The organism is Candidatus Poriferisocius sp. (assembly GCF_965219775.1).
GTDB lineage: Bacteria > Actinomycetota > Acidimicrobiia > Acidimicrobiales > Bin134 > Poriferisocius.
This window is the reverse complement of the sequence record NZ_OZ244793.1, coordinates 57672-173014: the sequence shown is the minus strand read 5'-3', so window position 1 is coordinate 173014 and position 115343 is coordinate 57672. Positions and strand designations below refer to the sequence as shown.

At 67.9% G+C, this 115343-nt stretch carries 99 protein-coding genes, 3 tRNA genes, 3 rRNA genes, 1 other RNA gene and 2 pseudogenes (2 of these 108 cut by a window edge); 23 read left to right on the top strand and 85 right to left on the bottom strand.

The annotated features are described in order from the left end of the window. Positions 1-434 carry the end of a phosphoenolpyruvate carboxykinase (ATP) gene (locus tag ACOQPQ_RS00810; protein WP_420637545.1) on the top strand. The gene continues 1225 nt to the left of window position 1, outside the view, so only the last 434 of its 1659 coding nucleotides appear in the window; the start codon falls outside the window, past its left edge; it ends in the stop codon at positions 432-434. Positions 435-491: 57 nt separating this feature from the next. Here ACOQPQ_RS00810 and galE read toward each other — a convergent pair whose 3' ends face one another. Together galE and ACOQPQ_RS00800 are read right to left on the bottom strand one after the other, a co-directional pair. Beyond that, positions 492-1508 carry a UDP-glucose 4-epimerase GalE gene (gene galE, locus ACOQPQ_RS00805; RefSeq protein ID WP_420637544.1) on the bottom strand — a complete coding sequence of 339 codons (1017 nt, stop codon included), beginning with the start codon at positions 1506-1508 and terminating at the stop codon, positions 492-494. Positions 1509-1549: 41 nt separating this feature from the next. Then, a complete protein-coding gene (locus ACOQPQ_RS00800) occupies positions 1550-3115 on the bottom strand; it encodes a hypothetical protein (protein WP_420637543.1) in 1566 nt (521 codons plus the stop codon). Positions 3116-3375: 260 nt separating this feature from the next. Here ACOQPQ_RS00800 and ACOQPQ_RS00795 point away from each other — a divergent pair, with 260 nt between their 5' ends. After that, positions 3376-3612, top strand: coding sequence for an Lrp/AsnC family transcriptional regulator (locus ACOQPQ_RS00795; RefSeq protein ID WP_419847051.1), 237 nt, complete (start codon positions 3376-3378; stop codon positions 3610-3612). 37 nt (positions 3613-3649) lie between these two features. Here ACOQPQ_RS00795 and ACOQPQ_RS00790 read toward each other — a convergent pair whose 3' ends face one another. From ACOQPQ_RS00790 to ACOQPQ_RS00770, 5 genes are all read right to left on the bottom strand, one after another. Continuing rightward, complete coding sequence (locus ACOQPQ_RS00790) at positions 3650-4036, bottom strand: hypothetical protein (RefSeq protein ID WP_420637542.1); 387 nt, start codon at positions 4034-4036, stop codon at positions 3650-3652. Then, entirely contained in the window at positions 4033-4833 is an 801-nt protein-coding gene (locus ACOQPQ_RS00785) for a PIG-L family deacetylase (RefSeq protein ID WP_420637541.1), read from the bottom strand. Before ACOQPQ_RS00785 ends, ACOQPQ_RS00790 begins: the two co-directional genes overlap by 4 nt. Further along, complete coding sequence (locus tag ACOQPQ_RS00780; RefSeq protein WP_420640333.1) at positions 4834-5970, bottom strand: CaiB/BaiF CoA transferase family protein; 1137 nt, start codon at positions 5968-5970, stop codon at positions 4834-4836. Between the two features lie 133 nt (positions 5971-6103). After that, complete coding sequence (locus tag ACOQPQ_RS00775; RefSeq protein ID WP_420637540.1) at positions 6104-6454, bottom strand: metallopeptidase family protein; 351 nt, start codon at positions 6452-6454, stop codon at positions 6104-6106. Between the two features lie 981 nt (positions 6455-7435). After that, positions 7436-8614, bottom strand: coding sequence for an adenosylhomocysteinase (locus tag ACOQPQ_RS00770; RefSeq protein ID WP_420637539.1), 1179 nt, complete (start codon positions 8612-8614; stop codon positions 7436-7438). A gap of 135 nt (positions 8615-8749) precedes the next feature. Here ACOQPQ_RS00770 and ACOQPQ_RS00765 point away from each other — a divergent pair, with 135 nt between their 5' ends. Further along, positions 8750-10249: an ATP-dependent helicase gene (locus tag ACOQPQ_RS00765; protein ID WP_420637538.1), complete on the top strand. Its 1500-nt coding sequence runs from the start codon at positions 8750-8752 to the stop codon at positions 10247-10249. 18 nt (positions 10250-10267) lie between these two features. Here ACOQPQ_RS00765 and ACOQPQ_RS00760 read toward each other — a convergent pair whose 3' ends face one another. Together ACOQPQ_RS00760 and ACOQPQ_RS00755 are read right to left on the bottom strand one after the other, a co-directional pair. Further along, positions 10268-12418, bottom strand: coding sequence for a cation:proton antiporter (locus ACOQPQ_RS00760; RefSeq protein ID WP_420637537.1), 2151 nt, complete (start codon positions 12416-12418; stop codon positions 10268-10270). A gap of 14 nt (positions 12419-12432) precedes the next feature. Beyond that, positions 12433-13218, bottom strand: coding sequence for an exodeoxyribonuclease III (locus tag ACOQPQ_RS00755; RefSeq protein ID WP_420637536.1), 786 nt, complete (start codon positions 13216-13218; stop codon positions 12433-12435). A gap of 41 nt (positions 13219-13259) precedes the next feature. Between ACOQPQ_RS00755 and ACOQPQ_RS00750 the strand changes: the two genes are divergently transcribed. Beyond that, on the top strand, positions 13260-16955 hold the full coding sequence (locus ACOQPQ_RS00750; protein WP_420637535.1) for a multifunctional oxoglutarate decarboxylase/oxoglutarate dehydrogenase thiamine pyrophosphate-binding subunit/dihydrolipoyllysine-residue succinyltransferase subunit: 3696 nt from the start codon (positions 13260-13262) through the stop codon (positions 16953-16955). Positions 16956-16984: 29 nt separating this feature from the next. On the opposite strand, the gene ACOQPQ_RS00745 is transcribed toward ACOQPQ_RS00750, so the two are convergent. From ACOQPQ_RS00745 to tyrS, 18 genes are all read right to left on the bottom strand, one after another. Then, positions 16985-18628, bottom strand: coding sequence for a SulP family inorganic anion transporter (locus ACOQPQ_RS00745; RefSeq protein ID WP_420637534.1), 1644 nt, complete (start codon positions 18626-18628; stop codon positions 16985-16987). A gap of 20 nt (positions 18629-18648) precedes the next feature. Then, the gene (locus tag ACOQPQ_RS00740; protein WP_420637533.1) at positions 18649-19851 is read right to left on the bottom strand and encodes an amidohydrolase family protein; all 1203 of its coding nucleotides are present in this window, start codon (positions 19849-19851) and stop codon (positions 18649-18651) included. A gap of 81 nt (positions 19852-19932) precedes the next feature. After that, a complete protein-coding gene (locus tag ACOQPQ_RS00735) occupies positions 19933-20394 on the bottom strand; it encodes an HD domain-containing protein (RefSeq protein WP_420637532.1) in 462 nt (153 codons plus the stop codon). Between the two features lie 2 nt (positions 20395-20396). Continuing rightward, positions 20397-21329, bottom strand: a complete 933-nt coding sequence (locus ACOQPQ_RS00730) for a site-specific tyrosine recombinase (protein WP_420637531.1) — start codon at positions 21327-21329, stop codon at positions 20397-20399. 8 nt (positions 21330-21337) lie between these two features. Continuing rightward, positions 21338-21883, bottom strand: coding sequence for an NUDIX hydrolase (locus ACOQPQ_RS00725; RefSeq protein WP_420637530.1), 546 nt, complete (start codon positions 21881-21883; stop codon positions 21338-21340). Positions 21884-21897: 14 nt separating this feature from the next. Further along, positions 21898-23622 carry a CTP synthase gene (locus tag ACOQPQ_RS00720; RefSeq protein ID WP_420637529.1) on the bottom strand — a complete coding sequence of 575 codons (1725 nt, stop codon included), beginning with the start codon at positions 23620-23622 and terminating at the stop codon, positions 21898-21900. A gap of 34 nt (positions 23623-23656) precedes the next feature. Continuing rightward, entirely contained in the window at positions 23657-25231 is a 1575-nt protein-coding gene (gene recN / locus ACOQPQ_RS00715; protein WP_420637528.1) for a DNA repair protein RecN, read from the bottom strand. 42 nt (positions 25232-25273) lie between these two features. After that, positions 25274-26116, bottom strand: a complete 843-nt coding sequence (locus tag ACOQPQ_RS00710) for an NAD(+)/NADH kinase (RefSeq protein WP_420637527.1) — start codon at positions 26114-26116, stop codon at positions 25274-25276. A gap of 10 nt (positions 26117-26126) precedes the next feature. Continuing rightward, positions 26127-26933, bottom strand: coding sequence for a TlyA family RNA methyltransferase (locus ACOQPQ_RS00705; RefSeq protein ID WP_420637526.1), 807 nt, complete (start codon positions 26931-26933; stop codon positions 26127-26129). Next, a complete protein-coding gene (locus ACOQPQ_RS00700; protein ID WP_420637525.1) occupies positions 26930-27733 on the bottom strand; it encodes an HAD-IIA family hydrolase in 804 nt (267 codons plus the stop codon). The genes ACOQPQ_RS00705 and ACOQPQ_RS00700 overlap by 4 nt, the downstream gene beginning before the upstream one ends. Next, on the bottom strand, positions 27718-28734 hold the full coding sequence (locus tag ACOQPQ_RS00695; protein WP_420637524.1) for a 2-oxoacid:ferredoxin oxidoreductase subunit beta: 1017 nt from the start codon (positions 28732-28734) through the stop codon (positions 27718-27720). The genes ACOQPQ_RS00700 and ACOQPQ_RS00695 overlap by 16 nt, the downstream gene beginning before the upstream one ends. 53 nt (positions 28735-28787) lie before the next feature. Continuing rightward, positions 28788-30680, bottom strand: a complete 1893-nt coding sequence (locus ACOQPQ_RS00690) for a 2-oxoacid:acceptor oxidoreductase subunit alpha (protein WP_420640332.1) — start codon at positions 30678-30680, stop codon at positions 28788-28790. 139 nt (positions 30681-30819) lie between these two features. Further along, positions 30820-31863: a class I fructose-bisphosphate aldolase gene (locus tag ACOQPQ_RS00685; protein ID WP_420640331.1), complete on the bottom strand. Its 1044-nt coding sequence runs from the start codon at positions 31861-31863 to the stop codon at positions 30820-30822. Between the two features lie 116 nt (positions 31864-31979). Then, complete coding sequence (locus tag ACOQPQ_RS00680; RefSeq protein ID WP_420637523.1) at positions 31980-32882, bottom strand: hypothetical protein; 903 nt, start codon at positions 32880-32882, stop codon at positions 31980-31982. Positions 32883-33193: 311 nt separating this feature from the next. Continuing rightward, positions 33194-33310: ribosomal RNA gene (rrf, locus tag ACOQPQ_RS00675) — 5S ribosomal RNA — on the bottom strand. Positions 33311-33391: 81 nt separating this feature from the next. Continuing rightward, a 23S ribosomal RNA gene (locus tag ACOQPQ_RS00670) occupies positions 33392-36487 on the bottom strand. A 232-nt stretch (positions 36488-36719) separates the two neighbouring features. Then, a 16S ribosomal RNA gene (locus tag ACOQPQ_RS00665) occupies positions 36720-38235 on the bottom strand. Together the 16S, 23S and 5S rRNA genes form the textbook arrangement of a ribosomal RNA operon. A gap of 402 nt (positions 38236-38637) precedes the next feature. Next, complete coding sequence (tyrS, locus tag ACOQPQ_RS00660) at positions 38638-39924, bottom strand: tyrosine--tRNA ligase (protein ID WP_420637522.1); 1287 nt, start codon at positions 39922-39924, stop codon at positions 38638-38640. Positions 39925-40005: 81 nt separating this feature from the next. Between tyrS and ACOQPQ_RS00655 the strand changes: the two genes are divergently transcribed. Continuing rightward, positions 40006-40518 carry a hypothetical protein gene (locus tag ACOQPQ_RS00655; protein WP_420637521.1) on the top strand — a complete coding sequence of 171 codons (513 nt, stop codon included), beginning with the start codon at positions 40006-40008 and terminating at the stop codon, positions 40516-40518. A 22-nt stretch (positions 40519-40540) separates the two neighbouring features. Here the strand turns inward: ACOQPQ_RS00655 and ACOQPQ_RS00650 are convergent, their stop codons facing one another. From ACOQPQ_RS00650 to ACOQPQ_RS00570, 17 genes and pseudogenes are all read right to left on the bottom strand, one after another. Then, positions 40541-41128 carry an NUDIX hydrolase gene (locus tag ACOQPQ_RS00650; RefSeq protein ID WP_420637520.1) on the bottom strand — a complete coding sequence of 196 codons (588 nt, stop codon included), beginning with the start codon at positions 41126-41128 and terminating at the stop codon, positions 40541-40543. Beyond that, complete coding sequence (locus ACOQPQ_RS00645; RefSeq protein WP_420637519.1) at positions 41125-41700, bottom strand: DNA-3-methyladenine glycosylase; 576 nt, start codon at positions 41698-41700, stop codon at positions 41125-41127. Before ACOQPQ_RS00645 ends, ACOQPQ_RS00650 begins: the two co-directional genes overlap by 4 nt. Positions 41701-41766: 66 nt before the next feature. Continuing rightward, a complete protein-coding gene (locus ACOQPQ_RS00640; RefSeq protein WP_420637518.1) occupies positions 41767-42150 on the bottom strand; it encodes a hypothetical protein in 384 nt (127 codons plus the stop codon). Positions 42151-42231: 81 nt separating this feature from the next. Continuing rightward, positions 42232-43632 (bottom strand): argininosuccinate lyase, encoded by a 1401-nt coding sequence (gene argH / locus ACOQPQ_RS00635; protein ID WP_420637517.1) that lies wholly within the window; start codon positions 43630-43632, stop codon positions 42232-42234. A gap of 4 nt (positions 43633-43636) precedes the next feature. Beyond that, a complete protein-coding gene (locus tag ACOQPQ_RS00630; RefSeq protein ID WP_420637516.1) occupies positions 43637-44857 on the bottom strand; it encodes an argininosuccinate synthase in 1221 nt (406 codons plus the stop codon). Positions 44858-44997: 140 nt separating this feature from the next. After that, positions 44998-45441: pseudogene (gene argR / locus ACOQPQ_RS00625) on the bottom strand (arginine repressor); the annotation flags it as partial. Further along, a complete protein-coding gene (argF, locus tag ACOQPQ_RS00620; protein WP_420637515.1) occupies positions 45438-46343 on the bottom strand; it encodes an ornithine carbamoyltransferase in 906 nt (301 codons plus the stop codon). The gene argF and the pseudogene argR, both read right to left, overlap by 4 nt. Beyond that, complete coding sequence (locus tag ACOQPQ_RS00615) at positions 46340-47524, bottom strand: acetylornithine transaminase (protein ID WP_420637514.1); 1185 nt, start codon at positions 47522-47524, stop codon at positions 46340-46342. The genes argF and ACOQPQ_RS00615 overlap by 4 nt, the downstream gene beginning before the upstream one ends. Further along, entirely contained in the window at positions 47521-48543 is a 1023-nt protein-coding gene (argB, locus tag ACOQPQ_RS00610) for an acetylglutamate kinase (protein WP_420637513.1), read from the bottom strand. Before argB ends, ACOQPQ_RS00615 begins: the two co-directional genes overlap by 4 nt. Next, positions 48540-49697, bottom strand: a complete 1158-nt coding sequence (argJ, locus tag ACOQPQ_RS00605) for a bifunctional glutamate N-acetyltransferase/amino-acid acetyltransferase ArgJ (protein ID WP_420637512.1) — start codon at positions 49695-49697, stop codon at positions 48540-48542. The genes argB and argJ overlap by 4 nt, the downstream gene beginning before the upstream one ends. Then, on the bottom strand, positions 49694-49819 hold the full coding sequence (locus tag ACOQPQ_RS00600; protein WP_420640428.1) for a hypothetical protein: 126 nt from the start codon (positions 49817-49819) through the stop codon (positions 49694-49696). The genes argJ and ACOQPQ_RS00600 overlap by 4 nt, the downstream gene beginning before the upstream one ends. A 33-nt stretch (positions 49820-49852) precedes the next feature. Continuing rightward, a pseudogene (gene argC / locus ACOQPQ_RS00595) lies at positions 49853-50658 on the bottom strand (N-acetyl-gamma-glutamyl-phosphate reductase); the annotation flags it as partial. Between the two features lie 115 nt (positions 50659-50773). Then, positions 50774-53131 carry a phenylalanine--tRNA ligase subunit beta gene (pheT, locus tag ACOQPQ_RS00590; protein ID WP_420637511.1) on the bottom strand — a complete coding sequence of 786 codons (2358 nt, stop codon included), beginning with the start codon at positions 53129-53131 and terminating at the stop codon, positions 50774-50776. A 108-nt stretch (positions 53132-53239) separates the two neighbouring features. Beyond that, positions 53240-53962: a phenylalanine--tRNA ligase subunit alpha gene (gene pheS, locus ACOQPQ_RS00585; RefSeq protein WP_420637510.1), complete on the bottom strand. Its 723-nt coding sequence runs from the start codon at positions 53960-53962 to the stop codon at positions 53240-53242. After that, entirely contained in the window at positions 53911-54234 is a 324-nt protein-coding gene (locus ACOQPQ_RS00580; RefSeq protein ID WP_420637509.1) for a hypothetical protein, read from the bottom strand. Before ACOQPQ_RS00580 ends, pheS begins: the two co-directional genes overlap by 52 nt. Positions 54235-54459: 225 nt before the next feature. After that, on the bottom strand, positions 54460-56475 hold the full coding sequence (locus ACOQPQ_RS00575; RefSeq protein WP_420637508.1) for an ATP-binding protein: 2016 nt from the start codon (positions 56473-56475) through the stop codon (positions 54460-54462). Beyond that, positions 56472-57536 (bottom strand): DNA cytosine methyltransferase, encoded by a 1065-nt coding sequence (locus ACOQPQ_RS00570; protein ID WP_420637507.1) that lies wholly within the window; start codon positions 57534-57536, stop codon positions 56472-56474. The genes ACOQPQ_RS00575 and ACOQPQ_RS00570 overlap by 4 nt, the downstream gene beginning before the upstream one ends. Before the next feature lie 237 nt (positions 57537-57773). Here ACOQPQ_RS00570 and ACOQPQ_RS00565 point away from each other — a divergent pair, with 237 nt between their 5' ends. Both ACOQPQ_RS00565 and ACOQPQ_RS00560 read left to right on the top strand, forming a co-directional pair. Next, on the top strand, positions 57774-58331 hold the full coding sequence (locus ACOQPQ_RS00565) for a transposase (RefSeq protein ID WP_420637506.1): 558 nt from the start codon (positions 57774-57776) through the stop codon (positions 58329-58331). A gap of 155 nt (positions 58332-58486) precedes the next feature. Beyond that, positions 58487-60184, top strand: coding sequence for an N-acyl-D-amino-acid deacylase family protein (locus ACOQPQ_RS00560; RefSeq protein ID WP_420637505.1), 1698 nt, complete (start codon positions 58487-58489; stop codon positions 60182-60184). Positions 60185-60229: 45 nt separating this feature from the next. Here the strand turns inward: ACOQPQ_RS00560 and ACOQPQ_RS00555 are convergent, their stop codons facing one another. The 5 genes from ACOQPQ_RS00555 to ACOQPQ_RS00535 form a co-directional block, all read right to left on the bottom strand. Beyond that, complete coding sequence (locus ACOQPQ_RS00555; RefSeq protein WP_420637504.1) at positions 60230-61438, bottom strand: hypothetical protein; 1209 nt, start codon at positions 61436-61438, stop codon at positions 60230-60232. 3 nt (positions 61439-61441) lie between these two features. Next, entirely contained in the window at positions 61442-61762 is a 321-nt protein-coding gene (locus tag ACOQPQ_RS00550) for a hypothetical protein (RefSeq protein WP_420637503.1), read from the bottom strand. A gap of 42 nt (positions 61763-61804) precedes the next feature. Next, complete coding sequence (locus tag ACOQPQ_RS00545) at positions 61805-62479, bottom strand: ribonuclease HII (RefSeq protein ID WP_420637502.1); 675 nt, start codon at positions 62477-62479, stop codon at positions 61805-61807. A gap of 121 nt (positions 62480-62600) precedes the next feature. After that, positions 62601-63956: a hypothetical protein gene (locus ACOQPQ_RS00540; RefSeq protein ID WP_420637501.1), complete on the bottom strand. Its 1356-nt coding sequence runs from the start codon at positions 63954-63956 to the stop codon at positions 62601-62603. Next, positions 63953-65077, bottom strand: coding sequence for an NAD(P)H-dependent glycerol-3-phosphate dehydrogenase (locus tag ACOQPQ_RS00535; RefSeq protein WP_420637500.1), 1125 nt, complete (start codon positions 65075-65077; stop codon positions 63953-63955). Before ACOQPQ_RS00535 ends, ACOQPQ_RS00540 begins: the two co-directional genes overlap by 4 nt. A 47-nt stretch (positions 65078-65124) precedes the next feature. On the opposite strand from ACOQPQ_RS00535, the gene cofC reads away from it, so the two are divergent. The 3 genes from cofC to ACOQPQ_RS00520 are packed head-to-tail and all read left to right on the top strand — an operon-like array spanning position 65125 to position 67468. Then, positions 65125-65700: a 2-phospho-L-lactate guanylyltransferase gene (gene cofC, locus ACOQPQ_RS00530; RefSeq protein ID WP_420637499.1), complete on the top strand. Its 576-nt coding sequence runs from the start codon at positions 65125-65127 to the stop codon at positions 65698-65700. Between the two features lie 23 nt (positions 65701-65723). Next, a complete protein-coding gene (locus tag ACOQPQ_RS00525) occupies positions 65724-66452 on the top strand; it encodes a PIG-L deacetylase family protein (RefSeq protein ID WP_420637498.1) in 729 nt (242 codons plus the stop codon). Positions 66453-66496: 44 nt separating this feature from the next. After that, positions 66497-67468, top strand: a complete 972-nt coding sequence (locus tag ACOQPQ_RS00520) for an NAD-dependent epimerase/dehydratase family protein (RefSeq protein ID WP_420637497.1) — start codon at positions 66497-66499, stop codon at positions 67466-67468. A 78-nt stretch (positions 67469-67546) separates the two neighbouring features. Here the strand turns inward: ACOQPQ_RS00520 and ACOQPQ_RS00515 are convergent, their stop codons facing one another. Beyond that, complete coding sequence (locus tag ACOQPQ_RS00515; protein ID WP_420637496.1) at positions 67547-68449, bottom strand: alpha/beta fold hydrolase; 903 nt, start codon at positions 68447-68449, stop codon at positions 67547-67549. 106 nt (positions 68450-68555) lie between these two features. On the opposite strand from ACOQPQ_RS00515, the gene ACOQPQ_RS00510 reads away from it, so the two are divergent. Both ACOQPQ_RS00510 and ACOQPQ_RS00505 read left to right on the top strand, forming a co-directional pair. Then, complete coding sequence (locus ACOQPQ_RS00510) at positions 68556-69767, top strand: RDD family protein (RefSeq protein WP_420637495.1); 1212 nt, start codon at positions 68556-68558, stop codon at positions 69765-69767. Between the two features lie 60 nt (positions 69768-69827). After that, positions 69828-70454, top strand: coding sequence for an RDD family protein (locus ACOQPQ_RS00505; protein WP_420637494.1), 627 nt, complete (start codon positions 69828-69830; stop codon positions 70452-70454). A 52-nt stretch (positions 70455-70506) separates the two neighbouring features. Here ACOQPQ_RS00505 and ACOQPQ_RS00500 read toward each other — a convergent pair whose 3' ends face one another. Further along, a complete protein-coding gene (locus ACOQPQ_RS00500) occupies positions 70507-71454 on the bottom strand; it encodes an LLM class flavin-dependent oxidoreductase (RefSeq protein WP_420637493.1) in 948 nt (315 codons plus the stop codon). A gap of 13 nt (positions 71455-71467) precedes the next feature. After that, positions 71468-72340, bottom strand: a complete 873-nt coding sequence (locus ACOQPQ_RS00495; protein WP_420637492.1) for an SDR family oxidoreductase — start codon at positions 72338-72340, stop codon at positions 71468-71470. Positions 72341-72426: 86 nt separating this feature from the next. Between ACOQPQ_RS00495 and ACOQPQ_RS00490 the strand changes: the two genes are divergently transcribed. Next, entirely contained in the window at positions 72427-73233 is an 807-nt protein-coding gene (locus tag ACOQPQ_RS00490) for an SDR family NAD(P)-dependent oxidoreductase (protein WP_420637491.1), read from the top strand. 63 nt (positions 73234-73296) lie between these two features. Here the strand turns inward: ACOQPQ_RS00490 and era are convergent, their stop codons facing one another. Next, entirely contained in the window at positions 73297-74175 is an 879-nt protein-coding gene (gene era, locus ACOQPQ_RS00485; RefSeq protein WP_420640330.1) for a GTPase Era, read from the bottom strand. 107 nt (positions 74176-74282) lie between these two features. On the opposite strand from era, the gene smpB reads away from it, so the two are divergent. Both smpB and ssrA read left to right on the top strand, forming a co-directional pair. Further along, the gene (gene smpB, locus ACOQPQ_RS00480; protein WP_420637490.1) at positions 74283-74801 is read left to right on the top strand and encodes an SsrA-binding protein SmpB; all 519 of its coding nucleotides are present in this window, start codon (positions 74283-74285) and stop codon (positions 74799-74801) included. Between the two features lie 99 nt (positions 74802-74900). Continuing rightward, positions 74901-75289, top strand: a transfer-messenger RNA (tmRNA) gene (gene ssrA / locus ACOQPQ_RS00475). Positions 75290-75293: 4 nt separating this feature from the next. Here the strand turns inward: ssrA and ACOQPQ_RS00470 are convergent. Beyond that, complete coding sequence (locus ACOQPQ_RS00470) at positions 75294-76091, bottom strand: SDR family NAD(P)-dependent oxidoreductase (RefSeq protein ID WP_420637489.1); 798 nt, start codon at positions 76089-76091, stop codon at positions 75294-75296. Between the two features lie 172 nt (positions 76092-76263). Here ACOQPQ_RS00470 and ACOQPQ_RS00465 point away from each other — a divergent pair, with 172 nt between their 5' ends. After that, positions 76264-78090, top strand: coding sequence for a hypothetical protein (locus tag ACOQPQ_RS00465; RefSeq protein WP_420637488.1), 1827 nt, complete (start codon positions 76264-76266; stop codon positions 78088-78090). A 14-nt stretch (positions 78091-78104) separates the two neighbouring features. Here the strand turns inward: ACOQPQ_RS00465 and ACOQPQ_RS00460 are convergent, their stop codons facing one another. The 9 genes from ACOQPQ_RS00460 to ACOQPQ_RS00420 form a co-directional block, all read right to left on the bottom strand. After that, positions 78105-78710, bottom strand: a complete 606-nt coding sequence (locus ACOQPQ_RS00460) for a DNA-3-methyladenine glycosylase family protein (protein ID WP_420637487.1) — start codon at positions 78708-78710, stop codon at positions 78105-78107. A gap of 58 nt (positions 78711-78768) precedes the next feature. Further along, positions 78769-79623, bottom strand: a complete 855-nt coding sequence (locus tag ACOQPQ_RS00455; protein ID WP_420637486.1) for a hemolysin family protein — start codon at positions 79621-79623, stop codon at positions 78769-78771. Next, on the bottom strand, positions 79620-80165 hold the full coding sequence (gene ybeY / locus ACOQPQ_RS00450) for an rRNA maturation RNase YbeY (RefSeq protein WP_420637485.1): 546 nt from the start codon (positions 80163-80165) through the stop codon (positions 79620-79622). Before ybeY ends, ACOQPQ_RS00455 begins: the two co-directional genes overlap by 4 nt. Beyond that, positions 80162-81109 (bottom strand): PhoH family protein, encoded by a 948-nt coding sequence (locus ACOQPQ_RS00445; protein WP_420637484.1) that lies wholly within the window; start codon positions 81107-81109, stop codon positions 80162-80164. Before ACOQPQ_RS00445 ends, ybeY begins: the two co-directional genes overlap by 4 nt. Further along, positions 81110-81391 carry a helix-turn-helix domain-containing protein gene (locus tag ACOQPQ_RS00440; protein WP_420637483.1) on the bottom strand — a complete coding sequence of 94 codons (282 nt, stop codon included), beginning with the start codon at positions 81389-81391 and terminating at the stop codon, positions 81110-81112. Between the two features lie 45 nt (positions 81392-81436). Further along, the gene (locus ACOQPQ_RS00435; RefSeq protein WP_420637482.1) at positions 81437-82216 is read right to left on the bottom strand and encodes a sulfite exporter TauE/SafE family protein; all 780 of its coding nucleotides are present in this window, start codon (positions 82214-82216) and stop codon (positions 81437-81439) included. Continuing rightward, positions 82213-83799: a FadD3 family acyl-CoA ligase gene (locus ACOQPQ_RS00430; protein WP_420637481.1), complete on the bottom strand. Its 1587-nt coding sequence runs from the start codon at positions 83797-83799 to the stop codon at positions 82213-82215. The genes ACOQPQ_RS00435 and ACOQPQ_RS00430 overlap by 4 nt, the downstream gene beginning before the upstream one ends. A 97-nt stretch (positions 83800-83896) precedes the next feature. Continuing rightward, entirely contained in the window at positions 83897-85339 is a 1443-nt protein-coding gene (locus tag ACOQPQ_RS00425) for an ABC transporter substrate-binding protein (protein WP_420637480.1), read from the bottom strand. Between the two features lie 111 nt (positions 85340-85450). Beyond that, positions 85451-88438: an ABC transporter permease subunit gene (locus tag ACOQPQ_RS00420; RefSeq protein WP_420637479.1), complete on the bottom strand. Its 2988-nt coding sequence runs from the start codon at positions 88436-88438 to the stop codon at positions 85451-85453. 135 nt (positions 88439-88573) lie between these two features. Between ACOQPQ_RS00420 and ACOQPQ_RS00415 the strand changes: the two genes are divergently transcribed. Then, positions 88574-89740 (top strand): amidohydrolase family protein, encoded by a 1167-nt coding sequence (locus ACOQPQ_RS00415; protein WP_420637478.1) that lies wholly within the window; start codon positions 88574-88576, stop codon positions 89738-89740. 84 nt (positions 89741-89824) lie between these two features. Here ACOQPQ_RS00415 and ACOQPQ_RS00410 read toward each other — a convergent pair whose 3' ends face one another. Both ACOQPQ_RS00410 and ACOQPQ_RS00405 read right to left on the bottom strand, forming a co-directional pair. Next, positions 89825-90565: an NIPSNAP family containing protein gene (locus ACOQPQ_RS00410; protein WP_420637477.1), complete on the bottom strand. Its 741-nt coding sequence runs from the start codon at positions 90563-90565 to the stop codon at positions 89825-89827. Positions 90566-90567: 2 nt separating this feature from the next. Continuing rightward, on the bottom strand, positions 90568-91389 hold the full coding sequence (locus ACOQPQ_RS00405) for an enoyl-CoA hydratase/isomerase family protein (protein ID WP_420637476.1): 822 nt from the start codon (positions 91387-91389) through the stop codon (positions 90568-90570). 118 nt (positions 91390-91507) lie between these two features. Here ACOQPQ_RS00405 and ACOQPQ_RS00400 point away from each other — a divergent pair, with 118 nt between their 5' ends. Together ACOQPQ_RS00400 and ACOQPQ_RS00395 are read left to right on the top strand one after the other, a co-directional pair. Then, the gene (locus tag ACOQPQ_RS00400; RefSeq protein WP_420637475.1) at positions 91508-92512 is read left to right on the top strand and encodes an NADPH:quinone oxidoreductase family protein; all 1005 of its coding nucleotides are present in this window, start codon (positions 91508-91510) and stop codon (positions 92510-92512) included. Positions 92513-92581: 69 nt separating this feature from the next. Next, positions 92582-93790, top strand: coding sequence for an LLM class flavin-dependent oxidoreductase (locus tag ACOQPQ_RS00395; protein WP_420637474.1), 1209 nt, complete (start codon positions 92582-92584; stop codon positions 93788-93790). A gap of 96 nt (positions 93791-93886) precedes the next feature. Here the strand turns inward: ACOQPQ_RS00395 and ACOQPQ_RS00390 are convergent, their stop codons facing one another. The 8 genes from ACOQPQ_RS00390 to ACOQPQ_RS00355 all read right to left on the bottom strand — a co-directional run bounded on the left by ACOQPQ_RS00390 (position 93887) and on the right by ACOQPQ_RS00355 (position 101384). Continuing rightward, positions 93887-94462 (bottom strand): hypothetical protein, encoded by a 576-nt coding sequence (locus ACOQPQ_RS00390; protein ID WP_420637473.1) that lies wholly within the window; start codon positions 94460-94462, stop codon positions 93887-93889. A gap of 97 nt (positions 94463-94559) precedes the next feature. Next, a complete protein-coding gene (locus ACOQPQ_RS00385; protein WP_420637472.1) occupies positions 94560-94907 on the bottom strand; it encodes a hypothetical protein in 348 nt (115 codons plus the stop codon). Positions 94908-94917: 10 nt separating this feature from the next. Further along, positions 94918-95634 (bottom strand): ABC transporter ATP-binding protein, encoded by a 717-nt coding sequence (locus ACOQPQ_RS00380; protein WP_420637471.1) that lies wholly within the window; start codon positions 95632-95634, stop codon positions 94918-94920. A 25-nt stretch (positions 95635-95659) separates the two neighbouring features. Continuing rightward, a complete protein-coding gene (locus ACOQPQ_RS00375) occupies positions 95660-96394 on the bottom strand; it encodes an ABC transporter ATP-binding protein (protein ID WP_420637470.1) in 735 nt (244 codons plus the stop codon). Beyond that, positions 96375-98573: an ABC transporter permease gene (locus ACOQPQ_RS00370; RefSeq protein WP_420637469.1), complete on the bottom strand. Its 2199-nt coding sequence runs from the start codon at positions 98571-98573 to the stop codon at positions 96375-96377. Before ACOQPQ_RS00370 ends, ACOQPQ_RS00375 begins: the two co-directional genes overlap by 20 nt. Before the next feature lie 39 nt (positions 98574-98612). After that, on the bottom strand, positions 98613-100217 hold the full coding sequence (locus ACOQPQ_RS00365) for an ABC transporter substrate-binding protein (protein WP_420637468.1): 1605 nt from the start codon (positions 100215-100217) through the stop codon (positions 98613-98615). A gap of 246 nt (positions 100218-100463) precedes the next feature. Then, a tRNA-Val gene (locus ACOQPQ_RS00360) sits at positions 100464-100537 on the bottom strand. A 16-nt stretch (positions 100538-100553) separates the two neighbouring features. Next, a complete protein-coding gene (locus ACOQPQ_RS00355; RefSeq protein WP_420637467.1) occupies positions 100554-101384 on the bottom strand; it encodes an inositol monophosphatase family protein in 831 nt (276 codons plus the stop codon). A 61-nt stretch (positions 101385-101445) separates the two neighbouring features. Here ACOQPQ_RS00355 and ACOQPQ_RS00350 point away from each other — a divergent pair, with 61 nt between their 5' ends. Both ACOQPQ_RS00350 and ACOQPQ_RS00345 read left to right on the top strand, forming a co-directional pair. Further along, positions 101446-102015 (top strand): hypothetical protein, encoded by a 570-nt coding sequence (locus ACOQPQ_RS00350; protein ID WP_420637466.1) that lies wholly within the window; start codon positions 101446-101448, stop codon positions 102013-102015. A gap of 130 nt (positions 102016-102145) precedes the next feature. Further along, entirely contained in the window at positions 102146-102973 is an 828-nt protein-coding gene (locus ACOQPQ_RS00345; RefSeq protein WP_420640329.1) for a phosphatase PAP2 family protein, read from the top strand. Here ACOQPQ_RS00345 and ACOQPQ_RS00340 read toward each other — a convergent pair. From ACOQPQ_RS00340 to ACOQPQ_RS00315, 6 genes are all read right to left on the bottom strand, one after another. Continuing rightward, positions 102930-103005 (bottom strand) — tRNA-Ile (locus tag ACOQPQ_RS00340). The two genes, ACOQPQ_RS00345 and ACOQPQ_RS00340, sit on opposite strands and share 44 nt — an antisense overlap. Before the next feature lie 63 nt (positions 103006-103068). Further along, positions 103069-103144, bottom strand: a tRNA-Asn gene (locus ACOQPQ_RS00335). Positions 103145-103247: 103 nt separating this feature from the next. Beyond that, positions 103248-104078 carry a DMT family transporter gene (locus ACOQPQ_RS00330; RefSeq protein WP_420637465.1) on the bottom strand — a complete coding sequence of 277 codons (831 nt, stop codon included), beginning with the start codon at positions 104076-104078 and terminating at the stop codon, positions 103248-103250. A gap of 70 nt (positions 104079-104148) precedes the next feature. Continuing rightward, on the bottom strand, positions 104149-106461 hold the full coding sequence (locus ACOQPQ_RS00325) for a xanthine dehydrogenase family protein molybdopterin-binding subunit (RefSeq protein WP_420637464.1): 2313 nt from the start codon (positions 106459-106461) through the stop codon (positions 104149-104151). 79 nt (positions 106462-106540) lie between these two features. Further along, the gene (locus ACOQPQ_RS00320; RefSeq protein WP_420637463.1) at positions 106541-107029 is read right to left on the bottom strand and encodes a (2Fe-2S)-binding protein; all 489 of its coding nucleotides are present in this window, start codon (positions 107027-107029) and stop codon (positions 106541-106543) included. After that, the gene (locus tag ACOQPQ_RS00315) at positions 107022-107906 is read right to left on the bottom strand and encodes an FAD binding domain-containing protein (protein ID WP_420637462.1); all 885 of its coding nucleotides are present in this window, start codon (positions 107904-107906) and stop codon (positions 107022-107024) included. Before ACOQPQ_RS00315 ends, ACOQPQ_RS00320 begins: the two co-directional genes overlap by 8 nt. 130 nt (positions 107907-108036) lie before the next feature. Between ACOQPQ_RS00315 and ACOQPQ_RS00310 the strand changes: the two genes are divergently transcribed. Continuing rightward, positions 108037-108879, top strand: coding sequence for a class I SAM-dependent methyltransferase (locus ACOQPQ_RS00310; protein WP_420637461.1), 843 nt, complete (start codon positions 108037-108039; stop codon positions 108877-108879). Here the strand turns inward: ACOQPQ_RS00310 and ACOQPQ_RS00305 are convergent. Beyond that, on the bottom strand, positions 108876-109802 hold the full coding sequence (locus tag ACOQPQ_RS00305; RefSeq protein ID WP_420637460.1) for an MFS transporter: 927 nt from the start codon (positions 109800-109802) through the stop codon (positions 108876-108878). The genes ACOQPQ_RS00310 and ACOQPQ_RS00305 overlap by 4 nt on opposite strands. Positions 109803-109808: 6 nt before the next feature. Then, the gene (locus ACOQPQ_RS00300; RefSeq protein WP_420637459.1) at positions 109809-110141 is read right to left on the bottom strand and encodes an MFS transporter; all 333 of its coding nucleotides are present in this window, start codon (positions 110139-110141) and stop codon (positions 109809-109811) included. Positions 110142-110431: 290 nt separating this feature from the next. Between ACOQPQ_RS00300 and ACOQPQ_RS00295 the strand changes: the two genes are divergently transcribed. Next, the gene (locus ACOQPQ_RS00295; protein ID WP_420637458.1) at positions 110432-112450 is read left to right on the top strand and encodes a bifunctional metallophosphatase/5'-nucleotidase; all 2019 of its coding nucleotides are present in this window, start codon (positions 110432-110434) and stop codon (positions 112448-112450) included. 188 nt (positions 112451-112638) lie between these two features. On the opposite strand, the gene ACOQPQ_RS00290 is transcribed toward ACOQPQ_RS00295, so the two are convergent. From ACOQPQ_RS00290 to ACOQPQ_RS00275, 4 genes are all read right to left on the bottom strand, one after another. Beyond that, on the bottom strand, positions 112639-112947 hold the full coding sequence (locus ACOQPQ_RS00290; RefSeq protein WP_420637457.1) for a type II toxin-antitoxin system PemK/MazF family toxin: 309 nt from the start codon (positions 112945-112947) through the stop codon (positions 112639-112641). Beyond that, on the bottom strand, positions 112944-113309 hold the full coding sequence (locus ACOQPQ_RS00285; protein WP_420637456.1) for a ribbon-helix-helix domain-containing protein: 366 nt from the start codon (positions 113307-113309) through the stop codon (positions 112944-112946). The genes ACOQPQ_RS00290 and ACOQPQ_RS00285 overlap by 4 nt, the downstream gene beginning before the upstream one ends. Positions 113310-113408: 99 nt before the next feature. Beyond that, entirely contained in the window at positions 113409-114635 is a 1227-nt protein-coding gene (locus ACOQPQ_RS00280) for a potassium channel family protein (RefSeq protein ID WP_420637455.1), read from the bottom strand. Positions 114636-114674: 39 nt separating this feature from the next. Further along, on the bottom strand, positions 114675-115343 hold the end of the coding sequence (locus ACOQPQ_RS00275; protein ID WP_420637454.1) for a magnesium transporter. Its footprint extends 708 nt past the window's final position; only the last 669 of its 1377 coding nucleotides appear in the window; its start codon lies off the right edge, out of view; it ends in the stop codon at positions 114675-114677.

Below are 115343 nucleotides of genomic sequence, written 5' to 3'. Positions count from 1 at the left end.
TGGGGGTGGTGGAGCCCCAGGCCACCTTCAGCGCCTGCTTCGGGGCGCCGTTCATGTCGCACAAGCCGTCGGTGTACGCCGAGTTGCTGGCTCACCGCATGGATGCCCACCAGGCCCGGTGCATCCTGTTGAACACCGGCTGGTCGGGAGGACCCCACGGGGTGGGAGAGCGCATCTCCATCGCCCACACCCGAGCCCTGCTGGACGCGGCCCTCGACGGTGAATTCGACGACGCCGACACGGTCAGGCTCCCGATTCTGGGGCTGCGCATCCCCACCACCTGTCCGGGCGTTCCCGATGAGGTGCTCAATCCCCGCAACACCTGGAGCGACCCCGAGGCCTACGACGCGGCCGCGGTGGCGCTGCGCGACCTGTTCCGCCAGAACTACGAGAAGCACGACTACGCCTCCCTGGGCATCCGGGCCGCCCTGTAGCCGGGGCGCCTGCCCCGCCGGTCAGCCGCAGTCCCCCGGTCAGGGGTAGCCCGCCGGTCAGGCGTAGCCCTGGGGATGGGTGGACTGCCAGGCCCAGCCGTCGCGGCACATGTCGGCCAACGTCCGGGTGGCCTTCCACCCCAGTTCCCGGTGGGCCCGGCCGGGGTCGGCCCAGAGCCGGGGAACGTCGCCGGGGCGGCGGTCGTGTTCCTCATAGGGCACGGGATGGCCGGTGGCCTCCCGCATGGCGGCAATCATCTCGAGCACCGAGACCCCCCGCCCGGTGCCCAGGTTGTAGATCGCGGCCTTCCCGGCGGAGGTGTCCAATCGCTCGAGGGCGGCCACGTGGCCGTCGGCCAGGTCCATCACGTGGATGTAGTCCCGCAGCGCGGTGCCGTCGGGGGTGGGATAGTCGGTGCCGTACAACGGGAGCCGCTCCCGACGGCCGGCGGCCACCTGCAGCAGGTAGGGCATGAGGTTGCCGGGCACGCCCACCGGGTCCTCGCCGATCAGCCCGCTGGGATGGGCGCCCACCGGATTGAAGTAGCGAAGCAAGGTCGCCGACCAGCGGGTATCGGCGCGCACCACATCGGCGATCATCTGCTCGATCACCAGCTTCGTCCAGCCGTAGGGGTTGGCCGGGCCGAGCACGGCCGACTCCGCCACCGGCACGTGTTCGGGCACCCCGTAGACGGTGGCCGACGAGGAGAAGACCAACCGGCGCACGCCGTGGCGCTGCATCACCGTCAACAACACGGCCGACGACTCCAGATTGTGGCGGTAGTAGCGCAGCGGGTCGGCCACTGAATCGGGCACCGACTTGAGCCCGGCCAGGTGCACCACGGCGTGGGGACGCACCTCGGCCATCACCGAGTCCATGGCCGATTCGTCCCGACAATCCACCACGTGGAAACGAGGGCGGCGGCCGGCGATGTCGCCCACCGCGTCCACTGCGGCCGCCGAGGAGTTGGCCAGGCTGTCCACCACCGCCACCTCCCAGCCGGCCCCCATGAGGGCGACACCGACGTGGGTACCGATGTAGCCGGCCCCGCCGGTCACCAGCGCCGTTGTCATGATCGGGACGCTAGTGGGCCATGGGCAAGGCGGGGCGACGCCTACGACAAGTTCGGGCTGCGCAACACCCGGGTCTTGCCGTACATCGATCCGAAGAGCAAGCGGCCGTCCTCGTCCACGGTCACTCCGGCGCCGATGGTGTTGAACTTGGAGCCGCCCAGCACGTAGTGAAAGCGCGACTCCCCGGTGCCCCAGTCGGCCGCTTCGATCGTCCACTTCTTGTCGCGGACCCCGCAGGTGTAGACCAGGCCGCTCTCCTCGGCCACGAAGGGAACGGCGTTGGGCGAGGAGATGTCGAGGTTCACCCACGCCTCCCGCAGCGCCCGGGCCTTCGGGTCCCACTCGTACTTGTGCAGGCCGTGGGGCTGATACTCCGGCTTGTGGCCGAGCATGAAGCACAACATGCGGGCTCCCTGGCCGGGGAAGCCCTCGGGAATCGACGCCGGTTCGTTGTTAACCGTCATCGCCCCGTAGCCCGACACGGTGATCGACTGCTCGGTCTTGATCTCGGCCAGGTCGGGATTGCCCATGTTGGCCGGGCCGATGCCGGCGATGCGCCGATCGGGGGCACCGGGCAACTGCTCCCAGTCCTCGGGGATCTCGTCGCGCCACAGCAGCGTGATGTTCACCACCTCGTCGCCGTCGCCGATGACCACGAACTTGTCCTCGTCGGGGCCGAACCCCATGAGCGACGGGGTGGTGCCCGAACCGTTGCCGCCACCGTTGCGATAGGGCACCGACCAACACCCGTGGGCCGTGTCGTCGGTCAGCTCGCTGCCCGTCCACCGCAGCTTGTGGTGATGGTCGTTGGACGACACGTAGATGCCGTTGTCCTCGTCCACGCAGATGCTGGTGCGCACCCACCCGAAGCCGGAGTGGCCCACTTCGGCCGCTCGCCGGGCGCAATGCTCGGCGGCCTCCTCGGCAGCGCCCGGGAGCTGGAGAGCGTGGAAGTCACTGAAGTCGCGCTCCAGTACCACGACCCAGCCGTGGTCGGTGGACAACACCACCTTGCCGTCGAAGGTCATGTTCATCCCCACGAAGGAACCTTGGATGGGGTCGGGTGGGTACCACCGGCCCCGCTCCACGATGGCCGAGGCCGGATCGGACGGGTCGGTCTCCATGTAGGCCACCGCGTGGTCCTTGCGCCCCAGGAACAGCGTGTGGTCGCAGTCGAGCATCGCGTACACCCCGTCGATGCCGGTCATGAACTTCATCGACAGTCCGATGGCGTGCTCGACGGCCTCCCATCCCTCCTTGTCGTCGAGACCGATCAGGTTGGCCTCCAACTCGGCGACGGGAGTACGGCCTGCACCGCCCTTGATCTCGTGGTCGGCGAGCACCTCGAGGGTCTCGTAGTCGAGCTTGGCGATGTTCTGTCGTCCGTTGCTCCACAGCACCCGCCGTCCGTCGGGGTACGGCCCCGACGTCAGATGGCCGAAGTGGCAGGGCCCCAGCCAGGTGTACTGCAGGTCGGTCTGTTCGTGCAGCACCTCGGTGGGGCCCTCCGGTCCCCGCCAGGGCACGTTGTCCTGCTGGTCGCAGCGACCATGGGCGAGGGCATACGACGAGGCGGCCAGGTAGGGATTTTCGCGGGCGCGGTTCATGGCTGGACATTCTGGCCGCCGCCAGCGAAAAAATCTTCCCCGAGTGGGAATACCCCTCGGGGGTCGACGGTTGTCCCTCCTGAACCGGCCATCTCCACCGCGCAGCCGGCGATCGAGGCCGTGGGCTGAACATCGCCAACTTCAGAGTCCCCTCCAACCCGGCCCCCTGATGACAGGGGGTCGGGTCGCGTCGGGACTGCGACGGCCCGTCGGCAACGATCATTGGGTACCATGCAGGGCAACCAACCGGAGGTGAGGCAGTGGGTGTCAGCTCTTATGTTCTGATCCAGACCGAAATGGACAAGGCCCGACAGGTGGCCGAGGCCATCCGCGAGATCGACGGCGTGGTGATCTCCGAGATCATGACCGGCCCATACGATGTGATCGCCAAGGCCGAGGCCGAGTCCATGGACCAACTGGGCCGCCTGGTGGTGAGCCAGATCCAGATGGTGGACGGCATCACCCGCACCCTCACCTGTCCGGTCGTCAACCTGTAGCCGCTGAGGAGTTCCTCGGCTAGCTGAGGATGCCCGGCTAGCTGAGGATCATGGCGCGGATGGCCAAGCCGGCCAGAAAGAGGCTGCCGCCCGCGTAGAGCAGTTCCCGGCGGTCGGCGAGCTGGATGCGGTAGGCGTAGATGATGGCCACTGCGGCGATGGCCGCGAACCCGTAGAGGCGGTGCAGGTCGCCGGGATCGGCACCGGACCGGTTCTCCAGGATCACGCCCACGATCACCTGGGCGAACACGGTGGCCTGCGCGCCGACGATGAACGCCCACAGCGGTCGGCCCCGCAACCGTTGGCGAAAGTGGGCCCCCAAGGCCCACAGCCCGGCCACGGCGTTGGCCGCCATCACCACCCAGGAGAACCAGTCGTGGAAGCCGGCCAGCGCCCCGGCGGTCGTCACCCCGGTGCCGCTCACCCGAACAAGTCGGTGGCGAAGGGGCCCCGGCGGGGTGATCCGGGGGCCACGTACCACTCGGTGCCGAACACATCGGCGAACTGCTGGTCGGTCATGCTGCCGAAGAAGGAGTCGGCGGTGATCTGGCTGACGTGGGCCAACATGGCGGCCCGCTTGCGCTCCAGGTAGGAGCTCACGTCCACCGCGTGGGTGATGTCGGCCTCCTCGGTGCCGAAATCCTCCTCCTCGACCCGCTGCGCCCGCTCGGGCTCGATCTCCTCCATGGCTTCGGCCATCGACGCCACCTCGGCCATCTGTCGCCGGATCTGGGTCCGGTTCATGGTGGCGTAGAACACCCTGGCGACCCCGGTTTCCCGCGCCGCCTCCACCCCCACCCGGTGTACCTGGATGTGATCGGGATGGCCGTAGCCGCCGTTGGGGTCGTACACCGTGAGCACCTCGGGCGACTCCTCGGCCAAGATGGCGGCCAGGCGCCCCACCGCCTCGGCAAAGTCGGCCTGCCAGAAGCAGGCCGGGTTGTCGTTGGCCTCGTCTCCGGCCATGCCCGAGTCCTCGTAGCCGAGGAACTCCACCCGGTCGGCGCCGATGATCCGGGCCGCTTCCAAGGTTTCCGTCGCCCGCCGCTCGCCCAGCGTCTCACCGGGATCCAGCGCGCCCGCCGCCGGCTCGCCCTGCTCTCCCTTGGTGGCCACCACCAGCACCACCCGGTGGCCCTCCTCGGCCGCCTTCATCATGGTGCCCGAGGTGGCAATGGCCTCGTCGTCGGGGTGGGCGTGGAAGTTCACCATGGTGGCCATCTACTTGACGGCCCCCGATGCCTTGAGGGCCGACAACGCAGCGGCGTCGAAGCCCCAGTCGGCCAGCGCCTCGTCGGTGTGCTGGCCGGGGTGGGGGGACGGGCGGGCGATGTGCGCCGGGGTGCGGCTGAACCGGGGGGCCGGGCCGGGCTGGAGGGTGCCGCCCACCTCCACGAACGAGCCCCGGGCCGCATTGTGGGGATGGTGCGGGGCCTCGGCCAGGCTGAGCACCGGGGCGAAGCAGACGTCGGAGCCGTCCAGAATCTCGCACCACTCCGCCCGGGTCCTGGTCTTGACCGCGGCGGCCAGCCGGGCCCGCATCTCCGGCCAGGTGGCCCGGTCGTGCTGGTCGACGCCCTCGACGTCGATGCCCACTTTCTCGGCCATCTCGGCGAAGAACTGGGGCTCCAGGGAGCCCAGCGAGATGTACTGGCCGTCGGCACACTCGTAGACGTCGTAGAACCAGGCCCCGGTGTCCAAAAGGTTGGTGCCCCGCGCCCCCCACGCCCCCATGGCGTGCATGCCGTACACCATGGTGATGAGCAGGGCCGACCCCTCCACCATCGAGGCGTCCACCACTTGACCCTCTCCCGAGGTGCGGGCTTCCAGCATCCCGGCCAACATGCCGAGAGCCAGCAGCATCCCGCCTCCGCCGAAGTCCCCGGCCAGATTCACCGGGGGCACCGGGGCCTCCCCCTCCCGACCGATCGACCCCAGCACGCCCGACAGGGCGATGTAGTTGATGTCGTGGCCGGCCATGGAGGAGAAGGGGCCGTCTTGGCCCCAGCCGGTCATCCGCCCGTACACCAGCCGGGGATTGCGGGCCAGGCAGACCTCGGGACCGATGCCGAGCCGCTCGGCGACGCCGGGGCGGAATCCCTCGATCAGCCCGTCGGCTTGCTCCACCATCGCCAGCACGGTCTCGGGCCCGTCGGGGTGCTTGAGATCCACCCCCACGCTGCGGCGGCCCCGGTTCAACAGGTCGGGATGGGCGGTGTCGGGCATCTCGGCCCGTACCCGGTCGGCCCGGTCGATCCGCACCACGTCGGCCCCCAGGTCGGCCAGCATCATGGCGGCGAACGGCCCCGGTCCGATCCCGGCGATCTCCACCACGCGAATGCCCTTGAGCGGACCCATACTGCCTCCCGAATGCTGCACTCGGTGGCAGGGTACTCGCACCGGCCTCCACCCGATCAGCCCAGCCAATGCTCCCGGCCACCAAGGGCCCTGCTCATCGACATGGCCGCCACCCGATCAACGGCGGCAGAGATCAGGCCCAGCCCAATTCGTCGAGGCGGTCGTCGTCGATGCCGAAGTGGTGGGCCACCTCGTGGATCACGGTGATGCCCACCTGCTCCACCACCTCGGCCTCTGAGTGGCAGCCCGCACAGATCGGCAACCGGTAGATGAAGATGCGGTCGGGCAGCACCATCTCGCCCCCGCCGTAGTCCACCCGGTCGGTGAGCGGCACCCCCTCGTACAACCCCCAGATGTCGGGATCCTCACCCTCGTCCTCCACCAGCACCGCCACGTTCTCCATCAGCTCGGCCAGATCGTCGGGAATCCCGTCCAACGCCTCGGCCACCAACGCCTCGAACCGCTCCGGCGAAACCACCACCATCCCCCCATTGTCTCATGTCTCACGATCCCCCACCTGGTTCCCGCACGATTCCCGTCAACAAAACGATGACGTCACCTTCAATGTATAGTTTTCTCGTCCAATGAGGCGAGGCAAATTGGTGCTGAGATTGCGTTCCTATGATGTTTTGGCCAATATTGTCAAGATAGTCTAGCGCTTAGTTGTGCGACGACGACGGTCAACAATATACTCTGGCTTCCACCCCCATCCATCTGTTCTCATAAATCTCCATCCACCATGCCAAGCCCACATGAGTTTTGGAATGAACAGTTCTACAGTATCAATCGCCAATATCAATGCTGACACCGCCCTGATAATTGGGTCGTCAATCGCTACCAGAACAGCACATACTGCGCAACCTAGTGTGAAGCCTATAGCTGCAACCCACCGGGCCTTTCTCTTGTTTTGATGGAGATCTATCATCCACCTAACCCACCACCCCGAACCATACGGTGGTTCTACCTTTTCGGCTATATGGCCCCGGTACAGGAGGCATCGAGAAATCCACCAGAGGCTTGGCCTTTGTGAGCCATCATCTCCGTCAGGTGCGCGCATGGTTTCAGGTTATCCTCGCAGTAGTGGTCATGACTACTTACCTTGATGCTCGATGGTTGGGTGTCCCCCCGTTGGCTGGTCGTGTTGGTTATGCGGCTCCCCGCTTGGTCTCTCACACTTCATCTTGCCTTCCAGCCGGTACAGAAATGCGGCGACCAGCAGCGTCATGAGAATTGCAGCCCAGATGAACGGAGTTGGCGGCCAGGCAGAGGCTGTCGCGACTCCTACCATGCACAAGAGACTGTGATGAAGCTTGGGGGTGGAGAGCTTCAACGATGCTTCCTCGACCACACGGCTGGGCGGGTAGCCCTCCCGTAGCGAGCCTTGTTGTAGCGGGGAGCGATTGGAAGGGGGGCGGGCTCTGCCGGTGGCGGGGGAAGTGTCGGGTTGCACTTTGAGCCCTCGGAGTTATGTGGCGCTTCGCCCGAGCTGTCCCATGCTGTGCAACATTGCGGTCGCGATTCGGGTGTTCACGGTGTCGGGGACCGGCTGGGGCCCGGGGCTGAGGTCGTAGCTGGGATCGACCAGTGCAGCGAGGGATCGGGCTTGGAGCGTGAGGCCGAGGTCCATGGCCTCGATGGGATTCCCGATGCCTCCATGGGCCGCGAGGTTGACGATTCTGCCCTCAGCGATGCAGAACGCGGACTTCCCGTTCGGGAGTTCGTGGCGCTTGAGTGATGGTGACAGCTCTGCTCCTGGTGCTTGATGTTCGAGCCGGCGGATATCGATTTCGGTGTCGACATGGCCGGCGTTCGCCAGCAGCACGCCGTCGGGCATCTGCTCGATGGCGGTGTAGTCGACGACGCCGGGGCGGCCGGTCGCCGTGATGACGACCTCGGCCCTGGCCGGTGCCACCGAGTGCTCCGCGACCTCAAACCCGTCCATGGCTGCTTCGAGGGCCTTGATGGGGTCGATCTCGACCACGGTGACGTCGGCTCCTCGGCGGTGGGCATACAGGGCGATACCTCGACCGCACCAGCCATAGCCGTAGACGACCACCCGCTTCTTGTGCAACGACATGTTGGTCACTCGCACAATCGTGTCGACCACGGACTCCCCTACCCCGTGCTTGTTCTCAACGATCGACTTCAGCGGACTGTCGTTGATCACAATGACCGGAAACCCGACCTGGCCGGTGTAATCCTCTCGCAATCGGAACCCACCGGAAGTGGTCTCCTCGGTCGCTCCCACGGGCGGGCTCGCGCTGTCGAGGCAGGCCCCGATGAGTTCGGCTCCGTTGTCCAACACCAAATCTGGTCCTGCCGATGCGATCCTGCTCAAATGGGCGGCAGTCGCCTCCGGCCCTTGCCCTTGGCGATCGAGGACTTTGCATCCTTGGCTCGACAACACCTCGGCCGTCCCGAACTGGGTCGTGCCCTCGTTACCCATCGCGATGACCTCTGCGCCTCCGGCGAGTAGAGCTTCGATCAGCACCGCTGTCTTGGGCTCGAGATGGAGACGGAATCCCACCGTCATCCCCTCGAAGGGCTTCTCGGCGGTGAACTCGGCGATCGTCTCAACCAGAACCGGCATGTGACGCCGAGTCCAGGCAATCCGACCCTCCGCCACCCGCCGCTCACTAGACATCGTTCGACCGTCTCCCACTCAGGCCACCTACGCTACCCACCCACTCCTAGCGACGCGGACCCCATCGGGTGAGCCAGTGGAAGGGGGCTCTGCCGGTGGCGGGGGAAGTGTCGCAGGCGTGGGTACGGTGGTGGGGTGACCTTGGCGGACGAGATCTCGGGCGGCTTGATGGACGGGCTGAACGAACGGCAGCAGGCTGCGGTGGTGGCGCCGGGCACCCCGCTGTGCATCCGTGCCGGGGCGGGAACCGGCAAAACCCGGGTGCTCACCCGCCGCATCGCCCACCAGGCCGCCATCGACGCCATCGACCCGGAGCGCACCCTGGCCCTCACCTTCACCCGCAAGGCGGCCGACGAGATGCACCACCGCCTGGCCACGCTGGGACTGCGGGGCAAGGTTCGGGCCGGCACCTTCCACCGGGCCGCCTTCGCCCAACTCCGCACCCGTTGGGCCGAGCGGAACGTTCGGCCCCCCGAACTGCTGCAGGACAAGCGAGGGCTGCTGGCCCGGGTGGCCAACCAGGCCGGGGTGCGGCTGGGCCGGGTCGAACGGCAGGAGGCGGTCGCCGAGATCGAATGGGCCAAAGCCCGCCGCATCTCCCCCAACGGCTACCTCGAAACAGCCCCCCGACTCGGGCGCCAAACGGCCCTGCCCCCCGACCGGATCGCCGAACTCTACCGGCGCTATGAGCAGGAGAAGGTGAAGCGACGGGTGGTGGACTTCGACGACCTGCTGTCGTTGGCCCTGCGTGACCTCACCGACGACCCCGAGTACGCCGAGGCCTGCCGCTGGCGATTCCCGCACGTGTTCGTGGACGAGTTCCAGGACGTGAACCCCCTCCAGTTCGACCTGTTGCGGGCCTGGCTGGGAGAGCGCAACGACCTGTGCGCGGTGGGCGACCCCAACCAGGCCATCTACGGCTGGAACGGGGCCGACGCCGATTACATCGAACGGTTCGGCCACTGGTTCCCCGGCGCCACCGTGCTCGAGTTGGTGGACAACTACCGCTCCACCCCCCAGATCCTGGCGGCGGGCCGAGCCGTGCTCCCTCCGGGGGCGGCCGCGCTGGTCGCCCACCAACTCGACGGACCCCGTCCGAAAGTCCACACCCACGCCACCGATGCCGACGAGGCGGTGGCCGTGGCCCGGGCCCTGCGCGACGCCAAGGGTCCGGAGACGGCGTGGTCGTCGATGGCGGTGCTGGCCCGAACCAACGCCCAGACGGCCACGCTCGCCACCGCCCTTCGTCGGGCGATGATCCCCTTCCGGGTGCGCGCCGAGGCCCGCCGCGGCGACCACGACGCCAAGGACCCCCCGGCCACCACTGGGGACGCGGTGGACGTGGCCACGTTCCATGCCGCCAAGGGGCTGGAGTGGCCCATCGTCCACCTCGTCGGCCTGGAGCAGGGCCTGGTGCCCATCAGCAGGGCCCAGACGCCGGCGGAGATCGCCGAGGAGCGACGGCTGCTCTACGTGGCCATCACCCGAGCCCAGCAAGAACTGCACTGCCACTGGGCCGGCGAACGGGCCTTCGGCGACCGAACCTCCCCCCGCTCCCCCTCTCCCTACCTGAACGCCATCGTCAACGCCGCCACCCACTACAAGGGGGCCGGCAGAGCCCCCGCGAGGCGTTAGCGGTACGTGGCCGGGCGACTACAGGTCGAAGGGAATCAACACCACCACCACGGTGGCGTCGCAGTCTCGCAACACCTGCTCCACCCGGTGCCCCAGGAAGGGCCGATCTCCGACCCGGCGAAGGTGAGCGCCCATGACCACCAGGTCGGCCTCGATCTCCTGCACCAGCTTCAGGATCTCCTCGGCCGGTGACGCGCCCTCCAGCACCGCGGCCCGGGTGGTGGCCCCCAACTCGTCGGCGTGGGCCATGGCCTGCTCCACCACCCGCTCCCCCACGTCGGCATCGCCCCTCGGCAAAATCATCCGGCGGCTGAACAGCGAGGGCAGCCCGGCGGGCTCCCCCCGGGTGGCGCTGACGTGGGTGAGGTGCAACTCGGTGCCGAGCTGGGCGCTGAGATTGAACGCCACCTCCTGGGCCGCCCGTGACACCGGGCTCCCGGTCACCGGTACCACGGCCCGGCTGAACGCCCCCGGCAGGGGTCGGTCGAGGTTGCGGGCCCGACGCACCACCACCACCGGGATCGGGCTCTCCGACAACACCCCGTCCACCAACGGGGAGATCACCTGGAAGGTGTCCTCGTAGTCCTGGGCCCCCAGCCCGATCACCCCGAAGCCCAGCCGGCTCTCGTCGATCACGGCCTGCACCGGGTTGTCGTGGCGCACCCGGCGATGTTCCAGCGGGCGGTCGTACAGCACATTGCGCAGGGGCTCGATGTCCACCTCGGCGTCGCGGGCCCCCACCGTGAGCACGGTGGCGCCCGCTTCGATCGGCCAGGCGAAGTGCAGCACCTGGGCGGCGGCGATGGACTCCGGCCCGCCCCGGCTGGGCAACAGCAACCGGGAGGTCCGCACCACCAGGTTGCGGCTCAACGCCTGCTCCCGGCCCAGCCGTTCCTGCTCGTCGGGGGTGCCCTGCCAGTTGTTCACCACCCCCCGCAGCATGGCCGAGGCGAACAGCGAGGTGATCACCGGCACCAGCACGATCACCGAGAAGGCGGTGGGGCTGAACACCCCCACGCCCAACCCCACGGTGGCGATCACGATCTCCAACGCCCCGCGGGCGTTCAGGCCCGCCCCCAGGGCCAACCCGGCCCGATGGGTACGACCGGCCAGACGGGCCCCGCCGTAGGCCCCGGCGAACTTGAACACGATGCCCACCAGCAACAGCACCAGCGCCCACCACAGGGCCTCGGCGTCGTTCAACAACCGCAGGTCCACCTGCAGACCGGCGGTGGCAAAGAACACCGGGGCGAACAGGGCCCCGGTCAGGCCCTCGAGGTGACCGATGACCTCTTCGTGCTGGAATCGGGATCGGTTCAGCACCACCCCGGCCACGAACGCGCCCAACACCGCCTCCACACCCAACCACTCGGTGGCCACCCCGAAGGCCAGCATGGTCACCATGCACACCGTGAGCGCGGCGGCCAGGCTGCTGCCCGCCCGGCGCACCCGCCGCAGGAACAGGTCCACCACCCGCTGGCCCACCGTCAACGCCAGCACCCCGAAGGCGGCAATCCCGCCCAGGGTGCTCAGCACCTGGCCCACCGAGACCTCGCCGGAGGTGGCCAGGCCGGTGAACACCCCCAACATCACCCAGCCGACCACGTCGTTGGCCATGCCCGCGGCCACGGTGATCTGGCCGAAGTCCCGGCGCATCAGCCCCAGCTCGCTCAGAATCTTGGCCACCACGGCCAGCGAAGACACGCTGAGCGCCAACGCCACGAACAGGGTGAACGTGGTCCGCTGGGCGTCCTCGGCCAAAAACACCGACGGCAGCATCAGCCCGACCACCACTCCGGCGATCAGCGGCACAACCAGGCTCCCGGCGGTGACCAACAGCGCCGGCCGCCCCAGCTTGGAGATGAGCCCCAGGTCGGTCTCGAACCCGGTGACCACCAACAACAGCGCCACCCCCACCCAGCTCACCGCCTGCAGGGCGGCGGTCTGTTCGGCGACATCGGGCAGGAACCACTCGAAGCCCGATTCCCACACCACGCCGAACACCGACGGACCCAGCACCAATCCGGCCAACAGCGCCCCCACCACCGAGGGCAGGCCCACCCGACGCATCACCAGACCGAACAGGTGGGCGGCGGTCACCAGGGCCAGGATCTGGACCCAAAAGACCAGGAGGTCGAAACCCCCCGTCTCCGCCGCGAACACCGTCACCGACGAACCCGGCATCAGGCCGCCGAGCCCCAGTCGAAGTCCGCCACCACCGGGGCGTGGTCGGAGGGTTTCTCCCCCTTGCGGGCGTTGCGGTCCATGAGCACGCTGGTCACCCGCTGGGCCAACGGCTGGGAGGCCATCACCATGTCGATGCGCATCCCCTGGCGCTTGTGGAACCGCCCGGCCTGGTAGTCCCAGAAAGTGTAGAGCCCGTCGTGGGGCCACCGGCGGCGGAACACGTCCACCAGTCCCCAGTCCAACACCTGCTCCAGGGCCCGGCGCTCGGGCTCGGTCACGTGGGTGAGCCCCTCGAAGGCGGCGATGTCCCACACGTCGTTGTCGGCCGGGGCCACGTTGAAGTCCCCGGCCACCACCACCGGGGCGTCCGCCTCGGCGTTGGCCTCCAGATGGGAGCGAAGCCGGCCCAGCCAGTCCAGCTTGTAGTGGTAGTGGTCGTGGTCGACCTCCCGGCCGTTGGGGATGTAGGCGCTGGCCACCCGCACCCCGGCGCAGGTGGCCCACACGATGCGGGCGTCGGGATCGGCCTCACGACCGTCGGCGAACCCGTTGGCGGGGTCGGCCAGGCCCACCCGGCTCAAGATGGCCACCCCGTTCCACCGTCCCTGGCCGTGATGGGCCCACTCGTAGCCCATGGCCTCGAAGGCCAGACCGGGAAAGGCGTCGTCGGCCATTTTGGTCTCCTGCATGCACAGCACGTCGGGCTCGGCCAGCTCCAACCACTCCTGCACCCGGGGCATGCGGGCGTTGAGGGAGTTCACGTTCCAGGTGGCCAACCGCACTCGAAAGACCCTAGTGGGTGAGATGTTCCTAGACTCGGGGTATGAGTCCAGAGGCTGAGGCGGTTGTCGGCCAGAACGCCTGGCTGGTGGACGAGATGCACCGCCAGTATCTGGCCGACCCAACATCGGTCAGCGAGAGCTGGCAGGACTTCTTCTCCGACTATCGCCCCGACCGGGTGCTTCCCGATGGCGACGGCCCGGCCCCTGCGCCCGCACCCCCGCCGGGGGCGACCCCGACCCCCGAACCCGCTCCCGGAGACCCGCTGCGGGGGGCCGCCGCCCGCATCGCCCGCAACATGGAGGCCAGCCTGGCCGTCCCCACCGCCACCAGCTTCCGGGAGGTGCCGGCCAAGCTGCTCGACGTCAACCGCCGCATCGTCAACGGCTACCTGGGGCGCACCGACGGGCGCAAGGTGTCGTACACCCACCTGATCGCCTTCGCCGTGGTGCAGGCCATCGCCCACCACCAGCCGGTGATGAACTCCACGTTCGTGGACACCGACCAGGGCCCCCGCGTGGTGCGCCACCCCCACATCGGGCTGGGCATCGCGGTCGACGTGGAAAAGGCCGACGGCTCTCGGACCCTGCTGGTGCCGTGCATCCCCGAGGCCGACACCTTGGACTTCCCCCACTTCGTGGAGCTCTACGACACCATGGTCCGCAAGGTCCGCAGCAACGATCTGAGCCCCGACGACTTCGTCGGGGTCACCGTCAGCATCACCAACCCCGGCACCCTCGGCACGGTGCAGTCGGTGCCCCGCCTCATGCCCGGCCAAGGGGTCATCGTCGGGGTGGGCACCATCGACTACCCCACCGCCTACCAGGCCGCCGATTCCCGCACGCTGGCCGACCTGGGGGTGTCCAAGGTGATCACCCTCTCCTCCACCTACGACCACCGCATCATCCAGGGTGCGGAATCGGGCATGTTCCTGGGCGCGGTACACGAGTTGCTGTTGGGCAAGCACGACTTCTACGACCACATCTTCCGGGCGGTGGGGGTGCCCTACGAGGCAGTGCGCTGGCGGCCCGACATCTTGCCCCTCGACCGGGAGCAGGCCGGGATCACCAAGCAGGTGCAGGTCAACGCCCTGATCAACATGCACCGGGTGCGGGGGCATCTCATCGCCGACCTGGATCCGCTGTCGGCCAACGAGCCCGAGATGCACGCCGAACTCGACCCGGCCACCTACGGCCTGACCATCTGGGATCTCGACCGGGAGTTCCTCACCACCGGGCAGGGGGGCCTCGAATTGGGCCAGCCCGACGGCAAGATGCCGCTGGGGGACATCCTCCACGTGCTGCGCAACGCCTACTGCCGCACGGTCGGGGTGGAGTACATGCACATTCAGGAACCCGACGAGAAGCAGTGGATCCAACAGCAGGTGGAGGCCGTGGACCTCCCGGTGGGGCTGGAGGCCAAGCTGCACATCCTGGATCGGCTGAACGCGGCCGAGGCCCTGGAGCGCTTCTTGGACACCAAGTACGTGGGCCAGAAGCGGTTCGGGATCGAGGGGGCCGAGAGCGCCATCGTGGTGCTGGACACCACACTGGCCGCCGCCGCCGATGCGGGGATGGACTCGGTGATCATGGGCATGGCCCACCGGGGCCGGCTCAACGTGCTGGTCAACATCGTGGGCAAGGACTACGAGCAGCTCTTCGGCGAGTTCGAGGGGAACCTGGACGAGTCGACCATCCAGGGGTCGGGCGACGTGAAGTACCACCTGGGGATGACCTCGGAGTTCGAGAGTTCGGCCGGGAACCGCATCCCGGTGGAGCTGGCCGCCAACCCCTCGCACCTGGAGGCGGTGAACCCGGTGGTCGAGGGCATGGTCCGGGCCCGACTCGACCGCATCGGCCACGAACCCCGCGAGCACAGCCCGGTGCGCGGCCTGGTCCGCGGCGGCCCCGCCGCCGAGTCGAGCCCCTACGGGGTGCTGCCCCTCTTGGTCCACGGTGACGCCGCCTTCGCCGGTCAAGGGGTGGTGAGCGAAACCCTGAACCTGTCGCTGATCCAGGGCTATCGCACCGGCGGCACCGTGCACCTGGTGATCAACAACCAGGTGGGCTTCACCACCACTGCCGAGTCGGCCCGCTCCAGCTACTACTGCACCGACGTGGCCAAGATGATCCAGGCCCCCATCTTCCACGTCAACGGCGACGACCCCGAGGCCTGTGCCCGGGTGGCCCGCCTGGCCTTGGACTACCGCAACACCTTCCACAAGGACGTGGTGATCGACATGTGGTGCTACCGGCGCCAGGGTCACAACGAGGCCGACGATCCCAGCTTCACCCAGCCCGAGATGTACCGGAGGATCGAGCACCACCGTTCGGTGCGCAAGCGGTACGTGGAGTCGCTGGTGAAGCGGGGCGACATCACCCTGGAAGAGGCCGAGCAGGCCATGGACGAGTTCCGATCCAAGCTCCAACACGCCTTGGAGGACACCCGGAGCCGCACCGCGGACCCCCCGGCGAGCACCCCCGAACGCGCCCCGGAGGCGGGGCGCCCGCCGCTCGAGCTGTCCCTGTCGGCGGCGTTGGCCGCCCCGCCACCCCCACCGGACCCGCCGGTGGCCACCGGGGTCGACGACGAGCAGGTCGACCGGGTGTTCGAGGCCGTCGCGGCGGTGCCCGAGGGTTTCGTCCTGCACCCCAAGTTGGCCCGGCAGTTCGAGGCCCGCAACGCCATGATGGAGGAGGGCACGGTGGACTGGGGCCTGGCCGAGGCCCTGGCCTTCGGCACCCTGCTGGACGAGGGGACGTCCATTCGCCTGGCCGGCCAGGACTCGCGGCGGGGCACGTTCTCCCACCGCCACAGCACCCTGGTGTGCCACCTCACCGCCCGGGAGCATTGCCCCCTGGCCGGGCTGGCCCGGGGCGGGGCCACGTTCTGGGTCTACGACTCTTTGTTGTCGGAGTACGCGGCCCTGGGGTTCGAGTACGGCTACTCGGTGGGCAGCCCCGACGCCCTGGTGCTGTGGGAGGCCCAGTTCGGCGACTTCGTCAACGGCGCCCAGATCATCATCGACCAGTTCGTCATGTCGGCCGAGGACAAATGGAACCAGCACTCCGGGTTGGTCATGTTGTTGCCCCACGGCTTCGAGGGCCAGGGTCCGGAGCACTCCTCGGGTCGGATCGAGCGGTTCTTGCAGTCGGCCGCCGAGAACAACATCCGGGTGGCCAACCTGTCGACCGCGGCCCAGTACTTCCACCTGCTCCGGGACCAGGCCCAGCGGACCCCCCGCCGGCCTCTGGTGTTGTTCACCCCCAAGTCGCTGCTGCGCCATCGCGACGCCCGGTCGCCGGTGAGCGAGCTGATCGGCGGCTCGTTCTCACCGGTACTGGCCGACCCCGGTGGGCCCGATCCCGGCGAGGTGACCAGCGCGGTGCTGGCCTCGGGAAAGATCAGCCACGAGGCCCTTGCCGAACGGGATCGCTGCGGGGCCCCGACGGCGGTGGTGCGGGTGGAGCAGCTCTACCCGTGGCCAGCCGTCGCTTTGGCCGAGGCCCTGGACCGCTACCCCCGCATCGACAAGGTCGTCTGGCTCCAGGAGGAACCCCAGAACATGGGGCCGTGGAACTACGTGAAGGGGCACCTCCACGACGGCTACGGCGACCGGTGCGCCATCGTCGGGGCCAGTCGCTTGGAGTCGTCCAGCCCGGCCACCGGCAGCGCCGCCGTCCACGCCCAAGAGCAGGCCGAACTCGTGGCCCGAACCTTCTCGTCGCTGAAGTCCTGAGGACCTGCTCGGGGCCGCCTGCTGGGGGTCTACGTCTCCAGGAGGCCCCGGGCCACCTCTCGGGCCTCGTCGAGGGTGGACACGATGCGATCATCGGGAACCCGCTGCAGCGCGTCCAGGGAGCGCAGGGTGCTCTCGGGCAACCCGGACAGACCCATCACGATGCACTCGGTGTCCTGGTCGATGCCCGCGTCGATGAGCTGCTCGAGCACCAGGGCCGCGCTCTCGTCGAGGTAGATGGTCTCGGAGAAGTCGAAGATCACCACCTCGTGGTCCCGGATGTCCACGCTCACGGTGTTGATGATCTTGTTGGACGACGCCACCGAGAAACTCCCCCGCAAGGCCACCATGCCCACCCGGGCGGCATGGGGATCGGCCCCGCCCTCGTCGGTCGTGACCTCCCCCTGGAAGAACTTCTGGTCCAGAATCGGCACCGAGACCACGTTGTCGATCTCCAGGCGCTCGAACTGCCGGGAGCGGGTCATGCCCGCGATGATCAGTCCGATGGCCACCGCGGTGATCAAGTCCACGAACACGGTCAGACCGAAGGTGGCGAACATGATGAACAACTGCTCTCGGTCCAGGCGGGTGATCCTGGTCAGGAACCGCCAGTCCATGATGTCCCAGCCCACCTTCATCAAGATGCCGGCCAGGGCGGCGTGGGGAATCTCCTCCACGTACTGCCCCAGGCCCAAAAGCAGGGCCAGAAGGATCAGGGCCCCCAGCACACCGGAGACCGGGCTGTGGCCGCCGGCGCGGATGTTGACCACCGTGTTCATGGTGGCGCCTGCGCCGGGAACCCCGCCGAAGAACCCGGCCATCATGTTGCCGATTCCCTGGCCGATCAGCTCCCGGTTGGGCTTGTGGCTGGTCCGGGTCATCGAGTCGGCCACCAGCGAGGTCAACAGGCTGTCGATGGAGCCCAACAGGGCGATGGTCAGCGCCGGGGTCACGGCCCGGGCCAGCACGTCACCGGAGAGTTCGGGCAGTTCGAAGCCGGGCAGGCCGGTGGGCACGTCGCCGATGACCGGGGTGTCGCTGAGCCACAGCACGCTCAGCAGAGTCCCGGCGATCAGCGCCATCAGGATCGACGGCACGTAGGACCGGAGGCGGACCGGCCAGAAGATGCAGACGCCCAGCGACACCGCGGCGACGGTCAGCGAGTGGTAGTTGACGTCGCCCAAGGCGTCGGGCCAGGCACGGACCGCGTCGATGGGCCCGCCGCGCTCCGTCGCGGCCCCCAGGAACGGCAGGGTCTGCACCAAGATGATGATGACCCCGATGCCGGACATGAAGCCCGACACCACCGAGTACGGCGTGTACACCACGAAACGGCCGATGCGCAGCATCCCCAGGCAGATCTGCAACAGACCCGCCATGACCACGATGGTGAAGGCCTCTTCCAGGGTGTCGGCATGGCTGGTCACCACCACCGCCATGGCCAGCGCCATCGGGCCGGTGGGACCGGAGATCCGGGCCGGCGTTCCCCCGAAGATCGACGAGAGCATTCCCAGGGCGATCGCCCCGTACATGCCGGCCACCGCGCCCAGTCCCGAGGCCTCGCCGAAGGCCAGCGCGGTGGGAAGCACCACCACCGCGGCGGTGACGCCCCCGAACGCGTCGGCGCGGAAGCTCTGCTGGTTGTAGTTCAGAGCGAGGCGGCCGTCGGGCATGCCCCGAGCTTAGTGGTGCCTCAGTCGATGTCGAGGTTGAGGAGACGGGCGGCGTTGCCCCGCACCAGCTTGTGGACCACGTCCGGGGGGAGGTGGCCCATCATGTCCTCGGCCGCCTGCTTGGAGTGGGGCCAGGTGGAGTCGGTGTGGGGGTAGTCGGTCTCGAAGGTCACGTTGTCCACGCCCACCTCGTCGAGCGACTTCAAGCCGTGCTTGTCACGGAAGAAGCACCCGAAGATCTGCCGGTAGTAGTAGGTGGACGGGGGTTCGGGCACGATGTCCTTCACCCCGCCCCAGGCCCGGTGCTCCGACCAGACGTCGTCGCAGCGCTCCAGGATGTAGGGAATCCACCCGATCTGGCCCTCGGAGTAGGCCAGCTTGAGCTGGGGAAATCGCACCAGCACCCCGGAGAACAGGAAATCGCTCATGGACGCGATGGCGTTGTTGAAGCTCAGCGAGGCCGACACCGCCGGGGGGGCATCGGGGGACGCCGCGGGCATCACCGAGGAGGATCCGATGTGCATGCACACCGCGGTGTCGGTGTCCTCGCAGGCGTCGAAGAACGGATCCCAGTAGTCGGTGTGGATGCTGGGCAGGCCGAGGTTGGGGGCGATCTCGCTGAAGCACACCGCATGACAGCCCCGGGCGGCGTTGCGCTCCACCTCGGCGGCGGCCAAGGCCGCGTCCCACAGCGGAATGATGGCCAACGGGATCAACGCCCCGTCGGAATCACCGCACCACTCCTCGATCATGAAGTCGTTGTAAGCCTGCACACAGGCCAAGGCCAGCTCCTTGTCCTCGGCTTCGAGGAAGGTCTGGCCGCAGAACCGGGGAAACGTGGGAAACGACAAGGAGGCCTCCACGTGGTTCATCTCCATGTCCTGGATCCGGGCCTTGGGGTCGTAGCACCCGGGGCGCATCTCGTCGAAGGTGATGGGCACCGCTTCCATGTCGTCGCGGTCGAAACCCACCGCGGCTACGTGGCGCTTGTTGGGGTACACCAAGTCCTCGTAGAACCAGACGTCGCCCCACGGTGCGCCCTCCACGTCCAACTCGTAGGTGTACATCTTGGACCCGCCCACGTACGTGATCGGGCCCACCCGGCGGCGTTCCACCCGCGGTCCCCGCTCCTTGAACCGCTCGGGCAGCCAGCTCTGCCACAGGTGGGCCGGCTCCACCAAATGGTCGTCCACGCTGATGATCTTGGGAATCTCTGTGCGCACAATCTGAGCCTACCGGGCCGGTGCGCGGGTCACCGCAGCCGGCATCGGCCGCCGACGGCGCGGGCCCCGCGGGACGGGAGGTCAGTCGGAGGCGGCCAGCGCAGCCACCAGCGCGGCGGGCAACGTGGATCGCTCGGGGGGAAGATGGTGTTCGGCCGCCCACAGAACGGTGAGTTCGGCGCTGCCCGCCTCCGCCAGCATGGCCGCACCCAGTCGGGGGTGATCCCGATACTGCGCCCATCGGCCCCGAACCCACCGGGGGGCGAGGGCGCCCGCCACGGTGGCCCCCACCCGGGCCATCGTTCCCAGCCCGGCCCGGTTCTTGCCCACGTCGTGGAGGGCGGCGGCCACCCGCTGGGCGTCATCGGCCAGCGCCGGGCAGCGTGCCGACCGAACGGCGTGGCTGCGGTCAGCCCGACTCATCTGCCGGTAGTGGCGCTGCTCGGCCTCGTTCAGCAGACCCATCAGCCACGCCTCCTCGGCGGGATCGGGCGGGCGGGCCGCCACCGATTGGAAGAATCGCCGCACCAGGTGGGCGCCCATCCTCATCGGCTGCGCACCGCTCGGGGGTGGGCGGCCCGGTAGACCTCCCAGAGCACCTCTTTGGACACCATGGTGTAGATCTGGGTGGTGCTGATGGAGGCGTGGCCCAACAGCTCCTGCACCGCTCGGATGTCGGCGCCGTGGTCCAGCATGTGGGTGGCGCAGGAATGGCGGAACGAGTGGGGGGTCACCTTGGCCCCGAGGCCCACCTGCCGGGCCCGCTTCTTCACCACCCCCCAGGCCCCCGGACGCGACAAGCGGCGTCCCCGCTGGCTCAGCCACACGGCCTCTTGATCGTGCTGGGATGCCCAGCGGTCGGGCTCCATCTCGCCCCGACCGGCGGGGGCCAGCCAGGCCGCCAATGCCTCGTGGGCGCAGCGGCCCACCGGCAGAACCCGCTCCTTTTGGCCCTTTCCCACCACCCGCACGGTGCGTCCGCCCATGTCCAGGTCCGACAGCGACATCCCGATCAGCTCGCTGATGCGCATCCCGGTGCCGTAGAGCACCTCCAACATGGCCCGATCCCGGCGGGCCACCCGGTCGGTGCCCTCCACCGCCCCGATCACGGCGTCCATCTCGGCTTCGCTCAGGGCCTTGGGTACGCCCACGGGCACCCGAGGCAGCTCCACGGCAGCACTGGGGTCATCGGGCCGCCACCCCTCCATCACCAGGTACTGGTGGAAGGTCCGCACCGCGGTCATGGCCCGCCGCACCGACGCCGGGGCCATCCCCCGCTGTTGGCGTCGGCGCAGGAAGGCCACCAGGTCGTCCTCCTCGGCAGTCTCCGGACTGCGCCCCCGGTCGGCCAGCACCTCGCAATAGTCGGTGAGGTCCCGCTGGTAGGCCTCCCTGGTGCGCCGGGCCCGGCCCCGTTCCAGCACCAGCCAATCCAAGAACTCCTCCACCCCGTCGGCCCCGTCCGTCGTCGGCGGCACCGGTCGACCTACCCCAGACGCTCGCGGGCCAACAGGAGTCCGACGATGGACTTGGCGTCGGCCAGCTCGCCGGAGGCCACCAGGGCACCGACATCGTCCAGCCTGACCCGCTCGATGGCCATGTGCCGTTCCTCGATGCTGTGGGGTTGGCGGTCGGTGTCGGTCAAGTCGGTGGCCAGGTAGCAGTGGGTGATCTCGTCGCAAAACCCCGGGGAGTTGTGGAACACGGCCAACAATTCCAGGTGCCCCGCTTGCTTGCCGATTTCCTCCTCCAGCTCCCGTCGGGCGGTCCGCTCGGGGGGTTCATCGGGGCTGTCCAACTTGCCCGCGGGGATTTCCAGCAGGTGCCGGTTGACCGCCGGGCGATACTGCCGCACCATGATGGCTTCGCGGCCCTCGAGGGGAACGATCACCGCCGCTCCGGGGTGGCGGATGATCTCCCGTTGGTAGGTGGTGCCGTCGGGCGCTCGGATGTCGGCCACCGACAACGACACCACTTGGCCCTGCCACTGCTCGCGCTCGCCCAGCGGGGTGAAACCCCCTGGCTGGTTCACCGGCGGGCCGTCACTCAACGACGGGCGGCGGCCGATTCCTCGGCCACCGCCGGGGCCGGTTCGCCGACCTGCTCGCCTCTCTCACCGGCCTGCTCGGGCCCCGATCCGTTGGCCTGATCCGGGGCCCCGTCAGGGGGCCGACGATCCAACGCCGCCTTCACCAGGCCGCAGAACAGGGGGGCGGGCCGATCGGGACGGCTTTTGAACTCGGGGTGGGCCTGGGTGCCCACCCACCAGGGGTGGTCGGCCAGCTCGATGAACTCCACCAACAACCCGTCGGGCGACTCACCGGCGATCACGAAATCGGTGCCCTCGAAGCGGCTGCGGAGTTTGGGATTGAACTCGTAGCGGTGCCGGTGTCGCTCCGACACCACCTCGTTGCCGTACACCTCGGCCACCTTGGTACCCGCCCGAAGCTTGGCCAGGCAGGCCCCCAGGCGCATGGTGCCCCCCTTGTCGGTGATGCTGCGCTGCGATTCCATCAGGTCGATGACCGGCCAGGGGGTGCGGGGATCGAATTCGCTGGAATGGGCGTTGGCCAGGCCCAACACGTTGCGGGCGTAGTCGATGGTCATCACCTGCAGACCCAGGCACAGCCCCAGACAGGGGACGCCGTTCTCCCGGGCGAAGGAGGCCGCGTTGATCTTGCCCTCGATCCCCCGCTCGCCGAATCCGCCGGGGATCACGATGCCGTCGAGGCCCGACAGGAGGCTGTCCACCATCAGCCCCTCCACGCTCTCGGCCTGAATCCACTCGATGGCCACCGACGCCCCGTGATGGATGGCGGCGTGGTTCAACGCCTCCACCACCGACAGGTAGGCGTCGGGCAGGGTCACGTACTTGCCGATGAGGCCGATGCGCACCGTGCGCTGGGCCGTTTCGATGCGCTGGTTCAGCAGCCGCCAGTCGGCCAGGTCGGGCTCGGGTGCGTCGAGGCGCAAGATGTCGCACACCACCCGGTCCAGCCCCTCCTCGTGGAGCACCAGGGGGATCTCGTAGATGCTGTCGGCGTCGGCCGCATTGGCCACCGCCATCACGTCCACGTCGCACAGGCTGGAGATCTTGCGCTTCAGCTCGTCGGAAATGGGCGATTCGCTCCGGCACACGATGGCGTCGGGTTGCACGCCCCGGCTGCGCAACTCGGTCACCGAGTGCTGGGTGGGCTTGGTCTTCTGCTCGCCGGTCGGTCCGATGAACGGCACCAGGGTGACGTGGACGTAGCAGACGTTCTCGCGTCCCACGTCCAGGCGCACCTGGCGGATGGCCTCCAGGAAGGGGAGGATCTCGATGTCGCCCACCGTGCCGCCGATCTCGGTGATGACCACGTCCACGTCGTCGGACACCAGGCTGGAGATGCGGCTCTTGATCTCGTTGGTGACATGGGGGATCACCTGTACGGTCTTGCCCAGGTACTCCCCCTGGCGTTCGGCGGCGATGACCGAGGAATAGATGGATCCGGTGGTGGCGTTGGAGAGCTTGGTCAGGCTCTCGTCGATGAAGCGCTCGTAGTGTCCGAGATCCAGATCGGTCTCACCGCCGTCATCGGTGACGAACACCTCGCCGTGCTCGAAGGGGTTCATGGTGCCGGGGTCCACATTGATGTACGGGTCCAGCTTTTGCATGGTCACCCGCAGGCCCCGCTGCTTGAGCAGGCGGCCCAGGGAAGCGGCCGAGAGCCCCTTGCCCAGCGAACTCGCCACCCCACCAGTGACAAAGATGTGCTTGGTCACGCCCGCCAAGCTTAGCGGGGTGCGGCCACAACTGGTGGACCGGTCACCGCCGGGACGCTTCGAGCAATTCGGAGGCGTGGTGACGGGCGCTTTGGCTGTCGGGCGACCCCGAGAGCATGCGGGAGAGTTCCACGACGCGGTCCTCGTCCTCCAGTGGCACCGCGGCCACCGAGACCGAGGCGCCGTCGTCGTGCTTGACGATGCTCACCTGGTGATCGGCGCAGGCCGCCACCTGGGGCAGGTGGGTCACCACCAACACCTGGTGGTGGGCCGACAGGCGAGCCAACGCCCGGCCCACGGTCTGGGCCACGGCGCCGCCGATGCCGGCATCCACCTCGTCGAACACCAGCACCGGAGGTCCGGCGCTGATCACCAGGCGCAGGGCCAGCATGACCCGGGCCAGCTCGCCCCCGGAGGCCGCCGACGACAGGGGAAGGTGGGGGGCGTCGCGGTTGGCGGCCAACAGGATGTCCACCTCGTCGCCGGGATCGTCGCCCACCGTCACCTGCACCTCGGCGTGGGCCATGGCCAGCTCCCGGAGGTGGGCGGTCACCTCTCGGCCGAGCGAACGGGCCGCTCCCCGGCGGGCCTGGCCCACCTTGGCGCCGGCTTCGGTCACCGCGGCCAGTAGGCGGTGGTGCTCGGCGTCCAACTCCTGGGCCAAGCGGTCGAAGTCCTCCAGCTCCACCAGGCGGGCGCACAGGTCACGGTGGAAGGCCATCACCTCGGCCACCGTCTCCCCGTACTTTCGACGCAGGTCGGCCAAGAGTTCCCGGCGCCGCCGGACCTCGGCCAAACGGACCGGATCCTCGTCGATCATCTCGGCCGCCCGGCGCAGTTCCGCCGACAAGTCGGCGGCTTCGGCCGACAGGCCGTAGAGCCGCTCGTGGTGGTCGGCCAAGGGAGGGCGACCCTCCAACGAGGCGGTGATCTGGGCCAGGCCCGCGCCCACCGGGCCGTCGGCCCCCAACATGACCGCCGCCTGTTTGGCCGCCTCCCGGCTGGCGGCGGCGTGGGTCAACAGTGCCTCTTCGGCCTTCAGCGATTCCTCCTCGTCGGGATCCTCCAGGGCGGCCTCATCCAACTCCGTCACCTGGTAGCGGGCCAGCTCGATCTCCCGGGCCCGGGACCGCTCGTCACCCCCCAGCTCGGACCGGCGGCGCTCCAGGTCGGTCAACGCCGCCCGGGCCTCCACCAGCGGCACCAATTCCACCCCGCCGAACCGATCCAACGCCGCCCGCTGATGCACCCGGCGCACCAGCGACTGGTGGGCGTGCTGGCCGTGCAGATCGACCAGTTCGCGCCCCAGGTCCGCCAGCGTGGCCGCCGAGGCCAGGCGACCGTCCACGTAGGCCCGGGCCCGGCCCTCGGCGGGCACCACCCGCCGCAATATGGTCTCTTCGCCCTGGTGGTCGAAGCGGCCCTCCACCACCGCCTCGTCGGCGCCGAACCGCACCATGGTCGGATCGGCCCGGCCGCCCAGCAGCAGATCCACCGCGGTGACCACCAGGGTCTTGCCCGCGCCTGTCTCCCCGGTGAGCGCGGTCATGCCCGGCCCCAACACCAGGTTGAGCCGTTCGATCACGCCCAGGTTCTCCACGGCCAACTCACACAGCACGCCGGCCACCTCCTTTCGGCACGAGGATCCTCATCGGTCCACTCATCGGTCGGTCAGTCCGAAGGTGGTCTTCAGGGCCTGGTGGAAACCCCGGCGCCCCAGCGTGACCAGCCGGGCCGGTCGATCCGACACCGACACCGCCAGCGAGCCCCCCTCGCCCAGCTCCCCCAGGGAGCGGCCGTCCACCGCCACCGCAGCCGGTCGGTCGCCCTGCACGTGGATCACCAGTTGGCTGGACGGCAACAGCACCAGGCTCCGGTCGAACAGGGTGTGGGGCGCCACCGGGGTCAGGATCAACGCCCCCATGGTGGGGGCCACGATCGGCCCGCCGGCCGACAACGAGTAGGCTGTGGAGCCGGTGGGGGTGGCCACGATCAGCCCGTCGGCGGCGTAACTGGTGAAGTAGTCCCCGTCGATGTGGACGGCCAGGTGGACGGTGCGGCCGCTGTGCACCTTCTCCACGATGGCCTCGTTGAGGGCGCCCACCTCGGTGCCGTTCCCCAGCCGGCAGCGCAGCCGGATGCGTTCTTCGATGTGGTAGTCGCCGGCCAGGAACTGCTCGATGGCGGCGGGGGCGTCCTCCGGCTCGGTGCCGGTCAGGTAGCCCAACGAGCCGTAGTTGACGCCCAGCACGGGCACCCCCTCATCGGCCACCGCGGTGACCGCCCGCAACATGGAGCCGTCCCCGCCCAGGCTCACCGCCACGTCCAGCTTCTCGCCGATGCCGTCGACGGGGCAGGCCAAATCGGTGCGCCCCACCGCCGCCGCGGGCTCGGGCGGCAGGCGAATCCGATGACCGTCCGCGTCCAACCGGTCGATGAGCCGACGGGCCAGCTCGAGCGCTTCGGGCCGATCCACGTGGACGAACAGGGCAATGGCAGCCACCGCGGAGAGGCTATTCGCCGTCGGCGACACATTGGGCCACCAGGTGGGAAACGCGCACCGGCGACGGGATCCCGCCCTTGCGCAGACACAAGAAGAACTCCACGTTTCCCTGGGCACCCTGCAGCGGTGAGGCAACGGCGGCCTGGGGGGCGAGGTCGGTGGCCACCGCCGCGTCCAGCACCCGGTGGAGGGCGGCCTCCCACAGCTCGGGGTCGCGAATGACGCCCCGGCCCTTGGCGGCGTGGCGGCGCCCCACCTCGAACTGGGGCTTGACCAACACCACCACCGGCGCGCCCGGTGCCGCCAGACCGGCCAGAGCAGCCATGACCGACGTCAGCGAAATGAAGGACACATCGGCGGTCACCACGTCGAACGGCGCCCCGATGGCCTCGGGGTCCACGTGGCGGACGTCAGCGCGCTCGTAGAGGGTGACGCGGGCGTCGGCCGCCAGGCGTTCGTGCATCTGGTCTCGCCCCACGTCCACGGCCACCACTTGGGCGGCGCCCTGCTGCAAGAGGCAGTCGGTGAACCCACCGGTGGACGATCCCACGTCGCAGCACCGGCGGCCGGTGACCGCCAGGTCGAACGCCGCCAGGGCACCCTCCAACTTCTGGCCGCCCCGGCTCACGTAGCGGGCCGGTGGTCCGGCCACCTCCAGGGCATCACCGGGCAACACCAGGTGGGCGGGCTTCTGCGCCACCGCTCCGTTCACCCGCACCCGGCCGTCGGCCACCGCCTCGGCGGCCCGTTCCCGGCTGGTAGCCAGGCCGCGCCGAACCAGCTCCGTGTCCAGCCTGCGGCGCGCCCGGTTGGTCACACGGGGTCGAAGCCCATCTCGTCGACCAGCGCGGCGAGGTCCGGGGCGCAGTACCGGGGCTCCGGGCTCACCGGCAGGTCGTCGGCCCCGGTCACCCCGCTCAGCACCAGCGCGAACTCGTACCCCAGCGCTCGGGCGAACAGTCCGTCGGAGTCGGGGCGGTCCCCCACCACCACCCCGGTGGGGCCGATCCGGCCCCGCACGCACTCCACGATGGGTGGGTTGGGCTTGCCGGCCATGGTGGGCACCGCCTCGGCGGCGGCCGCCACCGCGGCCAGAAGGGAGCCGCCCCCGGGTTCCAGCCCCCGCTCGGTGGGGTAGCTGGGATCGTGATTGGTGCCGATCAAGCGGGCCCCGCCCCGCACCGCCCGCATGGCCCGGCCCAGGGTGTCGTAGTCGAATCCGGGATCGAGGCCCACGATCACCGCGTCGGCGGGGCCGGCGGCACACACCGTGGCGCCTGCGGTCTCCACCGCTTCGACAATGCCGGGACCCCCCACCACCATCACCCGTTCCCCCGGCTGGATCAGGCGGCCCGCCGCGGTGGCCGAGGTGACCACCGCCCCGGCGGCGTCGATGCCGCAGGCGGCCAACTTGGCTTCCTGCTCGGCGGTGGTCAGAGCCGACAGGTTGGTGACGAACACCACCGGGACTCCGGCACGGCGCAGCCCGTCCACCGCTTCGGCCGCCCCGGCAATGGCGGTCCCTCCCAGCCAGATCACCCCGTCCAGATCCAGCACCCAGCCGGCGCCGGGGGGTGGCGCCAACCGGCCGGCGGTTTCGCTCAGGAGACTTCCCACGTGGGCCGGGAGTGCAACAGGGCCTCCAGATCGCCGGGACCGGATTGCTCCTGGGCCAAGGCGAGCTGCTTGCTGGCCTCGGTGGCGTACTCCGACCGCTCCACCGCCCGGAACACGCCGATGGGGGTGGGCTCGAACGGGCCCGCCGACAGCCGGGACAGGGCGAAGGCCAGGCTCGGGTCCTGGCGGGTCTCGTCGTGGACCAACAGGGCCGACTCGCCGACGGTGGCCACGTCCACCACCTCGGCGGTGCCCTGGGCGTTGATCACCACGCCCTTCTCGTTGTCGTCGCCGAAGCGGATGGGCCGGCCGTGCTCCAGGTGGATGAGCATGGACGACCGCTTGTCCTTCTTGGTGATGGCCCCGAACGCCCCGTCGTTGAACACGTTGCAGTTCTGGAACACCTCCACGAAGGCGGCGCCGGGGAAGTCGTGGGCCCGTCGGAACATGTCCATCATGTGCTGGCGATCCATGTCGTGGGTGCGGGCCACGAAGCTGGCCTCGGCCCCCAGGGCCACCGAGATCGGGTTGAACGGCTCGTCGATGCTGCCCGCAGGCGTGGACTTGGTGACCTTGCCGATCTCGCTGGTGGGCGAGTACTGGCCCTTGGTCAGGCCGTAGATCTGGTTGTTGAACAACAAGATGTTGAGGTTCACGTTGCGGCGCAGCGCGTGCAGCAGGTGGTTGCCGCCGATGGACAGCATGTCGCCGTCGCCGCCCACCACCCACACGTGCAACTCGGGGCGGGCCATGGCCAATCCGGTGGCCAACGCGGGCGCCCGACCGTGGATGCCGTGTACCCCGTAGGTGTTCATGTAGTAGGGGAACCGGGCGGCGCACCCGATACCCGAGACGAACACGGTCTCCTCCCGACGAACCCCCAACTCGGGCATGAGCAACTGCACCGCGGTCAGAATCGAGTAGTCCCCGCAGCCGGGGCACCAGCGGACTTCTTGGTCGCTGGTCCAGTCGGCTTTGGTGGTGGTGGGAACGTCAGTCATCCGAAGACTCCATCGGGTGGTCGGCCACAGCGGCCTCGGTCGAGCGGGGAGCGTCAGTCATCGAGGGCTCCGACGATGTGGGCGTGCAACTCGGCGGCGGTGAAAGGTACCCCCTCCACCTTGGCGACCGACCGGGCGTCCACCAGGAACTCGGCCCGGATGACCCGGCAGAACTGGCCCAGGTTCATCTCCGGCACCAGCACCTTGGGATAACGCCGCAGGATGTCGCCCAGGTCGCCGGGCAGGGGGTTCAGGTGGGTGACGTGGGCGTGGGCCACCTTGTGTCCCTCGGAACGGGCTCGCATGACCGCGCTGGTGATGGCCCCCCAGGTGGAACCCCAGCCCACCACCAGCAGATCGGCGTCGTCCACGTCGCCCTCCAGCATGGTGGGAGGAATGTCGTGGGCGATGTGGGCGATGCGGTCCTGGCGCAGCTTCACCATGTAGCCGTGGTTGTCGGGCTCGTAGTTGATGTTGCCGGTGCCGTCCTCCTTTTCGATGCCGCCGATGCGGTGGGTGAGACCGGGCGTGCCGGGAACCGCCCAGGGACGGGCCATGGTCTCGGGGTCGCGCAGATAGGGCCAGTACGCCTCGGTGCCGTCGGCCTCGGTGTGGTTGGGGGCGGTGGCGAACTCCACCGTCAAGTCGGGCAGCGTGGCCACGTCGGGCAGGCGCCAGGGCTCACTGCCGTTGGCCAGGTAGCCGTCGGACAGCAGGATCACCGGGGTGCGGTACTTGAGGGCGATGCGGGAGGCCTCGATGGCGGCGAAGAAGCACTGCGAGGGGCTGTAGGCGGCCACGATGGGCACCGGCGATTCGCCGTGGCGACCGTACATGGCCTGCATGAGATCGGCGCTCTCGGTCTTGGTGGGCAGTCCGGTGGACGGTCCGCCCCGCTGGATGTTGATCACCAACAGGGGCAGCTCGAGGCTCACGGCCAGCCCGATGGTCTCCCCCTTGAGGGCGATGCCCGGCCCGCTGGTGGTGGTCACCCCGAGGTTGCCGCCGAACGAGGCGCCCAAAGCGGCGCAGACCGCGGCGATCTCGTCCTCGGCCTGCAGGGTGCGGACGCCGAAGTTCTTGCGCTGGCTCAGCTCGTGGAGGATGTCGCTGGCCGGGGTGATGGGGTAGGAGCCCAGGAACAAGGGGACCTTGGCCCGCTGGCTGGCGGCCACCAGCCCCCACGACAGGGCGGTGTTGCCGTTCACGTTGGTGTAGGTGCCCGGTTCCAGCACGGCGGGCTTCACCTCGTAGGTGAAGTCGAACAGCTCGGCGGTCTCCCCGAAGGCCATGCCCGCCTTGAAGGCGGCGGTGTTGGCGTCGGCGATCAGTTGCTGGCGCTTGAACTTGGCCGAGATCCACTCCAGGGTGGGCTCGGCCGGGCGGTTGTAGAGCCAGGAGAGCAGGCCGAGGGCGAAGAAGTTCTTGGACCGCTCGGCGTCACGGGGCTTGACCCCCAGGTCCTTGCAGACCTCCTTGGTGATGGTGGTCATCGGCACCCGGAACAGGGTGTAGTTGTCCAGGCTGCCGTCGTCGAGGGGATTGGTCTCGAAGCCGGCCTTGGCCAGATTGCGCTCCACGAAGGCGTCCTGGTTGACGATGACCGTTCCGCCGAACTCCAGGTGGACCAGCTCCTTGCGGAGGGCCGCCGGGTTCATGGCCACCAACACGTTGGGGGCGTCGCCCGGCGTGGTGATGTCGTGATCCGACACCTGCACCTGGAAGGCCGACACCCCGGCCAGGGTGCCCTGGGGGGCCCGGATCTCGGCGGGGAATTCGGGCAGGGTGGCCAGGTCGTTGCCGAACAAGGCGCTGGCGCTGGTGAAGCGGTCGCCGGTGAGCTGCATTCCGTCGCCGGAGTCCCCTGCGAAGCGAACCACCAGCCGGTTCATCTCGCGCGTCCCGATGGTTCTCGGCACGGTGTCAGTCACGGAATCCTCCTTGATCCCAGATGGCCCTTCGCCCCAGCGACGCCGAGTTCAGAGGCTACCCACTGCGCCCCCTCAAGTGGCACATCCTCGTCGGCCCCAGAGCGAGTCTGCCTCGAAGGCTGCTCCGCTCCCACCGGAGATGGGGGCGGGATGTTCAGGCGATGGTGACGGACTGATTGAGGTAAACGTCCTGGATGGCGTGGAGGAGTTCCACGCCGTCGGCCATCGGGCGTTGGAAGGCCTTGCGGCCGCTGATCAGGCCGAGGCCCCCGGCCCGCTTGTTGATCACCGCGGTGCGCACCGCCTCGGCCAGATCGCCGGCGCCCGATGAGGCCCCGCCGGAGTTGATGAGCCCGATGCGGCCCATGTAACAGTTGGCCACCTGCCAGCGGGTGAGGTCGATGGGGTGGTCGGTGGACAGCTCGTCGTAGACCAGCGGGTGGGTCTTTCCGAACCCCAAGGCGGTGTAGCCGCCGTTGTTCTCGGGGAGCTTCTGCTTGATGATGTCGGCCTCGATGGTGACCCCCAGGTGGTTGGCCTGGCCGGTCAGATCGGCCGAGGCGTGGTAGTCGGTGCCGTCGACCTTGAAACCCGAGTTCCGCAGGTAGCACCACAGCACGGTGAACATCCCGCATTCGTGGGCCCGATGGAAGGCCTCGGCCACCTCCTGGAGCTGGCGATTGGACTCCTCGGAACCGAAGTAGACGGTGGCGCCCACGCCCGCCGCCCCCAGGTCGTAGGCCTGTTCCACCGACCCGAACATCACCTGGTCGAAGGTGTTGGGGTAGGTGAGCAGTTCGTTGTGGTTCAGCTTCACGATGAAGGGAATGCGGTGGGCGAAGCGGCGAGAGGTGGCCCCCAACACGCCGAAGGTGGAGGCCACCGCGTTGCAGCCCCCCTCCACGGCCAGCTCCACGATGCCGGCCGGGTCGAAATAGCGGGGGTTGGGGGCAAACGAGGCCGCCCCCGAGTGTTCGATGCCCTGATCCACCGGGAGGATCGACACGTAGCCGGTGCCCCCCAGCCGGCCGTGGTCGAACAGGGATTGCAGGTTGCGCAGCACCTGGGGGGAACGGTCGGTGACCGCCATCACCCGATCCACGAAGTCGGGGCCGGGGAGGTGGAGATCCTCCCGGGGGATGGTCTTGGACTGGTGCCCGAGCAGTGACTCGGCCTCCTCACCCAACAGTGCTGCGATGTCCACGATCTGCGCTCCTTTGCGCCCGGTGCCGACGACACCTCACCTTACCGGCGGGCCGAAATCGCCTGGGGCATTCCCGAAGGACTTTTCTCCGTCGAAGGGTGGATTCGTTGCTACCGAAGAGCGGCCAGCCGCTCGGCCACGTCCACGTAGAGTTCGTCCTGGTCCCTCAACCAGCCGAACAGCTCGCGGGCCCGGGGAATCTCCCCAGCCCGCTCGCACAGATCGGCCAGGGCGTAGGCCTGCCGCAGATGATGCTCCTTGGCCCGTCGGGGCAACTGAAAGTCAACCGAGAGGAGGCGAACCGCCTCGGTGAGCTGCCCTCGGTCGCCCAGGGCCCCGGCCGCCACGATCCGGCCCTCGGTGAGCACCGCCTTGCTCGCAGACGAAGCCCGCAACTCGGCCCACAGATCGCCGACGTCCGCCCATCGTTGCTGGGCCCGGTGACAATCGGCCAGAACCGGGTGGAGGTCGGTGCGGCCGGTGAGCTCTCGCAATGCCTCCAGTTCCACCGTGGCCGCCGCCCAACGCCCCAGCCGGTACAGGGTCAGCCCGGTCAGCTCCCGCACCTCGGGCACCCGGGGGGCATCCTTGGCCATACCGTCCAGGGTCTGCCAGGCCTTGTGAAAATCCTCCACCCCAAAGGCGGCTTCGGCTCGCTCCAGCCGCTGGCGATAGCGCGGGGCGTGGCGAGGGCCCACTGCCTCCTCCAGGGATTGCGCCTTGGACACCGGACCGCCGTCGGGCAACGGCCCACGCCGACGGCCTCGGGAGAAGCCGTCCGACGAACCGGCGACGACCTCATCCAGGCCGCCCCGCTGCACCGCCTCGTGGGCCTCGGCCCGCAACTGCCGACTTCGGGCCTGTCGGGCCGCTCTGCGCTCCGCTCGAAGACGAGCCTCCTCCACTTCCTCGGGCGATCCCTCAACGGCCTCCGCTTCAGGCCCGGTCGGCTTTTCGGATTCCAAGGGCGGCTCCACCACCTTGGCCGCCCCCTTGCGGGCCACCGCTCCCATCCCCCGAGGTCCCTTGGGGGGAGCCGGAACCGACGTTTCACGACCACGCGGCCGCCCGCCGGAAGTTCTTCTGCCTCGCGGCGGGCCATCCTTGCCGCGGGTTTGCGGCCCACGGGCTCTGTTGCCCTGGCGCCCCGACGGGCCCGACGGCACTCGGTTCTGCTGGGTCCGCTTCTGCGGAGGTCTCTTGCGATTTGCGGGCCTGCGAGCAGACCCTCCTCCGGAGGACACGGTGTCAGCCTACCGGAGCGATTGCCTCACACCACCCGCAAACGAAAGCGGGGAGCCGATCGGCTCCCCGCGTGTGCGAAATCCGGCGGCGACCTACTCTCCCAGGGCGTCTCCACCCAAGTACCATCGGCGCTGGTGGGCTTAACTTCCGTGTTCGGAATGGGAACGGGTGTGACCCCACCGCCATCGCCACCGAAACCTTTTCTGTTCTTGACACGAGGGAGTGCCTCAAGAACTCCATAGCGAGCACAAGCAACTGTCCGAATTCGAGTTGATGTAGAACCAAGCCCTCGGCCGATTAGTACCGGTCAGCTAAACATGTCGCCATGCGTACACTTCCGGCCTATCAACGTGGTGTTCTGCCACGGGCCTTACCCGGTTATCCCGGTGGGTGATCTCATCTTGGAACAGGCTTCCCACTTAGATGCTTTCAGCGGTTATCCTTTCCGCAGGTCGCTAACCAGCCATGCCCTTGGCAGGACAACTGGCACACGAGAGCTGCGTCCGTCCCGGTCCTCTCGTACTAGGGACAGCCTTCCTCAAATCACCTTCGGCTACAGAGGATAGGGACCGAACTGTCTCACGACGTTCTAAACCCAGCTCGCGTACCGCTTTAATGGGCGAACAGCCCAACCCTTGGGACCTGCTTCAGCCCCAGGATGCGATGAGCCGACATCGAGGTGCCAAACCTTCCCGTCGATATGGACTCTTGGGGAAGATGAGCCTGTTATCCCCGGGGTACCTTTTATCCGTTGAGCGACGGCGCTTCCACACGCAACCGCCGGATCACTATGCCCAACTTTCGTTTCTGCTCGACCCGTCGGTCTCGCAGTCAAGCTCCCTTGTGCCATTACACTCGACGCCTGATTGCCAACCAGGCTGAGGGAACCTTTGGGCGCCTCCGTTACTCTTTGGGAGGCGACCGCCCCAGTCAAACTACCCACCTGACACTGTCCTCAACCCGGATAACGGGCCTAAGTTAGATGCCCAGCATGAGCAGAGTGGTATTTCAAGGTTGACTCCACACAAACTAGCGTCCATGCTTCCAAGTCTCCCACCTATCCTACACAACACATACCAAACACCAATATCAAGCTGTAGTAAAGGTCCACGGGGTCTTTCCGTCCTTCTGTAGCTAACGAGCATCTTTACTCGTACTTCAATTTCGCTGGGTCTGTGGTTGAGACAGTGGGAAAGTCGTTACGCCATTCGTGCAGGTCGGAACTTACCCGACAAGGAATTTCGCTACCTTAGGACCGTTATAGTTACGGCCGCCGTTTACCGGGGCTTAGGTTCAGAGCTTCGCCTTACGGCTAACCCCTCCCCGTAACCTTCCGGCACCGGGCAGGCGTCACAGCGTATACTGCGTCTTACGACTTCGCACGCTGCTGTGTTTTTAGTAAACAGTCGCTTTCCCCTGGTTTGTGCCACCCGATCAAGCTCCGGGCGCGAGGCCCATCACTTTACTGGGGTCATCCTTATCCCAAAGTTACGGATGTAATTTGCCGAGTTCCTTAACCACAGTTCTCCCAATCGCCTTGGTATTCTCTACCTGCCCACCTGTGTTGGTTTGGGGTACGGGCGCTGTGAAAGCTCGCTAGCGGCTTTTCTTGGCAGTACAGGATCAGTGACTTCACCTCATGCGGTTCGGTATCACGCCTCAGGCTTCATGAGGACCGGACTTACCTGGGCCTCACCCTACACGCTTACCCCAGGACAACCATCGCCTGGGTTCACCTACCTCTCTGCGTCCCCGCGTTGCTGGCCGCTCCGGTGTGGGTCGGTTTCTCCTGTCCCTTACCGGGACAGGCATCCCCTTAGCAACACCGGTTAAGCCTGGACGCGTTCACAGCGGTACCGGAATATCAACCGGTTGTGCATCGACTACGCCTGTCGGCCTCGCCTTAGCTCCCGACTCACCCTGGGAGGATTAGCCTTCCCCAGGAACCCTTGGGCTTTCGGCGGAAAGGTTTCTCACCCCTCTCTCGCTACTCATACCAACATTCTCACTCGGCCTCAGTCCACGTCAGCTTACGCTGCCGCTTCACTCCAAGACCGACGCTCCGCTACCACTCCTGCCGTACGGCAGAAATCCGCAACTTCGGTTTCTAGCTTTAGCCCCGTTACATTGTCCGCGCAGGATCACTCGACCAGTGAGCTGTTACGCACTCTTTCAAGGATGGCTGCTTCTAAGCCAACCTCTTGGCTGTCTGTGCAATCCCACATCGTTTACCACTTAGCTAGAAATTAGGGACCTTAGTTGGCGGTCTGGGCTGTTTCCCTTTCGACCCCGAAGCTCATCCCCCGGGGTCTCACTGCTGTGCTCTGGAACCATGGCATTCGGAGTTTGGCTGAGGTCGGTAAGCTTGTCGGCCCCCTAGCCCATCCAGTGCTCTACCTCCATGGTTGAACGCACAACGCTGCACCTAAATGCATTTCGCGGAGAACCAGCTATCTCCGGGTTTGTTTGGCCTTTCACCCCTATTCACAGGTCATCCGCCCAGTTTTCAACCTAGGTCGGTTCGCGCCTCCACGGAGTCTTACCCCCGCTTCACACTGCCCATGAATAGATCACCCGGCTTCGGGTCTACGGCATGCGACTGTACGCCCAGTTATGACTCGCTTTCGCTCCGACTTCCCTTCACAGGTTAATCTCGCCACATACCGTAACTCGTTGGCTCATTCTTCAAAAGGCACGCCATCGCGATCTCAGATTGATGATCCGAAGATCATCGGGTTGAGACGACGCTCTGACTGCTTGTAAACCAACGGTTTCAGGTACTATTTCACTCCCCTCCCGGGGTACTTTTCACCTTTCCCTCACGGTACTAGTTCACTATCGGTTGCCTACATATACTTAGCCTTACGAGGTGGTCCTCGCAGATTCACGCCGAATTACACGGCAACGGCGCTACTCGGGGACACTCAGCGAAGTGTGCAGTAGTTTCGTGTACGGGGCTCTTACCCCCTGCGGCTCGCCATTCCAGAACGATTCCACTACCACGCACGTTTGTAACTTCGTGGAGGATCTGGCGCTCCTCCTCTGAGGCCCCACAACACCGGACCGGCAACGCCACCAGGCTATTCCACCGGCACGGTTTAGGCTCTTCCCTTTTCGCTCGCCGCTACTAAGGGAGTCGCGGTTGCTTTCCTTTCCTACAGGTTACTTAGATGTTTCAGTTCACCTGGTTCCCTCTACCGGTGCTATGTGTTCACACCGGAGTGATACCCCGTGACGGGTATCAGGTTTCCCCATTCGGACATCCCCGGATCGAAGCTCAGTCGGCAGCTCCCCGAGGCTTATCGCAGCCTCTCACGTCCTTCATCGGTCGTAGGCACCAAGGCATCCACCGTTGGCTCTTCGTAGCTTGGAAGATTCATACATCGAAGAACTCTTATTCGATCAGATGCTCGTGCTCGCTATGCAGTTCTCAAAAGGCTCCAGAGGGTGCCCGCCGGCGGTGTGCCGGTCGAACAGAGCCTCGAGCGTGAAGGTCACGCTCCCTCAAAACGGAAGAGAGAACAGGAGCAGCCAGTGCATCAACTGGGAGTATCCGAACTTGTCCCCCCCGGGTGGCGGAAACAAGCGGAAACGGAACTCCTTAGAAAGGAGGTGATCCAGCCGCACCTTCCGGTACGGCTACCTTGTTACGACTTCACCCCAATCGCCAACCCCACCTTCGGCAGCTCCCTCTCAAAAGAGTTAGGCCACTGACTTCGGGTGTTGCCGACTTTCGTGGTGTGACGGGCGGTGTGTACAAGGCCCGGGAACGTATTCACCCCGGCGTTGCTGATCCGGGATTACTAGCGACTCCGACTTCATGGAGTCGAGTTGCAGACTCCAATCCGAACTGAGACCGGTTTTAAGGGATTCGCTCCACCTCGCGGTGTCGCTGCCCGTTGTGCCGGCCATTGTAGCATGTTTGCAGCCCTGGATATAAGGGGCATGATGACTTGACGTCGTCCCCACCTTCCTCCGAGTTGACCCCGGCGGTCTCCTACGAGTCCCCACCATAACGTGCTGGCAACATAGGACGAGGGTTGCGCTCGTTGCGGGACTTAACCCAACATCTCACGACACGAGCTGACGACAGCCATGCACCACCTGTGTACGGCCCCGAAGGACACCATATCTCTATGGCTTTTCCGTACATGTCAAACCCAGGTAAGGTTCTTCGCGTTGCCTCGAATTAAGCAACATGCTCCGCCGCTTGTGCGGGCCCCCGTCAATTCCTTTGAGTTTTAGCCTTGCGGCCGTACTCCCCAGGCGGGGCACTTAATGCGTTAGCTACGGCACGGAACCCGTTGATAAGGCCCCACACCTAGTGCCCAACGTTTACGGCGTGGACTACCAGGGTATCTAATCCTGTTTGCTACCCACGCTTTCGCTCCTGAGCGTCAGTACCGGCCCAGAGTGCTGCCTTCGCCGTCGGTGTTCCTCCTGATATCTGCGCATTTCACCGCTACACCAGGAATTCCACACTCCTCTACCGGACTCTAGTCATAGCAGTATCGGATGCAGTCTTAGGGTTGAGCCCCAACCTTTCACATCTGACTTACTAAACCGCCTACGAGCTCTTTACGCCCAATAATTCCGGACAACGCTCGCCCCCTACGTGTCACCGCGGCTGCTGGCACGTAGTTGGCCGGGGCTTCTTCTGCAGGTACCGTCATTTTCGTCCCTGCTGAAAGGGGTTTACAACCCGAGAGCCTTCATCCCCCACGCGGCGTTGCTGCGTCAGGCTTTCGCCCATTGCGCAAGATTCCCCACTGCTGCCTCCCGCAGGAGTCTGGGCCGTGTCTCAGTCCCAGTGTGGCTGATCGTCCTCTCAGACCAGCTACCCGTCAATGCCTTGGTGAGCCGTTACCTCACCAACAAGCTGATAGGCCGCGAGACCCTCCCGAAGCGCCGGAGCATTTCCTCTGCCGATCATGCGATCAGCGGAGGGCATCTGGTATTAGCCACAGTTTCCCGTGGTTGTCCCAGTCTTCGGGGCAGGTTCCTCACGTGTTACGCACCCGTTCGCCACTTGGTCATTGCCCGAAGGCGACCTCGTTCGACTTGCATGTGTTAGGCACGCCGCCAGCGTTCGTCCTGAGCCAGGATCAAACTCTCCGTCAACATCTCGGGCTGCATCTCCCCGCGGGGGGCGCAACCGTCGATCAGGTGCTCGTCTCGCGTCAGAACCTCGGCGAGACAAAGCGATTCCGGAAAGTCACGAGGGTCGAGACCCTCCCTGACTTGGTTTCCTTGGAATTGTGTCAGGTCGACGACATGGTCGCGAGGTGCGCCCCGCCGTCGCCCGCACTGGCTTTTCCGTCCTCTCTTCCGTTTTCAAGGAGCGTGAGGCGGTTACCCGAGTGGGAGCACCGCTTCGGCCCGGACCAGCCGGACCTTGCTCTGCCGCTGGGGCCACCCGAGGGAGACCCTTGTCAGAGGCGGGTGCTCACGCTACCGGCCCTGACCGCAAGCGTCAACTCAACCGCTGGACTTTCCGAGGCCTCTCCGTCCGGCGGCGTCCGGTCACGAAACCGGAGGCACTCGCAGCAGGTGGTGGCGGCGCTTGCCCCGCCGGAGCAGCAGGTACCGCCCCCGCAGCAGGCAGTCGGTCGACACCGCCGGGGCCTCGGCGGACACCCTCCGGTTGTTCACGTACACCGAGCCCTCCGACAACCCCCGACGGGCATCCCCCTTCGAGGTGGCCAGCCCGGTGGTGGCCAGCAGGGTCACCAGATCGAAGGCGCTGGCATCCGGGTCGAACCCTCCATCAGGGGTCAGGATCAGGTCGGTGGTGGGCACTTCGGCGGCCACCGCTTCGAAGGCGGCCTCGTCCATGTCGTCCACCGGGGAGCCGAACAGGATCCGGGCCGCGTTCTCGGCGGCGCCGGCCGCGGCCCGACCGTGAATCAAGGTGGTCACCTCGTTGGCCAGGGTGTGCTGGGCTGCCCGCCGTTCGGGATGTTGCCGGTGGGCCTCCACCAATTCGGCGATCTCGGACACCGGCAGCAAGGTGAACTCCAACAGGCGCGACGCCACATCCTCGTCGGCCACCTGCACGAAGTACTGGTGGAAGCGATAGGGACTGGTCTGGCGGGGATCGAGCCACACGGCCCCGTCGGCCGTCTTTCCGAACTTGGCCCCGTCCGCCCGGGTGAGCAACGGCCAAGTGAGACCGTGGACCGACGTACCGGCCCGACGGCGGATGAGGTCCACGCCCGCGGTGATGTTGCCCCACTGATCGGAGCCCCCGATCTGCAACTCGCACTGCCGGTGGGTGTGCAGCCACCAGTAGTCGTAGGCCTGCAGCAGCATGTAGGTGAACTCGGTGAAGGAAATCCCGCTGTCGCTCTCGAACCGGCTGCGCACCGAGTGCTTGGCCGCCATCTGATTCACGGTGGCGTGCTTGCCGACGTCCCGCAGGAATTCGATGAGCGTGATGTCTCGGGTCCAGTCGTAGTTGTTGACCAGCTCGGCGCCGCCGTCGAAGTCGAGCAGCTTCTCCAACTGGCTGCGGATGCCGGCGAGGTTGGCGGCCAGCGTGTCGTCGTCGAGCAGGCTGCGTTCACCGGCCCGCCCGCTGGGATCGCCCACCATCCCGGTGGCCCCGCCCACCAGGGCGATGGGCCGGTGGCCCGCTTCCTGGAAGCGCCGCAAGACCAGCACCCCGATGAGGTTGCCCAAGTGCAGGGAGCTGGCCGTAGGGTCAATGCCGTGATACACCCCGATCGGTCCGCTGCCCAGCCGCCGGACCAACTCGTCCCGGTCGGTGGTGTCCTGCACCAGGCCGCGGGCTTCCAATTCCTCCAGCACCGAGCGAATGCTAGCGGTACGGGCCGGCGACCTTGGGTGCCGGTGGCGAGGTTGAGCCGATCCAGTCGGAGCGTGCGGTAGATGGCGGACAGGAAGCGGGCGGTGCGGGTGGTGGGCCTCGCGGTCGTGTTGCTGTTTGCCGTGTTCTGGATCGGGGCCACCATCTGGTTCTTCGGTGACGAGAATCCGGATCTCCTGGACGACCGGGAATGGGTCGACCGGGCCGAGGAACGGTGTGCGGAGGCCCGCTCCGCCCTGGAACGGCTCCCCGGCGCTCGCGACGCCGTGGACCTGGACGACCGGGCCGATCAGATCGAGGCCTCCACCGGGGTGCTGGCCGACATGACCGCTGACCTGGCGGCGACGCCACCGGCAGGCGACGACGACCGGGAGCTGGTGGGTTTGTGGCTGGGAAGCTGGGACGTGTACCTGGGCGACCGCTTGGCCCATGCCGAGGCTTTGCGGGCGGGTGAGGACCGTCAGTTCCGGGTGACCGTGGATCCCGAACGAGGCGACGGGGTGGACGCCCTGTTGGACGCTTTCGCCGGCCGCAACCGGATGCCCTCCTGCGGCGATCCGCTCGACATCGGCTGAGGCTCAGCCGGTCAAGCCTGGATCACCCCGGTCGATCCTCGATCACCGGGAACGGAATCTCGCCGGCTTGGGCGATGGCGCCGAGGGCGATCAGGCCGGGGTCGCAGCCCATGTCGGCCAGTCCGTCCAGCGGCACCCAGCGCAGGGCCTGGGACTCGTGGTTGGGCTGGGGTTGGGCGTCGGCCGGGGCCAGCACCAGGAACCTCACGTCGTAGTGGAGGTGGGCGTCCTCGGTGGGCGGGGCCACCCGGTGGATGTCGAGTTGCACCGGGGTGGGATGGATGCGCAGGCCCGGGATGCCGGTTTCCTCGGTGGCCTCTCGCAACGCCACCCGAGCCAGGTTGCCGTCGCCGTCGGCGTGTCCGCCGGGCTGCAGCCAGCGGCCCAGCTTGGTGTGCAACAACAGCAGCGTCTCGGTGCCGGTGGCGTCCAGCACCAGCGCCGAGCCGGTCAGATGCCCCGGACGACAGCGCCGGTCCAGCGCATCGGGATGGGCATTCATCAAGGCCAAGAACCGCCCCACCAGCGGATCATCCATTCCCCCCAGCACCAGCCGAGCCTCCTCCAGGTCGTTACCTCCACCGAGACCGGCGTCACCACGAACCGTCACGAAGGCCTCGAAACGTCGGGGGAGGCGGGGACGTTCCAGCGCCAGGGACGGTCGGCGGCTCGGGTCACCCCGACTCGACCGGTTTGTGTCGGAGCGGCGGGGGGCGGGGTGCCGTCGTCTCGGATCTCGATGCCGTGCGAGGCCGACACCAGATCGGCGCCGTTGTGGTCGCCGTCGATGCCCAGGGCGGCGGTGAGTTTGGCCGGGCCGCTGCACAGGTCTCGGTCCCGGCGGGCTTTGGGACGGCGTTCCCGCATGACCTCCACACCGTCCAGGGGGGTCAGCGCCCGCAGCAACACGGCGGCACACTCGCCGTCGGCCCCGCACACCACGTTGGCGCACCAGTGCATGCCGTAGGTGAAGTACACGTAGAGCTTCCCCGGCGGGCCGAACATCACCTCCGTTCGAGGAGTCATCCCCCGGTACCCATGGCTGGCCGGGTCATCGGCCCCGCCGTAGGCCTCCACCTCCACGATCCGACCCCGGCAACCCCCCGCCACCAACACCTTGTTCAACAACTCCGGCGCCACCACCAACACATCCCGACCAAAGAACCCCTCACCCAGCCGCATCGACACGAGACTACGGCAGAGGACTCCCGCCCTTGTGGCCTGTTCGCTGCCCAGTGGGCGGGGTGGTCAGTCGGCCTGGGCGGCGGCCGGGGGATCGTCAGCGAGGGGCGACGGCCAGAACCCCAGGTGCCCCTCGATGCGGGACAAGCGCTCCCGAACGTCTGCCAGCCCCCCTGACAGCTCGAAGTAGACCTTCTCGATGAGTTGCCGGGTCTCCCTGTGCATCTCCAGGTTCTCCCGGCGGACCTCCTCAATGAGTTCTCGGTTCTCCCGGCGGACCTCCTCGATGAGGTTTCGCATCGCCCTTTCCGACTCGTCGATACGGAGGTGTACCCCGAGGATGCTGACGTGCAGCATCCGCATGAGGGCGACCGCGAACGCCAACATCGCTCCCAGGACCGTCGCCAGAATGGGCCACAGGTCGGCAATCGTGAGGGTGGCGGCCTCCATCGCTGCGCACCCTATCACCACTCACGGTTCGAGGCAACAATCTTATTGTTTAGCTCTTTTCAGTATATTTCATCACTTGCCTCAAGCCACCCGCACCATGTCGTGGGAGAAGCGGTCGGCGTCGGCACCCAACCGGGCACCGAATCGCTCGATCTGGGCGGCCACCGGTGCGGGACCGGCGCCACCGGGCGTGGTCCGGCGGGTGACCGGGACGCCGGAGTCCAGCAATCCGGCGGCCTCCTCCCCCAATCGGGGGTCGGCTTGCACCAACTCGGCCAAGGGCGCCTCGCCCGCCAGGCTGCGGCGCACCAAGTCGCCGACCACGGCGTGGGCCTCCCGAAAGGCCATGCCGCCCGCCACCAGATGCTCGGCCAAGTCGGTGGCCGCCATGGTGGGGGCGTCGGCCGCCGCGGCCAAGGCTTCGGGGTGGAACTCGATGGTGGCCATCAGGCCGGTCACCGCCCGCAGGCCGAGGCGCACCTGATCCACTGAGTCGAACAGGGGCTCCTTGTCCTCCTGCAGATCGCGGTTGTAGGCCAGGGGCAGCCCCTTGAGGGTGGCCAGCAGACCGGTGAGGTGGCCGATCACCCGGCCGCTCTTGGCCCGAGCCAGCTCGGCCACGTCGGGGTTCTTCTTCTGCGGCAGCATGGAGCTGCCGGTGGCGTAGGCGTCGTCCAGAGTGGCGAAACCCACCTCGTCGGAGGTCCAGAACACGATCTCCTCACCGAGGCGCGACAGGTGCACCGCGGTCAACGCCAGGGCGAACAGCGCTTCGGCGACAAAATCGCGGTCGGACACGGCGTCGAGGGAGTTTTCGAAGCGGGCGGCGAAACCCAACGTGGCCGCCGTGTGGTCGGGATCGAGCGGCAGCGACGATCCGGCCAACGCCCCTGCCCCCAGCGGACACACGTCGGCCCGGGCCCGGGCGTCGGCCATACGGTCCACGTCACGGGCCAACGCCCAACCGTGGGCCAAGAGCTGGTGGGCCAACAGCACCGGCTGGGCCCGCTGCAGATGGGTGTAGCCGGGCAGGTAGGCGTCGCCCGCGGCTTGGGCCCGGTCCAGCAGCACTCGCTGCAGGCCGATCACGTCGCGCGCGGTCTCGGTCAGCGCCCGCTTCACAAACAGGCGCAGATCGAGCGCCACCTGGTCGTTGCGGCTGCGCCCGGTGTGGAGCTTGGCGCCGGCCTCTCCGGCCAACTCGGTCACCCGCCGTTCGACGGCGGTGTGTACATCCTCGTCGGTGGGGGCGAACACGAACTCCCCGGAGGCCAGCTCGGTCTCGGTCCGGTCCAAGGCTGCGGCCACCGCGTCGTGTTCGTCGGCGGTGAGCAGGCCCACTCGGTGCAGCATCTGCACGTGGGCCCGCGACCCGGCGATGTCGTCGGGGGCCAGTCGCACGTCGAACCCCACGCTGGCGGTGTAGGCCAACAGCTCCTCAGCGGGCTCGTCGCCGAAGCGTCCGTGCCACAGGGTGCTCACGGGCTCATCCCCCCCGTTGGGCCAAGGTCCGCAGCCGCAGGGCGTGGAGCTTGATGAATCCCTCGGCGTCGGCTTGGTGATAGGCCCCCTGGTCCTCTTCGAAGGTGACCACCGCCTCGTCGAACAGGCTGTGGTCCGACTGCCGGCCGGTCACCGCCACCGTGCCCCGATACAGCTTGAGCCGCACGGTGCCGTTCACCCGCTGCTGGGAGTGGTCGATGGCCGCCTGCAGCATCTGCCGTTCGGGGCTCCACCAGTAGCCGTTGTAGATGAGGGCGGCGTAGCGGGGCATCAGGTCGTCCTTGAGGTGGGCCACCTCTCGGTCCAGGGTGAGGCTCTCCATGGCCCGGTGGGCCTTCAACATGATGGTGCCGCCGGGGGTCTCGTAGCAGCCCCTGGACTTCATGCCCACGTAGCGGTTCTCCACCAGATCGAGCCGGCCGATGCCGTTGACCCCCCCGAGGCGATTCAGCTCGGCCAGCACCGCGGCCGGGGACAGGGGCCGACCGTCGATCGCGCAGATGTCCCCGGCCCGGAAGGTGAGCTCGATCTCGGTGGGGGTGTCGGGGGCCCGCTCGGGGGCGGTGGTCCAACGCCACATCTCCTCGGGGGGCTCGACCCAGGGATCCTCCAGCAGGCCGCCCTCATAGGAGATGTGCAACAGGTTGGCGTCCATGGAGAACGGCGAGCCGCCCTCCCGTTCGGCCTCGATGGGGATGCCGTGCTCGGCGGCGTAGGCCACCAGCTTCTCCCGTGAGCCCAGGTCCCACAGCCGCCACGGGGCCACCACCGCGATGTCGGGGTTGAGGGCGTAGGCCCCCAGCTCGAAGCGCACCTGGTCGTTGCCCTTGCCGGTGGCGCCGTGGGAGATGGCGTCGGCCCCGGTTTCCGCGGCGATCTCCACCAGCCGTTGAGCGATGAGCGGGCGGGCGATGGAGGTGCCCAACAGGTACTCCCCCTCGTAGAGGGCGTTGGCCCGGAACATGGGGAAGACGAAGTCGGCCGCGAACCGCTCCCGCAGGTCTTCGATGTAGATCTGCTCGACGCCCATGGCCTCGGCCTTGGCCCGGGCCGGTTCCAGCTCCTCACCCTGGCCCAGGTCGGCGGTGAAGGTGACCACCTCGCAGCCGTAGGTGTCCTGCAGCCATCGCAAGATGACCGAGGTGTCGAGCCCCCCGGAATAGGCCAGCACGATCTTGCGCAGTTCTCTGGGGTTCGGGGTCACGGGCTTTTCTCCATTTCCTTGGTAGCGGCCTCGGTGGTGGCATTGGGCTCGGTGGTGGCGGCCTCGGTGGTGGCATTGGGCTCGGTGGTGGCGGCCTCGGGATCGGGTGGGGTCGGGGTCGCCAACCCGGCCTGGGCCCGGAAGAACTCGGCCAACGGCCCGCCTCCGGCCTGCTCGGTGGCCACCACCAGCACGGTGTCGTCGCCGGCCACCGTGCCCAGCACCTCGGGCACCGAGGTGCGGTCGATGGCCGATCCCACCACGTGGGCCGATCCCGGCGGGGTGTTCAGCACCACCAGGTTGCCGGAGCAGCCCACGGCCACCACCCACTCCCCCAGCACCCGCCGGAGATGGTCGTCGGGGGCGATCTGCTCGGTGGGCAACTCGGGGATGGCGTACACCGATCCGCCGCCGGTGGGCACCTTCAGCGCCCCCAGGTCGTCGAGGTCGCGCGACACGGTGGCCTGGGTGGCCACCACGCCTTCGGCCGCCAACAGCTCCACCAGGTGGTCCTGACTGGACACCGACTCCCGGCGCAGGATTTGGGCGATCCGGTGTTGCCGCTGGTTCTTGCCCAGTCTCATGGCGTGTCCAGGAGGAGAGCCAGCAGGGCGCGGGCCGCGTGCATCCGGTTCTCGGCCTGGGGCCAGATGCGGCTCTGGGCGCCGTAGAGCACCTCGGGGGTCACCTCCAGGCCGGGACGGGCGGGCAGGCAGTGCAGGAAGATGGCGTCGGGGGCGGCCCGGCTCATCAACTGCTCGTCCACGGTGTAGCGACCGGCGAAGGCGTCCATCCTCTCGGCAGCTTCTTCCTCTTGGCCCATGGACACCCACACGTCGGTGTACACCGCGTGGGCCCCGTCCACCGCCTCGGCGGGGTCGTCCACCACCCGGGCGGGTCGGCCGGCGGCAGCGATGCGCTCGAGGTCGGCGTCGGCGAAGCGATGCCCTTCCGGGGTGGCCATGGCGAACTCGGCCCCCGCCACCGCGGCGCCGATGGCCAAGGACCGGGCCACGTTGTTGGCGTCGCCCACGTAGGCGATGGTGCGGCCCGCCACGTCCCCGAATTCCTGCTGCACGGTCAACAGGTCGGCCAACGCCTGCAGGGGGTGCGCGGCGTCGCTCAGCATGTTGACCACCGGCACCGGGCTGACCGCGGCCATGCGCTCCAACACCCGGTGGTCGAACACCCGAGCCCCGATGGCCGCGTGGTAGCAGGCCAGGGTGCGGGCGATGTCCTCGGCCGACTCCCGGGCGTCGATGCCCACCTCGCCGCCGGCGATGGACACCGGGTGGCCCCCGAGCTGCACCACCGCCATCTCCATGGAGTGGCGGGTACGGGCCGACGGCTTCTCGAACAACAGGGCCATGCCCCGGCCGGCCAGCACGGGTTTCTCCGGCGGGCGGGCGGCGGCGTCGAGCACGAGGGCCAGTTCGTCGGCGCTGAGGTCGTCCACCTCCAGCACGTGGCGCACCGGGGGCTTCACGACTTCAATACCCGGTCGAGCACGGCCACACCGTGGGCGATCTCGTCGTCGTCGATGATCAGGGGCGGGGCAATCCGCAACGACGTGGCCCCGGCGGTGCCCAGGACCAGCCCCTGGGCCATGGCTGCGCTCACCACCTCACCGGCGGGTCGCCCGCCGGCCAGTTCCACGCCCAACAGGAGGCCCCGGCCCCGCACACCGGCCACCCCGTCGAGGGCCTCCAGCGCGGCGGTCATCGTCGCCCCGGCGCCCGCCGCCTGGGCGGGCAGATCCAGCTCCTGCATCACCTCCAGCGTGGCATTGGCCGCCGACGCGGCCAGGGGCTGGCCGCCGAAGGTGGTGGCGTGGTCGCCGGGTTGGAAGGCGGCGGCCACCTCGGTGCGGGCCCAGCAGGCCCCGATGGGCATGCCGTTGCCCAGCGCCTTGGCCATGGTCACCACGTCGGGCTCCACCCCGTCGTGGTGGTGGGCGAACCAGCGACCGGTGCGGGCCAGCCCGGTCTGCACCTCGTCGAGCATGAACAACAGGCCCCGGTCGTCGCACAACTCGCGCACCGCCCGGAGGTACCCGTCGGAGGGCACATTGATGCCCCCCTCCCCCTGAATGGGCTCCAGCAGCACCGCGGCGGTGGTCTCGTCGACGGCCCGTTCCAGCTCGGCGATGTCGTCCCAGGGCACGTGGCGAAAGCCCTCGGGCAGGGGTTGGAAGGCCTCGTGCTTTTCGGCCTGACCGGTGGCGTGCAGCGTGGCCAGGGTTCGACCGTGGAACGACCGGCCCGCGCTGAGCACGGTGTGGCGACCCCGCCCGCCCCATTTGCGGGCCAGCTTGATGGCGCACTCGTTGGCCTCGGCCCCGCTGTTGGCGAAGAACACCTGGCCGGGCGCACCGCCCATCAGGTGATCGATGGTGCGGGCCACGTGCATCTGGGGCTCGGTGGCGTACAGGTTGGACACATGGCACAGGGTGCGGGCCTGTTCGGCCACCGCGTCGGCCACCCGGGGGTGAGCATGGCCGAGGCTGCACACCGCGATGCCGCTGAGAAAGTCCAGATAGCGGGTGCCCTGGCGGTCCCACAGCCAGCACCCCTGGCCTCGCACGAACATCACCGGTGGGGCTCCGTAGGTGGGCATGAGCGGGCAGTGCCCGGCTTCGGCGCCCACCGCGTCGGTGTGGGTGGTCATGGGGCGGCCTCCTTAGCCGGGTCGTGGGTCTCGGGGTCGGAGTCGGGGTGGTGCCGATCCGCGGACTCGGGGTCGGGGTCGGGGCGGACCATGGTGCCCACCCCGGCGTCGGTGAACAGCTCGAGCAGCAGCACGTGGGGGGTGGTGCCGTTCACCATGTGGGCGGAGGCCACCCCGTGGCGCACGGCATGGACGGCGGCTTCGGCCTTGGGGATCATTCCCCCGCTGAGCGTGCCGGCGGCGATCATCTCGTCGAGGTCGGCGGCGGTGGTCTCGCTGATGAGGGTGGTGGGGTCGTCGGGGTCGGCGTACAGACCCTCCACGTCGGTGAGGAACACCGCCTTGGCCGCGCCCAGCGCCCCGGCCAGGATCCCGGCCACCGTGTCGGCGTTGATGTTGAGAGCCTGGCCGGTGGCGTCGGCCCCGATGGTGGACACCACCGGGATCAGCCGCTCGTCCAAGAGCCGGTCGATGATGGCGGTGTTGACCGAGTCCACCGTGCCCACAAAGCCCAGCTCGGGGCTTTGCGCCCGGGCGGTGATGAGGCCCGCGTCCTCGCCGGAAACCCCCACCGCCCGCGGTCCGTGGACGTTGATGGCCGAGACGATGTCGCGGTTCACCCGGCCCACCAGCACCATGCGGGCGATGTCCAGGGTCTCCGCGTCGGTCACCCGCAACCCGTCCACGAATCGGGGCTGCAGTCCCAGCCGCTGCATCATCTCGCCGATCTGCGGGCCCCCGCCGTGGACCACCACCGGGCGGATGCCCACCGAGGCCATGAGCACGATGTCGGCGGCGAAGCGGGCCAGGTGGTCGTCGTCCAGTGCGCTGCCGCCGTACTTCACCACCACGGTGGCCCCGGAGAACCGCTGAATGTAGGGAAGGGCCTGGGTGAGCACCGACGCGGTGGCCTCGGGGCCGAGATCGCCCGAGTGCGTGGCCTCGGGGCCGAGACCCAGGGGGCCGCCCGCGGTGGCCTCGGGGCCGAGATCGCCCGAGTGCGTGGCCTCGGGGCTCATGAGGTGCCCATGTTCTCGTCGATGTAGGCGTGGGTGAGGTCGGTGGTGATGATGCGGGCCGACCCGTCGCCCATGCCCAGGTCGACGTGCAGGTCGAGGCGCCGATTGGTCATGTACCCGGCCAACTCGGGGGGATGGGCCGGTTCGCCGTGGCGATACACCACGTGGGGCCCGTAGGCGATGGTCAGCTTGGTGTGGTCGAAGGCCACCCCGGCCGCCCCCATCTCCGAGGCGATGCGCCCCCAGTAGGGATCTTGCCCGTACCAGGAGCACTTCACGAGCTGGCAGTTGGCCGTGTCCCGGGCCGCCTTGGCCGCCTCGGCGTCGGAAGCCGCCCCGGTGACCCGCAGGAACACCGTCTTGGTCGAGCCCTCGGCGTCGTCGGCCATCTGCAGGGCCAGGTGTTCGCACGCGGCGGCCACCGCCTCGGTCAGGGCGCTGGAGTCCACCGGGCCGGCCTGACCGTTGGCCAGGATCAGCACGGTGTCGTTGGTGGACTGGGCCCCGTCCACGGTGAGGGTGTTGAACGTGTCGGCCACGGCCGACCGCAGGGCGTGGCGGAGGGTGTCGGGGTCGGTGGCTGCGTCGGTCACCAGCACGGCCAACATGGTGGCCATGTTGGGCTCCAGCATGGCCGCGCCCTTGGCCATGCCGCCGACGGTGAAGCCGTCGCCGGTGACCACGGTCTGCTTGGGCACGGTGTCGGTGGTCATGATGGCCTCGGCGGCGTCGGGGCCGCCGTCGGGCGTCCGGGCCCCGGCTGCGGCGGCGATACCGGCCGACACGGCGTCCATGGGCAGGGCGTAGCCGATCAACCCGGTGGAGCACACCAGCACCTCGCTCGGGGCCACGCCGAGGGCGGCGGCGGTTTCGGCGCACATGCGGCGGGCGTCGGCCATGCCCTGGGCGCCGGTGGCCGCGTTGGCGTTGCCGCTGTTGAGCACCACCGCGGCGGCCCGTCCCCCGGTGGCGGCCAGGTGCTCCCGGCACACCAGCACCGGCGCGGCCGTCATCTGGTTGGAGGTGAACACCCCGGCGGCGCTGACCGCCGACCCGTCGGCGGTGGCCACCAGGGCCACGTCGGGCCTCCCCCCCGACTTGATCCCACCGGCCACCCCGGCGGCGGCAAATCCCGACACTGCGGTCACGCTCACGGATACACCCCCAGGGCGGTCAATCCGGTGGTCTCCTCCCACCCGAGCACGAGGTTGGCGCACTGCACGGCTTGGCCCGCCGCCCCCTTCACCAGGTTGTCGATGGCGCACAACACGATCACGGTGTTGGTACGAGCGTCGAAGCGGGCGGTGAGGTGGGCGGCGTTGGACCCGAGGGTGGCCTTGGTGGACGGCACCCGCTCGGACACCTCCACGAAGGGCTCGCCGGCGTAGAACCCGTCGAGGGTGGCCAGCAGGGACTCGGTGGAGGCCTCGCCTCGGGGTTTGGCGTAGCAGGTGGCCAGGATGCCCGGTTCATGGGGGCCAGGTGGGGGGTGAACAGCACCGACGCCCCGGTGGCCTGCTCGATTTCCGGGGTGTGGCGGTGATCCAGCAACCCGTAGGCGGCGAAGTTCTCGTCCACCGCGCAGAACGTGGTGTGGTCCTTGGGGGGGCGACCGGCGCCCGACACCCCGCTGGCGGCATCCACGATGATCCCCTCGGGCTCGATGAGGCCCCCACGGACCAGCGGGGCCAAGGCCAGGGCGGCGGCGGTGGGATAGCAGCCGGGCACGGCCACGGCGGTGGCGTCGGCCACCTCGTCCCGGAACAATTCGGGCAGCCCGTAGGCGAACGATCCCAGCAAGTCGGGGGCTTGGTGGGGGGCGCCGTACCACTGCCGGTACACGTCGGCGTCCAACAGGCGGAAGTCGGCGGCCAAGTCGATCACCACCGTGCCCCGGTCCCGCACCTCGGCGGCCAGGGACATGGACTGTCCGTGGGGCAGGGAGAGAAACGCCACCTCCACGTCGTCCAGCAGGCCCGGATCGTAGGCCTGGAACACCTGGTCGGCGCCGAGCGGGGCCAGGTGGGGGTAGAGGTCGGCCACCGGTCGCCCCGCCTGGGTGTCCCCGGTCACCACCCGCACGTCGAAATCGCCGTGGCCCGCCAGCAACCGCATCAGCTCCGCGCCCACGTAGCCCGAGGCTCCGATGACGGCCGTCGGGGTCTGTTCACCCATGGGCCATAGTATGCATCACATTGAATAGATATTCAATTCCAATGGCGGAAGGCGTTCAGCCGCGCAGCACCGCCCCGTGGGCGGCGGTGACCGCGTCGATGCAGGCCTGGCGGGAGGTGGCCACCTCGGCGTCCTGCAGCGTGCGGTCGGGGGCCTCGAACCGCAACGTGAAGGCCAGGCTGCGGCGGTCGTCGCCGAGCTGTTCGGAGCGGAACACGTCGAACAGGGCCACTGAGGCCAACAGGTCGCCGCCCGCGTCGGCGATGGTGGCGGCCACCTCGTCGGCGGCCACGTCATCGGGCACCACGAAGGCCAGGTCCACGTCGCTCGACGGGTAGCGGCTGGGCGTCCGGTACGGGGCCAATCCCCGGTCGGCACCCAGCAGGGCGTCGAGGTCCACCTCGAGCCAGGCCACCCGCTCGCCGATCTCGTAGGCGTCCAGCACCTGGGGGTCGATCTCCCCCAGCGACCCCACCGGCCGACCGTCGGCCAGCACCCGCCCCGACCGGACCGGGTGAAGGCCGGCCACCTCGCCGTTCACCACTTGGGGTCGGGCGACGTTCAGGTGGCGGGCCAAGCGGCGCCACAGGGCGGTGGCCGCCGGTGCCTCCCGACCGGCCAGGACCACGGCCAGGTGTTCCTCCTCGACGGGCAGCTCGCCCCCGCCGTCCCGGTGGACCCGACCGATCTCGAACAGCGACACTCCGGTGGTGCGTCGGGCGGCGTTGTAAGCCACGGCCCGAAGCAGGCCGGGGCGCAGCGAGGTGCGCATCACCGACTCCTCGGCCACCAGCGGATTGGTCACGGTGATGCCGTCGGCCCCCAAACCGGCCCGGTCCAGATCGCCGGGGGCCAAGAAGGGCAGGGGCATGGCCTCGCTCAGGCCCATGCCGCCGAGCAGCGCCCGGATCCGGCGACGGTCCTGTTGGCGGGGGGTCAGCGTTCCGGCCTGGGTGGTCACCGGCACGGTGCGGGCGATCCGGGAGAAGCCGTGCATGCGGCCCACTTCCTCGATCACATCGATCTCGGTGGCCGAATCGGGCCGCCACGACGGGATGGTCACCTGAAGTCCCTCGCCGGCGTCGTCGGGGCGGCAGTCGAAGCCGATGGGGGCCAGCGCATCGGCCATGTCCTCGGTGCTGAGGGCCGTGCCCAACACGGCGTTCACCCGCCGGGGTCGCACCGCCACGGTGATGGACGGTGGCCGGTGACCGGTGGCGTCGACCATCCCCGTGGCGGTGGTGGCGCCCAGCGCGGCGGCCAGTTCGGCGAACCGGTCCAGGGCCAGGGGAATGATGTCGGGATCGGTCCCCCGCTCGAAGCGGGCCGAGGCCTCCGAGCGCAGGCCCAGCCGGCGGGCTGTGCGGGCGATGGTCATGGGATCCCACCAGGCCGCTTCCAGCAGCACCGCGCCGGTGCCGTCGGAGATCTCGGTGGAAGCGCCGCCCATCACCCCGGCCAGACCGATGGGTTCGTCCTCGCGGTTGACGATCACCCCGTCGGCCTCGGTGAGGGTGCGCTCGGCGCCGTCCAGGGTGGTCAACCGCTCGCCCTCACGAGCCATGCGCACGCCCAGCGCGCCGTCGGGCACCAAGTCCAGGTCGTAGGTGTGGTTGGGCTGGCCCAGCTCGAACATCACGTAGTTGGACAGGTCCACCACCGCGTTGATGGGCCGTTGACCCACCGCCAGCAGGCGGTTGGCCATCCAGCGGGGCGACGGCCCCGAGGGCACGCCGTCGAGAACCCGCACGGCGAAGCGCCCGCACAGATCGGGCGCAGCGATGTCCACCGACGCCCGCCCGGCGGCGGGCTGCTTGGTCTCGGCCACCTGGGGGACGGGGATGGTGAAGGGCACGCCGAGGCGGGCGGCCAGGTCGCGGGCCACTCCCATCACCGACATGGCGTCGGGTCGGTTGGGGTTCACCTCCAGGTCGAACAGCACGTCGGGGGTGATGCCCAGCGCCTCGGCCACCGGAGCACCCAGCGACACGTCTCGGTCCAGCAGCACAATGCCCTCGTGGTCGTCGCCCAGGCCGATCTCCGCGCCGGAGCACAGCATGCCGTTGCTCCATTGGCCCCGCATTTTGCGCCGGGCGATCTCCAGGCCGTTGGGCATGGTGGTGCCCACGGTGGCCAGCGGTACCCGGTCGCCCACCGCCATGTTGAAGGCTCCGCAGCACACCTGCACGCCCTCGCCGTCGCCCGCGTCCACGTCCACCAACTGGATGCGATCGGCGTCGGGATGAGGTCGGGTGGCCAGCACCTCGGCCACCACGATCCCGTCGAGTCCGCCGCCCACCTGGGCCAGTTCCTCCACCGCCAGGCCCAGGTCGGAGAGGGTCTCGGCCAAGTCCTCCGGGTCGCCACCGATGTCGGGGGCGAACTCCTGCAGCCAGCTCAACAGGACCTTCATCGCAGGCCCACCTCGAGTGTTGACGGGACTGTCATCGGTCCCCCGCTCGAGGCATGGACAACACCGCCATCGCGCCCTTGCCCTCGGGGTCGTGTCGCTCCCCCGCCATCAGAACTGCTCCAGGAAGCGGACGTCGTTGGTCCACAATTCCCGCAGGTCGTCGATGCCGAAGCGAATGAGGGCCAGGCGGTCGATGCCGAAGCCGAAGGCGAAGCCCTGCCACTGCTCGGGGTCGATGCCGCAGGCCTCGAACACGTTGGGATGGACCATGCCGCAGCCGCCCAGCTCCAGCCAGGTGCCGTCGGGGCGGCGGATGTCGAACTCGGCCGACGGTTCGGTGAACGGGAAGTAGGAGGGCCGCAGCCGGGAGGTGAAGCCGGGCCCGAAGTAGGCCGAGGTGAAGGCCTCGATGGTGCCGGCCAAATCGCCCAAGGTGATGTGGCGGTCAACCACCAGGCCCTCGATCTGGTGGAACACCGGCATGTGGGTGGCATCGGCGGTGTCCTGGCGGAAGCAGCGGCCCGGTGCCACCACGTAGATGGGGGGTGCTTGGGTCTCCATCACCCGGGCCTGCACCGGCGAGGTGTGGGTGCGAAGCAGGGTGCTTCCGGGCTCGCCGTAGTCCACGTAAAGCGTGTCGTACATGTCCCGGGCCGGGTGCCCGGCGGGAAAGTTCAGGGCGCCGAAGTTGTACCACTCGCTCTCGATCTCGGGGCCCTCGGCCACCCGGTAGCCCATGCCCACGAACACGTCCTCCAGTTCCTGCCAGGTCTGGGTGATCACATGGAGATGGCCGTGGGTGGGCGGTTCGGTGATCTCGGTGAGGTCCAACCGTTCGGCGGCCAATTGTTCAGAACGGGCGGCGGCGGCCAACTCGGCTCCCGGGCGTCGAGCAGGGCGTCGATGGCCGCCTTGGCCTCGTTCAGGGCCTGCCCCGCCTCCCGACGGGCCTCGGGCGCCATGGCCCCCAGCGCCCGCCGAGCCTCCACCAACGGCGAGCGCTTCCCGCTCACCGCCGTACGCACCGCGCTCAACTCCTCCAGCGTGGACGCACCCGCCACCCCCCGAGCAGCCTCATCCACCAATTCTCTCGGCTCAGCCATCAATCTCCACTATGGCAACCTCGGCATCGAAGAACCCGCATTATGGACGCACACACCCCACCCCGAGAAACCGCCCCAGCAATTCACCTGCGAGCCCCGCACCCCATCAACGTTCCCCCCAAATGCAAGTGTGAGGTAACCGAGATGACCACAGGCTCCTTCTTGAGATGGGTGGCCAACCATTGTGGTTGTCACGCGACCGGCTGCGTGGAGTTTCCGTACGCTTCAGACAAGAGAATTCAACAGTTCATCAAGTACCCGAACCTTCTCGCTGGCATTGAAGTACTCTTCATATTGATTCACAGCATTTTCGATCAATTCATCATAGAGCACGTAGCGGCCCGAGACCGGTTCCAAAGCGTGAGCAATAGCTTCATCATCTGAAGCAAATTTGCCCCGGTTCGTCACTCTAGGCTTCTTGCCGAGCACAAAGATTACATTGATGCCTTGTTCCTTCAACCCTTTCCGTTCAAGGACATTCTGAAGCGCAGCGTAGTACCTCTGGCCTTGCGCAACTAACTCATCGATCCTTGACTGGGTGGAATACTTCTTTAGCTCTGCAATGATGTGTACACCCGCAGTAGTTGCATATCTAAGATCCAAACGTCCCTGGATCTTCTTTCCATCGCGATCTCGTGGGAAGTATTCAGGGTCAATCTTGTGTAGGCTCTCTTCCATTCGCTCGCTCCCAGTTGCCCTCTCCCAAGAAGGGTCGAGAAGCCAAAGATGCTCAAAGAGGTGCTCCTGGAGCACACGCTCCTTTTGGTCACTTTCCGTTAGGTTTTCGAACTGTTTTATGGCCTCAATGCGAGAATGTAAAATATCACCCCAAAGCGCAACCTCATAGTCATCTTGTGCTCCGAGAAGCTGGAGCAGATCATCGGCTTCCACGCGTGACAGTTTTTCAAGCTGTTCGCTCGTCTCACGCAGAGCTATTCGCTCGAATGCAAGAACACCAGATCGGAGTAGCTCTGCGCGATTTACCCTTTCGTTCTTTTCCTCCATTGGAAGGGCTGAGATAGTACCAATCATCTTGAGAGCAGCTTCTTTCTGCCAATCTCGACGGCCTTCAACCCACACCCTCAGTCGTGGAAAATCATCGAGGGCATCCTTGGCCTTCCTCTCTGGGCGGAGGTTAGTCCATTGATCTGCTGCAATGAGGAAGGCGCCACGCAGAAACTCCTGAAGGGCAACAACTCTGGGATCATCTTCAATGAGACGTTGACGATCGCTTGTGGCAATGTCTTCTTTGTCGTCAAGGTCCAAAAAATCTGCCTGGATTTGTCCAGTGACATAATTCCCGAAGATTCGGGAAAAATCAAGCTTATCGATAATACCCTCTTGTATAGGTCGCCTGCGGGCCAAAATGATGATATTCTTCAGGGAACCAGCTTCCCTATCTTTAGTGAGATCAGAAGGAGTTTGGGCTGTACCTATCCACCCACTGACGAACCAATCCTCATCTTCCTTTACCCTATTCTCCAAGGGACCAAGACGGACTACATCATCCTTGAGTTCTTCTGCCGGGATAGTCTCCCTTCCAAATTCCCATATGAACTCTAAGTTTTCTAGTTCTTTGCGATCCTTCCATGTCACTTCCTCGCCATTTATGTTGATCTTGAAGCCTCCCTTCTCTCGAGGAGTTCCGTCGAATATATCAAAGCGTCTGGCAATTCGTTTCCTAAGGGCATTGGCTGTAATGTCAGCACGCTTATGCTTTAGCTCATCCAATAGGATTATCGTGCCCTGTTTGCGACAGTCATCTGGGACTTCGGCCTCTATTGGGTGGTATGGTTTCCCCTCCTTTATCATTGCTTGAAGCTCCCTTACATCAATAGTAAAACCATTGCTCTCCCCATCCTTTGTCGAATATACTGTCACCTTTTCGGCAACTGAGAAGATTGAGAGTTTACCAATTCCCTTTCGGCCCATGAAAGGACGATTCCATATGCTAGAGATGCCACCCTCGACAGCCCGTTTCTGGTAACCGACGGCTAGGAACCTCTCATTTAGTTCCTTCTTGGTCATCCCGCAGCCGTCGTCAATAATAGTGACTGTGCCGCGTTCTTCCTCTCTGGCAGACTCTTGCCACCAGTTGATATCAACGAGAGTAGCGTCCGCATCATACGCGTTCGCCACCAACTCGGAGAGAACGGCAGCGGCGTTGCTGTAGAGATTGATGCCCAGCGATTCCAGAACAGATAGGCCAACTGTCATCTCGTAGGCGTTCTCTTCGGTCATCCGCGCCCACCGGCCTTGGCTTGGGCAACCATGGACTCGCCAATGGCTTGACCCAACGGAGGGGGAACGGCGTTACCGATGAGCCGGCCAAGCGTCGCGAAGTGAACTTTCTGGCCAGGCTCCACGAACCGATAGTCACGTGGGAAGCCCTGCAGCATGGCCGCTTCACGCACCGAGATCGCTCGGTCCTGCTCCGGGTGGCCGAACCGTCCCGTACCGAAGTTGTGGAAGTGCGTGGTGAGGGTAGGTGACGGCTTGTCCCACTCCATGCGGGCATACACGTTCTTGAACGATGCTCCGCTGGATTTGCGATGGCAGGGTGATCTCAGCTCTTCGGGCCAGTCCAACCATGTGCCGCCGGGCACGGAGGCTCGAATCCTCCGCAGGTTGATGGGTGCCAGGTTCCGGCTGCAGTGCAGAGGATCATCTTCGTCTGCGCTGCCAGCGCTGATAGGCGGTAGGACGCTGATCGTGCACCCCACAGTGTTCGGGGGGAGCCCTGCGAGGGGCCCGTCAGACATTGCAATTTCTCCGATTAGGGAGGCGACCAGGACCAGTCTGCGGCGGCTCTGAGGGAGCCCGTAGTCCAAGCAACTGCGATTTCGGCTGTCGATCGAGTAGCCAAGGTCCTGCAGCGCCGCCACAAACTCGTGGAACACCGCCGTACCGGCGAGCGGCGGGACGTTCTCCGTCGTCACAAGCTCCGGCCTGGTCTCGCGCACAAGGCGGGTGAACTCTCGGAGCAGTGGCCACCTCTCGTCGTTGAGGCGTCTTGTACCCCTGCGGTAGGGCGAAAATGGCTGACACGGAGCACACCCAGCGAGTGCCCGAATCGAACCCTGGGGCCACAAGTCCTCCAGTTCCTCGGCTCCCAGGGAGCGCACATCGCGCTCCAAGAACACAGCACCGGGAATGTTCGACTCGAAGGGGTAGCCACAGGCAGGGTCTATGTCGATCCCCGCGACGACATCCACGCCGGCGGTCACGAGGCCGCACGACAGCCCACCGGCCCCGCAAAAGAGGTCAATGGCGGCAACCTGCCTATGGGTCGAGTGGTTCACAGCCCCAACGCTATACGGTGCCACTGACGCTTACGGTCCTTCGATGGCTACGGCAGAAGTGCCTGGGAGGATCGGCGGACTCTCGTGGTGGTTGCGACAGAGTTGAGTGTAAGTGTTTTGGGCTGAGTGCCATTGGTGGAGCTTGCGGGGCATGGTGTAGGGGCGGTCTTCAATGATGACGACTCGGACGGGGTCGAGGCAGAGGTCAGTGCCAACGGCATGTGACCGTGTTCGTCCATGGGGACACCGGACGCACCCGGGCCATGGTCGAGCACCGCTGCACCGCGGGATAGGCAGGGTCTTAGGCCTCCCAGGGCCATGAGTGGTGCAAGCCGGTCAACGTCGTCCTCACCGACGGATCCCCCTTCCTACCGGGCAGCCATCGCCGCGCACCTTGGACACGCCCGCCACGTGCTGGACCGGTTCCACGCCATCAAGTGGTCCTCCACCGGCCTCACCGAGGTGTGCCGCGACGTCCAACTCTACCGCCCCGAGGGCCCGGACCCGTCTTCGACCCGCAGGTGTTCACTTCTGGCCTTGCCCTGCTCAGACGGACCGAAAGCCTCACCGACAAGGACCGCTCCCGGCCAAAGAGTTCAATCTTGGTGTTCGTGGTCGTCGGGACGCCAGGTGAAATGGATGGGGGATTCGATGTCGCCCACGATTGTGATGATCTCCTTGTCACGGCCAAGCCAACGGCAAGGCCTTTCCATTCCTGATGCTTCGACGTCTTGTGGATTCGGGGTGGGTCGTACCCCAGGAGTGCTTCCCTGGCTGATGACCGGTGCCGTGTGAGACAAGATCCTCCTGTCGGCAAGGACTCCTACGCGATGCCCAAGACGGTAGCCACGCCGTGACGCCCCTTGGATGTGATTTTGCCATCGCTTGCATCTGATACCGACGTGGGCAGGATGCGACCGACTGTCGCACCCTCGTTGTACAGTCACGGGATGGCAATGGGAGATTTGTTGGTTCGGGGGGGGACGGTGGTGGATGGCACCGGGGCCCCTGCGTTCGAGGCTGATGTGCGGGTGCGCTCGGGGGTGATCGCCGAGGTGGGGGCCGGGTTGGCGCCCGACGGCGAGCCGGAGGTCGACGCCGGGGGCGCCCTGGTGACCCCGGGGTTCATCGAGCCCCACACCCACTACGACGGATCGCTGTGGTGGGATCCCCACATCGACCCCATGCCGTCGCACGGCACCACCAGCGTGGTGCTGGCCAACTGCGGGCTTGGCCTGGCCCCGCTGCGGGAGGCCGACCGGGAGCAGTTCATCGAGCTGATGTGCTTCATCGAGGATCTGCCCACCGATGCCTTCGAGATGGGCATCCCCTGGACATGGGAGACGTGGCCCGAGTACCAGGCCGCCTCCGATGAGCACCCCACCGCCGTGAACGTGGCCGCCTTCTTCCCCCACCAGACCCTGCGCATGTGGGTGATGGGAGCCGAGGCCTGGGAGCGGGCCGCCACCCAGGCCGAGCGGGCCGAGATGGCCAGGGTGCTCGACGAGGGTCTGGCCGCCGGGGCGTTCGGCCTGTCGACCTCGCTCATGGACCTGGACCGCCACAACCGCCTGGTGCCCAGCCGCATGGCCGACGACCACGAGTGGGGCGACCTGCTCGACGTGGTGGCCGCCAATCCTGGCACCACCTTCCAGTTCGTGCCCCGGGCGTTCGAGTTCGAGCACTTCCCCGGCGACATGGAGCGCATGGCCGGGCTGTGCGGGGACCGGGGCATCCGGGCCAACTGGGGCGGCTTCTTCGCCCAGGAGAACCGTTCCAAGGAGCGGGCCGTCTCCTTGGAGTTGGTGGAGCGGCTCAACGGGGAGGGCGCCCAGGTCGCCACCCTGTACTCGGCCCGGCCCGGCTACGTGAACCTGCACTTCGAGCGCTCCATCATGTGGAGCGGGGTGGAGGCGTGGCACGAGCTGTGCAACGTGGACAGCGACGAGGCCAAGCTGGCCATGCTCGGCGACGAGGCCTGGCGGGAACGGGCCCGCCACGACTGGGACGCCTGCACCTACACCCTTGCCCCCATCAACCGCCCCCACATGATCCTGTTGGCCTCCGACGAGCCCCGCAACGCCGAATGGGCCGGGCGCTCCATTGCCGAGCTGGCCGAGGCCCGGGGGGTGCACCTGTCGGACGCGGTGGCCGACTGGCTGCTGGACAACACCATGGGGGCCCATCTGCGGACCCAGCCCCAGCCGGTGGACATCGAGGCCATCGCCGAGCTGGCCCGCTCACCGCTGACGGTGAACGGGGCGTCGGACGCCGGGGCCCACATCCAGATGTTCGTGGGGGCGGGCGACGCCACCTACTTCCTCACCGAGATGGTCCGCGAGCGGGGTCTGCTCACCGTGGAGGAGGCGGTGCACTCGGTGACCGGCAAGCAGGCGGGCTTCTTCGGCATTCCCCGGCGGGGGACCATCGCCGAGGGCATGGCCGCCGATCTGGCCGTGTTCGCGCTCAACGAGATCGACCTCGGCGACGAGGTGCAGGTTCGGGACCTGCCCACCGGGAGCTGGCGCTACAGCCGTCGGCCGGCGGGCTACCGGGCCACGGTGGTCAACGGGGTGCCCACCTGGGCCGACGGCCAATCCACCGCCACCCGACCGGGCCGCTTCCTCCGCAACGCGGCGGCGGCCTAGCTCCTCCCCGACCAAAGGCGGCAGGACTGCCCGTCTCCATCTTCGTCACGCGACTCCTGCTTCAGGTTCCGCCTCCGCCGCTTGGGCGGCCTGGCTGAGTTCGGCCAGGTAGAGAGCACGCGAGGCCAGCACCTCACGGGCCTCACGGGTCATGTCGTCGTAGAAGTGCTCCCGGTAGGCCGTGTCGGTGACGGTGGACACGGCGAACTGCAGCGACGACAGCACAGCGATGAAACCTGCCACCGCCAACAACTCCCAGGTGAACACCAGATCGGCGCCGAACAGCCCGAATCGGGCGATCGGGTCGAGCGAGTCGGCGACCACCCAGGCCACGATCGTCGCCTCTCGCACGGTGAGCAGGCCGAACGCCACGTAGAACAAACCGATGAACAGGCCGACCAGCAGAACCCGAACGGCCTGGGCCACGAACATGAGCAACCCGAAATTGACCTTGTCCAGCCGGCCGAGTGCCGGTACCTGCGACACGGCCACGCCGGTGGGCGGTGCCGCCGGGGCCAGCGGTGAATCGCCGGCGTTGACCAACTCGCACACCTGATCCCAACTCTCGAAACGGGCCAAGCCCACCAGCTCGGAGGGGATGCGCACCACCACCGACACCAGGCTGATCAGGCCGATCACCCCCACCACAAGCGCGTAGAAGGGCCAGGTGAAGTCGTGGGCCACCTGCCACACTTCGGCGTTCAGGAACAAGAAGGCGCTGAACAGCAACAGCAGCGGCAGGATGCGGCCCATCAGCCGCCCGATGAGGGCGATTTGGTGGACGGAATACGTGCCGCCCCACCGCACCATGGGCAACAGCCCGAAGCTGACCACCACGTAGGTGGCGCCCAATACCACCAGATTGAACACGACCAGCAGAACCGCTTCGATCCACCTACTGTCCTGCGCGAACAACAGCGGCAGCACCGCCGGCAGCAGGGTGAAGACCACCAACTCCACGGTCCCCACCCGTTCGGGCACCTGCCAAAACCGCCGCCCGAGCAGCAGATTGATCACCCCGGCGCCTCCCAGCATGATGCCCACCCCGGCGGCCAACGCTCCCACCTGCGCCCAACCGCTGAACCGGTCATTGAACGGGGTGAAGAGTTCCGCCAAGAACACGATGGCCAGAAAGGGCGCCGCTCGGGTGAACACATCGGTGGTGGCCCGATACTCGTGGATCACGTAGGGCACGCCGCGGCGGATGAACCAGCGATCGGTGGCCTCTCGGCGGGAGGTCGCGGCCTCCGCCACCGCTCAGTCCTCGGTGGGGATGGTGGGCACCTCGACGCCGGGTCCGTAGTAGATGAACAGGTTGGCGATCAGGTCGTCGAGGCCGTCACGGGTGCCGCCCTTGGCCAAGTCCACGGTGATGATGTTGCTGTTCACGTGGACGGCGTCGATACCGCCCCGGTCGAACAAGCGGCGAGCCAACTCGTCCACCGGCCGATCCCCGTAGACGTCCTTGTCGGCGACATAGTGCTCGTGGCCGGTGCCGGTGATGCTGCGGTTGATCTCAAAGCGGATCACCCCCGGACGGCTCGTCGCCCGCTCGACCACGGTCACCGGTTGTCCCATACGAAGTGCGATGGTACCGCCTGGGGGTCACCGCACCGGCAATCAGAACCGCAGAGATACCTGTGGCCCCGGCGCAACCCGGAGATGGCTCCACCCAAGGTTGTCCATGAACGCCCAGGAGCGGCGATGCAGCGGAGTGGGGCCCCGAGCAACCAGGGCCGCCCGGTGGCGGGGACAGAGGTAGCCCTTGTTGCTGTCGAAGGCGTAATCGGGGTGGTCGACGGCCGCCGCCCGCATGAGGCGGTCCCGGGTGACCTTGGCCAAGACGGACGCGGCGGCGATGGACAGGCAGGTGGCGTCGCCCTTCACCAGGGCTCGGGACTTGCCGTTGCCCACGAAGTCCCAGCGTCCGTCCACCAGCACGGCGTCGGCCTCCACGCCGAGACCGTCCAGGGCCCGTCGGGCCGCCAAGCGCTGCGCCTGCGACATGCCCAGCGCATCGCACTCCTCGTTGGTGGCGTGGCCCACCGCCCAGGCCACACACCACTCGGCAATCCGGTCGTAGAGCCCCTCCCGCTCGGCCTCGGACAGCATCTTGGAGTCGCGCACCCCGTAGACCCGCCGATCCTGGGGCAGTACCGCCGCCACCAGAGTGAGGGGCCCGGCCCACGCGCCCCGGCCCACCTCGTCCATGCCCACCACCACCCGGTGACCCTCGGCCCACAGGCGACGCTCCTCGGCCAGGGTGGGGGCAGCCGACTTCCCCGCGGCCCTCATGGACGTACCGTAGCCATCACGGTGCGGCCAAAGGCGCTTCTCCGGTAGCCATCACGGTGCGGCCAAAGGCGCTTCTCCGGTAGCGATCATGGTGCGGCCAGCAGCGCTTCTCCGGTGGCGATCACGATGGGGCCAGCAGCGCTTCTCCGGTGGTGTGGTGGCTGGACCAGTCCTCGTCCAGGGCCGGGGCGGAAATGGCCACCGGTGCGAGGCTGGGGCGGGCCTCCAATTCCCACAGCAGGGCCGGACGGGCCCCGTGCCAGCGCACCGCGTAGGACAACGGCCCGAACCGGGTGGGCAGGCCGTACACCGCCAGGGGTCCGCCTCGCCATCCCGGTCGAAAGCCCGGGACCAGCTTCAGGTGGTCGCCGTCGTCGGCCACCAGCTCCGCTCGCAGCCCCTGCGCCGGGGGTTCGGCCCGAGGGAGGTCGAGACGGCGCAGGTCCGCGGCGGCCCGATCCTGGCCGGCGGCCACCAACAGACGCTCAATCGCCTCCACCGGCACGGGTGCCCCGATCCGGATGGCGGCCCCCAGGGCTTCGGCCACCGCTTCGGTGTGGCGGGCGGCCGCGGCGGTGTCGCCGGTCAATTCGTGGTGGACCGCAAACGCCAGCAGCCGTTCGACGGGTGCCTCGGTGGTCAACCGGGCGGCCACCTCATCGAGCGCCACCTCGGCGTCGTCGTGATAGCCGTGGTGGTCGAGGCGTACGGCCAACTCGGCGAGTTCGGCCACGTCGAGCACTTCCGTGCGACCGGTTCGGCCCAGCCAGCGGCGTCGATTGCCGTCGACGCGGCGGGCCAAACCCTCGTCGGGCACCTCGATCCGAGCCCCCCGATCCAAGTGGGCCCGCCAGCCCCGCTCCACTGCGTCGGCATCGGGCAGGTCCGCCGGGGCGGGGACCGCGCCCGCACCCAACGCCGCACTCACCGCCAACCGGGCGGTGTGGGGCACCGCCCACACCAACGCGGCCCGGTCCCGACCCTCGCCCTCCCACCCGGATGCGCCCGTGCTCGACACCGTCTCGACGCTGAGCACCGTGTCGGGCGCGTCGGGGCCGACGGCGACCATGGCCGGGGGCCGATCCCAGGCCAACACCGGCCGGCGGCCGACGGTCACCCCGCCCCGTCCGACGGAAACCACCGCCCCCGGCGCGTCCAACACCAGCGCGGCGGCAAAGGCAGTGGCGGCCTCGTTGCCCACCTCCACCACGGCGGCGGCCGGTCCCCCACCGACGGCCACCGCCCACACCCGCTGCACGGCGTCGCCGTCGGGCACCTTCATGCGGGTCTCCACCACCGCGCCGCCACCGGCTGCGTCCTGTCGGCGCACCGCCGCCTCCTGGGACGCCCGGTGCCATCGATCCGACGCCCGGATCCACCAGTCCAGCGTCCATGCCCCCGTGCCCGGTCGCACCAACCCGCGGGCATCCACCTCGCCCCACCCGGGGGCGCCCAGCACGTCGAGAGGCCGGTTCATCTCGACGGACGCGTGATCCTTCGCCACAACCGGGCCAACCGTGACCCCGAGCGATCAGCCGGTGACCCCCGATCGGGAACCACCAACCGCCAGGCCCGGGCCAACCGGGACCGGTGGGCCGGGTCGGCTTCGGGCTCGGGTCGGGATTGACGGCCCATCAACACCATGGACGCCTCGGCGGCGGTCCGGGTGCCCTTGATCACGGCGTACACCTCGGCGCTGATGGGCATCTCCACCCCGTGCTCGGCGGCCAACTCCACCACCACGCCGGCGGTGAACACCCCTTCGGCCACCTGGTCCAGACCGGCCAGCACCTCCTTGGCCTTGCGGCCCCGGCCGAGCTGCTCGCCCACGTGGCGGTTGCGGCTCTGGGGGCTCATGCAGGTGGCCAACAAGTCGCCCATCCCCGCCAGCCCGGCGAACGTGTCGGCCCGGCCCCCCATGGCCATACCCAAGCGCCCCATTTCGGCCAGCCCCCGGGTGATGACCGCCGCTCGGGTGTTGTCGCCCGCCTCCAGGCCGTCCACCATGCCCGAGGCCAGGGCGATCACGTTCTTCAGGGTGCCGCCCAGCTCACAACCCACTACGTCGTCGTTGGTGTAGACGCGGAAGCGGTCGGTGGACAGCACCGCCTGCAGAGCGGTGGCCACGGTGTGGTCGGCCATGGCGATGACCGAGGTGGCGGCGTGGCCGGCCAGGATCTCCTTGGCCAGGTTCGGGCCGGTGAGGGCGCCCGCCGGGTGGGCCGGGGCCACCCGGTTGACGATCTCGGTCATGCGCAGACGGGTACCCCGCTCCAGGCCCTTGGTGAGGCTCACCACCGGCACCCAGGGGCGCAGGTGGGGGGCCACCTGCTCCATCACCGGTCGGAACACCGACGACGGCACCCCCATCACCACCACCTCGGCCTCGGCCACGGACCCTTCCAGATCGGTGGTGGCCCGCAACTCCGGATGCAACTCGAAGCCGTCCAGGTAGCGGGGATTCACGTGATCCTGGTTCACCGACGCGGCGATGGCGCCGTCTCGGCACCACAACACGGTGGGCTCGTTGTGGGCGGCCAGATGGGCCACGGTAGTACCCCACGAGCCCCCGCCGACCACCACCACTCGGTTCGACATAGGTTCGTACCGTAGACGCACCCACCGGTGGCCGTAGACTCCCGCGGGTGAGCCCGGAGCCCTCGGTGGCGGTGTTGATCCCGGTGAAGGCGTTCGCCGAGGCCAAGCTCCGCCTCGCCCCGGCCCTCGATGCCGCGGAGCGGGCGGCGTTGGCCCGTGACATGGCCACCCACGTGGTGCGGTCGGCCGGGCCGTTGCCGGTGGCGGTGGTGTGCGACCACCCCGAGGTACGGGAGTGGGCGGCGTCGGTGGGGGCCGAGGTGGTGTGGCGTCCCGGAACCGGGTTGAACGGCGCGGTACGCAGCGGGGTGGATCATCTGTCGGCCTCCGGTTTCGACCGGGTGATCGTGGCCCACGGCGACCTGCCGCGGGCCGGCCCGCTCGCTCCCTTGGGCCGCTGGCCCGGCATCACCCTGGTGCCCGATCGGCACGACGACGGCACCAACGTGATCGCCCTACCTGGCGACTGCCCCTTCGGGTTCGCCTACGGCCAGGGCTCGTTCGCCCGCCACCTGGCCGAGGCCCAGCGACTGGGGCGCAGCCTGCGCATCCTGCGGGACCCGGCCCTGGGCCTCGACATCGACCTGCCCGCCGACCTGGACGAGCTGGCGGTGATGCGGTGACGCCAACGGCGACAAGCCCGGCGGTGAGATCGCGCAACCTGGCCCGGCCCGAGCGGGCGCTGGCCATCGGGGCCCATCCCGACGACATCGAGCTGAACGCCGGGGCCACCCTGGCCAAATGGGCGGCCGCCGGAAGCGAGGTGAGCCTGGTGGTGTGTACCGACGGCTCCAAGGGCACCTGGGATCCCAACGCCGACCTGGAGGAGCTGGTGGCCGTTCGCCAGCGAGAGCAGCGTGAGTCGGCCCGGCGGCTGGGGGCCACCGGCGAGGTGGTGTTCCTGGGCTGGGTCGACGGGGAGTTGGCGTCGGGACCCGAGCCCCGCCGACAGGTGGCGTCGTGGATCCGGACCCTGCGCCCCGACGTGGTGCTGGGCCACGATCCGTGGCGGCGATGGCGGCTGCACCCCGACCACCGTCACGCGGGCTGGCTGACCGTCGACGGCATCGTGGCCGCCCGAGACCCGCACTTCTTTCCCGACTTGGGCCTGGAACCCCACCGGCCGGACGCCCTGTTGCTGTTCGAGGCCGACGAGCCCGACCACGCCGAGGACGCCGCCGGCTTTGCGTCGGCCAAGGCGACCGCGCTGGAGGCCTTCGTCAGCCAGTACGAGACCACCCTCGACCTTCCTCCCGAGCCCGACGCGGCCGACCGGGCCCGCCTGCACGCCTGGGTGGGCGACCGCTTGGCTGACGCGGGAGCGTCCGCCGGGTTGGATTCCGCCGAGCTGTTCAAGCTGATCGACGATCTCTAGCCACTAGCCTGACGTGGCCGATCGCCACCTGCTAAAGATTCCCCATGCTGCAAGACCAGAAGATCCTCATCACCGGCATGACCGGACAGATCGCTTTTCCCATGGCCGCCTACCTGGCCGAGCACAACGAGGTGTGGGGCATCGCCCGGTTCAGCGCCGAGGGCAGCCGAGAGCGGGTGGAGGCCGCCGGGGTCCACACCGAGGTGGTGGACGTGGCCGACGGGGACTTCTCCTTGTTGCCCGACGACTTCGACTACCTGGTCCACATGGCCGCCTATCAGAGTCCCGGCCTCGACTACGACTGGGCCCTGCGGGTGAACGCCGAGGGCACCGGCCTGTTGATGGCCCACTGCTCCAAGGCCAAGGCCGCCCTGATCGCCTCCACCTGCTCGGTGTACCACCCACAGCCCGACCCGTGGCACCACTACACCGAGACCGACCGACTCGGCGACTCCAATGCGGTCCACGCCCCCACCTACTCCATGTCCAAGATCAGCGAGGAGGCGGTGGCCCGCACCATGGCCCGAGCCCTGGGGCTGCCCACCACCGTCGCCCGCATCAACGCCAGCTACGGCCCCAACGGCGGTCTGGCCGCCTATCACCTGGACTGGATCATGGCGGGCCAGCCGGTGCGGCTGCGGGCCCCGGCGCCGTCGCCCTACAGCCCCATCCATCAGGACGACATGAACGAGCAGGTCGAGCCCTTGTTGGCCGCGGCGTCGGTGCCGGCCACGGTGGTGAATTGGGGAGGCGACGAGGCGGTCACCGCCGAGGACTGGGTGGATTTGTTCGGAGAGCTGTCGGGCCGGGAGCCCGAGGTCATCTACGACGAGTTTCCCGGCTCACAGCCGGGCAACATCGCCGACCCCACCCGTCGGATCGAACTCACCGGGCCCTGCCGGGTGCCGTGGCGCGATGGCATGTCCGGGGTGTACGAGGCCCGCTATCCCGGTGGCCGGCCCGCCTCCGACATCGGCGGTGGGGAGCGGTTGACCGCTGCCTACGGCAACGACTAGGGGGCCCGCCCAGCGGCTGAGACGGTCACTGAGGCTCCGATTCGCCCAGGCGGACAGCCAGGGCCGCGGCGACTCTGATCAGCCCAGGCGGGCGGCCAGCAGGCGGGCCAGCTCCACCGGCTGGTCGCCCTGGATGCTGTGGCCGGCCCCGGCCACGACCACCACCTCGGCATCGGGTTGACGGCGGCACAGCTCGACCACGTCCTCGTCTCCCACCACCCCCGAGTCTGCTCCCCGGTACAGCACCACCGGGCACCGCAGTTGGCCCACGGCAGTCCACAGCTCGGAGAACTCCGGGCTGCCGCCGGGACGATCGGGACCGGTCATCTTCCAGTCGCGCACCGGATCCCAACGCCACGTCCAGCTCCCGTCGGCCAGCTCCTTGGCGTTGTGGATGATGCCCCGGCGCAGCGACGATTCCGACCGGGTGGGGTTGAACTCCACGGTCCGGGCCAGGATGTCGTCGAAGCTGTCGAAGGTCTGCGGGCCGGAGATGAACTCCACGATGGGTTCTGCCTTGGCGTGGTCGGTGCCGGGGGTCACGTCCACAACCGCCAGCGACCGCACCAACTCCGGGTGTCGGGCCCCCAGACAGATGGCGGTCAGCCCGCCCAGCGACATACCCACCACCAACTCGGCCTCCGGGGCCAGCCGGCGCACGGCCACGGCCACGTCCTCGGCCATGGACGGCGGCCAGTAGTCGTGGTCGGGACGCCAGTCGGAATGCCCGTGACCGGGCAGGTCGATGGCCACCGCGGGCTCGCCCAGGGCCAGCGCCACCGTGTCCCAGGTGTGGGCGTTCTGCGCCCCGCCGTGGACGAACACCACCCGTGGGGGCCCGTCGCCCCACACGATGGCGCTCAAGCCCAGCCCGCTGGGCAGTTCCACCCGACGCCGCACCACCGACGGCGGGCCGTCCCACCCCAACCCCACCTCGGCGGCGTTGTCCCCCAGCATCGAGAACTCGTCGTATGCGTCCATTCGCTGACCCCCGTTCGTTGATGCTCGGCAATGGGTTGGCCTCGGCGATCCACCGAGGGGCCCCGACAACGACCTAGCTGTCACCGGCGGCCAGTAGGGTGAACCCGTGGCCCCGTCATCATGGCAACCCGACCCCACCGGTCGCCACCAGTACCGCTGGTGGGACGGCGAACGGTGGACCCACCACGTGGGTGATGACGGGGTAGCTGCGAGCGACCCGGACGCCGGACTCGACGACTTGCCTGCCCCCACTGAAGGGGCGTCGGCCCGATACGACGCCACCCAGCTCACCGGCAGAAAGGCCACCCTCGGGGATGGCCAAACCGTGACGCTGGCCAGCCCCGGTGCCCGCCTGGGCGCCTTTCTCATCGACGGGTTGCTGCTCACCCTCATCGCCCTGCCCGTTGTGTTGCCGCTGGTCTTGGCGGCCGACTTTCAGGATGGATTCGATAACGAAGAAGTGGAGACGTGGAGCGATTTCTGGGCGGACACCTCCGTCGGTATCGGTTGGCCGACCTCGGGGCTTGACTGGTTCTTCTTCCTCTTCGCTACTGTGATTTTCCTCGTCTACGAGGTGAGCTTCATCGCCACCAAGGGCCAGACCCCGGGCAAGATGGCCGCGGGCATTCGGGTGGTGGCCGCGGAGAGCGGTGCCTTACCCGGGTTCCGCAAGGCACTGCGCCGCTGGGCAATTCCCGGCCTGGTGGCCTTGGTGCCGGTGGTGGGCTGGCTGCTCGTCTACGTCTGCTACCTGTCCTTGACCTGGGGCCGCGACCGCAAGGGGTGGCACGACCACGTGGCCGGCACCATGGTGGTGCGCACCGACCGGGCAAGCCATTCGAGGGCCCGGTGGGGCCGAACCGCATCGGGGCAACCGGTGCTGCTGGCCACACCGGGGGCTCGCCTCGGTGCCCGCATCGTCGACTGGCAAGTCATGGTCTTGATCTGGGCCGTGCTGCTGATCCCCACGGTGGTGATCTTTGTGGTTCTCGACGTCAACCGTTCACCGACTTCCTTCTTGTTTCTCCTGTTGCTGCCGGCAGTCGCCACCGGCTTGGTCTACGAGGTTGTCATGACGGCCGTTTGGGGTCAGACCCTGGGCAAGATGGCCATGGGCATCCAGGTCGTCCGGTCCAGCGACGGCAGCGCCCCTGGATCGGCAACGTCATTTGGCCGGTGGGCGCTGCCCGGCTTGGCGCTGATTGTGCCCGTGATCGGCTGGCTGTTCTCGCTGTTGTGCTATCTCTCGCCCACCTGGGGCAACGAACACCAGGGCTGGCACGACAAGCAGGCCGATACGTTCGTGGTGGTGAAGTGATCTGGGGATTGGGGTGACAAACCGGGGCGGATGTCGGTGGGCGATTAGTCTTCGGGTTTCATGAGCGTTTCTTCTTGGGAGCCCGACCCCACCGGACGCCACCAGTACCGGTGGTTCGACGGCCAGCAGTGGACTGACCAAGTGGCCGACGACGGCGTGCAGTCCACCGACCCGGTCGATCGGGCCGAGGCGGAGATGCCTCCGGTGCCGCCCCCGTCGACGGCCCCCCCACCGACCATGAGCCCGGAAGGGTCAGCGACATTCGCCCAACCCAGCACCCCCAATCCGGTGCTGATGCTGGCCACTCGCTGGCGACGCTTCGGCGCCTACCTCCTCGAAGGCGTGCTGGCCCTCGTCACTTTGTTCGTCGGGTGGCTGATATGGTCGCTGATCGTTTATTCCCGGGGGCAAACCCCGGCCAAGCAGGTGCTCAAGATGCGGGTGATCAGCCTCGAGAATCGACGAGCAGCCAGTTGGGGCTCGATGTTCGTTCGTGAGTGGATCCTCAAGACCGCCATTCCCTTCGTTCTGGGTCTCCTCCCGTTTCTGGTGATCGCAGGTCTTCTCTGGACGCTGGTCAGCGCCATCATGGTGCTCTCCACGGAGAAGCGACAGGCAATTTGGGACAAGATGCTGAAGACGGTGGTGATCCACGATCCTGCGGAACTCTTTCGGCCCCAGAAATAATGGACGCGCCCACTGGCGCACCGATTTGCGGCTTGCCGGCAGTGGCGGACCACTAGTCGGCCATCATTGCCTTCAGCCGGGCCACGAGTTCCCCGTGGTGGTCGAGTTGGTGGCGGACGTAGGCCGGTGACAGCCCGACCACGTGGATGCGGAGGTTGACGGTGTCGGCACCGGTGGCCTCCAGGTCGGCCTGCAGGCGATCGGCCGCCTCGGTGGCGTCGTCGGCCAGCACCGTGTTGGCCCCCTCATCCCAGCGGGCCATGGTTCCCGACGAGGTGTAGCCGCGATAAAGGTCGAGCTGGTTGCGCACCGCCTCCCCCGGCGGCCCGCCGATCCACACCCTCCGGATGAGAATCTTGGGCCCGGCTCCCCCGGCCTCGTCGTAGGCCTCCGACAGCACCCTCACGTGATCCACGGCCTGCAGGCTGTCGTACAGGATGCCCAGCCCGAGACCGGCGGCCCGGCGCACGGCGGCCGTCGACTGGGCGGCGGCCACCATGGGTACCGGGTGCTCGGCGCAGGCGGCGATGGCCCGGTCGTCGGCCAGCGGCCCGCTGGCCTGGCCCCGCAGGGCTGCCACCACCAGGGGCAGGGCCTGCTTGAACCGGGGGCCGATCTCGTCGAACGGCACCTCGGCCAGCTCGAAGTCCACCGGCAGCGCCCCGGCGGCGAACCCCGCTCCCACCCGTCCGGGGAAGGCGGCGGCCAACCAGGCCAGCTCCTCGGCCACCAGGGCCCACGGCTTCATGGGCAACAACAGGGGGCAGGGTGCCACCCAGCCGGTGGGCATGGCCGCCAGCAGGTACCCGGCCATCTGCTGGGGGTTGGGGAGATACCCCGGAAAGCCGGCGTGGTGCTCCGACACCATCACCCCGTCGTATCCCACCTCCACCGCCCGGCGGGCCAACCCGCGCATCTCCTCGAGCTGCTCGGGGGCCGGGCCGTCGTGGGCGTACAGCCGCAGCGACACCGAGCCTGAGGCCAGCGGCCCGGCGCTCACCGAACCCCCTCTGTCAGCCTCGCACGCCGGGCGCCGGGGCCGATGCGGACGACGGCAGATCGCCGAGCATCACGTCGGGCCCCAGGGCCGGGGCGATGAACGGGGAGAAATCGGGACCCCGCCGCAGGCTGTGGCCCCCGTCCACGTTGATGCACTGACCGGTGATCCAGCGCGACTCCGGGCCGATCAGAAACCGGGCCAGATGGCCCACGTCCTCGGGCAGACCCACGTCGGCCATGGGGGTGTTTTCGATGTAGCTGTCGTACACCTCGCCGTCGCGGGGGATGCCCTCCATGATCTCTGTGGCAATGAAGCCGGGGCGGATGGCGTTGAACCGGATAGCGGCCTCGCCGTACTCGTCGGCAGCGTTGCGCATCATGGCCTCGATGCCCGCCTTGCCGGGGGTGTAGGCCCCGAAGTAGGGGTGGGTCACGTGGCCGGCGATCGACGACATGCCCACGAACGAGCCGCCTCCGGCCGCCCGCATCCGGGGCACCGAGTGCTTGATGGTGAGCATGGTGCCCAGCACGTTCAGGTGCAGCACCCGGAGGAACTCGTCGGTGTCCTGCAGATGGTAGGGGCCCATGCCCCCGCCCCCGCCGGCGTTGGCCACCACCCCGTTGAGGGTCCCGGTGGGCTCGGCGGCCGCGGCCACCGCGGCGGCCACCGAAGCCTCGTCGGTCACGTCGGCCACCACGTAGGCGATGCTGCCCCCGTTGGCCACCACCTGCTCGATGCGCTCGGCGGAGTCGGCCAGCTTCGACTCGGTCCGACCGCAAATGGTCACCGCCGCGCCGTCGGCGGCCAGCGCCGCCGCACAGGCGTGACCGATACCGGTACCCCCGCCGCTCACCAGCACTCCGTATCCCTTCACCCCATCTGCCATGATTGCTCCCTGATGCATTGCGCTCGCGGGCCCGGCCCGCAGCGGTTGATTGACTGCAGCAGCCGCCAAGGTAACAGGAGGATCCGATGAAGGCAGATGCACTGGACGCATTCCGGCTGGACGACAAGGTGGTGGTGATCACCGGGGCCGCCTCGGGCATCGGCGAGGCCACCGCCGAGCTGTTTGCCGCCGCCGGGGCCAAGGTTGTGTGCGGCGACCTCGACGGCGAGGGGGCGGAGAACACCGCCAAGCGCATCCGTGAGGATGGCGGCGAGGCCGCGGCCCAGGCGTGCAACGTCACCTCCCGGGCGGAGGTGGACGCCCTGGTCGACCGGGCGGTGTCCGCCTACGGGGGGCTCGACGTCATCGCCAACATCGCCGGGGCCATGTCCCCCGGTCTCATCGAGGATCTGACCGACCACGACATCGACCGGGGCATCGACCTCAACCTCAAGGGGGTGCTCTACGGCTGTCAGGCGGCCATCCGGGCCATGAAGAACGACGGGGGCGGCGTGATCCTGAACGTGTCGTCGGGGGCCATCGACCTGGCCTACGAGGGCATCGGGGTGTACGCCTTCACCAAGGCCGCGGTGGCCATGCTGGGCCGCACCCTGGCCCTGGAGGTGGGCCGCTACGGGATTCGGGTGTGTACCCTGGCCCCCGGAAGCACGCTCACCAACTTCACCACCTGGCGACTGCACAACGAGGACGGCACCCTCAACCAAGAGGCCTACGACGAGTTCTTGGACTACGCCCGGGGCATGTCCCCCCTCGGCGCCATCGGCGAGGCCCTGGACCAAGCTTATCTCATGCTCTATCTGGCCTCCGACGCCGGCAAGTTCACCACCGGCAACGTCTTCCGCTCCAACGGGGGCCAAACCACCACGTTCTAACCCGGCGACCAGGACGTCGAAGCCACCGGCGCCGGGAGGCTGCCGGGGCCCGCCCGGCGGTTCTCAGTAGCCCAAGCGGTCGAGCATCTCGGGGCGGCGCTGCCAGTTCTTCTCCACCCCGACGCGCAGTTCCAGGTAGACACCCGGCGGGAGCTGGGCCCGGGCGGCGGTGCCCACCGCCTTGAGCACCGAGCCCTGCTTGCCGATCACCATGGGCTTCTGCGAGGTGCGCTCCACCAGGATCTCCACCCGGATGCGGGGCCACTCCCACTCGGTCACCGCCACGCTGATGGAATGGGGCAACTCGTCGCGGGCCACGGCCAGGAGCTGCTCCCGCACCAACTCGGCCACCCAGCGGGCCTCGGGCGTGTCGCGCACCGTCTCGGCCGGATACAGCGGCGGGCCCGGGGGCATCAGCTCGCACAGACGGTTCACCAACGCATCCACCCCTTCGCCGGTACGGGCCGAGGTGGGAAAATACTCGGCGAACCCCAGCTCACCGGCGGCGGCCAACTGGGCCACCACCTTGGACCGGGGAGCGGCGTCGATTTTGGTCACCACCACGATGGCGTCGGGGCCGAGCCGCTCGGCGATGAATCGGTCGCCCCGGCCCAGGGGTCGCTTGGCGTCGATGCACAGGCACACCACATCCACGTCCTCGGCGGCGTCGGCGGCGGTGGCGTTCAGTCGCTCGCCCAGGGCCGTGCGGGGCTTGTGGATGCCGGGCGTGTCCACGAACACCACCTGGGTGTCGTCGCGGTGCAGCACGCCCCGAACGGCGTGGCGGGTGGTTTGGGCCTTGTCGGACACGATGGCCACCTTGGTGCCCACCATGGCGTTGACCAGGGTGGACTTGCCCGAGTTGGGCCGACCCAACAGGGTCACGAACCCCGACCGAAACCCCTCCCACCGATCCTGATCGCCGTCCTCGGGCGAGCCCACTCCCGAAGGTGGCTCGGTGACATCGTCGTCGGGTCGGTCGACCACGCCGCCCAGATTACCGGTGAATGGCCCGTTTGTTGGCCGGGTTGGGCGGGTACCGTGAGGTGATGGCCACCTCGAAGGGGCAACCTCAACGTCGCCAGGACGGCTCCACGGTGGTGGCCACCAACCGGCGGGCCCGGCGCGACTACGACATACTCGACGAGTTCGAGGCCGGGCTGGTGCTGGCGGGATCGGAGGTGAAGTCGCTGCGGGAGTCCACCGTGACGCTGGCCGAGTCCTACGCCCGAATGGACGACGGCGAGTTGTGGCTCCAGTCGCTGCACATCGCCCCCTACCGTCATGCCGGTACTTCCACCGGCCACGACCCCGACCGGCCCAAGAAGCTGCTGCTGCACCGGGGCGAACTCAACCGCATCAAGGCCCGCCTCGACCAGGACCGCCTCACCGTGGTGCCCTTGGTGCTCTATTTCAAGCAAGGCCGGGCCAAGATGCTCATCGGGCTGGCCCGGGGCCGCCGCAAGGGCGACAAGCGCCAGGCCATCGCCGAACAGGACGCCCAGCGGGAAGCCCGCCATGCCCTGGGACGGGCCACCACCGCCGGGGCAACCGACTCCCGGCCCTGACTCTCGAGGGCCCGGGCGGAAGGGCCGGGCGGCCAATTCGGGGATTCGGTGTCACACCGAACCGGTAGGATGGGTGCGCACCTTGACAATCGTGCACACGGGGCTGATCGGTTTCGACGTTGAGACCGGGGGCTGCGCTGTGCGACCCGAGTTGCTCAGACTCGCAAAACGGGGCAACCAAACAAATGACACTGACCGTGTCCCTCTCGCAGCCTGACCCGTCAGGTCCAGAGAGTCACCGCGACCGGTAACGGCACGCGGGGCCGGTCCATCGCAGCCCGGCAACAGAAGCGGTGGAGACAGTAGGGACAGACCACTGACGGCGGGAAAGACCGCTGGCTCCGGGGAACAGTCCCGGTGGCAGGCCCCCTGACCGGGGCCACCCGACCCGGCGGTGCAGCAGCCATTGACGCCGCACACCGGGAATGGTCGTACCACAGCCGGACGCCGCTCAGCGGACGGGGGTTCGATTCCCCCCAGCTCCACTGTCGCTCAACCGGGGGACCAGGCGATGCCTCCGTCGACTTTGATGATGGCGCCGGTGGTGAAGCTGGAGGCATCGGAGGCGAGGTAGAGGGCGGTGCCGACCACCTCGCGGGGCTCACCGCCTCGGGCCAGAGGGATGCGCTGCACGGCCGACTTGTTGAACTCCTCCATGTCCCAGGCTGCGGCCACGTCGGTGAGAAACGGCCCGGCCATGATGCAATTGACCCGCACGGTGGGGCCATAAGCCCGGGCCAACGCCAACGTGAGGTTGTTGAGGCCCGCCTTGGCCATACCGTAGGGCACCTCGTTCTTGGACGGCTGCACCGCGGCCACACTGGACACGTTGACGATGCTGCCACCCCGGCCGGTCTCCACCATGTGGTCGCCCACCAGCACGGCCAGGCGAAACGGCCCCTTCATGTTGAGACCGACCACTGAGTCGAACAGCTTCTCGTTCACCTCCCTCAGCGAGGGGTACAACGGGGAGCTGCCCGCGTTGTTCACCAACACGTCGATGGCCCCGAACTCGTCGATCACCCGATCCACGAACGGCTCGCACTGCTCCCAGCGGGCCACGTGAAGGGCGAGCCCCACGGCGCGCCGCCCGGTGCGCTCGGTGATCTCGACGGCCAACGCCTCGCACGCCTCCCCCTTCCGGCTGGCCACCACCACGTGGGCACCGTGCTCGGCAAAACTCAAGCACATCTCCCGGCCCAGCCCCCGGCTCCCCCCGGTCACCACCACCACCTTGCCGTCCAGGGAGAACAAACTCTCCTTCTCGGTCAAAACAACCTCCTCGGCCATGATCGGTCACCAGGATGGTACCCCGACCCCCACTCGCCGAGCGGTGCGGGAGAACGGGGCAAGGGGTATCTTTCGACCGGTGAATCCGGGGGTGGCGCGTCTTGGGGCCGCATCAGTGGTTGGAAGAGTTCTCGGAGCGGTCCGGCGGCGGACTCGCGCCAATGGGCTTGCCTTGCTGCTGGTTCTCGGCGTGGTGGCGATCATCGGTGCGCTCCACGTTCGGGACCACACGGAGCTGTCCCGAGTGGATGAGCTGCAGCACCTGGACTACGTGCTCAAGTCCCCTTCTCTCGGGGTCCGCACCGGGGAGTACTTCGGCACCGACGCCATGAAGGTGGTGACCTGCCGAGGCATCGACCTGCCGGGCTGGGAGCCGGGCTACCGCTACTTGTCCGATTGCGGCGACCCTCAGCCTGATCCGACGCTGTCGCATTCCAACGGCTACAACACGGCCTACGTTCACCCCCCGGCCTACTACACCCTGACCGCGCTGGCCGGCGGGGGGATTCTGCGCCTGCCGGGGGTCGGGTCGGCGCTGAGCGCCTACCGGCTGGTGGGGGTGGTATGGCTGATGGCCGGATTGGCGCTGGTCTGGCACGCGCTCAGCCTGACCGGGGCCGGGGTGGCCACCAAAGCAGCCGTCGTCGGGTTGCTCGGGGTTTCGCCGGCGGTGGTACACGGATCGTCGATGGTGAACCCCGATGCCACCTCGTTGCTGGGAGGCGCCCTGGTCGTGGTGGCCCTGATGCGCTGGGACATGGGGCGATGGCCCTGGTGGCTGGTGCCGATCGCATCGGCAGCGGCGGTGGCGCTGAAGCTCACCAATGCCGCCGCCGTGGGTGCTGCCGCCGTCTTCGTGGCGGTGCGGTGGTGGCAAACCCGGTCGCAGGACCCCGCCCGCACCCGAGAGCGCTTGCTGGTGGTGTCGGTTTCCGGCGCGGCCGTGATGGCCACCATTTATGCGTGGCGGCTGTGGCAGGGGCATCGGCAATTGGCCGAAGAGCGAGATCTGGCGGTGTTCGGACGTGGTCGAGGACGAGTGGACGCGTTTCAGTGGGCCGAACTCGGCGAGGAGCTTCGGGCTACGCTGACCCCGTTTCGGGATTCTTGGGTACCCGATAACTTGCCCCGTGGTGCCTTGATTCCCCTGGCGGGCATCGCCGATGTGGGGCTGCTGGCCCTTTTGGGGGTCACCGTGGCCGTGGTGGCGGCCAAGTCCCGCTATCGGGCCTTGGTAGCGGGGGTGTTCACCGCCATGTTGGCCATGGGGGTGTTGACCATGGTCACCAACTACTCCACCCTGTCCCGCTATTTCCTCACGCCAGGGCGCTACGGCCTCGCCGTTCTGCCGGTGGCCGCCGTGGCAGTCGCCCCCACCCTTCGCCGAGCCGTGGTTGCCCGAGCATCGGTTGCCGCTCTGGCCGTGATCACCGGGGCGGTGATGCTGTACGGGGTGACCGCAGGGGGGACGTCGGCCGTTGTGGCCGCACCCCCCGACGACGAAGACACCATTGCCATATGGTGCCGAACAACGTCGGACTCTGTGGAATGGAGGTGGAATCCGATACCGGGGGCCACCACGTACCACGTCAGCGTGGACGGACAGGAATGGTCGCCCCAGGTTGCCACCACGGCGCGGGTGGCCAACCAGCCGCCCGATGCCGAGACCATGCTCATTGTGCAGGCGGGTGGCGAGCAGGGGTGGGACAGCGGTCCGAGGGGAAGCCGAACGTGTCGTACCGCCCCGGCCGTCGGCCCCACCGTGTGGTGCGTGGCCACGCCCAATTCGCTGGTCTGGTTGTGGGGGACGGTGGAGGGGGCCACCGCTTACCGGGTGCGCAACGACCCCGCCCATCCCTGGTTGTTGGCCTTCGACGCCAGAACTACGAAGTCCGAAGGCCTGCCCCTCGGAGAACACGCCACCCTGTACGTGCAAGCAGGCAACGATGACGGTTGGAATGTGGACGACACCGGGGTCGCGAGCTGTCGGACGGTGTAGTGGGGTGAGGTGGCCTAGGACTCCCCGGTGGCTCGCCAGCAGTACCAGGCGGCCACGCTGCGGTAGGGGCGGAACTGGTCGCCCAGGGGTTCCAGCTCGTCGGCGGTGGGGGGTTCGGTCCAGCCGTGGGCCAGGCCGTACCCCTTGCGCACTCCCAAATCGCCCACCGGCCACACGTCCAGCCGGCGGAGCGAGAAGATCAGGAACATCTGGGCGGTCCACACTCCCACGCCCCACACCTGGCTGAGTTGGGCGACCACCTCCTCGTCCGACATCCGCCCCAGCCCGGCCAGGTTCAACGAACCCCGCTCGCAGTGGGCGGCCAGGTCCAGCATCGCCCGGGTCTTGGCCCCCGACAGGCCAGCGGACCGCAGGGGCTCCTCCCCCAGGGCCAGCACCGCAGCAGGCACCCAGGTCGTGCTCAGCGACCGCACCCGGCCCCAGATGGCCGCCGCCGCCTTGCCCGCAAGCTGCTGGTAGGCGATCTCCCCGCACAGGATCTCGAACCGCTCCCCCACCTTGGGCTGGGGTCCGAACCGGGGCGGCCCGAAGCGCGCCTGAAGCCCGGCCATGACCTCGGACTGGCGGGCCAGGGCCCGGCCCGCCTCGGTCAAGCTCACTCGGCCCACGATGACATCCGGCAATGGCGGGGACGACAGTGACAGCCGGGGATCGGCGTCACCCGTCGTCGCGCCGAGCGGCGGGTTGGCCCACCGGCTTCACGACCACCCGGGCGATGCGACGACCGGTGACCCGCTCCACCCGCAGCTCCCACCCGTCCATGGTCAGCGTCTCCCCCTCGTCGGGCACGTGGCCCAGCGTGTTGAAGATCAGCCCACCCACCGTGTCCCAGTCGCCGTTGGGCAGCGGTGCGCCCAGCACGTCACTCAGCTCGTCGATGGGCACCCGGCCGTTCACCCGCACCAAACCGGGGGCCACCCGCTCGATCATGGGCTCCTCCACGTCGAACTCGTCCACGATCTCCCCCACCAACTCCTCGATGAGGTCCTCCAGGGTGACCACACCGGCGGTACCCCCGTACTCGTCCACCACGATGGCAATGTGGAACTTCTCGGCCTGCATCTCCCGCAGCAACAAGGAGATGCGCTTGGTCTCGGGAACGAAACGAGGCGTCCGGGCCACGGCCACCGCCGCGGAGTCCACGCCGTGTTCCCGTTCGGCTCGCATCAGATCCTTGGCGTGGACCACGCCCACCACGTCGTCGATGCCCTCGCCGTACACCGGCACCCGGCTGTAGCCGTGGTCGATGACCACGCCGATGGCGTCGCCCACCGAATGCTGGTCGCCGATGGCCACCATGTCGGTGCGGGGCACCATCACTTCTCGGGCCACGGTGTCGCCGAATTCGATGATCTGCCCGATGAGCTCCCGCTCCTCGGGTTCGATGGCATCGGAGGCCTCGGCCGCCTCGGCCATGGCCAACAGCTCCTCTTCGGACACCTGCGGGGCCTCGCGCCGCCAGCTCGCCTGCACCAGCCGCCGCACCAGCCCGAAGCGGCCCAGAACGCTCACGACCGGCCCGCCGAAGCACCCGCCGCAGTCGCAGCCACCGGCGCTGCCATCGGCGCCGTGGCCAGCAACTCCTGTTCCCGTTGTTGCATCTGCCGGGCGTCGCCGTCGTCGACGTGGTCGTAGCCCAGCAAGTGCAGGCCGCCATGGACCACCAGCAGGGCCAACTCGTCCTCCACCGTCCGACCGTGGGCGGCGGCGTTGGCGGCGGCCACCGCCGGGCAGATCACCACGTCGCCCACCAGCCGGGGTTCGCCGTCGGCCCGCAGGGCGCTGCCGTCGTCGGCGCCGAAGGCCAACACGTCGGTGGGCCCCTCGACCCCCCGGTGGTCGGCGTTGAGCGTGGCCATCCGGTCGGCGTCCACGAACCACAACCCGGCTTCCCAGGGAGCGACCACCCCCTCTGCCACCAGCACCCGGCGCAACAGCTCGGCCCAGCGGTCGGTGGCCAAGGCCAGATCGCCTTGGCGGTCGGTCACCGCCACCACGCCCGAATCGGCGGGCGTCGGCCCGGGTCTCGGACCGGGATCGGCGTCGGGCGTCACCGCTCGGCCCGCTCGTAGGCGTTCACGATGTCGGCCACGATGCGGTGACGAACCACGTCGCGCGCCGTGAGGTGAACGAACGACAAGCCGTCGATGCCACCCAGCACCTTCTCCAGGGATTCCAGCCCGCTGCGGCCCCGGTCCACGTCCACCTGGGTGACGTCGCCGGTGACCACGGCCCGGGAGCCGAACCCGATGCGGGTCAGGAACATCTTCATCTGTTCCGGTGTGGTGTTCTGGGCCTCGTCCAGGATGATGAAGCTGTCGTTGAGCGTCCGGCCCCGCATGAAGGCCAGCGGGGCGATCTCGATCACGCCCCGATCCACCAGGGATTGCACCTCCTCGGTGTCGAGCATGTCGTAGAGGGCGTCGTACAGGGGGCGCAGGTAGGGGTCGACCTTGGCGATCATGTCGCCGGGCAGAAATCCCAGCCGCTCCCCGGCCTCCACCGCCGGCCGGGTCAAGATGATGCGCTCCACCTCGTTGGCCTTGAGGGCCCGGACGGCCATGGCCACCGCCAGCCAGCTCTTGCCGGTGCCGGCCGGCCCGATCCCGAAGGTGATGATGTTGGCCCGCATGGCGTCCACGTAGCGGCGTTGCCCGGCGGACTGGGGGCGGATGGCCCGGCCTCGCCCCGACCGCAACACGTCGGTGTCCATCACCCTCGACGGGCTCTCGTCGTCCTCCACCATGCGGATGGCCCGCCCCAGCGTCCGGGTGTCCAGGTGGTTCCCGCCCTGCACCAGCAGGATCATCTCGTCGAACAAGCCGGCCACCCGCTCGGCGCCGTGGCCCGACACCGTGATCCGGTTGCCCCGCACGAAGATGTCGGCGTCGGGAAACGACTGTTCGATCTGGCGAAGATGTTGATCGCGCTCGCCCAAGAGGGTGGCCATGAGCCCGTTGGCGGGGATGTCGATGGTGACCGGCGCGGCGGTGGTCATTCAGCGGACGGCATCGACGTCGCTGTCATCGCCCGATTCACCGCCCTCCTGGGCGTCTTGGGCGGAGATGGGATCGGGATACAGGTGGCTGAGGGTACCAGGCTGGATGCGGCTGCTCTCGATGAAGGCATCGACGTCGGTCTGCTTCACCCGAATCACCCGACCCATGCGGTAGGCGGGCAGCCCGCCCTCGTTGATGAATCGGTACAGCGTTCTGGTGGTGATTCCCAGCCGCCTGGCGGCCGTCTCGGTGTTCAACCACTCAATCTGTTTCTCGCTCATCCACCGACACTCTATCCCGTTCGCCGGGAATCACCTTACACACGGTTACGACGGTTTGTCGGTCGCGGGTTCAATTCTGGCGTGGCGCAACATCTGGACGGCGCTCACGATGAGCAGTCCGGCGAACAAGCCGGACGACAGCCGGGGGCTCAACTGCCCGGCGCCCAGCGCGCCGGCAAACGCGGAGGCCACCCCGGAGGCCCCCATCACCAGCGCGGTCCTGGCATCGAGGTTGCCTGATCGGCGGTTTCGGGCCGTGCCGACCAGGGCGGTGGGCAGGATCACCAGCAGGGAGGTGCCCTTGGCGGTGGCGTCCACGAAGCCGAAGAAGAGGATCATGGCCGGGATCATGATCACCCCGCCCCCGACCCCCATGGCCCCCGACAGCAGTCCGGTGGCCACACCGCAGGCGGCGTAGGCCAAGGCCGCCGCCACGGTGACGTCGCCGTGGCCGTCGTTCTCGGGCACCACGGCCACGAAACGCACGGCGGTGACCAACAGCAACACGGCGAAGCCGATGCGCAACGACCGGACGGGAACATGGTTGAGCAGCGAGGTTCCGGCGGTGACCCCGACCGCCGAGCCGGCAAAGATCAACAGTCCGGGCAACCAGGACACCGAACCCTCCAGCAGGAACCCGCCCAGGGCCGACGCCGAGATGAGCACCATGGCGCCCAGCGAGGTGCCGTGGGCCCGGCGCTGGTCCATGCCCAGCAACAGCACCAAGCTGGGAACCATGAGTATCCCGCCCCCCACCCCGAACAGTCCCGACAGCAAGCCGGTGGCCGCCCCGACCCCGACGGGCCCCCACCGCGGGCGGTTCACTCGGTGGATGCCTGCTCTCGCAGCACGTACTTGAGCACCTTGCCGGAGGCGTTGAGCGGCAGGGCGTCGGCGAACCGCACCCGGCGGGGCACCTTGTAGTTGGCCATCTGGTCGCGGCACCAGGCGATGACCTCGGCCTCGTCCAGGTTGGCGCCTGGTGCGGGCACCACGGTGGCCACCGCCACTTCGCCGAGGCGCTCGTCGGGCATGCCGAAGATGGCCACCTGGCCGATGCCGGGATGGGCCAGCATGATGTTCTCGATCTCGGCCGGGTAGGCGTTGAAGCCCCCCACGATGAACATGTCCTTCTTGCGGTCGGTGATGTCGATGTTGCCCTGAGCGTCCATCACCCCGATGTCGCCGGAGTGGAGCCAGCCGTCGGCGTCGATGGTCTCGGCGGTCTGTTCGGGGTCGTCGAGGTAGCCGACCATCACGTTGTAGCCCCGCACCACGATCTCGCCGGGCTCGCCTCGGGGCACCTCGACGCCGTCGTCGTCCACCACCTGCACCTCCACATCGGGGATGGCCCGACCCGAGGTGCGGGCGATGGTCTCGGCGTCGTCGTCGTGGCGGCACATGGTGGCGATGCCCGACGCCTCGGTCAGGCCGTAGCCGGTGACGATGTTCTCGAACCCCAGTCGGTCCCGCATTTGGTGGATCATCTCCACCGGGATGGCCGCCGCGCCGGTCACCGCCAAGCGCAGGGTGGACATGTCGAAGCTGTCCAGGTCGGGGTGGTTCAGGATGGTCTGGTAGATGGCCGGTGGACCGGGCAGCATCGAGATGCGCTCCTCGGGCACCCGGGCCATCACCGCGGGCACGTCGAAGACCGCGTGGGGAATGTTGGTGGCGCCGGTCATCAGACAGGCCAGGATGCCGGAGTTGAGCCCGAAGGCGTGGAAGTAGGGGTTGACGATCAGGTAGCGGTCACCGGCGCGCAGGCCGATCACGTCACACCACGACTTGAAGCCCCGGCAGATGGCCGAGTGAACGAGCATCGCCCCCTTGGGCAGGCCGGTGGTGCCCGAGGTGAACATGATGTGGCACAGGTCGTCGCCGCGCACCGCGCCCGCCCGGGCGTCGCCGTCGGCCTCGTCCACCCGCTGGGCCCGCTCCAGGAACTCGGCGAAGCCGGTGGTGCCTTGGGGCACGGTCCCCCGCAGCACCACGATCTCGTCCAGGGACGCCCCACCGTCGGCGGCCCGCAGCAGGGCCACGTAGTCGGTGTCCAAGAAGTCGGTCACGGTGAACAGGATCCGGGCCCGCGACCGCTGGAGGATGTAGTCGGCCTCTCGCCCCTTGAAGCGGGTGTTCACCGGCACCAGCACGCCCCCGGCCAGGTGGATGCCCAGCCCGACCACCACCCATTCCCAGATGTTGGGGGCCCACACCGCCACCCGGTCGCCGGGCTCGATGCCCGAGGCCATCAAGGCCCGCGCCGAGGCCCGGATGCGATCACGCAGCTCGGAGAAACTCCAGCGCACGTCGCCGTCCACCAGGGCCTCCCGGTCGCCGAAGCGGCGGGCGGCATCGTCCACCAGCTCGCAGATGGTGCTCCACGGGGCCACGGCTTGCTCCGACACGGGCGCGAACCTAGCTCCCTAGATCACCCCAGGGCCGGCAAACCCCGACAACCGGGTTGTTTCCTGAGTTGTGCTGTTGGGGCTGCTGTGGGCCGGCTTACCGGTCGGGTTCGCCGTAACAGACGAACGGGTAGGCCACCTCGAACTCCCCGTCCACCACCTGCACCATGCCCGCACAGTCGGGGGCGATGACGTGGTCGGCCGGGAATCTCACCTCACCGAGCCCGCCGGCTTGCTGCGACGACTGGAAGCCATCGATGTTGATCGCCTGGTAGAAGCTGGCGGTGTTCAGATCCTCGCCGGCAGCGGCGATCATCTGCACCAACAAGTCCGCCGACCAATAGCCCACCATGCTGCCGAAGCCGGGGAATGCCTCCACCGCATCGAAGTCGGCCAGGAGCTGTTGGATGGCGGGCTGCGACGAATCCAGCGGCGGCACCTGGGTCACGGCGTACCCGCCTTCGAGGGCGAAGCCCAAGTCCGGGCTGAGCTGCGGCAGCCCGGGCACGTAGGTGAGGTAGTCGGCCACCACTCCGTCCCAACCGGCGGCGGAGATGGACGCCTTGAGCGTGATCGCTCCGGCGAAATCGGTGGAGTTGATCACCACGTCGGGGTCGGTGTCCAACACCGTGTTCACAAACCTGGTCGGGTCGGTGATGCCACCGGCGGATTCGGTGGGAACGAACTCGTTGAACACCAACTGGTCGCCCCACACCGTCTCGTACAGGGTGGCTCCGGCCCGTCCGGCATCGTCGTCGCTGTTGAAGATGCCGACGGTGAAGTCCTCGGTGCCGAAGTAGTCGGCCCAGAAACGCTGCACCGACACCAGCGGTTCGGCCCCTTCCACCCCGAAGGCGTAGCCGCTGAGGCATCCGTTCATGCCGAAGCCCCAGGCGTTGGGAGCGCAGAATCCGGGCATGAACCCCCAACCGGTGAAGGGCACCTGGTTCTCGTGCAGGTAGTCGGTGGTCTGCGGCAAAGAGACCGCCGAGGTGACCACGATGCCGAAGACCTCGTCGTTTTCCACCATGCTGCGGGCGCCGTCGAAGTTGGCCTGCGGATCGCTGCCGTCGTCCACGAACTGCACCAACTCGAGGCTGCGACCACCGGGCAATTCGCCGTCGCGGTTGGCACGCTGGAGGCGGGCGTTGACCCCGTCCTCGTAGCCGGCGTACAGGGCCGACTGCGTCATGGCGCCGATGCGCACCGTGTCGTCGGTGACCCCCCGGGTGGACGGCTCGAAGTCGATCTCATAGGTGAAGGCACCCCACGTGCGCGAATCCATGGGCTCGGCGTCATCCATCGGCTCGGCGTCATCCATGGGCTCCGCATCGTCCATCGGCTCGGCGTCATCCATGGGCTCCGCATCGTCCATGGGCTCCGCATCGTCCATGGGCTCGGCGTCATCCATGGGCTCCGCATCGTCCATCGGCTCCGCATCGTCCATGGGCGCTTCTTCTTCGGCGACCGTCGGCGCAGGCGCGCCGCCGTCGTCGTCATCGTTGCCGCAGGCGGTGGCCACCAATACCAACGCGGCCACGAGCGCAAGCAATGTCCAAAGCAATGACTTTTTCATGTCCCCTCCGATGACTGGGCTGAGGGACAATAGTAGGGGAGCCAGTGGCGGCTGTCACAAAGGCAGCGACCGGTTTCAGGAAGAAGTTGCCTCTCCGAGGTAGGCGGCGTCGAGCTGGCTGTGATCCACATCGGAGCGGGAACCGTGCCAGGTGATGTGACCCAGGCTGATGAAGGCCACCGAGTCGGCGATCTCCAGCACGTCCCGAGCCTTCTCCTCCACCAGCAACAGGGCCACCCCCCGCAGCTTGAACTCGATGAACAGCTCCAGGATCTGGTTCACGATGAGCGGGGCCAGGCCGAGTGACGGCTCATCGGCGATCAGCACCTCCGGGGGGTTGGCCAACAGTGGGGCCAATGTGAGGATCTGCTGCTCGCCGCCCGACAAGTTCCCGGCGAGCTGGTTCTGACGATCCCCCAGAATGGGGAACCGCTCACAGCACAGCTCCCGGTCTTCGGGACGGGGCAGCCAGAGCTGCATGTTCTCCCGCACGGTGAGCCCGCCGAAGATGCCCCGAGCCTCGGGGGCCAGCACCACACCCCGGCGGGCTCGGCGATGGCTGCGCAGACCGGTCACGTCCTCGCCGGCCAGTCGGACCGAACCCGAGGTGGCGGGCAGCAGCCCGGCGGCCACCGCGCAGGTGGTGGATTTGCCCGCGCCGTTAGGCCCCAACAGCGCGGTGATCTTGCCGCGGGGCACCGTCAGGTCGATCCCGTGCAGGGCCTCCACCAAGCCGTAGCCCGCCCGCACGTCGACCAACTCCAACGCCGGGGTTCTGCCAGCGACGTGCTGATCGCCCGCATCCTCCGATGGGGCCGGAGGGTCGGCGGGTGCTGCCATGACGGTGGACGGCGCTGGCGCTGGGCCGACGGCCTCGGCTTCGCCTCGCCACGCCGCCAATCGCCGCCGCCAGGCGTCTCGGCGCGCCCGATTCTGGGCGGCGGTGAAGGCGATGATGCCGTCGGGCTGGCGGGCGAGCTGCATGGCGCCAAGGCCGAACATGATGGCCGGGATGTTGCGGGCCTCGTCGTACTGATCGAAGCCGTCCCAGTCGATGGGGTACCACGAGTACACCCGGGCCAAGCACAGGAAGGCCAGCACCGCCAGCACCCCGGGAATGGCGGGCGAGAACGGCAGCCCCACTCGTCGATCCCGCACGGCGGTGGCCACCGCCGCCGCCCCCAGCACCGAGCACACCGCCACCACGTGCCACGACTCCAGCCACTCCCAATGCCAGCCCCTGCCGAAGGTGTGCCCGCTGGCCGCCACCATGACGCCGGCCATCACCGCGCCCCCCGGTCGGCGGATGCCGATCAGCACCACCACCGCCAACCAGAACAGCCCGGCCTGGGTGGTGGCGGTGAACGGGGTCACGTTGCCGACGAAGGCGGCGTAGAACACGCCCCCGAACCCGGCCAGCAACGCCGACAGGGCGAACACGGCCAGCTTGGTGCGGACCACCGAGTGCCCCGACGTGGCCGCCGCCGGTTCCGAATTGCGCACCGCGATGATGGCGCGCCCGGTGAGCGACCGCTGCAGGTTCTTCACCAGCCAGCAGGCGCCGAACACCAGCAGCGCCAGCAGCACGGCCAGCGACTTCTCGTCGTCGAGGTCGAACCACCCGATCTCAGGACGAGGGATGTCCCATCCCTTGGTGCCCTGCCCGTTCTTGAACCAGCTCCACTCGAACAGCACCCGTTCGCTCATGAAGGCCAAGGCCAGGGTGGCCAGGGCCAACGGCAACCCCCCCAGTCGCAGGGCGGGCAGGGCCACGATCACGCCCAGCACCCCGGCGATGACGGTGCCCACGATCAGCGCGGGGATGAACGGCAGGCCGGCTCGGTTCAACACCAAACCGGCGGTCATGGCGGCCATGGTCACGAACGCCGCTTGGGCCAGGCTGACCATCCCGCCCAGCCCGGTGAGCATCACCCACGACAGGAATACCAGGGCCAAGGCCAAGCCGCTGACCCAGAAGCCGAGCCAGAACTGGTCGGCGAACACCAGCACCTGCAACACGATGAACACCCCGCCCAGCACCCAGGGCAGGCGCACCCGCCAGGCCGGCAGGTCGTCGGTGTACTCGGCCACCGGGGGCGCGTCGGCCACCACACCGCTGCGGCGGGTCCGATCCCGGGCCATGAACAACAGGCCGCCGAGCAGCACCACGAACGGCACCGAACTCTCGAAGCCCCGGATGTCCTGAGCGAAGGTGGCGTACCGACCCACCCAACTGGTGACCACCCCCAAGGCCACACCCCCGGCGAAGGCCAAGGGGATGGAGCGCAGCCCACCCACCACCGCGGCCGCGGTGGCGATGAACATGAACACGTTGTAGAGGTTGGCGTCCAGGGAGTTGAACACCGGAGCACCGATCACCCCGGCCAGCCCGGCCAGCATGGTGCCGATGATCCAGGCGGCCGACGAGGTGGACGACTCGCTCACCCCCCGCAGGCCGGCCAGATCGGGGCGGTCCACCACCGCCCGCATCTGCAGTCCCAACCGGGTGTGGCGCATGAGGGCCCACAGCGCAATCGCAATCACCGCGGCCACCACCAGCACCGTCCATTGGTTGCTGCTGATCCGCAGGTCGAAGCTGCCCAGGTCGTACGTCCAGGTCTCGCTGGGCACCTTCCACACGCCGGGGGTGAGAAATACGTAGTCGGTACTGACGAGGCCCCAGTCCCACGTCTTGGTGCCCAAGTCCACGATGAACTCGGTCAACGCGGGCAGGGCCACCAGGATGCCGATGGTGGCCATCACCTTGGCGGCGTCGTTGGCCCGGGCCAGCGGTCGGAACACGGCCACGTTCAGCAGTTGACCGAGCAGGGGGCAGAACACGAACACCACGAGGAACAGGGCCAGCAGCCGCATTCCCAGGCTCTCCACCCCCAAGGCGTTGATGACCTGGAAGTAGAGCATGGCCGAGGTGTAGGCGATGCCCCCGTAGGCCAGGTTGAAGATGCCGGTGGAGGTGTAGCTCAGCGTGAGTCCGGCGGCGATCAGCGAGTAGATGGCGCCGCTGATCGCCCCGCTCACCAACAATTGGATGAACTCGCCCACCCGAAAAAACCCCCCTGAAACAACGTGTGCTGCGCCACCTTAGCGGTGCGCCACCGGTGACCCCGAAATACTGCCTCAGAGGGTTCCGAGGGAGTTCGATCCCACCTCGGTGGGCCCGGCGTGGCACACTGGGGCATGACCGCAACCCGAGATCAGCTCCGGGTGATCGATGTCGACACCCACCTCACCGAACCCCACGACCTGTGGAGCAGCCGGGCCCCGGCCGCCTACGCCGACCGCCTGCCCAGGGTGGCCGACGTGGACGGGCGGCCCCACTGGATTCTCGACGGGGAGCCTCTGGGCTTTGCCACCGCCAGCGGCGTGGTGCGCCCCGACGGCTCCAAGGCGCTGGGAACCGACTTCATGGGCTGGACCATCGAGGATGTCCACCCCGGCGCCTACGACATGGAGGCCCGGGTGGAGATCATGGATCAGCTCGGCGTCCACGCCCAGATCATCTACCCCAATCTGGCGGGCTTCGGCAGCCAGAAGTTCGGACAGATCGAGGACGTGGAACTCAAGCGGCTGTGCGTGTCGGTCTACAACGACGCCATGGCCGAGATCCAGGACAACTCCGGCGAGCGCCTGTTCCCCATGGGCCTGATCCCGTGGTGGGACATCGAGGGCTCCCTGGCCGAGGCCGAGCGCATCGTCGGCTTGGGCCTGCGGGGTTTGGTGATGTGCAGCGACCCGCAACTTCGGGGGCTTCCCGACCTGGGCGAGGAGGCCTGGCGGCCGCTCTGGGAGTTCTGCAGCGACCACGAGTTGCCGGTGAACTTCCACATCGGGGCCAGCGAGAGTTCGATGGGCTGGTTCGGCACCTCGCCGTGGCCGTCGCAGGGCGACGACGCCAAGCTGGCCATCGGCTCGGCCATGATGTACCTGACCAACGCCCGGATACTGGCCAACCTCATCTTCTCCGGCGTGCTGGAGCGCCATCCCACGCTCAAGATCGTGTCGGTGGAGTCGGGGATCGGCTGGATTCCCTTCGTGCTGGATTCGCTCGACTACCAGATGGAACAGCTCCGTACCGACGTGCAGGCCCAGTTCAGCCTGCGGCCCCGCGAGTACTTCCAGCGCCAGATGTACGGCTGCTACTGGTTCGAGGACGTGTCGCCCGATCTGCTCATCAACCAGATCGGCCCCGACAGCGTGCTGTTCGAGACCGACTTCCCCCACCCCACCTGCCTGTACCCCTACGGGCTGGAGCAGGCGACCGATGCCCTCGGCGACGTGGGCGACGACGTGGCCCGCAAGGTGCTGCAGGACAACGCCGCCGCTCTGTACAAGATCGCCGTCTGACCCCGGTCGGTGGACCCGGCCGGCAGGCCGGCTGCCCGGAGCCGCGCGCTCAGAAGATCCCGGTCGTCGTCGACGCGGAGACCGTCAGAGATCCTCGTAGTCGACGCGGTCGCGGCGGTGGGGCTGGCGACCGGTGCGAAACGGGCTGAGGGGGGCGTCCACCAGCAGGAACCGGTGCCAACCCTTCACCATGTGGTTAACCCCGGACCGCCACCGCCCCAGGCCGGGGTCGGACCGCCTCCCCTTCTCGAACTCGGCCCACGCCTCCCAGGTGGGGACGGCCCACAACAAGAAGGCCTCGTCGTCGGCCACCATTGCCGTTTCCCACGCACCGGCCAACTCCCAGCCGTACCGCTCGAAAGCCGGACGGGCCTCGGTGCGCACCTGCTCCAGGAACTCGGAAGATGACCCCGCCTTGAGGCGCACCTGCTCGTGGGCGTAGCACTCCCCGCTCACCCCGTCGGCGCACAACTCCTCGATGGTCCGGGTCCACGGGGCCGGTACCAACAGCCGGTCGGTGCCCGAGCGGCGGTAGTGGGCGGCCTCGGCCCACCACTTGGCCAGCTTTGGGTCCTGCATGCCCGCGCCCTGGCACTCGTGGCGAAACGAGGTGGCCATGCCGTCCCAACCGTCCTCTTCCCAGAGGTTCAGCACCTGCGGCCAGCCCCTGGTGGTGCCCACAATGCCCCACACCCCGTAGCAGAGCTGGTTGCGCTCCTCCTGGGCGATGGGCGACCAATTGGCCGTCATGTGGTGCATGTACTTGGCCCGGTTCTGGCCGATGATGTCGATGAACTCGTGGATGTAGAGCTTGTGATTGGCCATCGTCAGCCTCCCGGTTGCCGCCCGCGACCGAAGTCGGGGGTGCGCTTGTTCAAGAAGGCGTCCACCGCTTCCCGGTGGTCGTCGGTGTCGAAGGTGATGGCCTCCAGAGCGAAGGCCAGGTCGTAGAGGCGGCTCACCCGGTCTTCCAACTCCTTGTTGCACAGCCGCTTGTTGAACTCGATGGCGTGTCGGGGGCCGCCGGCCAGTCGCCGGGCCGCGGCCAGCGCCGATGCCAGCACGTCGTCGGCAGGCACCACGTGGTTCACCAGTCCGTAGCGCTCGGCCTGGGCGGCGTCGAGCAGGTCGCCGGTCATGAGCAGCTCCTTGGCCCGGTTGAGCCCCACCAACAGCGGCCACAGCACCGCTCCCCCGTCGCCCGCCACCAGCCCGGCGTTGACATGGGGGTCGCCGATGCGGGCGTCCTCACTCAGGTAGACGATGTCGCAGAACAGGGCCAGCGTGGCCCCCAGGCCGATGGCGTGGCCGTTGACCGCGGCCACCATGGGCTGGCGGACCCGCAGCGCCCCCCGGGCGATGTCGATGCCGTCGTCCAGCAGATCGGGGCGTCCCTCGGGGTAGCCGGTTTCGAGGTTCTCCTCCATGACCGCGAAGTCGGCCCCCACGCAAAAGGAGCGGCCCGCCCCGGTGAGCACCGCCGCCCGCACCTCGGCGTCTCCGGCGATGCGCTGATAGAGGTCCCGCAGGTCGAGGTGCATCTGCTTGTTGAGGCCGTTGCCCCGATCCGGCCGATTGAGTGTGGCGGTGAGCACCCCGGAACCGTCGAGATCGGTGGTGATGGTTTCCAATCCGTATCGATCAGCCATGCCGGTAGCTTCGCAGGTGACGGGGCGGGCGGGGGATTTGGGCCGGGCGGGAGGGTCCAGGCCGGGGTGCCGTCCAGCCGGGTGGTGGACGCCGAGGCGGGTGAGGAAAGCTGGGGGGATGCGAGCATGGGTGGTCGAAGGGACGGGGGCACCGGGTGAGGTGCTGCAACTCACCGACCGGGATGCCCCGGTCCCCCGGGAGGGCACGTTCCTCATGGAGGTGGGGGCGGTGGGCGTGGGCCTGCCCGACGTGTTCATGTGCCGGGGCACCTACCCGCTGGGTCCGTCGCAGGGATCGTTCACCCCCGGCCAGGAGGTGTGTGGCACGGTGGTGGACGCCGGCGGCGACGGGGCGCTGGAGGTCGGCCAACGGGTGATGGCCGTCACCTCCTTCCAGGACGGCAACGGGGGTTTCGCCGAGCAGTGCCTGGGCCTCGGCGCCTCGGCCTTTGCCGTGCCCGACTCCATGGACGACGCCACTGCCGCCGGCTTCCTCATCCCCTACCACACCGCCTGGATCGGCCTGGTGCGCCGGGGCGCGCTGGCGGCCGCCGAGACCCTGCTGGTGCTGGGGGCGGCGGGGGGCACCGGGGCGGCGGCCTGTTCGCTGGGGGCCGCCCTCGGCGCCCAAGTGATCGGCGTGGCCGGCGGGCCCGAGCGCTGCGGCGTCGCGGCCTCGTTCGGGGCCCACCACACCGTGGACCACCGGGAGGGCGACATCGCCGCCGCGGTTTTGGAGTTGACCGACGGCCGAGGGGTCGACGTGGTCTACGACCCGGTGGGCGGTGAGGCCTACACCGCCGCCACCCGCTGCGTGGCCCGCGACGCCCGCATCGTGGTCATCGGGTACGCCAGCGGCGAGTGGGCCCCGATCAACGTCCGACACATGGTGCAGCGCAACTACTCGGTGGTGGGGGCCATCCCCGCTCGCTACAGCCGCCAGGAACGGCTGGCCGACCACCAGGAGCTGAGCGCGTTGTGGGAGGCGGGCAGCATCCATTCGGTGGTCAGCGACACCTACCCCTTCGACGCCCTGCCCGACGCCATGGCCGCCCTGGAGTCACGAGCGGTGGTCGGCCGGGTGGTGCTCGAGGTGAACCGAGGGCACCACCGGTCTGCGTGAGCGCCGGCTCGGCCGGTAGGGTGCAGACCGCAGCTATTCGATCCATCCGAAGAACAAGAGGAGCACATCGTGGAGTTCGCCATTTTCATGCAGGGATCGCCTCGCCGGGGCGGGGCCCGCAGCCCCTACTGGGAGCACCAGGCCTTCGAGAACGAGCTGGAGATGGTGCGGGTGGCCGACCAGCACAACTGGAAGTACGTCTGGGTGAGCGAGCACCACTTCCTGGAGGACTACTCCCACACCTCGGCCAGCGAGGTGTTCATGGCCTACTCGTTCGCCCAGACGTCCCAAATCCACATGGGGTCGGGCATCTTCAATCTGAACCCGGTGGTGAACCACCCCATCAAGCTGGCCGAGCGGGTGGCCATGCTCGACCACATGAGCAAGGGCCGGTTCGAGTTCGGCACCGGCCGGGGTGCGGGCAGCCATGAGATCGGCGGCTTCGGCCTCGACCCGTCGGAGACCAAGGCCAACTGGGACGAGGTCGTCGGAGAGTTCAAGAAGATGTGGGGCAGCACCGACTACTCCCACCCCGACGGCACCGCCTTCCAGACCCCCGAGGCCGGCACCTGGGGCACGTTCAACGTGCTGCCCAAGCCCTACTGCCACTCCCATCCGCCCATGTGGGTGGCGGCGGGCAACACCCCCACCTACGAGAAGGCCGCCCGCCACGGTCTCGGGGTGCTGGGCTTCAACGTGGCCGCCATCTACGACATGGCCCCCCACGTGGAGGCTTACAAGAACGCCATCCCCCACGCCGAACCCGCAGGCGACTACGTGAACGACAACGTGATGATCGCCAACGGCCTGGTCTGCTTGGAGGACGGGCAGCAGGCCCGCCGGGTGGTGTGCGAGCAGATGCAGCTCAGCTACCTGCAGTCACTGGTGTTCAAGTACCACGACACCTTCCCCAAGCCCGACGAGGTACCGCCCTACCCCACCATCATCCCCGAACCCACCCTGGAGGACGTGGAGGCCCGCATCTCAGAGGGATTCCTGTTGTGCGGCGACCCCGACGAGGTGTACGAGCAGGTGAAGCGGTACGAGGAGATCGGCTGCGACCAGGTGTCGTTCGGTCTGCCCATCCAGCTCAGCCATGAGCACTGCCTGGAGACCATCCGGCTGTTCGGCACCCACGTGATCCCCAAGCTGGACAAGGACCCACTGCACCGCAGCACCCGCCAGCGCATCGAACACGCCGGCCCCCTGGAAATGACCCCCGACCCCCTCTACGACGTCCCCCGAACCGAAGAACTCCAATCCCTCCAAGCCCAATAACCAACCCCGCCCCCACACCTGTCAACAACGGACGAAATGGGTGCCGCACAAAGCGGACCACCTTCGGCGGTTTAATTTGGCAAAGAACACTCGTCACTAGGAAGCTTTTGCCACCTTGACCATGCTAGACCCCAAAACCAAAAGAGAAAGGAACATGAATGTCACACCCTCACCCAGGTAAATGAGGCTAAGGACCATTAAAGCTATCATGGAACACATTACGAGCACAAACAATAGTGCAGCTAAGGCGGGATGGCGTTCAAAGAGTTTTCTCTCTGTTTCTCTACGAAGTTCACTCTCTGGGTCATCTAGAATATTGGCCTGAGTCTCATCCATAGATGTACTTGACTCCATACTCCCTTGCAGGATACTGGTGGTTGTAATGTTGTCCAGATTGTCACTTCTATTTTTGTCTGCTTCCTTAGCATTTGCCCTGTAGATAACAAACCATAGGAGTGCTAAAATGAAAGCTAGGAAAGAATAAACAAAAATATGCGTTCGGCCTGCTCCCAGGTAGTGTTCAGCAGCCCTGTAGGCAAGTAGACCGGCCATACCCCCAATGACAGCTCCAATTGGAAGAGTGAATTTGCGGAGACGCGATACCGCGAGCCTCAACCTCTTTCGTGTAGGGGCTCGCTCCTGACTCTGGCCTTGAGTGGGGGCTTCACTCATACCAGTACCTCCAGCCGACCGGCCTCAATGTGCGAAAGAGTCGGGGGAACAATTTCGGCATCCACGGAGCCCAGATGGCTCTCACCCTGACTGGGGATTAGCGGTTGACGACTCGGTCGGTTTGTTCGCGGTACTCGTAGACCAGGCGGACCAGCCAGTAGCGCATGAAGCGCCGGAACGAGCTGACGGTGATCATTACCAGGCCGGTGAGCACCAGGCTGAGGCCGAACACGCCCGAGACCACCAGATCCAGATGATTGGCCGACCCCTCGGCCCCGGCGGTCATGATGAACGACACCAGGGTGAAGGCCAAGCCCACCAGGGTGACCAGCACGCCGAGGCGGAACACCCACCGGTCGGGGTTGGCCCGTCCCCCGGAGGCCCGAAGTTTGGCCACTTCCTGCTGGAAATCCTCCAGTCGGCCGGCGTCGGTTGTGTCGCTCATGGTGCCCTCCTCAGGACATGCCCAGATAGGCGGCGGTCAATTCTTCGGCGATCTCCCCCGGCGGCCCGGTGCGCTGGATGCGCCCGTGCAGCATGATGGCGGCCTCGTCGGCCACGCCCAACACCGCGGTGGCGAACTGCTCCACGATCAGGATGGACAAACCGGCTTCCGCCAGGGTGGCCACCTGCTCGTACAACTCCTCCACGATGATGGGGGCCAGACCCATGGACAGCTCGTCCAGCATCAAGATGGCCGGGTCGGTGGCCAGGGCGCGGGACATGGCCAGCATCTGCTGTTCCCCACCCGACAGCGTGCCCGCGGTCTGGTTGCGGCGCTCCTCAAGGCGGGGAAACTGGGCGAAGGCCCGCTCCTGCACCTGCTGGTAGGAAACCCCGGCGTAGGTACACATCCGCAGGTTCTCGGCCACGGTGAGGTTGGGGAAGATGCCCCGACCCTCGGGGATGAGACAGACCCCGGCTCGGGCCAAGCGGTCGGGGGACACTCCGTTCACCTCGTGGCCGTCGAGCAGCACCGATCCGGCGTGGGGCTGGATCTGGCCGCTGGCCACGCCCAACGTGGTGGTCTTGCCTGCGCCGTTGGGGCCGAGCAGGGCATAGACCTGGCCGGGCATGACCCGAAGATCCACACCGTGGAGGACGTCGATGGTGCCGTAGCCCGCCCTGATGCCCACCAACTCCAGCAGCGGGGTGGCCGCGTCCGGGCTCATACCCCCACCTCGGTGGGTGTCTGCGTCATTCCTCGGCCCCCAGATAGGCGGCCCGCACGGCGGGATCGGCCTGCACCTCCTGGGGGGTGCCCACGGCGATGATCTTGCCGAAGTCCAGCACGTGGATGCGGGCGCACACCCCCATCACGAAACTCATGTCGTGCTCCACCAACAGCACGGCCAGTTCATTCGACTCGTCGGCCACCAAGCCCAACAGCATCTGACCGATGGCCGACGTTTCGTCCTCGTTCAAGCCGGAAGACGGCTCGTCCAACAACAGCACCCGGGGGCGGCAGGCCAACGCCCGGGCCAGCTCTACCAGCCGGGCGCTGCCGGTGGGCAGCGTGCCCACGGTCACGTCGGCCACGTCGGCGAGGCCGACCCGGCCCAACATCTCATGGGCCACGTCGTCCACCGGGCGGTGCTTCCACTTGGCCCGATGGTTCTTTTCCACTGCCACCCGAACATTGTCGAACGCACTCAGGGAATTGAACGCTTCCAGCTTCTGGAAGGTGCGGGCGATACCCATTTGCGACCGCCGGGCCACACCGGCGGAGGTGATGTTCTTGCCGTCAAATCTCACCCGACCGCTAGTGGGAGGCAACAGGCCGGTGACCACGTTGAACAGAGTGGTCTTGCCCGCGCCGTTGGGACCGATGAGGCCGGTCACCTCACCGGGGTCGACGTCCACCGAGGCGTCGTCCAGGGCCACCACGCCTCCGAAGCGCATGGTCACCTCCTCAGCTTCGAGCAGCGCCATAGCCCTCCTTCGGCACCACGTCGTCCAGAATCCCCAGCCGCCGATCGATGGCAATGACCTCTTCGGGAGTGAAGGGTCGCTCCAGACCCAACTCGCCGATCTCCGGCTCCCGCTTCTGGGCATTCTCGGCGGCGATCTCCGCCCGCGCGTCTCTGCGCCACGGCAAGATCGGCGAGAACCCTCGCCCCATCTCAAAGATCGCCCCCCGTGGATTGAACACCATGCCCAAGACCAACAGCCCCGGCCCATAGGTGGTCATGATGTCCAGCAGGGTGACCAGGAAGTCCACGTTTCCGGTGTCCTCCAGCCGATGGCCGAGCCCGGTGAACAGTGGGATGAAGATCAAGAAGATCCCGGCCATGGGGATCGACACTCCGGCGGCGGCCACCAACAACACGATGTTGAAGCCGATCAGCAGGTCGAAGCCCTGCACGCTGTCGACATTGCCCGACACCGTGGCCCAGAACACCCCGGCAATGCCGGCAATGGCAGCCGACAGGGCGTAGGCCACCACTTTTGTCCACACCACCGGTATCCCCAGGGTGGCCGCTGCGGCCTGTGAGTCATTGATGGCCACCCATCTTCGTCCGTAGCGGGATCGTCGCAACAGCACCAATCCGAAGACGAAGATGGAGAAGACGCAGACCATCAGCAAGAAGAACCCCCGCCGGTCGTCGAAGGTCACGCCGAACAACTCGATGTGAGGGAACTGGCGACCGACGCCGATGGTGGGCAAGACCCACGAGTGGGGGAAGAAAATAAGCGACATGGCCTGGGCGAAGGCCATGGTCATCAGGGCCAGATACAGGCCGCGTAGTCGGGCGGCAGGCAACGCGACCAGGGCACCCAAAGGAGCGCACAAGAGGCCCACCAGGAGAATCCAGTAGCCGTTGCCGGTGTCTTCGGCGAGTTTCAGGTAGACAAACGCTCCGAAGCCGGCGAATGCCAAGGGGGCGAAGTTGATCTGTCCGGCCCAGCCGATGAGCGGGACGAGGGAAGTGCCGATGAGAGCCAAGGCCATGGCCTGGTTCGCCGAGTTCAGCTCGCGGCTTCCCCAGGCCCCCGGGTCCCAAATCCCGAAGTCCAACCAGCCGCCGGAAAGGGCCGCGGCCAATAGGATGATCACCCCACACCCGATGAGTCCTTCCCACCACTTGGTGAAACGCTCGTGGCGGCGAAGATGGGCAGCCATCCTGCCCACCTCCAGGCGAGCCTGGGGCAGGGCGACGACCACGAACAACAGGATGAGCGGGGCAACGGCCAGGTGGGCGAAGCGGAAATCGGGACCGAAGTCCAGCCATGCCCCGGTGTGAGCCCGCAACAACCCGATGAGCAGTGCTCCCACCACGGCCATGGGCAGATTCCTCAGTGCTCCGAAAGCTGCCGCCGCGAAAGCGATGATGACCACACTGTTGAGGGTGGCGGGATCAAGGCCGAGTTCCGGGGCGATGAGGATTCCACCCAACGCACCGAGCATGGACCCCAGGGCCCATGAGGTGGACGACACCACGTTGGGACGGGCTCCGTTGAGGGCGGCCAGCTCTCGGTTGTCCACCACTGCCCGCATGGCCGTGCCGATCCGGGTGCGGCGGAGCAAGTAGCGCATGGCCACAGCTATGGCAATGGCCACCAAGAACACGATGAGTCGGTGCCACGGAAGCTGAGAGGGGCCCAAGTCGATCCCGTTGTCGATGCCGAACAGGTACGGGACCCTTCTGGCCGTATCGGCCTCCCAAATGTCGCCAACCACCGACAACAGCAGCACCATGATGGCCACCGTGACCATGAGTTGCACCACCAGCGACGCGGTACGCAAGCGCCGCATGATGACAATGTCCAAGAACACCCCCAACGCCGGGGCGAACAGGCCAACGACCACAAACAGAGCCAAGAGGGAATGCCAACCCCGATTCACGTGGAGTTCCCAATACAAGAAGGCGGCAAACACCCCAATGGCGCCCTGGGCAAAGTTGAACACCCCCGTCGTGGTGTAGACCACCACCAAGCCGGTGGCGTACATAGCCCACAGCGCGCCGAGGAACAGCCCGATGTAGGTGGTGACCAGGAGGGTCTGGCTGGTGACGGGGGCACCCTTCCAGTTGAAAACTGCGATGAGCGCGGCACCGCAAACCGCCAGCACCGCGGCCATCACTACCGGTAGCCGGAGCCCCAAGATCATGGGGAGTCAGCCCCTACCATCTCCCCCTTGTGGAATCGACTAACCGCCGAATTCTGCCGCCCAATCGCGGGTCTCCTCGACAACGTAGTCGGAACTGCAAGCCAACTCTCCGGGAGCCTCGGGATACACGCGGACAAAGGCACTGTCTTGGACCTGCATCAACATGAAACAGGGGATGATGTTCTGGGTGGTGCTGTAGTCCGCGGGCCCCCACCAGCCGTTCACGTCATAAGAGGTCAGGCTCCGAGCCTTGTCGAGCACCGCCTGACGGGTCAGGCCATTGGGTCCGGCCTCGGCGACGACCTCGTTGGCGACTTGCTCGAAGAGCACACCGCCGGCCCACGACCCTGCGGCCCAGGCAGGCGGGAACGGATCGCCATAGGCCTCAACAAAGTCAGCCAGCTCGTCGTTGTACTCGGTCTCGTGGAACGGCAAGAACCAGCCCCACACGTACGTACCCTCGGCCACGTCGCCTGCTTCCAGGAAGCTGGGGGTGTAACAGGATAGCGTGCACATCCAGGTAATGCTGTCGGCGTCCAACCCCTGAGCCTCGGCTTCGCTACGCCACTTGATCATGGACTGATCGTCCGAACCGGTGTAGGCAAAGTTCGAGTTCGTGTCCCTCAGGGTCTGGATGAACGCGCCGTATTCGGACTGGGTTGTGAAACCGCTGATGCCGGGCTTGGTGTAAAACTCCACCCCGATACTCTCAAAACTGATGGCTGCGGGCATGGTAGAGGTGATGGTGGAGGGCAAGTCCGACGGCACCAGGAACACGCCACTGAGGTCTGCGTCGATGTTGTCCATCACCCATTGCACATGGCCCACCTGGCTCTGCACCTTCCGTTCTCCACTACCGGCATAGGGGCATTCGCTGTTCGGTCGGCTGGTGGCGAACGACACCACTGAGCATTGGTGAGGCGGTTCGGTGGTGATGTAAGCGAAGTCGGGCACCCCGATGTTGTTGCCATCGTCATCGGGACACGTCTGCAAGTCGGTGGTGTCGAGGGCAAACAGCGCAGTGGTGCCCACCAGGGCGAACGCCTGCTCACAGGCGGTCAGGAAGCCGTTGGTGGTCTGGGTGGGATCGATGGCCGAATCGTGTTCGATTACCTCGATCTGGCGACAGGCCAAGCCGCCTTCGGCGTTCACATGGTCGGCCCAGGCCTTGACCCCATCGATCGATCCTTGGAAGAGGCCGGGGGCCAGCGGTGAGCCCACGTCGGCCATGACCAGCACGGTAATGGTGTCGGAGTCGATGCCGATGTCGGTGCTCTCCAGGTCGACGCTGGCACAGGGATCAGGCTCCGGGGTGGCCTCGGGCTCGTCCATCTCGTCCGCGGCGTCGTCCATCTCATCCATCTCGTCCGCGGCGTCGTCCATCTCATCCATCTCGTCCGGGGCCTCGTCCATCTCGTCCATCTCGTCCGGGGCCTCGTCCATCTCATCCATCTCGTCCGGGGCGTCGTCCATCTCATCCATCTCGTCCGGGGCGTCGTCCATCTCATCCATCTCGTCCGGGGCCTCATCGGGCGCAGCGGCGGGTGCGGAGGTGTCGGCGCCGTCGTCGTCGTTGCCGCCACACGCCACTGCTACCAGAGCCAATACGGCCACCAAGCCGATGAGCCAACGCAGATGCTTCATGTTTCCCCCTTGGATCGCGAGCGGCACCTTCACGGCCACCCGCAATTCGTTGCGTCCGCCATTGTTACCCATCCCACCGACCCATTGCCACCCTGCCCCGCTGTCGGGCCCATGAGTGCCCGTCATTCCGAACGCATCCAGGTCAGCCCCCCGGCGATTCGTGGACCCTTCCCCGCGAGCGGGTTGTTTCGGGCCAGAAGAGCCCGTAACGGCAATGGTTCCTGCGGCTGTCGGGGCCGGTGGGGGTGGGCGCGGAGGGACTCGAACCCCCGGCCTCTTCCTTGTAAGGGAAGCGCTCTTGCCATCTGAGCTACGCGCCCGCAGTGCGCTCCAACCCTAGAACGGTTGTTCCACCCCGGTGGCATCCATTGCGGGGCGGGGCTCACCGCCGAAGGAGCGCCGCCCGGCCAGCGCCTGGTCCAACAACGTAGAGGTGGCCGCCGCCACCGGGATGCGTCGGTCGTCCAGATCGGCGGGCAAGAGAGGGCGCCCCCAGGCCTCCCCCAGGGCCACCCCGGCCTCGGCACACACCAAGGCGCCCCCCAGGTAGTCCCAGGTGGCGTGACCCTCGATCGTGCAGTCCACATAGGCGTCGAGCACCCCCTCGGCCACCGCGCACAGGTCCAGGGCGATCGATCCCATCACCCGATACTGCGACCAGCCCAGGTGCCGGGGAGGCAAGCCGGTCAACCCCACGGTGGCCGCCCCCAACGACTGTTGGCCCGACGGCCCCGACTTGCGCCGTTCCCCGTTGCCCGGCGCCGGCACCAGCGGGCGACCGTCCACGGTGGCCCCTCGGCCACGCACCGCCCGGTACGTTCGACCGGTTCCCAGGTTCTGCACCAGCGCGGCCACCATCCCGTCGGCGTCCACTGCGCACATGCTGGTGGACACCCACGGCAAACCCCGGGCGGCGTTGGAGGAGCCGTCCACCGGATCGAGCACCACCAACACCTCGCGGCCCATGCCCTGTGACCCCGACTCCTCGCTGTACACCCCGAAGCCGGCCCCGGTCAGCACCTCACAGGCGGCCTCGTCGGCGGCCACGTCAAAGTTGTACTGGCCCTCCCGGGCACCGGTCTTGGCCCAGCCGTCGTTGCCGGCCATCACCTCGGCCACTCGGGCCGCCGCCCGGTCGAAAACGGCCAGAATCTGTGCTCCGTCCACCGGTTGAACCTAACCGTATTCGGATGGCGGGCAAGGGTCGTGGCGTGGCATGGTGAGGGCCTTGGCCGTCATTGATCTCGCCACCTTCATCGCCGATCTCAAGGACCACGCCGCCGACCACGGCTTTCACGTCCACGACGATCGCCACTTCGTCGAGACCTACTCCATGCGCCAGTCCTGGGAGGTCGATCTCCACCCCGCCTCGGCCTGCGGAGGCCCGCTCGACGTACACATCGCCTTGGAGGTCGATCCCCGAGTGATGTTGGCCTTCGAGGACCACGTGATGGAACTACCCGAAGGGGTGGAGCCCACCGAGGACTTCAAGTTGCCCATGATGGTGTCGTGGAGCCTGCCGCCTTTGCCCGACGGCCCCGACCTGCTGCTGCTGGCCACCGATCTGGCCGGAATCGGCGGGATGGAATTGCCCCTGGACGTATCGGCCATCGACGCCTATGCCGCGGTCACCGACGCCCCGGAGCGCAGTGTGACCATCACGGCCCGGGTGGAGGTGTCCCTCAGCGGGATGTTCACCGGCCAGGAGTGCCTGGGCACGGTACTCCCCAAGGTGGCGGAGATCAGTCAGTTCCTGTTGGACCGGGCCCCGGCCTGGCTGGGCGAGGATCTCGTCTAGTTTCAGGATCTCTCTGCGCCCCCGCACCTGGGGTGGTCCCGCGAACAACCGGTCCTCCTGCGATTGGCGAGTTTGCCGGCGGATGAACCGGTAGCAACCACCGGACGACAGGCGGTAAAGTTGACCGAACATGGTTCGTCAGCTCAAGGTCTTGGTTGCGCCGGAGATCATCGGCAGTCGCCGGAGTTGGCGCGGCTTTCCGGGCCAAGTGGTGCTGGTGACGCTGGCCGCCCTCGTCTACTTCGGGGTGCGGATGCTCACCAAGGGGGCCGAGGCCGCCGCCTTCAAGAACGCCTATGACCTGCTGACTTTCGAGTCAACTTTGGGCCTGGACTTCGAGGCGTGGTCGCAAGCGGCGGTGCTCGACTACCACTGGGTGGTCACCTTCTTCAATTGGGTGTACATCTGGCTGCACTGGCCGGTGATCATCGGCGCCCTTCTGTTGCTCTACCACTACAACCGCCACCGCTACACGCTGATGCGCAACGCCATGTTGATCTCCGGCGCCCTGGGGCTGTTGTTCTTCGCCTTCTTCCCGGTGGCCCCGCCCCGGTTCTTCGACGGCTTCACCGACACGGTGGCCGAGCTGTCCACCTCCTACAAGTACCTCCAGCCTCCGTCGGTGGTCAACAAGTACGCGGCCATGCCCAGCTTCCACGTGGGGTGGAACGTGCTGGCCGGGGTGGTGTTGTTCCGCAGCACGCGGTCGGTCCCGGTGCGGGTGTTCGCGGTGGCCTCCCCGTTGCTGATGTCGGTGGCGGTGGTGCTCACCGGCAATCACTGGGTGATCGACGGCTTCGTGGGCATCGCCTTGGCCATGACCGGCCTGTACGGGGCTCATCGACTGGGCTGGCTCACCCGCCGCTGGCAGACCTCGGAGGAAGAGACGGCGACCGCGGCCGGCGATGAACCGGTGGTGGGCCCGGCGGGGATCGAACCCGCGACCGAGCGATTATGAGTCGCCTGCTCTGACCACTGAGCTACGGGCCCGCCGCCAGCATAGAGGGCAGGGGCAGAGGGGCTCGTCAGGATTTGGCCGAAGGGAGCAGCAGATGGCTCCGGGGGTGAGACTCGAACTCACAACCTAGCGGTTAACAGCCGCTTGCTCTGCCGGTTGAGCTACCCCGGATCGACCAGCAACTCTACCCGCCCGCGGCACCGGCTCACCCATCCATTTCCGGCGCCGACCGGCTCCGAGGGCGGCCACCGGCCCCCCGGTCCGGGGGTCCGGATCATTCGTCCAGGACCACCACGGCCACCGACACCACCACCAAGGCGGCCCCCAACCACTGCCAGCCGGTGAGCTGCTCGTCGAACAGGAACCAGGCCCACAACACCGCCAAGCCCGGTGCGGTCATGTTCAACATCGAAATGGCCCGCAGCGGCACGAACCGCTGGCTGTAGTTGACCATCAAGTGGGCCAGACCGGCCGTCACCGACATGATGGCGGCCACCACCCAGCTCCGGGCGTCGTCCACGAACAGGGGATCGAGCGACACCAACACGACGGGCAGCATCAGGGCGGCGGAGATGGTGGACCAACCGGCCTGATACTCCAGGGCACTCAGGTGTCGGCGGGCGATGCGGGAGGCCACGAGATAGCCCGAGAACGAGATCACGGCCACCACGGCCAGCACGTCGCCGGCCAACGAACCCTGACCCCCGGCTTCGGACCGGCCCAAAAGCGTGATGACCATCCCGACGATGGCCACCGGGGTGGCCACCACCACCCGAAGGCTGATCTTCTCGTTGAACATCCGGCTGGCCGCCCACAGCAGGAAGATGGGAGCGGTCGAGCCGATGACCATGGCGTTGGCCACCGTGGTCGTCTTGATGGCGGTGAAGAAGGTGGCCGCGTTGACGGTGAACACCACCCCACCGGCCAGGGAATGGCGCAGCACCCGGGCGTCCAGTCGGCCCCCTCGCAGGTGCAGGGCGCCCGCCGCCCACACCGCCGCCCCCACCAGCCGCCAGAAGGCGAAGGGCAGGGCGTCGAACTCGTTGTCACGCACCAGGATCGGGCCCCAACTGAACAAGAAGATGCCGAGCATCGCAGCCCACATCCCCAGGCCCCGCCGGGTGGCGGGCCGACCGGGGGCCGTGGCTTCTGGTTCGGGGGCGGCCGGAGTGGAGCTAATCGGAGGAGGCGGTGATCAAGGAGAGCACCGTGTCGGGGTCGAGGGGCTGACGGTTGGGATGCACCCCGAAGGGGGCCAAGGCGTCGGCCACCGCGTTGAACACCGCCGGTGGCGCCCCGATGGCGCCGCCCTCACCGGTGCCCTTGTGCCCGCCCGGTGTGTCGGAGGGAACCACGATGTGGCCACACTCCAATTCGGGCACCTCGGCGGCGGTGGGCACCAGATAGTCGAGGAAGGTGGACGCCAGCGGGTTGCCGCTCTCGTCGTACACCGCATGCTCGTAGAGCACCCCGCCGATGCCCTGCACCACGCCCCCGGCGATCTGGCCGTCCACCACCATGGGGTTGATCAGCACCCCGCAGTCCTCGCTCACCACGTACCGCAACAGGGTGACCTGGCCGGTGCCCGGGTCCACCTCGCAGGTACACATGTGGCAGGCGTTTGAGTGGGTGTTGGGCGGGGCCTTGTAGCGGGCGGTGTGCTCCAGGCCGGCCTCCATCCCCGCGGGCAGGGCGTCGGAGTTCTGGTAGGCGGTGGCGGCCACCTGGGCCATGCTCACCGAGGCGGTGGGCGTGCCCCGCACCGCGATCACCCCGTCGGCCACCTCCAGGTCGTCGGCGGAGGCCTCCAGCAGGTGGGCGGCGATGGCCACCACTTTCTCCCGCACCCCCGACGCCGCCGCCCGGGCCGCACCCCCGGCGATGACCGCCGAGCGGCTGCCCCCGGTGCCGAACCCGTACCCCGAGCCGTGTCCCTGGTGGAGGGTCACGTCTTCGGGGCGCACCCCCAGCTCGTCGGCCACTAACTGGGCCATGGTGGTCTCCAGGCTCTGGCCGTGGGAGCCGGTGCCCATGAACACGTTCACGTGGCCGTCCACCTCCACCCGCAACATGGCCGACTCGGTGCCCAGGGGGCCCATGCCCATGGACGTGGGCTCGATGTAGAGGGCCATGCCCAACCCCAGATAGCGGCCCTGCTCCCGGGCTTTGGCCTGTTCGGCCCGGAAGTCGTCGTAGCCGATCATCTCGGCGGCCTGCTCCAGGGTCTGATCCGGGGAGATGGTGGACTCGAAGTGGAGCCCGGTGGACACCTGATAGGGCAGGTCCTCGGGCTTCAGCACGTTGCGTCGGCGCAACTCCAAGGGGTCCATGCCGATCTGGCGGGCCACGTGGTCGATCATCTGCTCCCGGGCCACGCTCTCCATCTGCCACGGCCCCCGGTAGGCCCCCCGTCCGCAGGTGTTGGTGTAGACGGTGCGGGCCGCCCAGCTCACCGGTCCCACCCGGTAGGGGCCGGGGAACAGCATGGTGGCCATGGCACCGGGGGTGGCCGGTCCCCCCAGCGGGTAGGCGCCGTCGTCCTCGAGCTGGGCCACGTCGGCACCGAGGAAGGCGCCGTTCTCGTCCACCGCCATGGACACGGTCATCTTCTCGATGCGGGCGTGGTTGGAGGCCAGCAGGTTCTCCCGCCGGTCCTCGATCCATTTGAGGGGGGCGGCCAGCAGTTTGGCGGCCACCAGCACGGCCATGTCCTCTCGCCCCAGGAACATTTTCTGGCCGAAGCCGCCGCCCACGTCGCCGAAGTGGACCACCATTTTGTGCTCGCCGATGCCCAGCACTCGGGCCCCCACAAGCTGCATCTCGTGGGGGCTCTGGGAAGAGGCCCACACCTCCATCACCCCGGCGTGGGGCTGCCAGGAGGCCACGATGCCCCGGGTTTCCATGGGCACGTTGGTCTGGCGGTGCTGATACCAGGTCTCGGTCACCACGTGGGCTGCGTCGGCGAAGGCCTCCGGCTGGGCCGGGTTGGGCACCGCCAGATCGTGGGCCAGGTTGCCGCCCAGCTCAGGGTGGACGTGGACGTCGGCCTCGGCGGCCGCCTCGTAGTCCACAATCGGATCCAGCGCCTCGAACTCCACGTCGACCAGCTCCAAGGCGTCCTCGGCGATGTAGCGGCTCTCGGCCACCACCATCACGTAGGGGTCGCCCACGAAGCGCACGTCGCCGTCGGCCAGCATGTTGGCGGGGGGCGCGGGCGCTTCGGGGGAATGCAGCGACGCCCGCAGCGAGTCGTTGTGAGGGTTCAGCTCGGGCCCGGTGAACACCGCGTACACCCCGTCCAAGGCCTTGGCCGCAGTGGTGTCGAGCCGGGTGATGGTCGCTCGGGCCAGGTCGCTGCGCCCGAAGGCCACGTGGAGCATGCCGGGCAGCACGATGTCGTCCACGTAGCGGCCGTGGCCGGTGACCAGTCGGGGATCCTCGATCCGCTTGACCGACTGACCGACGTAGCGGGCGGCGGTGGCGCTCATGGCCGGGTGCTCCCCGTCCGGGTGCTCCCCGTCCGGCCGACGTCAGGGGCCGGGTTGGCCCAGTGGCGGGGTGTTGCGATCATGTCCGCTCCTCTCGGAGGGTGGCGGCGGCCTGCTTGGTGGCGGCCACGATGCCCTGGTAGCCGGTGCAGCGGCAGAGGTTGCCGGCCAGTCCGTGGCGGATCTCCGCATCGGAGGGGTCGGGGTTGGCTTCAAGGAATGCGGCCACCGACACCACGAAGCCCGGCGTGCAGAACCCGCACTGCAGGCCGTGGCAGTCCCGGAAGGCCTCCTGCACCGGGTGCAGGGTGTCCTGGTCGGGGGCGAGTCCCTCCACGGTGGTGATGTGGGCGCCGTCGGCCTGCACGGCGAACAGCAGGCACGACCGGACCGCCTCGCCGTCCATCAACACGGTGCACGAGCCGCACACCCCGTGCTCACAGCCCAGATGCACCCCGGTGCACTGCGCCTGCTCCCGCAGGTAGTCGGCCAGCGTCAACCGGGGCTCGGCCACCCCACGGCGGGTGCGGCCGTTCACCGTTACCGAGAGGGGGATCGGATCAGCCACCGTCGGCCTCCCCACCAAGTTGGGACAATGCGTCGGCCAGCACCCGCCCCACCAGGGTGGAGCCGGCCTGCCGCCGGTAGCGGGCACCGGCGTGTACATCGTCGATCGGGTCCATGTCGTCGGCGGCCAGCCTGCCGATTTCTTCGGGGTAGGCGTCGGCCACCGTGGTGGCCAAAAGGGCCGCCTCCACCGAGGGGGCCCGCAGCGGAACCGCCCCCACCCCCAGCATGCCCACCGCCGCCCGATTGATGCGACCCTGATCGTCGGCGCCGATGGCCACCGCCGCTCCGGCCAGGGCGAAGTCGCCGCTGCGCCGGGCGATCTCGCCGAAGGCAAAGCCCGCCGGTTGATCCCACGCCGAAAAGCGCAGGCCCACCAGCAGCTCGTGGGGCTCGACCGCGGTGGTGAACGTGGACTGGAAGAACTCGGCGGCGGGCACCTCCCGGCTACCGGAGGCCGAGGTGATCTCGGCGGTGCCGTCGAGGGCCAGCATCACCGCCGGGTATTCCGAGGCCGGGTCGGCGTGGGCCACCGAGCCGCCGATGGTTCCCCGGTTGCGGATCTGGAAGTGGCCGATGTGGGGGGTGGCCAGGTGCAACAGCGGCACCCGGTCGGCCACCGTGGCATCGGTTTCCACTGCGGCCTGGCGGGTCATGGCCCCGATGCGGACGCCGCCGTTGTCGGCGGTCACGCCGAACAGCTCGTCCACCCGGTTCAGATCCACCAAGTGCTCGAATCGGGTGAGCCGCATGGCCAAGAGGGGTACCAGGCTCTGGCCGCCGGCCAAGGGCTTGGCGTCGTCGCCGTACTCGGCCAGCAGCCCGACCACGTCGGCCACCGACTCGGGGGCGTGATATTCGAAGGGTGCAGGCTTCACCGCCCCGCACTGTAGCCCGACCGACGAGCCGGCACGTGTTGGTGGTGTGTCGACGGGCCTCCGCCGCCGTCTCGGCCCCCTCGGGGGCCGGTCTGCCGCCGACTCGGGGCCATCTGGCAGACTGATGAGGATGCTGGACCAGGCCGAGGCGCTGCGCCACTACTGGAACGACCGGGGACCGGTGTGGGTCGAGCACCGGGAGCGTCTCGACGCCATGCTCGCCCCCCTGGGGGAAGCCGCCATCGCCCGGCTCCACCCCGACCCCGGCGAGCACCTGCTCGACGTGGGCTGCGGCACCGGCACCACCACCTTGGAGTTGGCCCGGCTGGTGGGTGAAGGCGGCTTCGTCACCGGGGTGGACGTCTCGGCCCCCATGCTCGACGAGGCCCGCCGCCGGGCCGACGGCGCCGGGATGGCCAATGTCTCGTTCGTGGTGGCCGACGCCGGCGCCCACCGGTTCGAGCCCCGGCACCACGACGGCGTGTTCTCCCGCATGGGGATCATGTTCTTCGCCGAGCCGGTGGCGGGGTTCACCAACCTTCGCCGGGCGCTGCGACCCGGGGGACGGCTGGGATTCGTCTGCTGGCGCTCGCCCGGGGAGAACTCCTGGGTGACCGAGCCGGGTCAGGCGGTGGCCGAGGTGCTGGGTCCGCCTGATCCCATGGACCCCGAGGCCCCCGGGCCGTTCTCGCTGGCGTCGGCCGACCGGATCAGCTCCGTTTTGACCGAGGCCGGGCTGGTGGACATCGACATCACCCCCTGCGACCTTCCGGTGACCATCGGCGGCGGCACCACCGACGAGCTGGTCCGCTACTACATGGATCTGCTTCCCGGCACCGCCGTCCCCGAGAACGCCGAGGTACACGTGATCGACCGGGTCAAGGCCGCCCTCGGGGCCATGGTCGAACGCCGCCGTACCCCCGATGGCATCACCATGGGCGGCGCCGCCTGGCTGGTCAGCGCCCGGGCCTAGTTGCCCACACCTGACGCCGCCTGTTCGCTTTGCACTTGGAGCCGGGCACGGCGACCGGCGGACATCGACCACAGCACGATCACCGCGGTGGCCGCCGCCATGAGCCCGTGCATCTCGCGCAGCCCGATCTGGTCGGCCAACGATCCGAGGGGGAACGCCACCAGGCTCTGCGCGCTGAACGAGACCATGAGCAGGCTCTGCACCCGGCCGTGGTACACGGGCTGGGCCAAGAGCAGGGCCATGGACATGTTGGCGGTCTGGAACACCATGGTGGCCGCCCCCAACACCATCATCACCGGCACGGCCAACATTTCATTGGGAGTTCCCGCGAACACCAGCACCCCCAGCGCCACGCCGGCCGCCGACAGGATGCGGATTCGCCACAACACCGTGTTGTTGCGCAATCGGGCCACCAGCAGCACGCAAACGAAGCCGCCGATGGCGTTGGCCCCCTGCAGGATGCCCAACCACCCCGCCCCCACGCCGAACACGCTCTCGGCAAACTTGGGCAGAAACACCATGTAGGGCATGGCCACCATGATCATGAGGAAGGTGGACAGCACCACCACCCGCAGGTAGGGGGACCGGCGCACGTAGGCCACCCCGTCGAAGATCTCTTCGAGCGGCCCCCGAGTTTCCCGCCGCTCGGGGCGCCCCGCCGGAAGCCGAGCGATGGGAATGGCCCCCGCCGCGGTGAGTCCGGCAGTGACCAGGTAGACCCCTTCGGTGCCGAAGTTGGGGGTGGCCACCAGGAATCCGGCCAAAGTCGGACCCACGATCTGGGTGGCGCACACGGTGAGCTGGGTGAGAGAGATGGCGTTGGGCAGGAGTTCCCGGCTCACCACGTCGCCGGTCATGGCCACCCGGGCGGGCCCCATGAAGGCGAACGACGCACCCTGGATGAACGAGGCCACCAGCAGCATCCAGAACTACTCCCGGTCGGTGAGCACCATGACCCCCAACCAGAGCGCGCTGAGGCTCAACGATGCGTGGGAGCCCAAGATGAGCGCCCGGCGGGAGAACCGATCGGCGGCCACCCCTCCGAACGGTGTGATGGCCAACATGCCGAGGCCGAAGGCGAACATCACCGCGGCGAAGGCCAGGTTGGAATCGGTGAGCTCGATGGCCAGCCAGCTCCGGGCCAGGATCTGCATGCCCACCGCCAGAAACGCCATCAGGCCCGACCAGAACAGGCCGGCGTAATTTCGGTTGGAGAGCGACGCGAAGGCCCCGGACGCAGCAGCGGGGGCGAGATCGCTCACGCCGTGACGGTACCGGGCCGAGGTGGACAACGCTCTACGGCGGGTCGATTTCGTCCCGGTTGCGGGGGTGTTCGTCGGCGTGAGGTGCCCGGTTCCGGTGGGCCGCCGCACCCACTGGTCGTGAAACGTCAACTCCCCCTTGGCAACGGCGTCATCGTGGGGCAAACTGCGGGTGGCAGAGTCTTGCGGGCGGAGGCCGCCTGGTTGACCCTTGCCCGAACCCAGACTCAAGGGCAAAGAACACGGCAATGAATGGAGCCTTCAACATGCGTCGGATCTTCTGGACTCTCGTGACCGCCTTGGTGGCCTTCGGGCTGCTGGGTGCAGCTTCGGCGGCGGCCCAATCCGACGACGCCGTCGGTCCGGTCACCACTCAGGCCGACGATGCCGAGCCGGTCCTGATCCATGCCGACACCGACGAACTGCAGTTGGTGATCCTGCACCACAACGACGGCGAGTCGCAGCTCGTGCAGGCGTCGTCGGATCTGCCCGACTTCGGGGGTGCGGCCCGCTTCGCCTCGCTGGTGCACCAACTGCGCGACGAGGCCACCGCCGACGGCGCGGCGGTGATCACCATCTCCTCGGGCGACAATTTCCTGAGCGGCCCCGAGCTGTCGGTCAGCCTGGACGAGGACGGGCCGTTCTACGACGCGCTGGCCCTCAACCTGATCGGCTACGACGCCCTCACCATCGGCAACCACGAATTCGACCTGGGGCCCGATGTGCTGGCTCGGTTCATCACCGAAACCACCACCGCACCGTTCATCAGCGCCAACCTGGACTTCTCCGGCGAGCCGGCCCTGGCCGCTCTGGCCGACGAGGGCCGGATCGCGCCCTCGGTGGTGGTGGAGAAGCAGGGCCGCCGCATCGGGATCATCGGCGCCACCACCCCCGAACTCACCTACATCTCCAGTCCCCGCAACGTGGTGGTCAACCCCAATGTGGCCGGGATCGTGCAACCGGAGATCGACCGTCTCACCGCCGACGGGGTCGACATCATCGTGCTGTCCACCCACCTGCAGGCCCTGAGCAGCGAGATCGATCTGGCTGCCGACCTCACCGGGGTGGATGCCATCGTGGCGGGCGGTAGCGGTGCCCTGTTGGCCGACGATTCCACGGTGCTGCTGCCCGGAGACGGCGACCCCTACGGCCCCTACCCGCTGACCGCCACCCTGGTCGACGGCACCGAGGTCCCGGTGGTGACCACGCCGGGCGACTACACCTACGTGGGTCGGCTCATCCTCACCGTGGACGCCGACGGCAACGTGACCGCCATCGACGACGCCAGCGGACTGCAACGGGTGGCCGGGGGCGACGAGCCCGACGCAGTGGAGCCCCATCCCGACGTGGTGGCCCAGGTGACCGAGCCGGTGTCCGCTGCCCTCGATGACCTGGCCGCCAACCCGGTGGGCACCACCGAGGTGCCGCTGGACGGCCGTCGCTCGCCGGGCATCCGCACCGCCGAGACCAACCTCGGCAACCTGCTCACCGACGCCCTGTTGTGGAACGGCCAGCGGCTGGCCGAGGACTTCGGCGTGCCCCAACCGGCGGTGGCCATCCAAAACGGTGGCGGCATCCGCAACGACTCGGTGATCCCGGTGGGGCCGCTCAGCGAGCTGGAGACCTTCAACATCTCTCCGTTCGGCAATTTCGTCACCGTGATCGAGGACGTGTCGGCCGCCCAGATGAAGGTGATCTTCGAGAACGCCGTGTCCCGGGTGGAGAGTTCCAGCGGACGCTTCGCCCAGGTGGCCGGGATGACCCTGGTGTACAACCCGGAGGGCACCCCCCAGGAGATCGGTGACGACGACACCGTCACCGTCGAGGGCACCCGGGTGTGGTCGATCACCCTGGACGACGGCACCGCCCTGGTGGCCGACGGGGCCGTGGTGGACGGGGCGCCGTCAACCACGCTGGTCACCCTCAACTTCTTGGCCAACGGTGGCGACCAGTACCTGTTCGGCGACGGCACCCGCACCAACCTGGGGCTGACCGACCAGCAGTCGCTGGCCGCCTATGTGAGCGAGGGACTCGAAGCGGTCATCCCCGCCGACCGCTATCCCGAAGGCGGCGAAGGCCGCATCGTCACCGCTTCCCCGGAGGCGGACGACGACATGGACGATGCTGACGACGGCATGGGTGACGCCGACGACGGGATGGACGACGGCGACACAGACGAAGAGGTCCTGGCCGAAAGCGGCTCCGAGACCGGCGTGCTCCTGCTGATCGGTGCCAGCCTGGTGCTAGCCGGCCTGCTCTTCCTCGGCCTGTCCCGCCGCACCACCGCCCGCCGCCTCACCACCGACTAACCCCATCCCCCACACCTGGGGAGGAGAGGAGCGGAGAACCTCTCGCTGATGAGTCCGCAACTTTGATATCAATCTGAATGAGACCCCGGTACCGGTGGCAACTGCATGCTAACGGGAGGTGTCGATCGCAGATACCGCCTCCCGTGGCGGTGCTGGGAATTCTGAATCCACCCTACGATCCACTGCCTTCAGCAGTCGGACATAGCATGGAGGGCTTCACACATCTGTTGACGGCCAAGGAAGTTGAGGCTTCCGATTTGCCTGGTCAAGATGGATTTCGGCACAGAGGTGAGATTGTCGAAAGTTGCCACACTGTCGTGAGCTAGGCCCTCTTCAGCGCCGACCGGCAAACATGTCGGGAGCGGCCGAAGGGTACTGGTGACAGGAGCCACGACCACGCTGTTGAGGACCGGGATGGCCCCGTTCCGAGACACGATGACAACCGGCCTGCCCTCCTCGGTGGGCTGCTCCATCAGCCAGATGTCGCCTTGGTTCATCGCCCCTCAATGGCTCCAGAATGCGGGCGTGAAGGGCCTGGGCCGAGAGGGATGCCCCGTTCGGAGGCCACGTGCTTCGGAATGAACTGGCCATCCTCGGTCCACACCCACGGTTCTGCTTCGATGAGCGCGATAGCCGCGGCCATGGCCGCAGCATCTTCATCCGGTGACTGGGGTTGCTCGCGGTAGGAGTCAATGATTTCCTGCTCGATCCGGGCTCGGCGAACGGTGTCCTCCAGGCGCTCTACAGCCCGTCGGATGACCTCAGACCGAGTTTCCCCTACCCCTTCGTCTACCAGGCGATCTATGGCCTGAACCTGCTTCTCCTCGAACCGCACCGGAATCGGCACCGTTGCTGTCATACAATCAGTATACGCGGGTGGGCTGCCGGAGAGTCAAGGCTCTCTACAGTTCACAGGTGACGCTCGCCTCTGAGGACAATCTGTGCCGAGGCCGTCCAATCAAGGGGTGAGGGGTTGGAGGGTGTCTTCGAGTCCTTCTTCGTCTCTCACGAGGTGCCAGCCGAAGCGGGCGGCGAGGGCCTCTCGGCCTTCGTCGGGGCCGCTGGCGATGATCTGGTCGTCGGCGGCCAGCACCGTGCGCCCCCTCGGCCGATAGAGGTAGCGACCCCCCCGGCGGATGGCCAACACGGTGAAGCCCGGCTCGATGCCCAGGGCCAGCTCCCGCAACGACGACCCGTCGGCACCCGAGCCCGGGGCCACCGGCAGGTCCACCACCACCTCGTCGGAGTCCCCCAGGGCGATCTCCAGGATCGGATGCACCTCCTCGCCCTGCTCCACCAAGAGGACCATCTGACGGGCCTGGTCACCGATGTCCTCGGCGGCCTGGCCCAGGTGCAGCAGGCCCCGCAGCGGGGCCGGATCGATGTTGTCGGCCGCAGCCCGCAACACCCACAGCTCCAACTGGTGGTTCATCTCATCCAGGCGCCCTTCGAGCTGCTGCACCTCGGCGGCCAACCCCCGGTCGTTGAGCACCAGCGCCGAATAGGCCAGGCCCACGGCGGCCTCCGAGAGGTCCTTCATCTCCACCAGCACCTCCACCGCACGGTGGAGATCAGAGAACCACGGGTCCTCCGGTGCCGACCGCTCCTCCCACGTGGGCGCCGCGGCCAGTTGGTGCAGCTTCACGATCCCCGCGGGGGAACCCCGCAGAAACAGCACGTCTCCGGGCATCAGCAACTGATCACCACCCACGTCGGTGATCCAACTCCGATCCCGCTTGATGGCCATCACCCGCATCCCGGCCACCACCGGCAACTCCAGATCGCCCAGGGGACGGCCCACCATGTGCGACCCCTCCCGCACCACCAGCCGGTGCGACACCTCCTCGGCGTTGGACATGTCGGCCACCAACTCGGCGGGAATCCCCAGCCGGCGGGTGACGATCCGGGAAATGTCCACCGCGTCGTTGGCGATCCGCTCGATGGCGCTGATCACCTGCAGCACCGACGACATGCCCTCGGCTTCCCGGGGGTGGCGCACGGCCATGATGCATACCGCCCGCATGTCCTGCACCAGCTCGGTCATCTGCACCTCGAGGTCGTCCACCTCGGTGGCCATGTCGGGGTCGTCGAAGTACAGGGCGGCGTAGGCCAGATCGACCATCAGCTCGGAGAGGTCCTTGGCCTCGGCGAGCATGGCCCGCAGGTTTCGCGGTCTATCGTCCATCGTCCGGTCTCTCCAAGGTAGTCGTCGGCATCCCGCTGCTCATCCTGCCCCCAAGACCTCGATGGCGAACACCAAGGTGAGGGCGCCCACCAGGTCGAGCACGGCGGTTACCGTCGGGATGCCCACCGTGTCGGGGTCGACCCCGAATCGCACGGCGGCGATGGTCCCGTAGTAGGCCACGGCCACCACCACCGCCACCGCCATCACCCCGCCGACCAGCACCACCCCCACCAACCGGCCCGCTCCCGGACCGGCCAGATCCACCAGCGACCCCGCCCCCTGCGACACCAGGGCCACGATGGCGAACACCGGCAGGGCCAAACCCACGGTCACGCCCACGTCGGCCCGCGCCTCCCGTTGGGGCACCAGGCTGGGACCGATCAGTCCCAGGTGCAGCTTGCTCGACAGGCGGTTGGCCAAGATGCCACCGAGTGCCCCGGCGGTGGCCAGGTAGCCGGGGACCAGCACCAACAGCACGGGGCGGGCGGCGAACACGTCGAATCGGTTCTCCAGCATGACCCCGGCCAACAGCGACAGGAATCCGGCCAGTGCCAACACCGGCATCGACTCCCGGAGAATGGTGCGCAGCTCCGGGGCCTTGGACCGGACGGCGGCCACCAACGAGATGGCGGTGGCGGCCACCACCATACCGGCGATCACCGGGGTCACCACGTCTCGCCGTACCAGGTGGGAGGCCACGATGAGAGC

Coding starts and splice junctions, on each gene's coding strand:
- pheT (WP_420637511.1), bottom strand. CDS start 53,131: ATGAAGGTCCTGTTGAGCTGGCTGCAGGAGTTCGCCCCCGACATCGGT.
- ACOQPQ_RS00640 (WP_420637518.1), bottom strand. CDS start 42,150: ATGGAGGCCGCCACCCTCACGATTGCCGACCTGTGGCCCATTCTGGCG.
- ACOQPQ_RS00540 (WP_420637501.1), bottom strand. CDS start 63,956: ATGAACCGGCCTCTCGACGTGCTGGGCGCCCCCGGGTGGGGCGAGGTG.
- ACOQPQ_RS00775 (WP_420637540.1), bottom strand. CDS start 6,454: ATGGTGGTGGTTTCGCCGGAGCGGTTCGAGGCGTTGGTGGCCGAGGCG.
- smpB (WP_420637490.1), top strand. CDS start 74,283: ATGGCCACCTCGAAGGGGCAACCTCAACGTCGCCAGGACGGCTCCACG.
- ACOQPQ_RS00370 (WP_420637469.1), bottom strand. CDS start 98,573: ATGATCTTGGGGCTCCGGCTACCGGTAGTGATGGCCGCGGTGCTGGCG.
- ACOQPQ_RS00400 (WP_420637475.1), top strand. CDS start 91,508: ATGCGAGCATGGGTGGTCGAAGGGACGGGGGCACCGGGTGAGGTGCTG.
- ACOQPQ_RS00735 (WP_420637532.1), bottom strand. CDS start 20,394: ATGGGCGCCCACCTGGTGCGGCGATTCTTCCAATCGGTGGCGGCCCGC.
- ACOQPQ_RS00565 (WP_420637506.1), top strand. CDS start 57,774: ATGGGGACACCGGACGCACCCGGGCCATGGTCGAGCACCGCTGCACCG.
- ACOQPQ_RS00655 (WP_420637521.1), top strand. CDS start 40,006: ATGGCGGACAGGAAGCGGGCGGTGCGGGTGGTGGGCCTCGCGGTCGTG.
- ACOQPQ_RS00560 (WP_420637505.1), top strand. CDS start 58,487: ATGGCAATGGGAGATTTGTTGGTTCGGGGGGGGACGGTGGTGGATGGC.
- ACOQPQ_RS00405 (WP_420637476.1), bottom strand. CDS start 91,389: ATGGCTGATCGATACGGATTGGAAACCATCACCACCGATCTCGACGGT.
- argB (WP_420637513.1), bottom strand. CDS start 48,543: ATGAGCCCCGAGGCCACGCACTCGGGCGATCTCGGCCCCGAGGCCACC.
- ACOQPQ_RS00290 (WP_420637457.1), bottom strand. CDS start 112,947: ATGAACCAAGGCGACATCTGGCTGATGGAGCAGCCCACCGAGGAGGGC.
- ACOQPQ_RS00440 (WP_420637483.1), bottom strand. CDS start 81,391: ATGAGCGAGAAACAGATTGAGTGGTTGAACACCGAGACGGCCGCCAGG.
- ACOQPQ_RS00415 (WP_420637478.1), top strand. CDS start 88,574: ATGACCGCAACCCGAGATCAGCTCCGGGTGATCGATGTCGACACCCAC.
- ACOQPQ_RS00615 (WP_420637514.1), bottom strand. CDS start 47,524: ATGACCACCCACACCGACGCGGTGGGCGCCGAAGCCGGGCACTGCCCG.
- ACOQPQ_RS00410 (WP_420637477.1), bottom strand. CDS start 90,565: ATGGCCAATCACAAGCTCTACATCCACGAGTTCATCGACATCATCGGC.
- ACOQPQ_RS00550 (WP_420637503.1), bottom strand. CDS start 61,762: ATGGGACAACCGGTGACCGTGGTCGAGCGGGCGACGAGCCGTCCGGGG.
- ACOQPQ_RS00505 (WP_420637494.1), top strand. CDS start 69,828: ATGAGCGTTTCTTCTTGGGAGCCCGACCCCACCGGACGCCACCAGTAC.
- ACOQPQ_RS00310 (WP_420637461.1), top strand. CDS start 108,037: ATGCTGGACCAGGCCGAGGCGCTGCGCCACTACTGGAACGACCGGGGA.
- ACOQPQ_RS00445 (WP_420637484.1), bottom strand. CDS start 81,109: ATGACCACCGCCGCGCCGGTCACCATCGACATCCCCGCCAACGGGCTC.
- ACOQPQ_RS00680 (WP_420637523.1), bottom strand. CDS start 32,882: ATGGGAGCGGTGGCCCGCAAGGGGGCGGCCAAGGTGGTGGAGCCGCCC.
- ACOQPQ_RS00375 (WP_420637470.1), bottom strand. CDS start 96,394: ATGGCGCTGCTCGAAGCTGAGGAGGTGACCATGCGCTTCGGAGGCGTG.
- ACOQPQ_RS00280 (WP_420637455.1), bottom strand. CDS start 114,635: ATGGACGATAGACCGCGAAACCTGCGGGCCATGCTCGCCGAGGCCAAG.
- ACOQPQ_RS00575 (WP_420637508.1), bottom strand. CDS start 56,475: ATGACCGAAGAGAACGCCTACGAGATGACAGTTGGCCTATCTGTTCTG.
- ACOQPQ_RS00305 (WP_420637460.1), bottom strand. CDS start 109,802: ATGCTGCTGGTGGCCTCGTTCATCCAGGGTGCGTCGTTCGCCTTCATG.
- ACOQPQ_RS00580 (WP_420637509.1), bottom strand. CDS start 54,234: ATGGCTGAGCCGAGAGAATTGGTGGATGAGGCTGCTCGGGGGGTGGCG.
- galE (WP_420637544.1), bottom strand. CDS start 1,508: ATGACAACGGCGCTGGTGACCGGCGGGGCCGGCTACATCGGTACCCAC.
- ACOQPQ_RS00545 (WP_420637502.1), bottom strand. CDS start 62,479: ATGAGGGCCGCGGGGAAGTCGGCTGCCCCCACCCTGGCCGAGGAGCGT.
- ACOQPQ_RS00515 (WP_420637496.1), bottom strand. CDS start 68,449: ATGGACGCATACGACGAGTTCTCGATGCTGGGGGACAACGCCGCCGAG.
- ACOQPQ_RS00745 (WP_420637534.1), bottom strand. CDS start 18,628: ATGCCCGACGGCCGCCTCGCTCTGAACTACAACCAGCAGAGCTTCCGC.
- ACOQPQ_RS00380 (WP_420637471.1), bottom strand. CDS start 95,634: ATGAGCCCGGACGCGGCCACCCCGCTGCTGGAGTTGGTGGGCATCAGG.
- ACOQPQ_RS00385 (WP_420637472.1), bottom strand. CDS start 94,907: ATGAGCGACACAACCGACGCCGGCCGACTGGAGGATTTCCAGCAGGAA.
- ACOQPQ_RS00365 (WP_420637468.1), bottom strand. CDS start 100,217: ATGAAGCATCTGCGTTGGCTCATCGGCTTGGTGGCCGTATTGGCTCTG.
- ACOQPQ_RS00750 (WP_420637535.1), top strand. CDS start 13,260: ATGAGTCCAGAGGCTGAGGCGGTTGTCGGCCAGAACGCCTGGCTGGTG.
- ACOQPQ_RS00535 (WP_420637500.1), bottom strand. CDS start 65,077: ATGTCGAACCGAGTGGTGGTGGTCGGCGGGGGCTCGTGGGGTACTACC.
- ACOQPQ_RS00695 (WP_420637524.1), bottom strand. CDS start 28,734: ATGACTGACGTTCCCACCACCACCAAAGCCGACTGGACCAGCGACCAA.
- ACOQPQ_RS00470 (WP_420637489.1), bottom strand. CDS start 76,091: ATGGCCGAGGAGGTTGTTTTGACCGAGAAGGAGAGTTTGTTCTCCCTG.
- ACOQPQ_RS00390 (WP_420637473.1), bottom strand. CDS start 94,462: ATGAGTGAAGCCCCCACTCAAGGCCAGAGTCAGGAGCGAGCCCCTACA.
- ACOQPQ_RS00490 (WP_420637491.1), top strand. CDS start 72,427: ATGAAGGCAGATGCACTGGACGCATTCCGGCTGGACGACAAGGTGGTG.
- ACOQPQ_RS00495 (WP_420637492.1), bottom strand. CDS start 72,340: ATGGCAGATGGGGTGAAGGGATACGGAGTGCTGGTGAGCGGCGGGGGT.
- ACOQPQ_RS00645 (WP_420637519.1), bottom strand. CDS start 41,700: ATGCGGCTGGGTGAGGGGTTCTTTGGTCGGGATGTGTTGGTGGTGGCG.
- ACOQPQ_RS00780 (WP_420640333.1), bottom strand. CDS start 5,970: ATGGGTCCGCTCAAGGGCATTCGCGTGGTGGAGATCGCCGGGATCGGA.
- ACOQPQ_RS00345 (WP_420640329.1), top strand. CDS start 102,146: ATGGTTCGTCAGCTCAAGGTCTTGGTTGCGCCGGAGATCATCGGCAGT.
- ACOQPQ_RS00770 (WP_420637539.1), bottom strand. CDS start 8,614: ATGTCTAGTGAGCGGCGGGTGGCGGAGGGTCGGATTGCCTGGACTCGG.
- ACOQPQ_RS00520 (WP_420637497.1), top strand. CDS start 66,497: ATGCTGCAAGACCAGAAGATCCTCATCACCGGCATGACCGGACAGATC.
- ACOQPQ_RS00325 (WP_420637464.1), bottom strand. CDS start 106,461: ATGAGCGCCACCGCCGCCCGCTACGTCGGTCAGTCGGTCAAGCGGATC.
- ACOQPQ_RS00785 (WP_420637541.1), bottom strand. CDS start 4,833: ATGGCCACCATGGTGAACTTCCACGCCCACCCCGACGACGAGGCCATT.
- ACOQPQ_RS00330 (WP_420637465.1), bottom strand. CDS start 104,078: ATGTGGGCTGCGATGCTCGGCATCTTCTTGTTCAGTTGGGGCCCGATC.
- ACOQPQ_RS00800 (WP_420637543.1), bottom strand. CDS start 3,115: ATGAACCGCGCCCGCGAAAATCCCTACCTGGCCGCCTCGTCGTATGCC.
- ACOQPQ_RS00285 (WP_420637456.1), bottom strand. CDS start 113,309: ATGACAGCAACGGTGCCGATTCCGGTGCGGTTCGAGGAGAAGCAGGTT.